The 115343-nt window shown below is 34.0% G+C and carries 87 protein-coding genes and 1 other RNA gene (2 of these 88 only partly in view); 48 read left to right on the forward strand and 40 right to left on the reverse strand.

Annotation, left to right across the window (positions count from 1 at the left end; all coding sequences use genetic code 11):
* From K1X16_RS08015 to K1X16_RS08045, 7 genes are all read left to right on the forward strand, one after another.
* Positions 1-5818, forward strand: partial view of a polyketide synthase gene (locus K1X16_RS08015; protein ID WP_225035703.1) — the 3' portion only. It extends 842 nt beyond the left edge of the window; 5818 of the gene's 6660 nt are visible here — the last part of the coding sequence; its start codon lies beyond the left edge, outside the window; its stop codon occupies positions 5816-5818.
* Positions 5819-5830: 12 nt separating this feature from the next.
* Complete coding sequence (locus K1X16_RS08020; protein WP_225035704.1) at positions 5831-6724, forward strand: cupin-like domain-containing protein; 894 nt, start codon at positions 5831-5833, stop codon at positions 6722-6724.
* A gap of 71 nt (positions 6725-6795) precedes the next feature.
* Positions 6796-10773 carry a non-ribosomal peptide synthetase gene (locus K1X16_RS08025; protein WP_225035705.1) on the forward strand — a complete coding sequence of 1326 codons (3978 nt, stop codon included), beginning with the start codon at positions 6796-6798 and terminating at the stop codon, positions 10771-10773.
* Positions 10766-11551, forward strand: coding sequence for a 4'-phosphopantetheinyl transferase family protein (locus K1X16_RS08030; protein ID WP_225035706.1), 786 nt, complete (start codon positions 10766-10768; stop codon positions 11549-11551). Before K1X16_RS08025 ends, K1X16_RS08030 begins: the two co-directional genes overlap by 8 nt.
* A gap of 78 nt (positions 11552-11629) precedes the next feature.
* Positions 11630-12652, forward strand: coding sequence for a DUF3365 domain-containing protein (locus tag K1X16_RS08035; RefSeq protein ID WP_225035707.1), 1023 nt, complete (start codon positions 11630-11632; stop codon positions 12650-12652).
* Positions 12653-12666: 14 nt separating this feature from the next.
* Positions 12667-12960 (forward strand): thioredoxin, encoded by a 294-nt coding sequence (gene trxA / locus K1X16_RS08040; RefSeq protein WP_195871745.1) that lies wholly within the window; start codon positions 12667-12669, stop codon positions 12958-12960.
* Positions 12961-13056: 96 nt separating this feature from the next.
* Entirely contained in the window at positions 13057-13248 is a 192-nt protein-coding gene (locus K1X16_RS08045) for a hypothetical protein (RefSeq protein WP_225035708.1), read from the forward strand.
* A gap of 252 nt (positions 13249-13500) precedes the next feature.
* Here the strand turns inward: K1X16_RS08045 and K1X16_RS08050 are convergent, their stop codons facing one another.
* The 5 genes from K1X16_RS08050 to K1X16_RS08070 form a co-directional block, all read right to left on the reverse strand.
* Positions 13501-14118 carry a TlpA family protein disulfide reductase gene (locus K1X16_RS08050; protein ID WP_225035709.1) on the reverse strand — a complete coding sequence of 206 codons (618 nt, stop codon included), beginning with the start codon at positions 14116-14118 and terminating at the stop codon, positions 13501-13503.
* A gap of 11 nt (positions 14119-14129) precedes the next feature.
* Positions 14130-15791, reverse strand: a complete 1662-nt coding sequence (locus tag K1X16_RS08055; RefSeq protein WP_225035710.1) for a bifunctional metallophosphatase/5'-nucleotidase — start codon at positions 15789-15791, stop codon at positions 14130-14132.
* 55 nt (positions 15792-15846) lie between these two features.
* Positions 15847-16269, reverse strand: a complete 423-nt coding sequence (locus K1X16_RS08060) for a sulfur reduction protein DsrE (protein ID WP_225035711.1) — start codon at positions 16267-16269, stop codon at positions 15847-15849.
* Between the two features lie 2 nt (positions 16270-16271).
* Entirely contained in the window at positions 16272-16676 is a 405-nt protein-coding gene (locus tag K1X16_RS08065) for a DoxX family protein (RefSeq protein WP_225035712.1), read from the reverse strand.
* A 101-nt stretch (positions 16677-16777) separates the two neighbouring features.
* The gene (locus tag K1X16_RS08070) at positions 16778-17140 is read right to left on the reverse strand and encodes a hypothetical protein (RefSeq protein ID WP_225035713.1); all 363 of its coding nucleotides are present in this window, start codon (positions 17138-17140) and stop codon (positions 16778-16780) included.
* Between the two features lie 255 nt (positions 17141-17395).
* Between K1X16_RS08070 and K1X16_RS08075 the strand changes: the two genes are divergently transcribed.
* From K1X16_RS08075 to K1X16_RS08090, 4 genes are all read left to right on the forward strand, one after another.
* A complete protein-coding gene (locus K1X16_RS08075) occupies positions 17396-18727 on the forward strand; it encodes a cytochrome ubiquinol oxidase subunit I (RefSeq protein ID WP_225035714.1) in 1332 nt (443 codons plus the stop codon).
* A 2-nt stretch (positions 18728-18729) separates the two neighbouring features.
* On the forward strand, positions 18730-19803 hold the full coding sequence (cydB, locus tag K1X16_RS08080) for a cytochrome d ubiquinol oxidase subunit II (protein WP_225035715.1): 1074 nt from the start codon (positions 18730-18732) through the stop codon (positions 19801-19803).
* A gap of 15 nt (positions 19804-19818) precedes the next feature.
* The gene (locus K1X16_RS08085; protein ID WP_195871756.1) at positions 19819-20115 is read left to right on the forward strand and encodes a hypothetical protein; all 297 of its coding nucleotides are present in this window, start codon (positions 19819-19821) and stop codon (positions 20113-20115) included.
* A gap of 183 nt (positions 20116-20298) precedes the next feature.
* Positions 20299-21621, forward strand: coding sequence for a vanadium-dependent haloperoxidase (locus tag K1X16_RS08090; RefSeq protein WP_225035716.1), 1323 nt, complete (start codon positions 20299-20301; stop codon positions 21619-21621).
* Positions 21622-21920: 299 nt separating this feature from the next.
* On the opposite strand, the gene pncA is transcribed toward K1X16_RS08090, so the two are convergent.
* Entirely contained in the window at positions 21921-22526 is a 606-nt protein-coding gene (gene pncA, locus K1X16_RS08095) for a bifunctional nicotinamidase/pyrazinamidase (RefSeq protein ID WP_225035717.1), read from the reverse strand.
* Between the two features lie 38 nt (positions 22527-22564).
* A complete protein-coding gene (locus tag K1X16_RS08100) occupies positions 22565-23962 on the reverse strand; it encodes a nicotinate phosphoribosyltransferase (RefSeq protein ID WP_225035718.1) in 1398 nt (465 codons plus the stop codon).
* A 473-nt stretch (positions 23963-24435) separates the two neighbouring features.
* On the opposite strand from K1X16_RS08100, the gene K1X16_RS08105 reads away from it, so the two are divergent.
* The 11 genes from K1X16_RS08105 to K1X16_RS08155 all read left to right on the forward strand — a co-directional run bounded on the left by K1X16_RS08105 (position 24436) and on the right by K1X16_RS08155 (position 40229).
* On the forward strand, positions 24436-25746 hold the full coding sequence (locus K1X16_RS08105) for a TolC family protein (protein WP_225035719.1): 1311 nt from the start codon (positions 24436-24438) through the stop codon (positions 25744-25746).
* An 80-nt stretch (positions 25747-25826) separates the two neighbouring features.
* Positions 25827-26906, forward strand: a complete 1080-nt coding sequence (locus K1X16_RS08110) for an efflux RND transporter periplasmic adaptor subunit (protein ID WP_225035720.1) — start codon at positions 25827-25829, stop codon at positions 26904-26906.
* Between the two features lie 284 nt (positions 26907-27190).
* Positions 27191-30385, forward strand: a complete 3195-nt coding sequence (locus K1X16_RS08115) for an efflux RND transporter permease subunit (protein WP_225035721.1) — start codon at positions 27191-27193, stop codon at positions 30383-30385.
* 189 nt (positions 30386-30574) lie between these two features.
* Complete coding sequence (locus K1X16_RS08120; RefSeq protein ID WP_225035722.1) at positions 30575-30880, forward strand: hypothetical protein; 306 nt, start codon at positions 30575-30577, stop codon at positions 30878-30880.
* Between the two features lie 123 nt (positions 30881-31003).
* Positions 31004-31213, forward strand: a complete 210-nt coding sequence (locus tag K1X16_RS08125; protein WP_225035723.1) for a DUF2892 domain-containing protein — start codon at positions 31004-31006, stop codon at positions 31211-31213.
* Between the two features lie 165 nt (positions 31214-31378).
* Positions 31379-31741 (forward strand): DUF4870 domain-containing protein, encoded by a 363-nt coding sequence (locus K1X16_RS08130; RefSeq protein WP_225035724.1) that lies wholly within the window; start codon positions 31379-31381, stop codon positions 31739-31741.
* 187 nt (positions 31742-31928) lie between these two features.
* Positions 31929-34784, forward strand: coding sequence for a histidine kinase (locus K1X16_RS08135; RefSeq protein WP_225035826.1), 2856 nt, complete (start codon positions 31929-31931; stop codon positions 34782-34784).
* A 5-nt stretch (positions 34785-34789) separates the two neighbouring features.
* The gene (locus K1X16_RS08140; RefSeq protein ID WP_225035725.1) at positions 34790-35542 is read left to right on the forward strand and encodes a LytR/AlgR family response regulator transcription factor; all 753 of its coding nucleotides are present in this window, start codon (positions 34790-34792) and stop codon (positions 35540-35542) included.
* A 113-nt stretch (positions 35543-35655) separates the two neighbouring features.
* Positions 35656-36879 carry a hypothetical protein gene (locus K1X16_RS08145; protein ID WP_225035726.1) on the forward strand — a complete coding sequence of 408 codons (1224 nt, stop codon included), beginning with the start codon at positions 35656-35658 and terminating at the stop codon, positions 36877-36879.
* A 191-nt stretch (positions 36880-37070) separates the two neighbouring features.
* Positions 37071-39605 (forward strand): T9SS type A sorting domain-containing protein, encoded by a 2535-nt coding sequence (locus K1X16_RS08150; protein ID WP_225035727.1) that lies wholly within the window; start codon positions 37071-37073, stop codon positions 39603-39605.
* A 78-nt stretch (positions 39606-39683) separates the two neighbouring features.
* A complete protein-coding gene (locus tag K1X16_RS08155; protein ID WP_225035728.1) occupies positions 39684-40229 on the forward strand; it encodes a hypothetical protein in 546 nt (181 codons plus the stop codon).
* Positions 40230-40299: 70 nt separating this feature from the next.
* Here K1X16_RS08155 and dnaN read toward each other — a convergent pair whose 3' ends face one another.
* The 6 genes from dnaN to K1X16_RS08185 form a co-directional block, all read right to left on the reverse strand.
* Entirely contained in the window at positions 40300-41418 is a 1119-nt protein-coding gene (gene dnaN / locus K1X16_RS08160; RefSeq protein ID WP_225035729.1) for a DNA polymerase III subunit beta, read from the reverse strand.
* Between the two features lie 220 nt (positions 41419-41638).
* Positions 41639-43309, reverse strand: a complete 1671-nt coding sequence (gene gldG, locus K1X16_RS08165) for a gliding motility-associated ABC transporter substrate-binding protein GldG (protein ID WP_225035730.1) — start codon at positions 43307-43309, stop codon at positions 41639-41641.
* Positions 43296-43793: a hypothetical protein gene (locus tag K1X16_RS08170; protein ID WP_195871782.1), complete on the reverse strand. Its 498-nt coding sequence runs from the start codon at positions 43791-43793 to the stop codon at positions 43296-43298. The genes gldG and K1X16_RS08170 overlap by 14 nt, the downstream gene beginning before the upstream one ends.
* A 1-nt stretch (position 43794) precedes the next feature.
* Positions 43795-44517 carry a gliding motility-associated ABC transporter permease subunit GldF gene (gene gldF, locus K1X16_RS08175; protein ID WP_195871783.1) on the reverse strand — a complete coding sequence of 241 codons (723 nt, stop codon included), beginning with the start codon at positions 44515-44517 and terminating at the stop codon, positions 43795-43797.
* 297 nt (positions 44518-44814) lie between these two features.
* Positions 44815-45111, reverse strand: coding sequence for a putative quinol monooxygenase (locus tag K1X16_RS08180; protein WP_225035731.1), 297 nt, complete (start codon positions 45109-45111; stop codon positions 44815-44817).
* Between the two features lie 6 nt (positions 45112-45117).
* Entirely contained in the window at positions 45118-45951 is an 834-nt protein-coding gene (locus K1X16_RS08185; RefSeq protein ID WP_195871785.1) for an S-adenosyl-l-methionine hydroxide adenosyltransferase family protein, read from the reverse strand.
* A 121-nt stretch (positions 45952-46072) separates the two neighbouring features.
* Between K1X16_RS08185 and K1X16_RS08190 the strand changes: the two genes are divergently transcribed.
* The 3 genes from K1X16_RS08190 to K1X16_RS08200 all read left to right on the forward strand — a co-directional run bounded on the left by K1X16_RS08190 (position 46073) and on the right by K1X16_RS08200 (position 48735).
* Positions 46073-47026 carry a PhoH family protein gene (locus K1X16_RS08190; RefSeq protein WP_195871786.1) on the forward strand — a complete coding sequence of 318 codons (954 nt, stop codon included), beginning with the start codon at positions 46073-46075 and terminating at the stop codon, positions 47024-47026.
* Positions 47027-47156: 130 nt separating this feature from the next.
* Complete coding sequence (locus tag K1X16_RS08195; protein WP_225035732.1) at positions 47157-47672, forward strand: hypothetical protein; 516 nt, start codon at positions 47157-47159, stop codon at positions 47670-47672.
* Between the two features lie 118 nt (positions 47673-47790).
* On the forward strand, positions 47791-48735 hold the full coding sequence (locus K1X16_RS08200) for a phosphoribosylaminoimidazolesuccinocarboxamide synthase (protein ID WP_225035733.1): 945 nt from the start codon (positions 47791-47793) through the stop codon (positions 48733-48735).
* 224 nt (positions 48736-48959) lie between these two features.
* On the opposite strand, the gene K1X16_RS08205 is transcribed toward K1X16_RS08200, so the two are convergent.
* The 5 genes from K1X16_RS08205 to K1X16_RS08225 all read right to left on the reverse strand — a co-directional run bounded on the left by K1X16_RS08205 (position 48960) and on the right by K1X16_RS08225 (position 53688).
* The gene (locus K1X16_RS08205) at positions 48960-49484 is read right to left on the reverse strand and encodes a DinB family protein (RefSeq protein WP_225035734.1); all 525 of its coding nucleotides are present in this window, start codon (positions 49482-49484) and stop codon (positions 48960-48962) included.
* Positions 49485-49549: 65 nt separating this feature from the next.
* Positions 49550-50311, reverse strand: coding sequence for a DUF6048 family protein (locus tag K1X16_RS08210; protein ID WP_225035735.1), 762 nt, complete (start codon positions 50309-50311; stop codon positions 49550-49552).
* Positions 50277-50855, reverse strand: a complete 579-nt coding sequence (locus tag K1X16_RS08215) for a DUF6452 family protein (RefSeq protein ID WP_195871790.1) — start codon at positions 50853-50855, stop codon at positions 50277-50279. The genes K1X16_RS08210 and K1X16_RS08215 overlap by 35 nt, the downstream gene beginning before the upstream one ends.
* Positions 50856-50915: 60 nt before the next feature.
* Entirely contained in the window at positions 50916-52379 is a 1464-nt protein-coding gene (gene rlmD, locus K1X16_RS08220) for a 23S rRNA (uracil(1939)-C(5))-methyltransferase RlmD (RefSeq protein WP_195871791.1), read from the reverse strand.
* Positions 52380-52521: 142 nt separating this feature from the next.
* Entirely contained in the window at positions 52522-53688 is a 1167-nt protein-coding gene (locus K1X16_RS08225; protein WP_225035736.1) for a mechanosensitive ion channel, read from the reverse strand.
* A 516-nt stretch (positions 53689-54204) separates the two neighbouring features.
* Between K1X16_RS08225 and rocD the strand changes: the two genes are divergently transcribed.
* The gene (gene rocD / locus K1X16_RS08230; protein ID WP_225035737.1) at positions 54205-55449 is read left to right on the forward strand and encodes an ornithine--oxo-acid transaminase; all 1245 of its coding nucleotides are present in this window, start codon (positions 54205-54207) and stop codon (positions 55447-55449) included.
* Here rocD and K1X16_RS08235 read toward each other — a convergent pair.
* Genes K1X16_RS08235 through K1X16_RS08250 form a run of 4 tightly spaced genes read right to left on the reverse strand, consistent with a single transcriptional unit; the run spans position 55446 to position 56809 of the window.
* Positions 55446-55796 (reverse strand): DUF2752 domain-containing protein, encoded by a 351-nt coding sequence (locus K1X16_RS08235; RefSeq protein WP_225035738.1) that lies wholly within the window; start codon positions 55794-55796, stop codon positions 55446-55448. The genes rocD and K1X16_RS08235 overlap by 4 nt on opposite strands.
* A gap of 43 nt (positions 55797-55839) precedes the next feature.
* Entirely contained in the window at positions 55840-56115 is a 276-nt protein-coding gene (locus K1X16_RS08240) for a CD225/dispanin family protein (protein ID WP_225035739.1), read from the reverse strand.
* A 23-nt stretch (positions 56116-56138) separates the two neighbouring features.
* Positions 56139-56495, reverse strand: a complete 357-nt coding sequence (locus K1X16_RS08245; RefSeq protein WP_195871796.1) for a CCC motif membrane protein — start codon at positions 56493-56495, stop codon at positions 56139-56141.
* An 11-nt stretch (positions 56496-56506) separates the two neighbouring features.
* Positions 56507-56809 (reverse strand): DUF2752 domain-containing protein, encoded by a 303-nt coding sequence (locus tag K1X16_RS08250; protein ID WP_195871797.1) that lies wholly within the window; start codon positions 56807-56809, stop codon positions 56507-56509.
* 92 nt (positions 56810-56901) lie between these two features.
* Between K1X16_RS08250 and K1X16_RS08255 the strand changes: the two genes are divergently transcribed.
* Together K1X16_RS08255 and K1X16_RS08260 are read left to right on the forward strand one after the other, a co-directional pair.
* On the forward strand, positions 56902-57117 hold the full coding sequence (locus tag K1X16_RS08255) for a hypothetical protein (protein WP_195871798.1): 216 nt from the start codon (positions 56902-56904) through the stop codon (positions 57115-57117).
* Entirely contained in the window at positions 57107-57679 is a 573-nt protein-coding gene (locus K1X16_RS08260) for a Smr/MutS family protein (RefSeq protein WP_225035740.1), read from the forward strand. The genes K1X16_RS08255 and K1X16_RS08260 overlap by 11 nt, the downstream gene beginning before the upstream one ends.
* On the opposite strand, the gene K1X16_RS08265 is transcribed toward K1X16_RS08260, so the two are convergent.
* Entirely contained in the window at positions 57661-58629 is a 969-nt protein-coding gene (locus K1X16_RS08265; RefSeq protein WP_225035741.1) for a hypothetical protein, read from the reverse strand. The genes K1X16_RS08260 and K1X16_RS08265 overlap by 19 nt on opposite strands.
* A 150-nt stretch (positions 58630-58779) precedes the next feature.
* Here K1X16_RS08265 and K1X16_RS08270 point away from each other — a divergent pair, with 150 nt between their 5' ends.
* Positions 58780-59925 (forward strand): cysteine desulfurase family protein, encoded by a 1146-nt coding sequence (locus tag K1X16_RS08270; protein ID WP_225035742.1) that lies wholly within the window; start codon positions 58780-58782, stop codon positions 59923-59925.
* Here K1X16_RS08270 and K1X16_RS08275 read toward each other — a convergent pair.
* From K1X16_RS08275 to K1X16_RS08285, 3 genes are all read right to left on the reverse strand, one after another.
* Positions 59915-61726, reverse strand: a complete 1812-nt coding sequence (locus K1X16_RS08275; protein ID WP_225035743.1) for a T9SS type A sorting domain-containing protein — start codon at positions 61724-61726, stop codon at positions 59915-59917. The two genes, K1X16_RS08270 and K1X16_RS08275, sit on opposite strands and share 11 nt — an antisense overlap.
* A gap of 144 nt (positions 61727-61870) precedes the next feature.
* Positions 61871-64339 carry a carboxypeptidase-like regulatory domain-containing protein gene (locus K1X16_RS08280; protein ID WP_225035744.1) on the reverse strand — a complete coding sequence of 823 codons (2469 nt, stop codon included), beginning with the start codon at positions 64337-64339 and terminating at the stop codon, positions 61871-61873.
* 305 nt (positions 64340-64644) lie between these two features.
* On the reverse strand, positions 64645-66333 hold the full coding sequence (locus K1X16_RS08285) for a M23 family metallopeptidase (RefSeq protein ID WP_225035745.1): 1689 nt from the start codon (positions 66331-66333) through the stop codon (positions 64645-64647).
* Positions 66334-66512: 179 nt separating this feature from the next.
* On the opposite strand from K1X16_RS08285, the gene K1X16_RS08290 reads away from it, so the two are divergent.
* The 4 genes from K1X16_RS08290 (at position 66513) to rny (ending at position 69001) form a co-directional block, all read left to right on the forward strand.
* The gene (locus K1X16_RS08290) at positions 66513-66803 is read left to right on the forward strand and encodes a hypothetical protein (protein ID WP_195871805.1); all 291 of its coding nucleotides are present in this window, start codon (positions 66513-66515) and stop codon (positions 66801-66803) included.
* A gap of 20 nt (positions 66804-66823) precedes the next feature.
* Positions 66824-67111: a cell division protein ZapA gene (locus K1X16_RS08295; RefSeq protein WP_195871806.1), complete on the forward strand. Its 288-nt coding sequence runs from the start codon at positions 66824-66826 to the stop codon at positions 67109-67111.
* Positions 67112-67170: 59 nt separating this feature from the next.
* Positions 67171-67318, forward strand: a non-coding RNA gene (gene ssrS / locus K1X16_RS08300) — 6S RNA.
* Positions 67319-67423: 105 nt separating this feature from the next.
* Complete coding sequence (rny, locus tag K1X16_RS08305; protein WP_225035746.1) at positions 67424-69001, forward strand: ribonuclease Y; 1578 nt, start codon at positions 67424-67426, stop codon at positions 68999-69001.
* Positions 69002-69143: 142 nt separating this feature from the next.
* Here rny and K1X16_RS08310 read toward each other — a convergent pair whose 3' ends face one another.
* On the reverse strand, positions 69144-70328 hold the full coding sequence (locus K1X16_RS08310; RefSeq protein WP_225035747.1) for a sensor histidine kinase: 1185 nt from the start codon (positions 70326-70328) through the stop codon (positions 69144-69146).
* Positions 70329-70554: 226 nt separating this feature from the next.
* Entirely contained in the window at positions 70555-71463 is a 909-nt protein-coding gene (gene xerA / locus K1X16_RS08315) for a site-specific tyrosine recombinase/integron integrase (protein ID WP_195871809.1), read from the reverse strand.
* Positions 71464-71680: 217 nt separating this feature from the next.
* Between xerA and K1X16_RS08320 the strand changes: the two genes are divergently transcribed.
* The 5 genes from K1X16_RS08320 (at position 71681) to K1X16_RS08340 (ending at position 74993) form a co-directional block, all read left to right on the forward strand.
* Positions 71681-72187, forward strand: coding sequence for a porin family protein (locus tag K1X16_RS08320; protein WP_225035748.1), 507 nt, complete (start codon positions 71681-71683; stop codon positions 72185-72187).
* Between the two features lie 272 nt (positions 72188-72459).
* Positions 72460-73002, forward strand: a complete 543-nt coding sequence (locus tag K1X16_RS08325; protein WP_225035749.1) for a hypothetical protein — start codon at positions 72460-72462, stop codon at positions 73000-73002.
* Positions 73003-73172: 170 nt separating this feature from the next.
* Complete coding sequence (aroQ, locus tag K1X16_RS08330) at positions 73173-73595, forward strand: type II 3-dehydroquinate dehydratase (RefSeq protein ID WP_195871812.1); 423 nt, start codon at positions 73173-73175, stop codon at positions 73593-73595.
* A gap of 97 nt (positions 73596-73692) precedes the next feature.
* Positions 73693-74175 carry an outer membrane beta-barrel protein gene (locus tag K1X16_RS08335; RefSeq protein WP_195871813.1) on the forward strand — a complete coding sequence of 161 codons (483 nt, stop codon included), beginning with the start codon at positions 73693-73695 and terminating at the stop codon, positions 74173-74175.
* A 182-nt stretch (positions 74176-74357) separates the two neighbouring features.
* Positions 74358-74993: a porin family protein gene (locus K1X16_RS08340; RefSeq protein WP_225035750.1), complete on the forward strand. Its 636-nt coding sequence runs from the start codon at positions 74358-74360 to the stop codon at positions 74991-74993.
* A gap of 98 nt (positions 74994-75091) precedes the next feature.
* Here K1X16_RS08340 and lpdA read toward each other — a convergent pair whose 3' ends face one another.
* Positions 75092-76468 carry a dihydrolipoyl dehydrogenase gene (gene lpdA, locus K1X16_RS08345; protein ID WP_195871815.1) on the reverse strand — a complete coding sequence of 459 codons (1377 nt, stop codon included), beginning with the start codon at positions 76466-76468 and terminating at the stop codon, positions 75092-75094.
* A gap of 145 nt (positions 76469-76613) precedes the next feature.
* Positions 76614-77168 carry a DUF1572 family protein gene (locus K1X16_RS08350; protein WP_225035827.1) on the reverse strand — a complete coding sequence of 185 codons (555 nt, stop codon included), beginning with the start codon at positions 77166-77168 and terminating at the stop codon, positions 76614-76616.
* Positions 77169-77262: 94 nt separating this feature from the next.
* Here K1X16_RS08350 and K1X16_RS08355 point away from each other — a divergent pair, with 94 nt between their 5' ends.
* On the forward strand, positions 77263-78048 hold the full coding sequence (locus tag K1X16_RS08355; protein WP_225035751.1) for a DUF6503 family protein: 786 nt from the start codon (positions 77263-77265) through the stop codon (positions 78046-78048).
* Here K1X16_RS08355 and K1X16_RS08360 read toward each other — a convergent pair.
* The 4 genes from K1X16_RS08360 to clpB form a co-directional block, all read right to left on the reverse strand.
* Positions 78034-78546, reverse strand: a complete 513-nt coding sequence (locus tag K1X16_RS08360; RefSeq protein ID WP_225035752.1) for a SixA phosphatase family protein — start codon at positions 78544-78546, stop codon at positions 78034-78036. The two genes, K1X16_RS08355 and K1X16_RS08360, sit on opposite strands and share 15 nt — an antisense overlap.
* 102 nt (positions 78547-78648) lie before the next feature.
* Positions 78649-79347: a purine-nucleoside phosphorylase gene (gene deoD / locus K1X16_RS08365; RefSeq protein ID WP_225035753.1), complete on the reverse strand. Its 699-nt coding sequence runs from the start codon at positions 79345-79347 to the stop codon at positions 78649-78651.
* A gap of 27 nt (positions 79348-79374) precedes the next feature.
* Positions 79375-80037, reverse strand: a complete 663-nt coding sequence (deoC, locus tag K1X16_RS08370) for a deoxyribose-phosphate aldolase (protein WP_195871819.1) — start codon at positions 80035-80037, stop codon at positions 79375-79377.
* A 390-nt stretch (positions 80038-80427) separates the two neighbouring features.
* Positions 80428-83034, reverse strand: coding sequence for an ATP-dependent chaperone ClpB (clpB, locus tag K1X16_RS08375; RefSeq protein ID WP_225035754.1), 2607 nt, complete (start codon positions 83032-83034; stop codon positions 80428-80430).
* Between the two features lie 297 nt (positions 83035-83331).
* Here clpB and K1X16_RS08380 point away from each other — a divergent pair, with 297 nt between their 5' ends.
* On the forward strand, positions 83332-84945 hold the full coding sequence (locus K1X16_RS08380) for a family 16 glycosylhydrolase (protein ID WP_225035755.1): 1614 nt from the start codon (positions 83332-83334) through the stop codon (positions 84943-84945).
* A 38-nt stretch (positions 84946-84983) separates the two neighbouring features.
* Positions 84984-85370: a bacillithiol system redox-active protein YtxJ gene (gene ytxJ / locus K1X16_RS08385; RefSeq protein WP_225035756.1), complete on the forward strand. Its 387-nt coding sequence runs from the start codon at positions 84984-84986 to the stop codon at positions 85368-85370.
* A 512-nt stretch (positions 85371-85882) separates the two neighbouring features.
* Here ytxJ and K1X16_RS08390 read toward each other — a convergent pair.
* Positions 85883-96790: a BspA family leucine-rich repeat surface protein gene (locus K1X16_RS08390; RefSeq protein ID WP_225035757.1), complete on the reverse strand. Its 10908-nt coding sequence runs from the start codon at positions 96788-96790 to the stop codon at positions 85883-85885.
* 1187 nt (positions 96791-97977) lie between these two features.
* Complete coding sequence (locus K1X16_RS08395; RefSeq protein ID WP_225035758.1) at positions 97978-99162, reverse strand: hypothetical protein; 1185 nt, start codon at positions 99160-99162, stop codon at positions 97978-97980.
* Between the two features lie 544 nt (positions 99163-99706).
* Between K1X16_RS08395 and K1X16_RS08400 the strand changes: the two genes are divergently transcribed.
* The 5 genes from K1X16_RS08400 (at position 99707) to K1X16_RS08420 (ending at position 104474) form a co-directional block, all read left to right on the forward strand.
* Positions 99707-101392, forward strand: coding sequence for an RluA family pseudouridine synthase (locus K1X16_RS08400; RefSeq protein ID WP_225035759.1), 1686 nt, complete (start codon positions 99707-99709; stop codon positions 101390-101392).
* A 182-nt stretch (positions 101393-101574) separates the two neighbouring features.
* Positions 101575-102114: a bifunctional pyr operon transcriptional regulator/uracil phosphoribosyltransferase PyrR gene (gene pyrR / locus K1X16_RS08405; protein ID WP_195871825.1), complete on the forward strand. Its 540-nt coding sequence runs from the start codon at positions 101575-101577 to the stop codon at positions 102112-102114.
* Positions 102115-102219: 105 nt separating this feature from the next.
* Positions 102220-103149 carry an aspartate carbamoyltransferase catalytic subunit gene (locus K1X16_RS08410; protein ID WP_195871826.1) on the forward strand — a complete coding sequence of 310 codons (930 nt, stop codon included), beginning with the start codon at positions 102220-102222 and terminating at the stop codon, positions 103147-103149.
* 3 nt (positions 103150-103152) lie between these two features.
* Positions 103153-103485 carry a ribonuclease Z gene (locus K1X16_RS08415; protein ID WP_195871827.1) on the forward strand — a complete coding sequence of 111 codons (333 nt, stop codon included), beginning with the start codon at positions 103153-103155 and terminating at the stop codon, positions 103483-103485.
* Positions 103486-103565: 80 nt separating this feature from the next.
* Complete coding sequence (locus K1X16_RS08420; RefSeq protein ID WP_195871828.1) at positions 103566-104474, forward strand: ribonuclease Z; 909 nt, start codon at positions 103566-103568, stop codon at positions 104472-104474.
* On the opposite strand, the gene K1X16_RS08425 is transcribed toward K1X16_RS08420, so the two are convergent.
* The gene (locus tag K1X16_RS08425; RefSeq protein WP_225035760.1) at positions 104461-104892 is read right to left on the reverse strand and encodes a hypothetical protein; all 432 of its coding nucleotides are present in this window, start codon (positions 104890-104892) and stop codon (positions 104461-104463) included. The genes K1X16_RS08420 and K1X16_RS08425 overlap by 14 nt on opposite strands.
* Positions 104893-104974: 82 nt before the next feature.
* On the opposite strand from K1X16_RS08425, the gene pdxH reads away from it, so the two are divergent.
* Together pdxH and K1X16_RS08435 are read left to right on the forward strand one after the other, a co-directional pair.
* A complete protein-coding gene (pdxH, locus tag K1X16_RS08430; RefSeq protein ID WP_195871830.1) occupies positions 104975-105622 on the forward strand; it encodes a pyridoxamine 5'-phosphate oxidase in 648 nt (215 codons plus the stop codon).
* Positions 105623-105985: 363 nt separating this feature from the next.
* Positions 105986-106483 carry a CAP domain-containing protein gene (locus K1X16_RS08435; RefSeq protein WP_195871831.1) on the forward strand — a complete coding sequence of 166 codons (498 nt, stop codon included), beginning with the start codon at positions 105986-105988 and terminating at the stop codon, positions 106481-106483.
* 788 nt (positions 106484-107271) lie between these two features.
* On the opposite strand, the gene K1X16_RS08440 is transcribed toward K1X16_RS08435, so the two are convergent.
* The 3 genes in view from K1X16_RS08440 to K1X16_RS08450 are tightly spaced (at most 14 nt apart) and all read right to left on the reverse strand, a layout consistent with a single transcriptional unit that may run on beyond the window.
* Positions 107272-109185, reverse strand: a complete 1914-nt coding sequence (locus K1X16_RS08440) for an OmpA family protein (protein ID WP_195871832.1) — start codon at positions 109183-109185, stop codon at positions 107272-107274.
* Between the two features lie 12 nt (positions 109186-109197).
* Positions 109198-110133 carry a type IX secretion system membrane protein PorP/SprF gene (locus tag K1X16_RS08445; RefSeq protein ID WP_195871833.1) on the reverse strand — a complete coding sequence of 312 codons (936 nt, stop codon included), beginning with the start codon at positions 110131-110133 and terminating at the stop codon, positions 109198-109200.
* Positions 110134-110147: 14 nt separating this feature from the next.
* Positions 110148-115343 carry the 3' portion of a DUF6923 family protein gene (locus K1X16_RS08450; protein ID WP_225035761.1) on the reverse strand. 249 nt of this gene lie beyond the right edge of the window, so 5196 of the gene's 5445 nt are visible here — the last part of the coding sequence; its start codon lies off the right edge, out of view; the stop codon is at positions 110148-110150.

Consider the following 115343-nt stretch of genomic DNA (forward strand, 5'->3'; position numbering starts at 1 on the left):
TACTAAACTTAGAGGTTGTGTGCTATTTAATCAATACGGGCCTACAGAATGCCATGTGGTTACAGAATTAAAACTAGAAGGAGAACCTTCTAATTGGCCAGCATTACCAACCATTGGTAAACCTATTAGCAATACCTCAATATTTATTCTTAATGATAAACAGGAAGTTGTGCCAGATGGAACTCTTGGCGAACTGTGTATTGCTGGTGATTGCTTGGCTGAAGGATATTTAAACAATAAAATATTAACAGAAGAAAAATTTGTTAATTGGAAATCTCCAGAAGGCACAAATAAACGTATTTATAAAACTGGTGATAATGCCCAATATTTACCCAATGGAACCATAGAGTTTCTTGGTCGTCAAGATGATCAAGTTAAAATTAGTGGGCATAGAATTGAATTGGCCGAAATCGAATTAGCAATTAATTCAATAATTGGTATTGTTCAAACCGTTGTAATAGCTTCAAATCATTTGGGAGGGCAAACGCAACTAGTAGCATATATACAACCCAATCAAAACAGTTTTGATATGGCTGATGTTCGTCAGCAAGTTTCGGATTTGTTGCCAGAATACATGATGCCTTCATATTTTATTGCTGTTGAAGATTTTCCGCGAACTTCAAGTGGTAAAATTGACAAGAAAAAATTACCAGCACCGCAATATAGTAGACCAGATTCAGCACCACCATTTAAAGCAGCAACTACAAATATTCAAAAAAACATAGCTAAAGTTTGGACCGAGTTATTGTTAATGCCTAAAATTGGGATTGATGACAACTTTTTTGAATTAGGAGGAACGTCATTATTAGCGCAAAAGGTAACAGCTTTGCTATTAAAAAATTATGGTTATAAATTACCTGTAACTAAATTATATCAGTTCCCTAGGATTGCTGAAATCTCTAATTATTTAGAGCCTAAGAAAAAAGTTAAGACTAAAAAATCTACTAAAAGAGATCATAAATCTAATGGCTCTAGAGATGTTGCAGTAATTGGTATGGCAGGTCGATTTCCAGGGGCAGATACTATTCAAGAATTATGGGAAGTTCTCAAAGAAGGAAGGGAAACAACTTCATTTTTTTCTTCAGAAGAATTAGATGCTACAATTTCCGAAGCTTTACGTAACGACCCTCTTTATGTTAAAGCGCGAGGTATTGTCCGTTCTGCTCAAGAATTTGATCCTGCATTCTTTGGTTTAAACCCAAAGGTTGCTTCAGTAATGGATCCACAACAACGTCTGTTTTTAGAAATAGCCTGGGAAGTCTTAGAACAATCTGGTTATCTCCCAAAGCATTATGATGGAACTGTTGGTGTTTATGCAGGTACGGGAATGAATACATATTATAAAAACAATGTATTACCCAATAAAGAGCTTCTAAATCAAGTAGGAGATTTTCAAGCGAGTACATTAAATGAAAAAGATTATATTTCTACAAGAACAGCCTATCACTTAAACTTAAAAGGTCCAGCGGTTAGTGTTCATTCTGCTTGTTCTACATCACTTCTAGCTATTGCACAAGCTACTGAAGCTATACGAAGTGGTCAGTGTGATGTGGCTATAGCTGGTGGTTCTAGTGTAACAACTCCAATTTACAGTGGGCACCTCTATCAAGAAGGCTCTATGTTAAGTCCAGATGGTCGTTGTCGTCCATTTGATAAAGACGGAAAAGGAACTATTTTTAGTGATGGTTGTGGTGTAATTCTTCTAAAAAGCTTGGAGTCTGCAATAAATGACGGGGATCAAATACACGGAGTTATTAAGGGCGTAGGTATAAATAACGATGGTGGTGGAAAGGGTAGTTTTACAGCACCAAGTGTAGAAGGGCAATCTGGCGCTATATCTAGAGCTCTCGATGATGCCAATGTATTACCTTCTGAAATTAGTTATATAGAAGCTCATGGTACGGCAACTCCAATAGGTGACCCAATAGAGATGGAGGGGCTTCATGATGCATTTGGGGAGCAGTCGAAAAAGAATTATTGTGCAGTAGGTTCTATTAAAAGTAATATGGGACATCTTACTGGTGCAGCAGGAGTCGTCGGAGTCATAAAAACGATATTGGCATTAAAAAATCAAAAAATTCCAGCATCTTTAGGTTATGTTGAAGCGAATCCAGCTATTGATTTTGAAAATAGCCCATTCTATGTAAATAATACATTCTCTGATTGGAATTGTGAAGGGAAACGACGTGCGGGCATCAGTTCTTTTGGAGTAGGTGGTACCAATGTACATGTTGTAGTTGAAGAATATGAAACAAAACCTATAGCGACTAGTGACGGTAAGCCGTTACAAATTTTAACCTGGTCTGCAAAATCTGAAAATAGTCTTGACGGATATAAAAAAGCGTTGGGTAATTATATAAAGTCTGCTACAGAAGTAAAATTAACAGATATAGCCTACTCACTTAGTACCACTCGAGACACTTTTGGCAAACGTAGTTTTGTTTTAGCAAATAATTCAGAAAATGCTATTGAGCAAATATTAGCAAATGAATCAGCTTCTATTAAATCTTCAGACTTAAGAGCTGTACCAAGCAATTTTGCATTTCTTTTTCCAGGACAAGGTGCACAATATTTACAAATGGGAAAGGCACTCTATGAACATGAACCAGTGTTCACTCAAGCTGTAGATCAATGCGCTCAAATATTACAAGACGCCTATAATTATGATATTAGACATATTATTTATCCTAAAACTAATTCACAAGAGGCTGAAAATCGATTAAAGGATACGCAATATACCCAACCAGCATTATTTGTTGTAGAATATGCCTTGTCTCAACTTTGGATGAGTTGGGGAATGCAACCAACTTTACTTTGTGGTCATAGTATAGGTGAATTTGTTGCGGCACATTTAGCGGGCATATTCAATTTAAAGGATGCTTTACTTTTAGTTGCTATTCGAGGTAAGTTAGTTAGTAATCTTCCAGGAGGTAGTATGTTATCTGTTCGATCAACCTACAAGAGTCTATCTGAAATACTGCCAGAAGGTTTATGTATTGCTGCCGTTAACTCAGATAAATTAGCTGTGGTTTCTGGTGAAGACGAATCTATTAATGCATTTGCAAAAATTTTAGATGAAAAGGAAATACCAAATAGATTACTATTAACCAGCCATGCGTTTCATTCCACAATGATGGATCCTGTTTTGAAGGAATTTGAGACTGAAATCAATAAAGTAACCTTAAATATTCCTAGAATACCTATTATTTCTACAGTAACAGGAACATGGATGAGTGATTCTGATGCTACAGACCCAAAATACTGGACAGATCATTTGCGTGCAACTGTTCGCTTTTCAGATGCTATGGAAACAGCACTTGGGCTGGAAGATATTGTTTTATTGGAAGTTGGTCCTGGTCGTGCATTAACCACTTTGTCACAACAAAAAAAGAGGCCAAAATCGGCAAGCTCTATTTCAAGTTTAGTTGCTCCTGGTGAACATGAAAATTCCTATCATACTGTATTATCTGCATTAGGTCAACTATGGCTAAAAGGTATAGAGCCTAATTGGCAAGCCTTTTATAAAGGTCAATCTAGGCAAAAGGTATGGCTTCCAGCTTATGTATTTGACCGCAAGCACTGTTGGGTAGATCCACCACTAACAGAAGTAGTTACTAATACTACTATTAGATTAACCGAATCAAATAATAATCAACCTATTCAATCTCAAACTCAAATGAATACTGCTATACAACCTAACAGAAAAACGACGCTTTTAGAAAAAATTTCAGATATCATTATGGATACGTCTGGAATAGAACTGGAATCGTCTGAACACGATTATAGTTTCCTTGAGCTTGGACTTGATTCTCTCGTTCTAACGCAAATGTCTATCACATGTAAAAATGAGTTTAAAACACCGATAACCTTTCGTCAGTTAAATGACGAATTAGGGACGCCAAGTTTATTAGCAGAACATTTAGACCAGATTTTACCGAAAGATGTTTATGCACCTGTGCCTGTTACTCATTCTGTAAGCGTACCTGTTCAGAATACTGTAGCCACTCAAGTTCCGGCACCAGTTCAATCCTCTAATACTAGTGCTACATATAGTAATAATGGCTCTGCAATAGATCTCATAGCGCAACAGTTGCAACTATTAGGAAAGCAATTGGAATTGTTAAAAGGAAATAATGTAGCTTCAACTTCGGCATCAGAAACAGTTCCGCAATCCACAGTAGTTCCGCAATCCTCGAAAGCAGAAGTTAAGCCAACAATTAATTCTACAGTTGAAACGCGCTCTGAAGAAGAAATTAAGGAACATAAAAAACCCTTTGGAGCTTCCCCAAAGATTGATCGACAAGCAGCGGAATTAGATTTAAATCAACAGTCATTTTTAGATGAACTTATAAAAAGATATAACAAAAAAACGGGTAGTAGTAAAGCTTATTCTCAAAAGCATCGAGCTTATATGGCTGATCCAAGAGTCGTATCTGGTTTTAAGCCATTGACTAAAGATTTGATTTACCCTTTAGTGGTTGATAAGTCCTCTGGGAATCGCCTTTGGGATATAGACGGTAACGAATATATTGATGCTTTAAATGGGTTTGGCTCGTGTTTATTTGGGCATCAACCAGATTTTATAACAAAAGTTTTACATGAACAAATAGAGAGTGGATATGAGGTAGGTCCTCAGCATCCATTAGCAGGTGAAGTATGCGAGTTGCTTTGTGAGTTTACAGGACATGACCGTGCTGCTTTATGTAATACAGGTTCAGAAGCTGTTTTAGGATCTATGCGTATTGCAAGAACTGTAACTGGACGTTCACTTGTGGTTGCATTTTCTGGAGCTTATCATGGTATAAATGATGAAGCTCTTGTAAGAGGTTCAAAAAGTCTTAAAACATTTCCAGCCGCAGCTGGTATCCTTTCTCCATCGGTACAAAATGTATTAATTTTAGAGTATGGTACAGATGAAAGTTTAGAAATTATCCGTAAGCGTTCGCATGAACTTGCAGCTGTTATTGTAGAACCCGTACAAAGTCGTAGACCTGAATTTCAGCCTGTTGAATTTCTTAAGGAAGTTCGAGAGATAACGAAAGCTTCAGAAACTGTACTTATTTTTGATGAAGTTATCACAGGTTTCCGTATGCATCCAGGTGGTGCGCAAGCTTTGTTTGGTATCAAGGCCGATATTGCGACATATGGTAAGGTAATAGGTGGAGGTATTTCCATTGGAGCCATTATGGGAACTAAAAATTGTATGGACGCACTAGATGGTGGTTTTTGGCAATATGGAGACGCTTCATATCCAGAAGCAGGTGTTACTTACTTTGCGGGTACGTTTGTTCGCCATCCACTTGCGCTTGCTGCTGCTAAAGCATCATTAATTCACATGAAAGAGTTAGGTGAATCGCTTCAAAAAAATCTTAATAGTATCACTGAAAACTTTGCAAAGGATCTTAATGGAGAGTTTGCAAAGCGTGGGTTACCTATGGAAATAAAATATTTTGGGTCATTATGGCGACTAAAATTTTTAGAAGAAATACCGTATTCAGAATTGCTTTTTGTTTTGGTTAGAGAAAAAGGTATCCATATATGGGATGGTTTCCCTTGTTTTATGACTACAGCTTTTAAAAGTGAAGATATTAATAAGTTAAAACAAGCTTTTATAACTAGTGTTGATGAACTCATCGCTGCGGATATTTTAAAACCAGAAAAAGATAATATAAGTCCAATTACTAATGGATCTAGTGCTGAAGCATTAAATAAGCCACCTGTAGAAGGTGCACGTTTAGGAATGGACGAATTAGGAAATCCAGCGTGGTTTATAGCGGATACCAAAGAAGAAGGGAAATTCGTAAAAATAGATTTATAAAAAATATGTCTTATGGCGACAAAAATTATTGAATTAGTTAACAATGGAACGTTCTCTGTAGAGAAAAAATATGGTATGACCTATGATGAGTTTGCCAAGGATCATTTATTTGCAGGTGTTCCGGTAGTTATAGGCGATGCCTGTGATGGCTGGGCAGCAAAAGATAAGTTTACTCCAGATTTTTTCAAATCAGAATATGGGAGTCGAAAGGTCAAAGTCCAAGACCAAGAGTATCGACTAGACGAATTTATAGAACTTATGGAGCGGTCTACTATTGATAATCCAGCGCCTTATCCTTGCAAACTTCAAATAGATAGAGAGTACCCTGAATTACTGCCGGATATATCACCAAGATTTAAATTTGCAATGCCAGATTGGAGTCATAATACGCTTATAAAACCATTTACAGCAGGAGCAGACACCTATGAAATTTTCCTTGGTAGTCCTGGAGGACAATTCCCTTATGTGCATTATGATTATATGGGGTTACATGCTTTTATTACTCAATTATATGGGAATAAAGAATTTACAGTAATTCCACCAGATCAAACACCATATGTTTATCCTAAGGAAAATAATACTTGGGTTTCGGAGGTTCCAGATATTAAGAACGTCGATTTAGAAAAATATCCACTTTGTGCTAATATCACTCCAGTGACCTTTACTGTAGGCCCCGGAGAAACATTATTTATTCCTAATGGTTGGTGGCATACTGCACATTCGTTAACAATAACCCTTTCTGTTGCACAGGATTCATTGAATGCATCAAATTGGAAACGATTTAAAAATGAAGCCAATACAGCAGTTGCTAAAAGGAGTTCGATAATTGCTAAAATGTCAAATATTTATCTTTCTGTAGTAGGGAGTATTTTAGGAGCGAATAAATCGAAATATAAGAACTCTTAAAAAACATTACAAAGTAAGATACCTGTAAAATTTAATAGATAGCGAGCGCCTTAATTTTCAAATTTACATTGATGAACCAATCTACATTATTGAATACAACCAATCATTTTGATCCTTTCGCAGGGCCAGAGTTGGAAAAAGTAAATTATACAACTCCATCGCAAGCAGAAATATGGATTGCTTGTAAGTTGGGAGGAAGTGGTGCTAATAGTGCATATAACGAATCAGTTTCTCTAATTTTAGATGGAGAATTAAATAAAGAAGCTATAGAATATGCAATAAAGAAATTGGTTCAGCGTCATGAATCATTTCGTGCTGTTTTTAGTACTGATGGGCGTTTTATGAGTATTTTTAAAGATGTTCCAATGCTTATTAATTATGAGGATATTTCAGCTCTTACGGATTCTAAAAAAGATGAAAAAATAGCAGATTACTTACTAAAAGACGCTAATGTGTCATTTGATTTGGTAAAAGGACCATTACTAAAAGTTGGTTTAATCAAAATTAGTGAATTGAAGCACCAGTTGATTATCACCGCTCACCATATTATATGTGATGGTTGGTCAATGGGTATCATGTTGCAGGATCTAGGAGGTCTCTATTCTGCGCGTGTAGAAAATAAATTGGCATCTTTACCATCACCAGAAAGCTTTGTGACATTCGCAGATGATCAACAGAAATTTTTAAAAAGTGAAGCGTATAAAACAACCGAAAATTTTTGGTTAAAACATTATGAGTCGTCTATTCCTCAATTAGATTTACCTACTGATTTTCCAAGGCCTCAATTAAGAACATTTAAAAGTGAACGTCTTGATTTTCCTATTGATAATGACTTATTAGATGCTTTAAAAAAAACAGGTTTAAAAGCGGGATCTAGCTTTGTTAGTACGCTAATGGTAGCTTTTGAAGTTCTGTTATTTAAGTTAACAGGTAGTAGTGATTTAGTTGTCGGACTACCTTCTGCAGGGCAATCGGCAAGTGGCAAGTCTCATTTAGTAGGGCATTGTGTTAATTTGTTGCCTTTACGTAGTAAAATTAATACAAATAATAGCTTTGTTGAGTATTTAAAAGTCCGGAAATCAGAGTTTTTCGACGCCTATGATCATCAACAATTAAGTTTTGGCCAATTACTACAAAAGCTTCCTATTACAAGAGATCCTTCAAGAATACCTCTTGTTCCTGTCGTTTTTAATATCGACTTAGGAATGTCAGATGATGTGTTTTTTACGGACTTAACATATAAACTCAAAAGTAATCCTAGGGCATACGAAACTTTTGAAATTTTTTTAAATGCTACCGGATCGGAAGATGAATTCATTTTGGAGTGGTCCTATAACTCAAATCTCTTTAAGCCTGAAACTATTCAGCAAATGATGATTTCTTTTGAAGAGATTATTCAAACGATAGTAGCTAATCCACAAGTTAAAATAGGTGACATTGTAAAAATAGACGATTCAGATTATAACAATTTAAATAATACTAGTGCGACTTACCCTCAATTGCCTTTATATGAGCTGATTTCACAACAAGCAAAAACGTCTCCTTTAAATACGGCACTCAAATTTGGTGATGCAGAATTGTCTTATGAAAATTTAGACAAGCAGATTCATCAATTAGCACATCGTTTAAAAGAAGAAGGTATAAATCCAGGTGATGTAGTGGCTGTGGCTTTACCACGATCAATAGAACTTGTGGTGAGCTTACTTGCTGTGATGCAGTGTGGTGCTGCTTATTTACCTTTGGATCCGAGTTATCCTCAGCAGCGATTAGATTTTATGATCGAAGATTCAAAAGCTGAAGCATTAATTTCATCTAAAGAATTCACGATATCTTCAGAGTCAATCCCTAAGATGCTAATATTGGAAGTTCTATTTTTAGACTTATCAAAATATCCTTTATCTCCATTGAATATTTCAATAGATTTAGACGATATGGTCTATTTGCTTTATACGTCAGGCTCAACAGGTAAACCAAAAGGTGTTCAAGTAACGCACAAAAATCTGGTTAATTTTTTATACGGTATGTTAAAAGAGCCAGGTATAAAAGAAACAGATAGATTTTTGTCTATAACAACGATTTCTTTTGATATTGCTGGACTTGAGTTATTCTTGCCATTATTAAAAGGCGCAACCTTGATTGTTGCAAGTGATGAGGTCGCAAAAGATCCGCGTTTAATGTTAGATGTTCTTAAAGAAGAACGTATAACAATGTTGCAAGCAACACCAACAACTTGGCAAATGTTGATTGATGCAGGTTGGCAAAATCGCTTACCACTAAAAGCACTTTGTGGAGGTGAGGCACTACCACTGAGCTTAGCAACTAAATTATTAAAAAGAGTTGATGAGGTTTGGAATATGTATGGCCCTACCGAAACGACTATATGGTCTGCTGTTAAACAAATTATGCCAGAGGATGAGTTAATAACTATTGGACATCCTATCGCAAATACGCAATTATACATACTTGATGAAAACGGTGCATTAGTGGTACCTGGTAAGATTGGAGAATTGTGCATAGCCGGAGATGGTGTCGCAAAGGGATATTGGAAGCGTCCGGACTTAACAGCGGAAAAATTTATAAAAAGTACCTTTAATAAAGACGAAAACGCATGTGTTTATAGAACAGGTGATTTGGGTAAACTGTTGCCTACAGGAGAAGTTCAATGTTTAGGTCGAATTGATCAACAAGTTAAAATTCGTGGTCACCGTATAGAGCTAGGAGAAATAGAAGAGGCTATAAATACAATAGATGGGATAGAATCTTCTGTAGTATTAATAGATAAAGATCGTTTAAAAGCATTTGTCATTTCAAATAATTTAGAAAATTCATCTCAGGTCTTAGAAAAAAATTGGAAAACATATTTAAAAGAGAGACTTCCTCTATATATGGTACCTCACGAAATGATTACTTTAGATAAATTTCCTACGACTTTAAATGGGAAAATAGATCGTAAAAGTCTGACCACTTCAGCATCAAAAAATTCGCAAAAATCAACTTTAACTTTTGCTCAAAGTGATTCAGAACAGCTTGTTGCCAAAATTTGGCAAGAATCTCTTAGAATTGATAAAATTGATGTTGACAGCAACTTTTTTGAGTTGGGAGGTCATTCTCTCATCGCAGTCAAAGTTATGACTCGGTTAGAAAAAGAGACAGGAAATAGGTTACCACTTGCTGCGTTATTGGAGCAACCAACAATTAAGAAATTGGCAGCCTATTTGGACAAGAAATACATTACATGGGATTCGTTAGTACCTTTAAAAACTAATGGTCATAAAATGCCAATATTTATTGTTCACGGAGCGAATCATAATGTGTTGGTTTTTAAAAATTTGTCAGAAATACTAGGTGATAAACATCCTGTTTATGCCTTACAAGCAAAAGGTCTTAGTGGTGATATTGAACCTCATGATTCTGTAGAAGCAATGGCATCTCATTATATATCAGAAATTAAGTCTGTAAATCCTGATGGGCCTTATGCGTTAGGTGGATTTTCGTTTGGAGGTATTGTGGCTTTTGAAATGGCAAAACAATTAAAGGCAGAAGGTAAAGAAGTGAAAAATGTTGCTCTCTTTGATAGTTATGCATATCCTCATTATTCATATTCAAACCCTGTGGCGAAACGGACAATTGCACGTCTTTATGATATGGGGCAACTATTTTTCATGCTGTTCAACATGTTTAGTAGTGTTAAGAATTTTAAACGTAGGGTTGAATTACTTAAAATAAGTTTTTCAGGATTGTTTTTAAGACTTAAACATGGAAAAGAAAAACAATACCAATTACAATTTAATCGCACCTCTAAGATTGACGAGATGCACGGCGTGGCCTTTAGAAGTTATAACTTAATTCCACAGGACATACAAGTAGATTTGTTTAGATCCACTGAAGATATCTATTTCGCTCACGATTATAAGAATTTGGGTTGGGGAAAAATTGCGAGAGGAGGCATTCGAAAGCATATGATTCCTGGAAATCATTCAGAAATGTTTTTGCCACCTGCAGTTGATGAGGTGAGTAAACTATTAGAAAGCGTGTTAGGTGATGGATAGTGATAATTTTGAATGTAACATTTTTAGTAAAACTTCTGAAATTGTTGATTGTAATATAGACGAAGAAAATAATACCGATTCAGATATTAAATTATTCAAAATTGAATTACCTAAGTACTATGGAATTGTCGATGTTTTACTAAAAAGATTAACGAGTTCTGAGATTCAAAGAGCAGAAAGATATCGACTTGTTAAAGACAAAAATAGATTTGTCATTTGCCGTAGTATCTTAAAATTTGTATTGGCTAAGGAAAAACAAATACATATTTCAGAAGTTCAATTCGAAAAGAATAGCAAACATAAACCTTATCTTAAAGCTGATAAGACGATGTTCTTTAACGTATCTCACGCTGGTGATTATGCTATTATTGCAATTGGAAAATGCGACTTAGGTGTTGATATTGAATACATCAGTCCTGATTTTAATTATATGGATATTCTTCCATCTGTTTTTAGTGATGAAGAAATAAGTTTCTTACAAGATTCTAAATTTGAAAGACAAATTTTTTACAAATTCTGGACAAGAAAAGAAGCCATTGTAAAAGCCATAGGAAAAGGCATTGATGACGATTTTTTAAAAATACCTGTGCTAGATGGCGCTCATACGGTGCCATCGCGATTAGTAAACGACTTCAAAAAAATAAATGTATTTAGCTTCAACTTAAATGCTAATTATGTTGGTGCTTTAGCTTTTAAAGGTGATAAAGTTGATTTTAAAAAATTAAGTTTTCAACCTTTGCCCAACACAGAAGCGTTAGAGTCGATGTTAAAATTATAATTTCAAAACTAGAGTATTGTAACATTAGTTACGCTATCTGTTATTAATCCTTTGTATTTTTATTTAAATTTTATTGAAATGAAAAATATCATAGGGCTACTCGTTTTGACAGCGTTTTTAATGAGTTGCAATTCTGTAAAAAAAGAAAATGACCTTTACAGTAAAGCGAATAAGGAAACCGTTTCTAAAGACCATCCAGGGAAAAAATTAATGGAGACTAATTGCTACCTATGTCATAGTGCAACTGCTAGTCATGATGATAGAATAGGGCCACCAATGATAGCCATTAAGCGACATTATATAAATAGTGAAACTACCAAAGCAGAATTTACAGAGGCCATGCAAGCTTGGATTAAAAACCCAAATGAAGAAGATGCAAAAATGCCTGGAGCAGTACGTCAATATGGTGTGATGCCTAAACAATATTTTCCAGAAGAAACCATTGCGCAAATTTCTGAGTATATGTTTGATTTTGAAATAGATCAACCAGAATGGTTTGAAAATCATTATAATGAAGAAAGAGGAAAAGGAAAAGGAAAAGGAAAAGGAATGGGCAATGGTAATGGCCAAGGGAAAGGCAAAAACCAACAACAAGCTCAAACAAATTTTGAAGACTTACCTTATGGAGAGCGAGGTTTAAAATATGCCTTAACAACAAAAGCGGTTTTAGGAAAAAACTTAATGGGAACTATTCAGAAAAAAGGAACTTTGGAAGCTTTAGATTTTTGTAATGTACAAGCTTATCCATTAACCGATAGTATGGCTGTGGTGCATAACGCGACTATTAAACGTGTAACCGATAAACCAAGAAACCCAAATAATAAAGCTAATACAGAAGAATTAGAATATATAAACAACTTTAAGCAAGTTATCGCAAACAGCGAAGAATCTAAACCGCTAGTAAAAGAAATGGATGATAAAGTGAAAGTATATTATCCAATTACGACTAATAATATGTGTCTACAATGTCACGGAAAACTTAATAAAACAATAGAAGCTTCAACTTTAGCAAGAATTAAGAATTTATATCCAATGGATAAAGCTATTGGTTATGATATTAATGAAGTTAGAGGCATTTGGAGTGTTACTTTTGATAAATAAAATTCAAGTCAGGTATGAGCAAATTTTCAGAAATAATAAATCAAGATCAACCCGTTTTAGTCGATTTTTTTGCGGATTGGTGTGGTCCTTGTAAAATGTTGAGTCCAATTTTAAAAGACGTAAAAGCAGATCTAGGAGATGGCATAACAATTATTAAAATTGATGTCGATAAGAATCAAACTTTAGCATCAAAATATCAGGTTAGAGGTGTGCCAACCATGTTGTTATTTAAAAACGGAAAACAAGTTTGGAGACAGTCTGGTGTCCTTCAAAAAAATGATATTATAAATGTGATTAATTCACATTAATTGAATGTTTGAGAATTCAGTGTATTTAATGATAATTATCATATTCCATTTTAAAATCTTAATGTAATTTTAAAGTGTTGAATTAAATAGATAGCTATGGTTAAAACAGTATTTATGTTAGTTAATAATTGGAATAATGGTGTTGTAATGATCGCAATTTTTGCAGTAGTATGTCTAGCTTTAGTTGGAGTAGTCGTTAATATGATGATGAGTGGGAAATCTAAAGAAGCTTCTGATACTGTAGATGTATTAAACGACACACATGACGATGTGCACGCTGATAATTGAGCATATTAATTAAAATCTCAAAATAAATTTAAGAGGGTAGCGTATGTTAAGCTCCCCTCTTTTTTTATACTTTAACTTAAACTGAAAAGCTATTGGAAAATTATTATCTGTAGTTATTTACCTGCCGAAGTTGAATTTCACAAAGGAGAAGCTGACTTCATACGATTTGTAGGTAAAAAGTCTGAATGTCATTATAGTGATAAAAAAACCACATTGAACAATAATCTCAATGTGGTTATTTTGTTTAGAGCTTTACTTCAAACTGTTTAGAAATTCCTTAAATTTTGAAGTGTTATAATCTGCCATACCTTTATGTGTTAAGGCTAAATTTCCTTTAGCGTCTATAACAAAGGTGGTTGGTAATGCTGTGGATTCAAACATTTCAGGAAGGTTACTTGCAAGTTTATAAGTTGGAAAGTCATAACCTTTTCGTTTATTAAAGGCTTTTGCTTTTTTAAAATCTTTGTCAAAGGACAGCATTACAAAAGCGACATCATCCCCCATTTCGTTATGTAACTTATTAATACTTGGCATTTCTGCAACACAAGGCGGACACCAAGTAGCCCAGAAATTCATGAAGATGACTTTGCCTTTTAAATCTTCAAGTGAAACTATATTTCCCTCAAAATCCATAAGTTTTAAGTTGAAATCTGCCTTTTTAGAGTTTGCCGTATGGCTTTCATCTTTATTATGATGTGCTTTCGCTATTTCTTCAACATCAGGATTCATTAAACCCGTTTCTAAGAGTCCACGTTGCGCAAAGCCAATAACTTCGGTATGTAAACCTGTAAAGTAAAGTCCAGCGAGAACGGCAATGAAAATCCCGTTCTTAATCCACGATTTCTTTATATTCTTTTTTTCTTTAGTCATAATTTTAATTTTTAATGAAACTCATAATCGGTTTGTGGCACTGTAGAAAAAGAATATTCACCAAGATATTCACAATAGGCTCTACCTTCTAATGTAGGCGAAACCGGCGAATGCTTCTTGAGATACTCTTCAACAGCTTCATGAATCGTGTAATCTTTGACTTCCACATCTTTAACATTCGCCATTCTACACAAATTATCAATTGGGTCACCAGGACGTACACACGCTGAAATAGTATAATACTCATCATCTTGCATTGGTTCCCCTTTTACAGTAATTGAAGAAATACGTTCACCTTTGTCATTTTGACTATTAAAATCGACTTCCATACCAGAAAAACGGACTAGCCAACCACCAAAACGTTCGGTTGGGTTTTGAGAAAAGGCGTTATGCATTTCTTTTTCTAACCAGTCTTTTATTTGTTTACCAGTCGCTTTTCCTGTTTTTACAGGTTCGTTTACCGGTAATAAATTCCAAAGATTTGCTCTAGTAATTGGTGCAGGTCTTCCATCTGCAGGTACTATTGGATTTCCAAATCGGAACCCATTGGAAATTGAAATATCTGCACCTGTTTTCCAACGTGCAGCATCTGTAATCATATTATCCATCGGATTTTCAACTGTTAGATATCTGTAAATAGGTGTGTTTGTATAGCCAATAATCGTTTCTAAGTTATCTTTATAAGGTGCTTTTGCTTGATCTACAAGTGCTTGAATTTTTTCATCTGCAGGATAGATTTCTGGATCCACATCAATCAAATCATAATCATCACCAACCAATTTACCATCGACAAAATGAAGTGTTAACTTCCCAACAAAAGACCCAAATGCACCTGGTTCTGTAACCTTAGCATATGTCCCTTGAATCATCTCACGAACACGCTCGTGAGTATCGTTTCCTAAAACATAATCGGCATGTTCAGCAATGGGATTACTTGCCAATTCAACTTGTTTAAAAATACCAATATGTGTTACTAAGAAAAGCACATCTATGTTTTCGTTGACTTTAATGTCGTCCACCATTTTTTTAAGTTCGGCATCAAGTCCACTAAAACCAATACCTTCACTAAAAATAGGATTTTGTCTTACAGGAACATCTGGATCGTTAATACCGACAAAACCTAAACGAACACCATTAATTTCCTTTATAGAATACGCAGGAAATAATGGGTCTTCACTTTTGTCATCAAACATGTTTTGAACGATGACGTCGGTTTCATAACCTTTCATAATTTCTAGCATCATATCCTTGCCATAAACGACTTCCCAATTGCCAGGAATAATAACATCGTAACCCATATTTTTAATGACGTCTTGCATTACTTTACCTTCAGATAAAGCCGCATAACCACTTCCTTGAATTAAATCACCACCATCTACAATGATGGTTTTATTTGGGTTTGCTTCGCGTTCTCTGTCAAAAAGTGTTTTGATATTAGCAAGTCCACCACGATTTTTAAACTCAATTTTATCGTTTTCCCAAAATAATTCAGGATGTGTATCTAATTGTCCGTGAATATCGGCTGTTTGTAAAATGGTAATGCGTAAGGTGTCACCTTTAGTTGTATTATCATCTGCTATTTGATTCTTTTTTTCCGATTTACAGGAAGCCGTTATGGCTAATATTCCTAAAAGGAAGACTGTTTTAAGTATGTTTTTATTATAATTTTTCATTTGTTTTTGTGTATTGTTTTAGTAAAAAGCCGTTGGCGTGTTATCACTTTTATAATTATAAACTTAGACTTTTATAACCTTGTTTTTGAAGTTGGAAATTGTATAAAATACCGTTTTCAACAATTTTAATCCCTTTAGGAACCGTTGCTCTATCCACTTTAAATTTATTTAACGAAAATCCGCAAGCCACGATAGTAACGCCTGCTTTTTCTGCGTTTTCAATAAAATCACCCATTTTTTCTGTGTCAGTGATATCACCAATAAGTTGACCACAAATAAGAATTTCAAAATTACCAAAGTCGTTTCCTTCTTCAGCTTTTAACGCTTCTGCAGTTAAGATTATGGGTTCAAATTGAGGTACTTTTTTAGTGACTACTATATAATTGTTTTTAGTTGTATCTGTGTTTTGTGCTTGTAGATTGTTGGTGCTTACTAAAGCGACCATTAAAAAAATGGCACTAAGAATATATTTTTTCATGATTATTTTGTTTTTAAAAGGTTATCGGTGTCATTCAGTATAAAAAATAGAAGGCCACCTAAAATTGCGATGTTTTTAAATAATGGTCCAAGTGTGGTTATTTGTCCGACTTGAACGGTTAATGTTATTGGAATTAAAACAGCCGTTAATACTATTGCAGCCCATTTGGTTTTGTAACCTATTAGGAATAGAAAACCTGCTACAATCATTACAATTCCTGAAAGCACAATAAGCCGTTGAGGCTCACCAAAAAAATAGGCAATGCCTTTAAAGCTGGCTTGCTCAATGCGTTTTGCTGTTTTTTCAATATGTAGTAAATGGTTGGTTCCTGCAACGAGAAAAATACCACTAACTAAAATACGTAATAACTGTATAGAACGGCGACTTATTAAAATGTTTGTCGTCATTATTAAAATGTAAAATGGTTTGTTTTGCTGAAGTGTTTCTTCAAGATAGTTTAAATAACTATTGATAAAATTCGAACTTCAAAATTTTAGAGTCATTGAAACTAAACCAATCGAGGAGGAGGGGATACGCTTTCTAAATAGCGATAATTTAATTTTGAAGTAAGGTAGTCGTTAAAAACTGTAATAGGTTTCGAGACATTTGATGTCCACGAAAACAATTCAAATTGAAACTGTGAGGTACAAAAACCACTTAATAGAATTTCTTGTGACGTCATTACATCAGCTTGTAAAATATCTACAGTTTTATTTGCCAGTTTTGGGGCATTTTTCTTTTTGCAAAACGGTTTTACAAACGTAATAGCATTGCCGCCAAACAGCATGTTTAACCCATTGGCATCAATAGCAATAAATTTTGCCAAAAATAGAAATGCTAATAGAGCAGCTATGTAGGTTTTAGTTTTCACGAATTACAAAAATAGGGAAATAGTATACTTTAAATGTAACTTTTGTTACGTAAGAAAATTATATTGGAATTCAGCTGATAACCATAATAAATATTATTAATTTAGATGATGATTTCATTACGCCTAAAGACAAGAATTTGTTGCATAATTAAGCTTTATGAAAAGTGACAAATAGCCTTAGGTTACTAATGTTACAAACAGCTTATTTAATAGTATTAAATTTGCACACATTTAGTATCATAAATTCTTTACAGAATGGAAGACATGATTTTTTACGATAGATTGCAGTTTGCATTTACTATCACATTTCATTACATATTTCCGCAATTAACTATGGGATTATCGCTAATGATCGTCTATTTTAAGTGGAAATTCCTAAGAACACAAATCGAAAAATACAACAATGCGGCAAAATTCTTTATGAAGATTTTTGCTATTAATTTTACCATGGGAGTGGTCACAGGTATTCCAATGGAATTTCAATTTGGTACCAATTGGGCAAAGTTTTCTGAGTTAACAGGAGGTATAATTGGCCAAACCTTAGCCATGGAAGGTATGTTTTCGTTCTTTTTAGAATCTTCATTTTTAGCGCTATTTATTTTTGGTGAAAAATTAATGGGACAAAAACTACACTTCTTAACTGGCTTTTTAGTGTTTTTAGGGTCTTGGGCAAGTGGTTGGTTCATTTTAGCGACCAATGCTTGGATGCAGCATCCTGTAGGCTATGAAATTTTGGAAAACGGAAAATTTGTATTAAATAATTTTTCAGATCTCTTTACTAATCCTTGGCTTTTACCCGCTTTTTTACATAACCAAATGGCGTCTGTTGTTACTTCTGCATTTGTAATGGCAAGTATAGGCGCATTTTATATTTTAAGAGATAAACACTCAGAATATGGAAGGCTATTTTTAAAAACAGGTGTTGTTTTCGGATTAATATCAAGTGTTTTAGTTGCTTTTCCTACTGGAGATTGGAATGCTAAAAACGTTGCAAAATATCAACCAGGAACCTTTGCAGCTATGGAAGGGATTTTTGAAACCGAAGAAGCAGGAGCTGAAATTGTATTGATTGGCCAACCCAATATGGTTGAGAAAAAGTTAGACAATAAGATTGCGGTTCCAAATATATTAAGCTTTTTAACCTATCAAGAGTGGCACAAGCAAATTCCAGGAATGGATCAATTTGATGAAGATGAATTGCCAGATAATATTCCTGCATTGTATTATTCTTATCACATAATGGTTGGTTTAGGAACCATTTTTATTGGTGTCATGGCTTTAGCACTTTTCTTCTTGTGGAGAGGTAAATTGTACAAAATTAAACCGCTTCTTTGGACCATTATGTTCTTAGTTCCGTTTCCTTACATAGCAAATATTACAGGTTGGTACACAGCAGAATTAGGACGACAACCGTATCTAGTTTATGGTCTACTACGAACAAGCGAAGGTGTTTCGCCAACGGTATCTTCTGGTAATACCTTATTTACGTTACTAGGTTTTGTTGGCCTATATATGTTGCTCGGATTATTATTTTTAATTTTAGTTGGTAAAACTATTAATCAAGGTCCAACACCTAAATCACATTAATTATGGAAATATTTTGGTATTCAGCAGTCGGACTAGTTTTAACCATATTTTTTATTTTAGATGGTTATGATTTCGGAGCAGGAATCATTCATTTGTTTTTTGCAAAAGAAGAAATAGACAAAGAAGTCATTACGAAATCGGCAGGTTTATTCTGGGATTCTAATGAAGTTTGGTTGGTTGCAGCAGGTGGTATGCTGTTTATGGCGTTTCCAACATTCTATGCTTCTGTTTTTAGTGGCTTTTATTTACCCTTAATTATTGTGTTATGGTTAATTGTTTTTAGAGCTATTGGATTGGAATTTAGAGGACAATTCAAATATCAAATGTGGAAAGATATTTGGGATAAATCCTTTGGAGTTTCTAGTTTGTTATTAGCCTTGTTTTTTGGAATCGCTTTAGGTAATATTGTCAGAGGTGTCAATTTAGGAAGTGTGGAGAATGGTGTTTCTGCGCATGAAGGTCATTATTTTTTCCTGCCATTATGGGATAGTAGTTTTAGTCCATTATCGGACCATCCAGGAGTGATAGATTGGTTTACTATTATCATAGGATTGATAGCAGTGGTAACTTTAGCAATTCATGGCGCCAATTGGATAATATTAAAAACAAATTCATCTATAAATAATAAACTTAAAGGTGTTATTTTTAAGTTGAATATAGTGCTTGCAGCGCTCACAATAATTTCTTTAATAGTATGGCAATGGGTGAATCCAAATGCTTTAGATAATTTTATTCATAAGCCTTACTTATTAGTATTTCCAATAATTTATTTAGCGGGTTTAATTGGTTTGTTTTTTAGAAAAAAAATTAAAAAAGACGCTCATGCGTTTATGTTATCAACCTTAATAATTGTGGGAGGAATTTCCTCATCATTGGCTTCTTTATTCCCAGTAATTTTACCTTCAATTAATGATGTTCATGAGCATTTAACGATTTACAATACCTCTGCATCAGAATACGGTTTATCTGTTGCATTAACTTGGGGAATTATTGGTTTTATCTTAATTTTTGTCTACATGATTGTTCAAAAGCGATTGATGGGGGGAAAAATTGACGATATGGATTATGGACATTAGTAATACGATATTACAATGACAGGTACATTAATTTCATTAATCAGTATTCTCATAGGAATTGTTTCATCAAACCTATTTGGCTATTTCAAAAAAAATTACACATTTGGATTTAAAGGAAATACGCTTATTGGTGTTTTCGGAAGTATCCTATTTATCAAATTATTTGGACGATTAGGTTTTGATCCATGGCACATTATGAACAATGGCGATTTTGATGGTTTCCGACTATCCATAAATATGCTCGTATCAGCTCTTGGCGGAATCTTAGGACTTGTATTTGCTAAAATGATTTATAAGAAGCTAAATAAATAACATTGTGTTTTTACTCAAATTTGAGATAATAACGAGTACAGTTTATAAGCATATAAGTAAATTAATTTTTAAGGGTAGTAGTGTTTTCTATTTAAAAATAATTCAATTTTAAGTGACGTCTGTATGAGTCTTCAAAGTGAAAGATATTTTTTATTTTCGTGACAATTTCATAAAATTCTAAGAATGTCATATATCGCTTTTAAAAATAAATTTCAACACGTTTTACTGCTGAGTTGTACGTTATGGTTAGCTTGTTCAATGTTTCTTTCTGCCCAGATTGAAAAACAATCATATCAACCGTTTATGTTCACTTTAGAAAGTGATGATTTATCTAAAATGACATCTAATTCTGAGTTAGATATTACAGCTATTCTTGAAGCTCAAAAACAAATAAATGATAGCACGACACTAGAGATAAAGTACTGGAACGCATCGTATCCTTCGTATCGTTGGCATCAGATTATGGTTGAAACAGGTAACAACAGTACTGTTAAAAAAAATGGTGGTCGTATGGCCATATTACATTTAGCCATTTATGATGCTCTTGCTGAAGTATGGAAGCATAAAAAAGAGAAACAGCATGTAGCACCATATCAAGAGCATAAACTCATTAAAAATCTAGGGAAATCTACCGATTATTCCGCATATATCTGTGAATATAGTGCAACAGCAGCAGTGGCTCATCAAATTATCGCGTATTATTTTCCAGACCAAAAAACAATTTTAAATGATAAGTTAGAACAATTTAAAAGAGCACGTTTGCAATCTGGACTGCAATCTGAAAATGATATTGAATTAGGATTATTTATTGGCAACACGATGGCGCAAAAATATATCGATTATGCCAAAACAGATCGCACTGATAAGTTGTGGACTGGTACTGTTCCTAACGACGAAACATTATGGAGTGGCTCGCCAAGTAAAAGTGGAGTAATGAAACGCCAATGGCGACCATTTACTTTACAATCAGTTGATCAATTTCGACCAGGACCTCCACCAACCGATTGGACGGCTGATATGGAAGAACTTTGGGAGTTTTATAAAAACAATAACAGCAGCGACATTGCGTGGAAATGGAAGAGTGAACCTATTTGGGATATGTTATTAGAACGAAAAATTCTAGAGTATAATCTCGATGCTTTTCAAGCAGCTTATACAAGTGCTGTTTTTCATACGGCGCGTTTCGATGCAACCATCGCTGCATGGGATGGTAAATATCATTATTGGGGCATTCGTCCATTTCAATATGATCCTGAGTTTCAACCGATTTTAAAAACGCCTAATTTTCCAGGGTATCCGGCTGGTCATACAACTGTCTCAGGCGCATTGGCAGCTGCGATGTCTTATTTATTTCCAAAGGACAAACAGTCTTTTCAAGATTTGGCTGTAGAATGTTCAGAATCCCGTTTTGAAGGTGGTGTCCATTTTAGAACGGACAATGAAGTTGGTCTCGACGTCGGAGAAGAAGTGGGGCAACATGTTATCAAACGGTTCTTAGGGGAGTAGTATTTTAGGAAACATCACTGTGACAACATTTTTTTGTGGCATATAACTTATAGTATGTTATAGTGGCACAAAAAAAGAAACACCCAAAGAAGAAAAAAATAGTTTCTGAACCTACATCAATTTAAGATGGTCGTATGTCTCTAGATTTAAATTTTATGAAAAAAATCATCAACGCTCTAACATGAGAAGTCATTTGGAAGCTGTGCACGAAATTACACTATTACGTTCACGAGATAATACGATAAAAGTTAATTTATGTAATCATCAGTTTTTTTGTTTTACATATATGGTGTTCTTTATCATATAGATTCAGAGTTTACAATTTTTATACCCTTAGCAATCATTTCGGTTTTAAGTTGTTTTAAATGCTCATTATCTAGGGCTTTAGAAGCGTCTTCAATAAACGAACAGTCAAAACCTTCATTAAAAGCATCAATAATTGAAAAGTAAACACAAATATCAGCAGCTAAACCGCATAAAAATAATTCTGTAGTTCCTTTCTCTTTCAGATATCCTGTTAACCCTGTAGACTTTAAATGGCCATTATCATAAAAAGCGCTGTAACTATCAATGGTTTTATCGGTTCCTTTTCTAAAAATGGCTTCAATTTTTTCCGTGTTTAAATCTGGATGAAATGCAGCGCCTTCTGTACCTTGAACGCAATGATTTGGCCATAAGGTTTGTGCTTTTCCATATAATTCGATGACATCAAAATTAGATTTCCCTTCATGATTAGTGGCAAAACTCACATGATCGATAGGGTGCCAATCTTGTGTGGCGAGGACTAAATCAAATTTATCTTGAATTTTGTTAATTACTGGTACAATGCTATCCCCTTTAGATACAGGAAGTGAACCACCTGGCATAAAATCGTTTTGTACGTCAATAATTAAGAGCGTTTTCATAAATGGTGTTTTTAATTTGAATGATTAAATAATGGGACTTAAAATCTGTTTTTCGTAATTAAAGCATCACGTTCTTCTTTCAGTTTAGAGCTGAGTCCTATTTTATAAATATGTGGATTTTGAAAACGTTTATATTCGTTAGGTAACTGTGCTAATCGCGACTGCGAATAGTCAGCAATTTCAGCCACTGTTCTTACCGGAATGGTTCGTTTACCATCTTTCATCACTTGTTCAAGTAAAGGTTGGTGTTTAAATGCATTTAAGTCTAGACGTTTTGTAATGTCAAACGGGTGTTCCATTTGTGAAACTTTTCCTTCAGAATGTATGGCTATGGCATCAGCACCATAAAACATGCCGTTATCATCTATCATCCGGTAAACTTGTTTTTTAAAAGGCAATGAGGTTTTAATAATATTTTCAGAAAGTTTAATTCTTGGTGTATTATTAAATTCTGATAATTTGTAAACACCATCTAAGGCCGCATCTGGTTTTCCGGTGACTAAATTGGTGCCTACACCATAAATATCAATAGGTGCGCCTTGTTCTTTTAAACTTTTTATAACATATTCATCGAGTTGATTAGACACTACAATTTTCACATAATCTAAGTTAGCATCGTCTAATAGTTGTCTTGTTTTTTTTGATAAGTACGCTAAATCACCACTGTCTAATCGGATGCCTAACAATTTATCACCGCGTTCTTCCATTTCTTTGGCTACCGTAATGGCATGTGGCAATCCAATTTTTAAGGTGTTGTAGGTATCAATTAAAAGCACGCAATTCTCTGGTCGTTTTTTGGCAAAGTCTCTAAAGGCTTGCAATTCGTCTTCATAACTTTGAATAAAGGAGTGGGCCATTGTTCCTGTAGAAGGAATATCGTAATCCTCAGCCGCTTTAACGTTACTAGTACTGTCAAAACCACCAATGGCAGCAGCTCTAGAAGCGTAGTAACCACCTGTGGCATGTGCACGACGTAAGCCCATATCTAGTAAAACAGCATCTTTAGCACTGTAGCGTATTCGGCTAGCTTTAGTCGCAATTAAAGTTTGAAAATTAAGAATATTTAGTAAAAAGGTTTCAATAATTTGAGCTTCAATGATATTGGCTTCAACTTGCAATATTGGCCGATTTGGAAACACCACATCACCTTCTTTACACGAATAAATATGACCATTAAAGCTAAAATGCTCTAAGTAGTCTAAAAAATCACTTTTAAATCCTTTCGATTTTAAATACGTCATATCCGAAGATGAAAACTTTAGGGTTTCAAGGTGTTTTAAAACATCTTCCAAGCCTGCAAAAATAGAATACCCACCTTTATAAGGATTATGTCTAAAATAATAATCAAAAACAGCACGTCCTTTAGGTTTAGTTTCAAAATACACTTGTGCCATAGTGAGTTGATAAAGGTCCGTATAAGCAGCTGTAATATTCATTAAAGTTTGAATTATATGTTGACAAAATTACTGGATTAATCGACACTAATTTTGTTTAGAATGTTTAAAAAAATAACGAGAATAAATTTAAACATTTTTTGCCACTCATTAAAGGACATTATAGGAAACTACAGCTTTTATAGCTGATAAACTTTAAAACAAATTAGATCTGTTTTCGTTAAGTAACATTAGTTACCAAGTCGTAAAATAGATCGTCATATCTTTGTATAGTTGAAGTATCAACATTAGGAAGCGACAAAGCCAATAATGAAGTTAACGTTGGTGTAGTGTTAAAAATTTTGATGTTTCATAGTGATTAAGGGATTAAAATATAGACTGATGTGGTTATCAGTTTTTGGTTGGTTAGTAAAAAGCATTCATTCTTTAAATGAGTGCTTTTTTTTTGTTAGGTAACATTGGTTACCAAGTACAATTTTTGTTCGCTCTATTTTTGTATCAGAAATACTAAATCTATGAAAAGAGTAACGATATTAATCTTGTTTTTAGCTTTGTTTTACAATCTTGAAGTTCAAGGTCAGGAGCAGGTCGCTATCACAAAAAGTGAAGTGCTAACTAGAGTTTCAGAGCATAATACGAGTATTAAAATTTCTGAAGAAGACTTTAAACAGGCTAAAGCAGATTTTAAACAAACCAATGCGGTGTTCTTACCAAATATTACGGCGAGTCATACGGCAATGGCAACTACCAATCCGTTAATGGCCTTTGGTTCTAAATTGAATCAGGAAATTCTAACGCAAAACGATTTTAGTCCAGCCTTATTAAATGATCCATCTCAGATTGAAAATTATGCTACAAAATTCGAAATTCAACAACCATTGATAAATATGGATGGTATGTACCAACGAAAAGCGGCTAAATCTAAAATGGAAGCCATGTCTTTAAAGACAGAGCGTACACAAGATTATTTAGCGTTTGAAGTTGAAAAAGCTTACATGCAATTACAATTAGCCTATAAAGCTGTTGCTGTTTTAGAAACAGCATTGGAGGCGGCAAACGCGAATAAAGAATTAGCAGATAATAGCTTAAAACAAGGCTACTTGCAACGTGCAGACGTGTTAAATGTTGAAGTACGTGTTACGGAAGTTCAAAACCAATTACAATCGGCAAATAGTAATGTGGAAAATGCGTCTAATTACTTATCGTTTCTAATGAGTGATGACACCTATGTGATTTACACACCAGCCGATGAATTAAAATTAGCAGCTGTTGAAATAGAAGACCAAATAATTTCTGAAAATCGTTCAGATATTAAAGCGATGCAATTATCAACAGAGGCTTATGAAGCCATGAATAAGGCAGATAAAATGGCATTTTTACCACGATTAAATGCTTTTGGAAGTTACGAGTTGTATGACGATCAAATTTTTCAAGCGGATGCCAATGGGTATGTCTTTGGAGCGCAATTAAGTTGGGATATTTTTCAAGGCTCTAAACGTTTTGGGAAAGCACAAAAGAGTAAATCTGAATATGAAAAATCAAAGTTAGAATACAAACAATATGTATCGCAAAGCAATTTAGAATTAAACAAAGCCAAACGTGCTTTTATTGATGCTGAAAACAAGCTGAAATTAAACCGTTTAGCCTTAGCGCAATCGGAAGAATCCCTAAGAATTAGAACCAATAGATTTAAAGAAGGTTTAGAAAAAACATCCGATTTATTAATCGCTGAAACCCAATACGCACAGAAACAATTGGAATATTACCAAACCATATTTGAATACAATTACGCTCAGGCTTACTTACAATTTTTAACAAAGGAATAAAACCTCTCGACTGCGCTCGAGGAGACAGAATGTTGTCCGGTCGAGCGCAGTCGAAACCTAATTAATAAACAAATCACAAAATGAAAAAATATATTTACTTACTAACACTTACAGTAACAGCATTTTTTGTAACAAGCTGCGGAAGCGAAGATAAAAAAGCCGTAGAGGATAATACACCAGCAATTGCCGTGAAAACAAGTCAGGTGGAAGAAAATACTAACAGTCCATTTTTGGCGGTTAGCGGAAAAATTCAAGCTTCAAATAGTGCAGATTTAAGTACTAGAATGATGGGCTACGTCAATAAAGTACACGTTAATGTTGGCGATAAAGTGCAAAAAGGCCAATTGTTAGTCTCTATTAATAATGCCGATTTACTAGCCAAACGTGCACAAGTAAATGCAGGAATCACAGAGGCAACGGTAGCTTACAATAATGCACAAAAAGATTATAATCGTTTTAAAAACTTGTTTGCAGAAAACAGTGCGTCACAAAAAGAAATGGATGATATGACGGCTAATTTCAATATGGCAAAAGCACGCTTAGAATCTGCAAATCAGATGAAAAATGAAGTGAATGCCCAATTTACTTACAGTAATATTACCGCACCTTTTAGCGGAACTGTGACAAGTAAAACTATAGAAGCAGGAAATATGGCCAATCCAGGTGTGCCTTTAATTAGTATTGAAACACCAGGACATTTTGAAGTGATGGCTATGGTTCCAGAAACTGAAATTTCTGAAATTAAAAATGGGACCAAGGTTGATGTTTTAGTAAAATCTATTAACCAAACCATCAAAGGAAAAGTGTCTGAAGTAAGTACTTCTGCTAAAAACACAGGAGGTCAATATTTAGTAAAAATTGATTTAGACAAAACAGATGCCAATATCTTGTCTGGTATGTTTACAACAGTTCAATTTCCTGTGGAAAGAAAAGCTAAATCAGAAATGGTTTTAATTCCAACTGAAGCCATTGTAAATAATGGTCAGTTAACTGGTGTTTACACTATAAGTCAAAGTAATACAGCACTATTACGTTGGTTGCGTTTGGGAAGAACCTATGGTGATCAAGTAGAAGTGTTATCGGGTTTAAACGCTGATGAAGCTTACATTGTTTCGGCAGAAGGGAAGCTTTTTAATGGAGCAAAAATAAGTGTGCAGTAGGCAGTATTCAGTATCCTGCAAGGTTTCAAGGTGGCTGAGCGAAGTCGAAGTCAAAACTTTGTAGGTGTAAATAAGAGTAAATCACTTAAGAGTAAGCGCGTTAAGGATAGTAGTGAAAATCCTTTTTTTGCTGCCATAAAAGGCAAAAAAAGATTGTAACGGATAGCCTGACTTTTTGCGATTCAGCAAGGCTTTAAAAACCTTGTAGGTAGGAGCAAAAAGTAACGCCCAAAATAATATAAAATAGAGATTCCCATTTTCGTGGGAATGAAAAAAATAAATCAATGAAAGAAGGTATCGCAGGAAAAATTGCCAAAGTCTTTATGCAATCTAAGTTAACCGTGTTGTTAATGATTGTATTTATGGTGGTTGGTGTATATAGTTCGTTTTTAATTCCGCGTGAGGAAGAGCCACAAATAGACGTACCCATGGCAGATATTTTTGTGGGTTATCCAGGAGCAAGTCCAACGGAAGTGGAGTCGCGCGTGATTAAACCATTAGAGCAATTAATTTCGAATATAAAAGGTGTGGAATACGTGTATTCGACGTCTATGAAAGAGCAAGGTATGGTGATCGTTCAGTTTTATGTGGGCGAAGATATTGAGCGTTCGTTTGTAAAATTATACAACGAAATCAATAAGCACATGGACCAAATGCCAGCTGGTGTAACGTTTCCTTTAGTGAAAACGAGAGCTATTGACGATGTGCCCATGCTAGGATTAACGTTGTGGAGCGAGAATTACGACGACTACCAATTAAGCCAAATGGCGCTAGAGTTGGAAGCTGAAATTAAAAAGGTGAATGATGTCTCTACTACACATAAAATAGGTGGCAGAGATCGTCAGTTACGTGTGGTTTTAGATAAAGATAAATTAGCGGCTAGTGGGTTGGATTTCTTGTCGGTGTCTGAAATGATTAAGGCCAATAACAGCCAGTTAAGTGCAGGAAGTTTTTATAAAAGCGATACGGAATTCCTTGTGAATACGGGAACGTTTTTAGAATCCGTTACAGATGTTGAAAATTTAGTGGTTGGTGTACAGCAAAATCAGCCTATTTATTTGAAGCAAGTCGCTAAAATTATTGATGGCCCAGAAGTACCACAAAATTACGTGAGTTTAGGCTTTGGAGCAGGAAGTGAAAAGGCTTCAGATTATCAGTCAGAATATCCAGCGGTGACCATTTCCATTGCTAAAAGAAAAGGTGCTGATGCCATGAAAATTGCGGAAGTCATTATTGATAAAGTAGACCATTTACGCACGACTTTAATTCCAGATGATGTACACGTAGAAATTACAAGAAACTACGGAGAAACAGCCTCTCATAAAGTATCAGAATTACTGTTACACCTTATCGGTTCTATTGTTGCCGTTACCATAGTTGTGATGTTAGCGATGGGTTGGCGAGGTGGATTGGTGGTGTTTTTATCGGTTCCAATTACGTTTGCCTTAACCTTGTTGAGCTATTATATGATGGATTACACATTAAACCGAATTACATTATTCGCTTTAGTATTTGTAACAGGTATTGTGGTCGATGACTCGATTATTATTGCCGAAAATATGCACAGGCATTTTAAGATGAAACGCTTGCCATTTAAACAAGCGGCTTTATATGCCATTAATGAAGTTGGGAATCCAACCATCCTAGCCACATTTACGGTAATTGCTTCGGTGTTACCAATGGCTTTCGTATCTGGATTAATGGGACCTTATATGGCACCAATGCCAATTGGAGCGTCTATTGCTATGATTTTATCACTTTTTGTAGCCTTAACCATTACACCGTATTTAGGTTATATTTTCTTGAGAGAAAAAGATAAGAAGGGTGTTGAAGAACAACCAGAAAAAGCAATAGAAGATACGCGTATTTATAAGATCTATAATAAGTTTGAGAGACCACTTTTAGAAAATAAAGGCAAACGTTGGTTATTTTTACTAGGTACTTTTGCCGTATTACTTGGCACCTTTGCTTTGTTTTTTACCAATTCGGTGGCTGTAAAAATGTTGCCATTTGATAACAAGAATGAATTTCAAGTGGTGATTGATATGCCTGAAGGCACAACACTAGAACGCACTGGTGTTGTGGCTCAAGAGATTTCACAGTATTTATCTACACGACCAGAAGTGGTTAATTATCAAAACTATGTGGGCACCTCTGCGCCAATAACCTTTAATGGTTTGGTGCGTCATTACGATTTACGTGGTGGAAGCAACATGGCAGATATTCAAGTGAATTTATTAGCTAAAGATGATCGATCATTACAGAGTCATGATATCGCTAAATTACTACGACCAGATATTCAGAAGATTGCTTCAAAGTATAATGCCAATGTTAAGTTAGTAGAAGTCCCACCAGGACCACCTGTATTATCGACTATTGTTGCCGAAGTTTATGGACCGGATTATGATGAGCAAATGAGAGTAGCAAATCATATTCAAAGTATTCTGAAAAATACAGCTGATGTGGTTGATATTGATTGGATGGTTGAAGATGATCAAACGGAATACCAATTTGAAATCAATAAAGAAAAAGCGATGTTGTATGGTGTGGCACCACAGCAAATTGCTTACACCATGAATATGGCATTGTCTAATAGAGCCATCACTAATTTATATGATGAAGATGCTGTAAACCAAGTTGGTTTAGTGTTGACTTTAGATGAAAAGGAAAAATCGACCATTACAGACATTTCACAATTAAAAGTAAAATCGAAACAAGGGAATATGGTTCCTATTGCAGATTTGGTCACTATTAGTGAAACTACAGCTGCAAAAAGTATTTATCGTAAAAACCAAAAACGTGTGGTTTATGTGTTGGCAGATATGGCAGGAGAATTAGAGAGTCCGGCGTATGCGATTTTAGGCATGGAAGAAAAGTTAAAAGACATTCCATTACCAGTAGGCTACGAAATGAATGAAATGTATTTAGGTCAGCCCGAATTTGAAGATGATTACACCGTAAAATGGGATGGCGAATGGCAAATTACATTAGAAGTATTTAGAGATTTAGGTATTGCCTTTTTGGGTGCTATTATCTTAATTTATATCTTAATTGTTGGTTGGTTCCAAAACTTTAAAGCACCAATCGTTATGATGGTGGCGATTCCATTATCCTTAATCGGAATTATTCTCGGCCACTGGCTAATGGGAGCATTCTTTACAGCAACATCATTTATTGGTATGATTGCGTTGGCAGGAATTATGGTGAGAAACTCAGTTTTACTGATTGACTTTATCAACCTAAGAACTGCAGAAGGCGTACCACTCAAGCAAGCAGCTATCGAAGCAGGAGCGGTAAGAACAACCCCAATTTTATTAACAGCAGGAACAGTTGTTATTGGAGCATTCGTCATATTATTTGATCCAATTTTCCAAGGCTTAGCCATTTCGTTGATGGGAGGAACGATTGTGTCAACAGTGTTAACTTTATTGGTTGTGCCATTGGTATATTATATGATAGAGAAGAAGAATTATAAGTAATATGTCTGGTCGAGCGCAGTCGAGACCTTTCAATTAATAAGGAATTTTAAATAGTTCTCGACTGCGCTCGAACGGACAAAAAAACAAAAGTTAGTTATCCTGCAAGGTTTCAAAAACCTTGTAGGTATAAAGTAGATAATAAAACCTACAAGGTTGGCAAAACCTTGCAGGTTGTAAAAAAAAGAAAGTATGAAATTAGTCATAGTCACAGCAGTAGAAGAATTTGAAAAGGCTATTTTAAAACTCTTCAAGAAAGCAAATATTAAAAATTTTAGTAGTTCAGATATTGATGGGCACAAAAATGGGGCATCTGTATTGATGGCTTCAAGTTGGTTTGCTGGTCAAAAATCAGGTAATGAGTCCAGTTTATTTTTCTCATTTACAGAAGATGAGAACATTGATGCGCTATTCGATATTATAAAAGAATTTAATTCAAATATAGAAACTAATAACCCAATAAAAGCGGTTGTTGTTCCTATTGAGAGATTTATTTAAATAAACTCCAGCAAGAAGATACAAGTCTTGCAAGGTTTTAGATACTGAATGGAGTTCAGTACAAGCCTTGTAGGTCTAAATTTTAATTAATAATCAAACCTAACAGGTTAAAAAAGAGAGAACATGTTAAATACATATTTTAGAGTAATAGTGGGTATGATGGTATTATTGAGTGTCGTATTAACCGTTTACGTCAACCCAAATTGGATGTGGTTTACGGTATTTATTGGAGTGAATTTAATTCAGTCTGCATTTACAAAATGGTGTTTATTGGAAACTATTTTAGTAAAATTAGGTGTGAAGAAAGAAGGTGGAAGTTGTTCTTCTTGTTAAATGAAGTTATTCATTTTGTTCAAGTTTGATTTTAATAATTGTCCCCTTGAGGGGACTTTAAAGGTGTTTTATTTAAAATGTTAGGAGTAATGGTTTAAGAGATTTACTTAAAAATCTGTAACATTTTTAATCAGTTGGCGTCCTATTAGTGTAAAATCATTAATCATGGAATCAAATTATCACACGCTTAAACGCACAGACAATCAATTATTAGTCCTTACACACTTATCTCAATTATTAACTTATGTCACCGGTTTTGGAGGTCTTATAACACCTTTAATTATTTGGGCGACACAAAAGGAGCAGGTTGATGGAATGGATGCTCATGGAAAATCTATTGTGAATTTTCAATTAAGTATGCTTATCTATACAATAATCAGTATTCCTTTGATTATAGTTGTTGGTTTGGGTATTGTAACTTTAGTATTAATTGCAATTTTAGCATTTGTTATGCCAATTGTAAACGCTATAAAAGCCAGTAATGGCGAATTACCTTCTTATCCATTGTCTATTAATTTTATTAGTTAGGAATTAAATAATGGAAATAAAAAAGCTTTGCCAATTGGTGAGGCTTTTTTTGTTTAGAAAAAAAAATCCTTATTACAGAAAAAATCAAAATGAGATATTATAATTATATCTTAAGTTTGTTTTTTCCTTGTATATGCCTGTAAATTTTAGAAATATTTTATTTTTAATACTACTTTTTTTGTCTGAAGTGGTAGTTGCTCAAGATCCTGTTTTTGAGCATCTCGCAAATATCTCTAATCTGCCAGATGTTGAGTTTTATGATATTTTAGAAGACCACAACCACTATATTTGGTTTGCGGCAGATAAAGGTTTGTTTAGATATGATGGTAATACCTATCAGCGTTACAGTCACCCAAATCAAAAAGCAAATTCATTATTTCAATTAAAGGAAGATGATGATGGTACGATATGGTGTAATAATATATATGGTCAACTGTTTTATGCAGAAAATGACCAATTACACTTGTTTCTAGATGCAAGTCAATTAGTAAAAGGGCAATTAGCAGCGTACACTATTTTAGAAAATGATATCCGCTTGTTTACTATAACAGGCATCTATGATGTTAATAAAATTACAAAAAAAATCACCAAGATTTTTGAAGGTCTATGCATAAGTAATGCTAATAGTCACGATAGTAATTATGTACTTACAATTAATGAGGAGGCAGGTTTAAATAAAAATTGTATTTATAAAATAGAAGGTGATCATAGGACTAAAATTTTTGATATTGAAAGTTTAGGCCTTATACAGTCTCCTAAATTATTCGCTTTTAAAAATGAAGTATTTTTTACTTATAAAAGTGATGATAAGAACATAATTTATCTTACTAATAGGGTTGATAATTCAGTAGTAAAACTTGAAACTCCACCTCAATTAAATAATAAAATTCTATATAACCTCTTAAGTTTTGACAACGATTATTGGTTTTTAACCACTGCAGGTATTTTTGTATATGAATTTAAAGATCAGGTGTTCAATCTGAAAGAACAACTTTTTAATACAGAGTCTATTACGGATGTTGAGATAGATTACAATAATAATTATTGGTTTGCGACCTTGGATAATGGAGTCTTTGTATCTCCAAATTTAAATATTAGGCGTGCAGACTTGGCATCTACAAAGTCTAAAATTACGGCATCTTGCGCTTTACAAGATAATCAATATGTATTAGGTACAAACGATGGTAAACTTTTGTTTTATGACAAGCTTCAATGTTTTAAAACATTGCAATTGCCTGGTGAGAAAATAATAGGTAATCTATTTCACGATGCCCAACAACAGCGATTAATTGTAAGTATTAATGCTTCCGAATCTTTTGTAGTTAATTTAAAAAATAACAAAATTACAGATGCCATTAACAAATTTTCAGTAGCTAAAACTATTTCAAAATTAAACGATACCTTATTGTTTTATGGTAATTATAAAGAAGGTATAGTATATAATAATCCTTATAATTCAAAAGAAAAAAAGAGCTTGCGTTCTAGTCGTGTTAAGGCTTCAGTGGTGGATAATGACAAACTTTTTGTATCCTATATTGATGGCTTGTTTCAATATGATTTAAATAGTTTTTCTTCAAAAGGCATACAGTTTAAAGGCCATAATTTGTTGGTTAATGCAATGAGTACATCAAACAAAGCAATTTGGCTTGCTACTCAGCATAATGGCTTAATGAAGTTTGAGAATAATACTTTAATGCAACCTTCGGCTAATTTATTTAAGAATTTACAAATAAATACGCTAAAATCGGATGGTGATTTCCTATGGATTTCAACGGATTCTGGACTGTATCAATATAATACAATAACTAAAACTTCAAGATTTTTAAATGGGCAAGATGGGTTAAATACGGCTATAAATGACTTTCTTGTTCTTAAAGATGTTATTATTCTTAGTTTACCGCAATCCCTTTATGCTCTGCCAAAAGGAGAAGGTCTATTTAAGAATTTTAAAACATCTAAAGTTGAGGTTAAAGCTGTGCACATTAACGATCGCGATACATTGGTACAGTCTTATTATAAACTGCCTTATGACTTAAATAAAATTACCTTGGAGTTTAATTCTAATGGTTTTCAAACTAATAAGAACGTTAAATATCAATATCGCGTGCAGCAATTAGATACTGCTTGGCAAAGTATACCACTAAATACAAATGTGGTTAATTTTAATAGTTTAGCAAGCGGAACTTATAACGTAGAATTAAAAGCAAAAAATGTAAGTGCAGAAAATGCTGTTTTTGCGACTCCGATGACCTTTGTAATTACCAAACCTTTTTGGGAAACATGGTGGTTTTATGCAATTATTTTATTTGTGATCTTTGGTTTAATTTGGTTGTATTTCAAATGGCGGTTAAAACAAAAAGAAGAACAACGTATTAGCGAAATTGATAAAATTTTAATCGATAAAAAAATTACCAATTTAAGATTAGAAAATCTGCGTTCGCAAATGAATCCGCATTTTATTTTCAATGCTTTAAATTCCATTCAAGATTATATTGTATCGAATGAAAGAGAATTGGCAAGCTCGTATTTAGTAAAGTTTAGCCGATTAATCCGAATGTATTTAGATTACAGTCAGCAAAATGAAATCACTCTTCAAGAAGAATTAAATGCTTTAAAATTGTATTTAGAATTAGAGAAAGTACGTTTTGAAGAGGAGTTAGAATATCAAATTCACATAGATCATCAACTTAAAACGCAACAAATAAAAGTGCCGTCGTTATTCGTTCAACCCTACGTTGAAAATGCGCTAAAACACGGCTTATTGCATAAACTAAATGACAGGCAATTAAAGGTTGAAGCTAAAATTATTGAAAACAATAACTTACAAATTACCATTGAAGATAATGGTATAGGTAGAACACAATCCGAAAAATTAAAACGACCGAACCAACAGCACAAACCTTTTGCTACCAAAGCCAATGAAGAACGGGTTTACCTTTACAAAAACAAATTAAAACGTAATATAACCATTGCTATTGAAGATTTATACGATGAAAATCAAATAGCTTCAGGAACCAAAGTGGTTATAACAATGCCTATATAAAATAGATGAAAGCCATAATTATAGACGACGAAAAACGCGCCAGACATTTACTATCTAAGCTCATAACTGAACATTGTGCAAGCATCTCAAGCATAGATGAAGCGCAGGATTTAGTATCTGGTGTGGACTTAATAAAGTCTTCAAAACCAGATATTGTATTTTTAGATATTGAAATGCCTAATCAATCAGGTTTAGATATTTTAGAATACTTTCCAAATCAGATCAATTTTAAAATCATTTTTGTTACCGCGTATAACCAATATGCAATCGAAGCATTTAAGCGTTCTGCGGTAGATTACCTATTAAAACCCGTCGATACTACCGAATTAAAAGCTGCTGTTGAAAAAGCAAAACAAGCTATTGAGGCTCATAATTTAAATGACCAATTAAATAAATTGCGCGACTCATTAAAGCAATTATCTATAGATAAGATTGCTTTAGAAATTCCTAAAGGGATTATGTTTGCGTCTCATAACGACATTGTTTATTTTGAAGCCGATAGCATGTATACCAACGTACAATTAATTGATGGAAAACAAAAAACAATTTGTAAACCCTTAAAGCATTTTGTAGAACAATTAGAAAACAATGCCATGTTTTTTAAATGTCATCGTTCCTATTTAATTAACCTAAAATACGTTGACGAATTGGTGAAAGACGATGGTGACTATTTATTGATGACAAACAAAAAACGAATACCTATTTCTAAATCTAAACGCGATCAGTTTTTAGAAGTCATTAAGGAAACGTTTTTGTGATATTAGTTTAAAAATTCGTTTTCATTCAGAAAAAAAATCCACAACTTTAGAAAAAATGCTATTAAGAATGGTCGTTTATTCGCTTCTTTTGAAGTCCATTAAATACAATTCTTATGAAAAAAATAATTCTATTATTAGTTTTAGCATTATGCTACAATACATCTAATGCACAATTGGGCAAAATGTTAAAGAAAAAAGCCAAAGCTGCAGTAGAGAAGAAGATGAATAAAAAAGAGGAGTCAAGTTCATCTTCAAGATCTGAAAGCTCAACAGGAATGGTTGGTAATACTTCGACATATAGTCAAAATTCATCTAAATCTGAATATACTGATGAAGAATTTAAAGCAGAATTAGCTAAAAAATACCCTAACGATCAAGAGAAGCAAGATTTATACTATCAAAAATATCTTGAGAAAAAACAACAAGAAGCCGAAGCTAATAAACCTAAAACAGGCTCTAGTATAAGTGACGACTTTTTATACATGTCTTATCCTTTTGCAATGACTAAAGGTATGAGTGCTGTTGGGGTAGACCGTGTAAAGTTGAGACGCCAAATGACAGATATGGGTGATAATGTAGATGTATTACCTGCACAAGATCCGGAATATTCGTGGTTACGTTTTTTAACAACACCAGAATTAGAAGCTATGTCACCAGAAGGTTATATTGGTTACGAGTTGGTTTCAGGAATGTTTACAACCAAAGTCGGAGCAGACAGATCACAAACGCTAGAGCTTGGTACAGGAATGCCAATACTGGTCAGAGGAATGCTTATTGCAGACGATGTATTTGTTATTTATGCTGCATCGCATCAAGGTGGTCATGCGTTTAATGTACCATCGTATATGCATCAAAAAGATATTACCATTTTGAATGTCATTGGTAAAGGAGAGCAACAGTTTCATCTAGAATGGCTAGAAAAAGCAAAGCCAATAGTACAAGAATTTGAAGCGACGTTAAAAGCTAATTATGATGCTGCGGCAAAATCGACTAGAGATGCTATAAAAATGCCAAAAGCTGGTAGCATGAATAGCAATACATCATTAATGAGTTTTGCTAAAGAAAATGTGTCTAAAACTATTGCTAAAGATGGCGCTAAATTGTTAAAAATTAATATAGAATCTAACGATTGGAGTGTTGTAAAAAACAAATATACAGGACACATTTTGTACCGTTGGATAAAAGGTGCTTTTACCGAAAAAAATAAAAATAACGACTGCTACTTACAAGGCTTTTTAATTAAGCAACACTACAACGGCTCTGGCTATGGTAGTTCGGAATTTGGTGGCATTATTCATGGTCAAATGCCTTATGGACAAAAAATGAATTGCGAGTAAAAGGAGTTATCGTTTTTATGGTTAATTAAAGTCTGTTTATCAAAACAGGCTTTTTTTATGGGCTATAATGTAAGTGTAAACTTTAGGTTTCATTTAGAAAGAAAATAGAACTATTCAGAAAAAAGCGAATTGAAAATCTTACGATTGATTGTTGTTTTGTAGTCGATTAATCATAAAAAATATTATCAACAATGAAAAAAACATTACTCTTATTTACAGCCTACTTGTGTTTAGGTTTGTTTTCGGCTTTTGCTCAAAACGTAGACATTCCAGACGCTAATTTTAAAACCTATTTATTAGCAGATTCAGCAATAAATACAAATTCAGATTCTGAAATTTCTGTAGCAGAAGCACAAGCGTTTTCGGGTGAGTTATTAATAAATGGCTTGTCTATTTCAGATTTAACAGGTATTGAAGAATTTGTAAATATTACACGTTTAGATTGTTACAGTAATAATTTAACAGCTTTAGATGTTAGTAATAATTTGGCATTAACACGTTTACACTGTTCTGATAATCAAATTGAAACTTTAGATATTAGTGCAAATCCGTTAATTACAGATATACAATGTCATAACAATGGTGTTTTATATGCATTAAACATTGCCAATGGAAATAACAGCAATATAAATTGGATGAAAGCCTACGGAAATAGTTTATCATGTATTCAAATAGATGCTGGTTTTACGCCACCAGCAGATGAAGGAATATACAGTCAAGGTTGGACCAAAGGGAACTCTGCAATTTATGGTGTCGATTGTGTTGCGCTTAATCAAGAAGTAAACATTCCTGATGCCAATTTTAAAAACTTTTTAGTAAGCGATAACACTATCAATTTAAATGGAGATTCTGAAATAACGCTGGCAGAAGCACAAGCTACAACCGAGTTAATTATGGACGGTATTGGTATTGCAGACTTAACAGGTATTGAAGCTTTTACCAATTTAACGCGTTTAGATGTGCCAAATAATAGCCTAACTACTATTGATGTTAGTAACAATTTATCTTTAACACGTTTACATGCTGGTTTCAATAACTTAACAAGTTTAGACATCCGTTTAAATACAAATATTGATGAATTGTTTTGTCATGAAAATAGTGCATTAGAAACGTTGTTAATCTCTAACGGAAATAACAGTAATTTCATCTACATGAAAGCCTATAGTAATGCAAGTTTAACATGTATTCAGGTTGATGCAGGCTTTTCACCGCCAGCAAATAGTGGTCAGTACGTAGTAGGTTGGACTAAAGATGGTCAAACAAGTTATAGCGAAAATTGTATACCAGCAATTTATTATGTAGATGCTAATGCAACAGGAGCCAATGATGGTAGCTCATGGACAAATGCTTTTACAAGCGTAACAGACGCTTTAGCACTCACCAATTTAAATGATGCTGTTTGGGTAGCAAAAGGAACGTATGCCTTAGCAGATAAAAACACGCCAATAGCTGTTAATACAAATGAAGTAGATATTATTGGAGGTTTTTCTGGAACCGAAACTACTTTAGCTGATAGAGACTTAACAGCCATTCATACTACGAATGCAACCATTTTTACTGGTGATATTAATGGTGATGATATTGATGGGGATTTCTCATCGAACAAAACAGATAATGCGGAACGATTATTTGAATTAAGAACAAGCAATGTCACTTTTGATGGTATTATTTTTGAAAACATTTACGACACCTCACAATCTGGTGGAGTTGAAGAAAACGGTGTGATTTTTATACCAAATAGTTTAAATGCTAATAATTTGAAAATTAGAAATTCGGTATTTAGGAATAACTATTCTAATGGCTATTTACTTAAAATTAGAAAATTTAATCAAGGATTACTTATTGAAAACACTAAATTTATTAATAACACCATTGTAAACATGGGATTGGTTTATATACAATCTGATAGTACAAACGGGTATATTTTTACACGTTGGGCAAATGTGTTGGTAGCAGATAACGATATTAATCTTTCAGCACTAAATATTTACAGAGAAGATTGGAACAATGGTAATACTTTAGATGTTGTTATTACTAACAGTACGTTTGTTAATAATGATTACAATGGGACTTATGGCAATTCTATTACGGCTTCAGGAAATGGAAAAGTAAACCTAAATGTTAATAATTCTATCTTTTGGCAGAATACTGTTAATGGTGCAGCAGCCACTAGAGATATTTCCGACGGAATGAATTCTACTTACGATGTGTTTATTAAAAATACTATCGCAGCAGTACCTTCAAACGCTGGAACTTACGGAACGTTTTCTACTACTGACCTAACCACTTTAGATCCTGCAACTTATGATTTAAATTTAGATGCCGATTACAAACCAACATCAGCTTCAACTTATATCATAGACCAAGGAGATAATTCATATTATGATGTGGCTTTATTTGATGGTTTAGATTTATCGGGTAATGATAGAATATTTAATGGGGTTATAGATTTAGGCGCTTATGAGTATAATTCTACATTAGGATTAGATGATGAAGTTTTTGTTTCTCGGGTGAAATTATATCCAAACCCTGGGAGTGATAAATTGTTTATTAAGACTACTGAGCAGGTAGCACAACTTTCTATTTACAACATCAATGGTCAATTGGTTAAGCAAGCTTATAAGGTAACTAACGGTGTTGATGTATCGCAATTGCCAACAGGTTTGTATATGGTACAAATAAAAACCAATAACAATACAATAACTCAAAAATTTATTAAAAATTAATTTATTCCCTTAATTAATTTTTTATTAAAGGCTCATGATAAAACGTGGGTCTTTTTCTAACTTCAAAATTTCTTAAAAATGAAAAAATTAAAACACCTTACATTATTAACTGTGTTCACTATTTTAACTGTGTCTTGTTCTTCTGATGATGACAATTCAGGTTTTAATAATGATAAAAGCATTACAGTAGGGGAATCGGCTTATGAAATGAAATCGGCTCTTGTAGAACACGCACCTAATTCTGTGTTTTTAAGTTTAACTAATAAAGCAGGATCTGAATTAGAAGCAGGTTTAAATGGTACGACTTTAAATGACCTTGACTTTTTTAGTGTGACTATTACAAGTGCTTTCTTAACGGAAACCACATATGATTTATCGGATATGGCCTATTTAAATTTTAGTACTGAGGGTGATTTAATTGGTGCTGAATTAGAAAATGAGACGACTCAATTCTATTTAGGTGATGGAACTTCGGATTTAAGAATTGTTGACGGTAGTATAACCATAACAAGTTATACTGAAGATTTTATAAGTTTAAATTTTAATTTCACAAGAAACGATGACACTGAAATTACAGGAACTTATGAAGGAAATTTTATGTTTATAAGTAATGGTTTGGAATAAAGAACCTACTACCAAATAAAAAAAGCGCTTATAAATTATAAGCGCTTTTTTTAATGAGTATATTTTTCATTTAGCTATTCAGCATCACAGGCATTACCAACATCGTTACATGTTCACCTTCATCTAAACCATCTGTCGGTGTTAATATACCAGCTCTGTTTGGTAAACTCATTTCTAGCTGAACGTTATCTGAGTTAAGGTTATTAATCATCTCAGTTAAGAAACGAGAATTAAAACCAATTTGCATATCATCACCTTGATAGTCACAAGTTAAACGCTCCTCGGCTTTGTTTGAATAATCGATATCTTCAGCAGAGATATTTAATTCTGCTCCAGCAATTTTTAAACGTATTTGGTGTGTTGTTTTGTTAGAGAAAATACTAACACGTTTTACCGAGTTTAAAAATTGATTTCTATCAATCACTAACTTATTAGGGTTTTCTTTAGGGATTACCGCTTCGTAATTTGGATATTTCCCATCGATTAAACGACAAATTAATACGGAGTTTTCAAATGTAAACTTAGCGTTAGATTCGTTATATTCTACTAAAACATCATCGTCACTTCCTGCTAAAATGCCTTTTAAAAGATTTAAAGGTTTCTTAGGCATAATGAACTCTGCTGATTCTGTTGCACTGACATCGTTTCTAGTATATTTTACTAATTTGTGAGCATCAGTAGCAACAAAGGTTAAATTATCTTGTGAAAACTGAAAGAATACACCACTCATTACAGGTCTTAAATCATCGTTACCAGCAGCAAATATTGTTTTACTAATAGCTGTTGCTAAGATATCTCCCATTATGGTTGTTGTACTCGCATCTTCAATAGAAACTGCATTTGGAAATTCTGCTCCATCAGCATAAGCTAAAGCGTACTTACCATGGTTAGAACTGATTTCAACGGTGTTGTTATCTTCAATAACAAACGTTAAAGGTTGTTCTGGAAAAGTCTTTAACGTGTCTAATAATAATCTTGCAGGTAAAGCAATACTACCTTCAGAATCACTTTCTACATCAATTGTTGCAGACATGGTTGTTTCTAAGTCACTTGCCGAAATCGTTAGTTTTGATTGGCTGAGTTCAAATAAGAAATTATCTAAAATTGGTAACGTATTACTGTTATTAATTACGCCTCCCAAAACCTGAAGTTGCTTTAATAAATACGTGCTTGAAACAATAAATTTCATGTGTTCTATATTAATTTTTGTATTTGTCACATGGAACATCTTAAGTAAAACTTGAAGATAAAATCCAACCTATTTGGTTAGATGTTTCATAGTGAATATATGTGTTTTATACTATTAATTTGTTCTACAAATATATCTTAATCGAAGGGTTTTTTAAAACAAACTTATTAACAAAATCGACTTAAAAATGCACAAATCGCAACGCATCTTCGTTAGAATTTTAAGATGTGTATTTTCGCTTTCTTAAATAATTAAAGCCTAATCCAAATATGGCTAAAAGTATGAGTGGCAATGCGATATTAATAAACTGCCAAGTTGCTTTGCTGTCTTTTATTTTTTCAGCATCTAAAAAAGCAACGTTTATCTCTTTAGATCTTATGTTTATAAGTCCGGAATCGTCCAACAAATAATTGACGGTATTTAGCAGAAATTCTTTATTTCCAAATGACTTTCCGGTGAGTTGGTCAAAGCCTAATTCTTGAGGTCTGTTTCTTATTACATCATTTTTTATAACATCTCCATCAGAAATTACAACCATTTTAGTCGTGGTGCTTTTCGCTTTAAAATCTGTCACGTTAAAAGGTAATACACGTTGGTCGTAAACCGAAGTAAATTCACCTTCTAAAAGAATAGCTAAATTCTGAGAACCTGAATTATAACTAGTTTCATCTGGCGCTTTGGTTACGTTGGCTAATGAAATGGTGGTTGGAGCACCTTCAAGTTTCGATTGTGGTGAACTTTGTAATAAAATAGATTTTTTAATGCCGTTTTTTAAGGTGTCAATAGGACTGGCAAAATCAAACTTAACGAGGTTTAAATTCTTAGTAATAGAGTGATTCGGATTAGAGGCAGCCAAAGGTGAATATTGCCATTGAATGGGTTGCATTTGAGCCTGGCTTCCTTCGCCAATTGATAACATTATTGGAGCAGAGTAGAGGTCTTTTACTAAAGTAGGATTCACTCGTACTCCGTATTTAAAAAAGAAGTCTTTTAGTTGTAAATCGCGCATAATAGAAACACTTGTGCCAGCATCATTATATAGACTGTCTTTATCCATTACCACAGCTTCCGTAAGCCATAAACTTTTGCCACCATTCATGGTATATTGATCTAAAACTAATTTTTCATTTTCGGTAAAAGCAATACTCGGTTTCGCTGAAACGATTAAATCATATGCTTTCAACTTATCTAGTGTTCCTTGTGGATTTGTAGCAACACTATCTAATGTAAATTGCCCTAAATTATAATACGGTTTAATAGTTTGAAGAAAATCAGCAATGTAAAGGTCGTCTAATTGACCGTTACCTTTAAGAATGGCAATCTTTTTTCCTTTTGCATTAACAAGCTTATTAAAACCATCAGCAAAAGCATATTCTAAAGATTGAACCGAATTATTAATTTGTTCTGGCAAACCTTGTGTAATACTCTTTTTTAGAAGCGGGATTTTTACAGTTTCACCTTTATAACTTGCAAATGCCCAAGGAAAAATAATGTCTTGTTTTACTTGTCCTGTGCTATTATCGGTATTTATATACGGTTCTAATCCCGATTTTGTGAGCTCATCGATATTTCGTTGTCGTGTGGATTCATCTTCAATAGGATTAATGTAGTTGATGAATATTTGGTCAGTTTCAAGTTGAAATTCCTCAATAATTTGTTTTACTTCAGTTTGAAGTAATCTGAACTCCGAAGGAAAATCACCTTCCAAAAACACATCTATAACTAAAGGGGAATCCAAGTCGCTAATTAAGGATTTTGAAACATCCGAAAGCGTATAACGTTGGTCTTTTGTTAAATCGAAACGTTGAAACACCGAACTCGAAATCGCATTTACAATAATGAGTCCAACAACAATAGCGACAATATATAGTATAGATTTATTCTTTTTCATTCTCGTAAGTTATGTCTTCTTGATAAGGTTTTAAGGAAATAACTTTATCAGCTTTAAACGTAATTTCTACACATTCTTTTTTAGTTGTAAATGCACCAGGCTCTATTCCTAATCCGTAATTCCATTTATTGGTGTCGTGTGTTTTTTGAGTTTCATCCCAAGTTAACCACTCTTCTTTACCTAAAAGGCTTGTAATTCTTTCTTTTGAAACACCAATTAAGGTATCAGATTCTATGGTGTTATCAATCATTTCATAGCGTAAAGCTGGATTCTCTTTCCAAGCGTCACTGTTAAAATACTTCTGATGATGGTAACTGCTAATAATGTTCAGAAATGGATAGAACATAAAGAAAAACACAAATGGTGTTAGGACTAAACTGATTAGTCCTGAAAGCCATTTACGTTTGTCAACTGTGTTTAAAAACAAAAACAGAAGTACAAATACAACGATTAAAAATATGACTAATAATGGTGTGATAATCATACTATTGCTTTTGGATTCTAAGTTTTGTGAATAATAAAAATGCTAAGGCTATACTTATAAAATAAACTAAATCTCTAGTGTCAATAACACCACGACTCATACTGTTGTAATGTGCAGCCATTCCAAGGTTTTCCATATAAACAAGGTTATCAAAAATGTTGTAGTTAGATAAACCTTCAAATCCAAAATAGAAAAAGAAACAGATAAAAACAGCAATGATAAATGCTACAATCTGATTGTCTGAAAGCGTAGAAGCAAACACACCAATGGCAGTATATGCACCAACTAAAAATAAGAGTCCAAAATAAGAGCCGATGGTACTTCCCATATCGAGGTTGCCTTCAGGATTTCCTAATATGGAAACCGTATAAACATATAATAATGTTGGAATCAATGCCATTACAATAAGCGCGAAAGCACCAAAATATTTACCTAATACAATCTGAAAATGCGAAATAGGTTTAGTAACTAATAACTCTAAAGTACCTTGCTTTTTTTCATCACTAAAACTACGCATCGTCACGGCTGGCACTAAAAAAATAAGAATCCAAGGTGCCAACAAAAAGAACGAAGATAAACTGGCTTGTCCATTATCTAAAATGTTGAATTCACCTTTAAACACCCAAAGAAATAAGCCATTGAGTAATAGAAACACACCAATAACCAAATAGCCAATTGGTGAGGCGAAGAAGGTGTTTATCTCTTTTTTTAGTATTGCTAACATAGATTAGTGTTCAGTGTTCAGTGTTCAGTGTTCAGTATTTCAGTGTTCAGTATTTCAGTAAAAAGTTGATTTTCTATCATCTATCATCTATCATCTAACATCTAACATCTAACATCTAACACCTCAATTCTATCTTCTTTTTTCTTTGCGTTTTTGCGACTTCGCGCGACTATTTTTTTCATGTTTCGTTCCGTCATTACAATTCGCGCATCATTGCGAGACGTGGTAATTTGTTTATTTTTTATTCATAACATCAATTTGTATTCAATCTGACTGCAAACTGTATACTGCGACTGCTTACTTGAGCGAAGCGATTTTATCAACACTCCAAGCTTCAGGCTTCGCATTAAACTTCGGTTTTGTATTTGCCCAAACACCTTTAAATAATTCAGAATGTCTATAATTATTTAAATCTGCTTCAGAATTCCAATAACTATAGGTGAAAAAGATATTGGTAGTGTTCTGGTCGCGATACAGTTCTAAAAACTGACAGCCTTCAAAATTTCGAATCTTTTCTTTAACATTTTCAAAATTAGCCAAGAATTCTTCAATTTTAGAAGGTTCAAAACTCATTTTTACAATTCTTACTAACAACGTATATCAATTTAAAAAGTTAACAGTTACAGTATCCATAGTATTTAAACCCATCAATGTTGAAGCTCCTCCAACAGAAGTTAGGTTGCTTTTAAAAATAGCAATTTCTAAGTATCCAGAAGAATTAAAAACCACTAAACCTTTGCCTTCAACATCTCGTTTAGATTCTTCTTTGGTAAAATCAATTATGTCACTATACTTATTAAAGATTTTATTGAATTTAGTATTACGCGCAAAAATCTCATAGTTTCTGGTTTTTTGAACAGATTCAAAAAATTTGCGTTTAATATTAGTGACAACATTACCATAATTGTCAATATAAATGACGTTGCCAATAATTTGGTTATAATCGTCATTGACAAATGGTATCATATTTTTTATTGGCTTAATAGTGTTAATAACTTTTCCTATAACATCTAACGTTCCTCCACGTGCAATATGGCATGCTACTTTTACAAAAATGTCTAGTACAGGGAAATTAGATTCAACCCGATCATGTATATTTATTTCAACAGTCTTTTCTGGTGCAATTTCGGCACATATCATACTCATAATGCCATTGTTAGCGCATATAAAGTAATGGTCGTCTAGTTTAACGGCAATGTGCTTGTTTTCAGGACTTAACTCAGAATCAATTCCTATTAAATGAATGGTTCCTTTAGGAAAACTGCTATAGGCATTTTGAATGATATAAGCCGCTTCAGAAATATTAAAAGGAGATACGGAATGTGAAATATCTACAATTTTTATCTCCTCAAGTTCACTATAAATAGCTCCTTTTATGGCGCCTGCAAAGTGATCTTTTTCTCCAAAATCAGTCGTTAAAGTGATTATCGCCATGGATGTATTGTTGATATTTTTTTAAGAATTATGGTTGTAAAATTATTAGCTTTGTGTGTGTACACAAGAATTACAAAATTAAGAAAAGAAAACAGATTAACACACTAAATACACCTCGCTTTTGAATGAACTCATACTAGAACTCGAAGAAATATCGCCTAAGGAATTCTTTGGAGCACAAAATGCAAACATTGTACTTTTAAAAAAGTACTTTCCTAAATTAAAAATTGTTGCTAGAGGCAATAAATTAAAGGCCTATGGTGATGAAGACTTACTCGAAGAGTTTGACCGCAGAATGACCATGTTAATGAAACATTTTGGTAAGTATAACAAGTTAGACGAAAATGTTATTGAACGTGTGTTAACCAGTCAGAGTAGCGACGATTACACAACCTCTGCTAAAAGTGATGAAGTTATTGTTCATGGTGTTGGTGGAAAACTCATTAAAGCACAAACGGCAAACCAACGTAAGTTAGTTGAAAGCATGCGCAAAAATGATATGGTTTTTGCTATTGGTCCAGCAGGTACAGGTAAAACGTATACAGGTGTTGCTTTGGCAGTAAGAGCGTTAAAAAACAAGGAAGTTAAGCGTATTATTTTAACAAGACCTGCTGTTGAAGCTGGTGAAAATTTAGGGTTTCTACCAGGTGATTTAAAGGAAAAATTAGATCCATACATGCAACCCTTGTATGATGCGTTGCGCGATATGATTCCTGCTGAAAAATTAGAAAGCTATGTTGAAAAAGGGGTGATTCAAATTGCTCCATTAGCATTTATGCGTGGGAGAACGTTAGATAATGCCTTTGTGATTTTAGATGAGGGACAAAATACAACACATGCGCAAATGAAAATGTTTTTAACCAGAATGGGGAAAAACGCGAAGTTCTTACTAACAGGAGATCCTGGTCAAGTAGATTTGCCACGTCGAACTATTTCTGGATTAAAAGAAGCCCTTTTAGTGTTGAAAAATGTAGATGGCATCGGTATGATTTATTTAGATGATAAAGATGTGATTCGTCATAAGCTCGTTAAGAAAGTGATTGCTGCCTATAAAAGTATTGAAAATAGGGAGTAATGCTTAAATGTTTGCTAATTAATTCGTTAGGTTGTTTGGCCTATTGATTATATAAGATTAACGCAAAATAGTATAAATCTTTTACATGACTATCTGTTTAAATTTGCGATATAACTAAAATTTAAACAACATGAAAAAGACATTTTTAATTATCGGAATAGTATTAGGATTAAACCCACTATTTGGGCAAGAAGAGGATATAGACCTTACTGTAGACAATTCGTGGCTTAAAGCAGGTATAACTGCAGGAGTGCCAGTGAGTGATGCAGGTGATGTGTCGTCTTTCGCACTTGGCTTGGATTTAAGAGGACAGTATTTGTTCAATCCGAACTTAGGAATTGGTGTCGCTACAGGTTATAACAATTACTTTGGAAAAGATAATTACGATGATTTCGGCATTGTACTACTTGCAGGATTTATTCGATATTATTTTACACCAGATGGCTTATTCTTTGGTTCTGATTTAGGTTACGGATTTTTAACAGGAGTAGATGACAATGAAGGAGGGCTTTATATTAATCCGCAAATAGGTTACCATAATCGCGATTGGAATATTTACGCCTATTACCAGAATACCTTTGCTGAGAATGATGTAGATATTCAGGCGGTAGGTATTGGAGCTACTTATAATATTAGATTTAAGTAATTAGAATTATAAAAAGTTAAATTAAAGAGGAGAAATTTTATTTCTCCTTTTTTATTGAGTTTATTGTCTGACCCAAGTAAAGAAATTACATTTGTAGTTCATAATAAATGATGATGGCATGAATACCATAACAGAAACGAATTTCAATTTTCCAAACCAAAAGAGTTTTTATAAAGGAAAAGTAAGAGCAGTTTATAATATTAACGATGAGCAATTGGTTATGGTTGCCACAGATCGTTTAAGTGCGTTTGATGTGGTGATGCCAAAAGGGATTCCGTACAAAGGGCAGATTTTAAACCAGATTGCGACCAAGATGATGAAGGAAACTGAAGATTTGGTTCCAAATTGGTTGGTTGCGACTCCAGATCCAAATGTTGCTATTGGTCATTTATGTGAGCCGTTTAAAGTAGAAATGGTGATACGTGGTTATATGTCTGGCCATGCCGCTAGAGAATATAAAGCCGGAAAACGAATGCTTTGTGGAGTTGAAATGCCAGAAGGTATGAAAGAGAATGACAAGTTTCCAGAGCCAATTATTACACCTGCAACAAAGGCAGAAATGGGAGACCATGATGAGGATATATCTAGAGAAGATATTTTGAAGAAAGGAATTGTTTCAGAGGAAGATTATCTGGTGCTTGAAGATTACACAAGAAAATTATTTCAGCGTGGAACAGAAATAGCAGCGAAACGTGGACTGATTTTAGTGGATACCAAATACGAATTCGGGAAAACCAAAGACGGAAAAATTGTATTGATAGACGAAATCCACACACCAGATTCGTCACGTTATTTTTATGCCGATGGTTATCAAGAACGTCAGGATAGAGGTGAAGCACAAAAACAATTGTCTAAAGAATTTGTAAGACAATGGTTAATTGCTAATGATTTTCAAGGCTTAGAAGGGCAAACCGTGCCTTTTATGAATGATGAATATATTGCCTCTGTAAGCGAGCGTTATATTGAATTGTACGAGAATATTACAGGAGATACGTTTGTAAAAGGTGATGTTAGTGATATTCAGGGTAGAATAGAGGCTAATGTTTTGGAGTATTTGAAATAATTTTTTTGTCATGTCGAACGCATGTGAGACATCACATTATTTTGGTATTAGGCTGATTATTTCTGTTATGCGATTTCTCGTCGCTCATACGTCGCTCTGTCGAAATGACAAATCAATAATTATTCTAAAAAAATACTTTTTAGTTTCAATTGTGATTTGGCTATACTGAACCAAAAAGGAGTCATGTTCACTCATGTTTCGCTCTGTCGAAATGACAAACTATATTAATAGTTACTCTTCAATATCTCAGTATGATGCTCAACATGATATGCCGTCCACATGATAATTTCTCTTACTGGCATTTTGCCCATTAAAGGATGTGGTAAAATTACGGTGTCTAAATTCTTATCACTAATATGTCTGGTTTTGTATTGAAGTTTTTTTGCTTCGGTTTGCAGTCGGTTTAAAAGATAAGGTTTATCTGCTAGTTTAGGAACTTTCATGTGTTTAGAGCCTTTAAACGTTTTGCCTTTAGCTTCTAATAATCGTTCTTTATAGCGTTTTACAATAACGTCGTAAGCTCTAACAGGTCTATTGGCTTTACCATATTTAAGACGCAATAAAAACTTAGGCATACTTAAAGCATTGTTCAGTGGAATTATGCTTTGTATTAAATGAAGTGTTTGCTGACCTGTAGTCCATTTCCCTTCAGGTCCCAAGGTCCAAGATTCATCGGGCTGGTTTTCTAACCAAGTAATTAACGCTAAGTGTTTAGCATCAATTAAACCTGCAATATCTTCTTTATCCATTAGACCACGTTTGCTATAGAAAAGATAGGGATTTATTTTATTAGAGTCAAGATGAAATAAACTATTTATTCTTCAACTTCTTTCTCTTGAATTACAATTTTGTCTTTCTTAAATATTGGCACTAAATAAGATACGTTAAATCCAAAACCACCACCAAACCCGCTACTGTCGTAAGTTCTGTTGTAACCAGGAATATAAAGGTTCTCGTAATTATCGATTTCTTTTTCAGAAATCAATATTTTGAGTTGAAGGTTGAATCCTGCAAAGAAATTATTGAAAATTTCAGCTTTCATTCCAACTTGCAATTCTGCCCAAAGTGCTGTTAAACCACTAAATTCTTCACCTTCTTCAACAGAATGGCGTCCACCCCAATATTGGTGATTAATATCGTAAACAGTGTAGTTGTTTAAGGTTTGACTAAATGTACTTGCACCAATCCGGAAACCTCCATAAATCATATTTTCCATATCGAGCCAGTTTTCATAGAAATTCATATCAACACCAGCTTTAAAATAACTTCCTTTTGTGGTGTTATTTAAGACTTCGTACTCAAGCGTTCGTTCTTCATTTCCAAGTTCTCCAGCGATATAAATACGATTGGTAAGGCGGTAATCTCCAACAAGTTCAAAGCCAGTATAATTATCCGAAAAAAATGTTCGTGCTAGTTTACTTAAATCGGTACCAACTCTAAGTCCATACTTTTGTTTAAAAACTAAAGTATCGTTGATTGTTTTTTTCTCTTCTTCTTGCGCAAAAGCCATTGTAGATACCAACAGCATTAAGATTACGCTTCTAATGGTAGATACGTACATGTGTTGTGTTTTCATTTTCTACGGTTGGTTCTAATGGGTCTTCGTTTTGTATATTGGTAATCCATTGATCGCTATCAGTTATTCGTCTCACGATTACATTTTTAAAAATACTTTTATAACCACAAGCTCGAGACACATATACGAACTCTGTTTCATAAGAAACTTCTATAATATCTATATTAGACGCTGTAAGTGGATCGTCATCAAGTCTTAAATTCGTGTCTCTTTCTAATATAAAACGTGTTGTTATCAGTTCGTTTTCGGCACCTACAACAAGCGGCAATTCTATGATATTTATATTTTCATTAAAATTTAAAGTAACATCAGAGGCAACAATAGGTTCAATAGGATTTCCATCGTCATCTTCTTCCAATAAGCCATCGCCATAAACTGTAATTCTAGGAACGTTTAATAACTCTTCAGGATCAGAAGCATCATAAAACTCTATAATTAATCTTGGTGTGGTTTGCGTTGTTGCTGCACAGATATCGTCGCGTTCGCAGTTATAGTTAGTGATCGCTAACGTGATAAAGCTTAAAAAAATTAAGAGTCGTTTCAAATTATATTATTTCAGTTAAAAGTACAAAGAGCAAAGCAAAGTAGGTTACGTTTGTAATTTCTAAGCGCACATCTCTCTTTCAAAAAGCACAACCGTTTCAATATGTGCCGTATGCGGAAATTGATCGACTAAACTCATTTTTTTTATGGTGTAACCAGCTTCCATTAATTGCTCAGTATCTCTGGCTTGTGTTGCCGGATTACAAGATACATAAACCAAACGTTCTGCATTTAGGTTTATTATTTTTTTAAGAGTTTTTGGCGCAATACCAGCTCTTGCAGGATCTAAAATAATGGTTCTTATTTTATTGGTGTATTCCGGATGTTCTGTTAAAAACTTACCAACATCTGCTGCATAGAATTTTAAGCCTTCAATATTATTGCGTTTGGCATTTTCTTTAGCATCCTTAATAGCTGCTGCGACAATATCGACACCCACTATTTTGGTGTTTTCTGCTTTGTTAGCTATAATTTGACCTATAGTTCCGGTACCACAAAATAAATCTAAGACCACTGTATTGTCAATAGCGTCTTTATTTTCTAAAGCATAATCAACAACTTTAGAATATAGTTTTTCAGCACATTTGGGGTTGGTTTGAAAAAAGCTTTTCATACTGATTTCAAAATTTAGGCCTAATAATTCTTCAACAATTTTATCGTCGCCATATATTAAAGAAATGCTTCCTGTGGTGGCAATAGTTCTATCTCCTGTTTCGTCATTAATAGTATGTAATAAACCAGCAACTCTGTCTCCAAATAATTCAACTAAATGATTAGCAAATTTATCTAAATCAAACTTAGGTAAATCATAAGATGTCGTTACCAGGTTAAATAAGAGCTTGTTGGTTTTAAACGATTTTCTAACTACAAAATACCTAAAAAAGCCTTCACGTTTTGGCGCATGCCAAGGTGCCAATCCAGTTTCTACACAATAGGCTTTGATATCCTTTAAGTGGTTTTCAAATTCGGCATCAAATAAACCAGAATCTTTTTTAAGATCATCTCCACACCACCAAGTACCACGTTTTTTAAAACCAAGCGTAAACTCATCAACATCAGTTTTTAAATCGTGATTATAACCTATCGCAGAAAAACCATATTCCATTTTATTTCTATAATGAAAGGTGTTTGGGGAGGTCACAAACTCATCAAATCTATCTTCAATATCTGCGACTTTACCAATACGCTTAAATAGCTCTAGTGTACTTTGCTTTTTATAGTGGTGCTGTTTTTCAATCGGTAAATTAATATATGGAGCGCCAGGAATACTTTGGTAAGGCATGTCAACTTCATCTTCCGATGCTTTTAAAACCTCAAAAAGTTTACCTTCAGCATATTTTTTACTACTCTTTTTAATCTGAGTTTTTACCAGCTGACCTGGCAACGTATTAGGAACAAACACTACGAATTCTCCATGTTCATTTCTAATACGACCAATGCCTTTGCCACCAAAAGCGTAATCTTCTATTAAGATGTCTATGATTTGTCCGCGTTTTACAAATTTGTTCCGTTCTCTTCTTGGCATTTTTATAAAAATTTGAGTGCAAAGATAGTTGTATTTTATGACATGAGAACCTGATGAGATTAGGAATGAATGTAGACATTTTAAGACATAAAAAAACTGCTCAAATTTTGAGCAGTTTTTATAAAATAAGCAGTCAGTGAATTTAGTTTTTGTTAAATTTTTCTAGAATTTTACTCATTTGTTTTCCAGCGGCTTCACGACCTCCTAAACCAAAAGAAAGTACCACTGTTAAAGCAACGGTTCCGAGCGTAATTCCGAAAGCTAGGTTTACAATTTCATCTGCAATTCCCATAGCACGTAAACCAATGGCAAGAAAAATAGCAATGATGCTAACCTTTACAATAGAGACTACAAAAGGATTGTTTTTACTATTTAAAGCTTTTGAGAATAAATTAGATACCATAAGACCGATTCCGATAATTGCAATGCCAAATAAAATACGACCAGCATAATCTAACACCGTGTCTGTAATTTCAGTAAGTTGGGTAAACTCTAGTTTTTCAAATGCGGTTAACAAACCAAACACGACTATAAGTGCATAAGCAATTTTTGAAATTACATTTGCTATATTTTTTGTGCCGATATAATCTGATAAACTCATTTTAGAAACCAAATTGTCAATATTCAGATTCATTAGTAGTTCTTTTAATAAGTTAGCCACAAATCGACCAATTATTATAAAGATTATTAAAACCAATGCGGCTACTAAGATTTGTGGTATGGCCTCAAAGAACTGGGAAAGCATTTCGGTTGCAGGTTCAGATATCGCTTTCATATCTAAAATATGAAACGCAGAGATTAATAATGGAATAAAAATGAAGATGAACACCACTTTTTTCAAAAGGCCTACAATGTTGATGTTTTCAGGTAGCTTAAGTTTAGGGACTATTTTTTGAATAGTATCTCCAGACAACTCTACGAGTTCAGAAATTATGGTTGCTAACATATAGCCAATATAAACGACCAAACCTGCTCCTATAATATTAGGAATATAACCTGTAAAACCATTGAGTAGGTTTTCAATTGGTCCTAATGCGTCGCTTAGTCCTAATTGACCAAGGGCTAAGGTGAAAACAAAAATCATGATTAAGAAGTAAAGAATCTTTCCTGTAAAAGAGGAAATTGTAATTGCTCCATTTTTTAGTTTGTTATCTACACCTGTTTTCTTAATGAGTTTCGTCGTAATTTTTTTAATAATACCAGCAATAAACCAGCCTATTAATAAAATTAATAATGCAGCAATAATTCCGGAAAGACTTTCTCCAAATGATGCTGTTAAATCGTTAAATACGTTTGTAATATAATCCATAGTTAATTAATTGTTTAGTTATATGTTTACGACACAGAAATTCTAAAAAAGTCACATTTTTGGTGTGATTTTGCTCATTTTTGAAGGTTTTTGAGCTAAAAAACAGTTGTTTTGATGTAAAATGACCATTTTTTGTAATTCTTCGATTTTAGACATAGAGCGTTTAAAATAGGTGTACAAGTCGTAGTATTGGCCTGAAGCAAACATAATTCTATATCACACTTTAAACCCAAACCGTTTAAAGGCTATAGAGGTATGATATAAAAAGGAAGGAACTTTGTTTAACTAAAAGAAGACGATAATTTTAAACGTCGATTAATAGTGTTTGAAAGGTTTAACGGTAAAATGATATAGATTAATTATATTTTAATTCCTGTATATTATTCGTAAATTGCAACTCTTCAGGGATGATTTCTTTCCCACGCTGAATTTTCGTCTCAATCACTATTGAGATTTTGAAAGGATAAAGGTAGATAAGGAATGGATATTTTATTCATTTATTAAATTAGTTTTAAAATGGCTGTTATAGACCAATTAACATCGCAACAAGCGATAGAATTAGAAAACAAATATGGTGCACACAATTACCATCCACTACCAGTAGTATTAAGTAGAGGAGAAGGTGTTCACGTTTGGGATGTAGAAGGGAAACAATATTACGATTTTCTATCTGCATATTCTGCTGTAAATCAAGGGCATTGTCATCCGGAAATTGTTGGCGCAATGACCTCACAAGCACAAACATTGACTTTAACGTCAAGAGCTTTCTATAATGATATGTTAGGGAAGTTTGAAAAATATGCGTCAGAAACTTTTAAGTTCGATAAGCTTTTACCAATGAATACAGGAGCAGAAGCTGTAGAAACAGCTTTGAAAATCTGTAGAAAATGGGCATACGAAGTAAAAGGTATTGATGAAAATGAAGCCGAAATAATTGTTTGTGAAAACAATTTTCATGGTAGAACAACAACCATCATTTCATTTAGTAACGATCCTGTAGCGCGTAAAAACTTTGGACCGTATACCAAAGGCTTTATTAAGATAGACTATGATAATTTAGAAGCGCTAGAGCAAGCGATTGTAAACAATAAAAACGTCGCCGGATTTTTAGTAGAACCAATTCAAGGTGAAGCAGGAGTATATGTGCCAACAGAAGGTTATTTAGCAAAAGCAAAAGCCTTATGTGAAAAACACAACGTATTATTTATTGCAGACGAAGTTCAAACAGGAATTGCAAGAACAGGGAAACTTTTAGCTGTAGATCATGAAAACGTAAAGCCAGATATTTTAATATTGGGTAAAGCGTTATCAGGTGGAGCGTATCCAGTATCAGCTGTTTTAGCAAATGATCCTATTATGAATGTTATTCGTCCAGGAAACCACGGAAGCACGTTTGGCGGAAACCCTGTTGCTGCTGCTGTAGCAATTGCGGCTTTAGAAGTCGTTAAGAAAGAAGATTTAGCAAATAATGCAGAAGAATTAGGACAATTATTTAGAGCAGAATTATCTAAATTTATTGAAACGAGTTCTATAGTAAATGCCGTACGCGGAAAAGGTTTGTTAAATGCTATTTTAATAAACGATGCCGAAGATAGCGATACAGCTTGGAATATATGTCTAAAACTAAGAGACAACGGATTATTAGCTAAGCCAACGCATGGTAACATTATTAGGTTTGCACCTCCTTTAGTAATGAACAAGGAACAATTATTAGATTGTATTTCTATTATTACAACGACACTGAAGGAATTTGAAAATTAAGGTGCCAATTCCGTAAAAGGAAAATAAGGTATATTTCTCAATATCCAGAATAAAATGACTAATACTAATATAGTATTGGTCATTTTTGATTTATGCAACAGGTTATTATAAGTTTTTGTCCCAAATTTATTTATGACAAAAATGACAGCTTGATAGCTAAGAACAACGGTAACTAACAGAAACATATAGTTGTGTCTTATTCCTGTTATTATTTGTCCTTGTAAAATATGATGTATTGCTCTTTGGCTCCCGCAACCTGGACAATAAATTCCCGTTAAGCTTAAAAAGGGACATTTAGGAAAGAATGCTGTTGCAGAAGGGTCTATAAAAAAATATAGTGATAGCATTAAAATAAATGCTATCACTATAAAAATTATGAGTAAAGTATTTTTAATATTGACCACTACTTAATGATCCTAGCATAGCTATTCCGAAAATAAGGATATAAGCTATCCAACCAATAACAGCAGCAACAATAGAGACAATGCCCCAAGTTTTTGCATTTTTAGAGGCGCTCATAGCTTTTTCATAATTACCATCTTCAAAATTACTGTTTACTTGTGTAGCATATACTATGCTTACAATTCCTGTTGGTAAACAGCATAAAATTGTACTGATGATAGCTAAAGCTAAATAGCTGTTTGGTCTTTGTGGTTTTTGATCCATTTATAAGTTTGTTTTGGTTAATATTATTGTTGTTGCTGCATTAGTTCTTCAATTTTTCTTTGCATTTCATCTGGATCTTGAATTCCCTGAAGTTCCTGCAAGTTTTCCCATCCAATAGACGTAATTAACCAAACATAAACAAGAACCATTATTATGCTTAATACAACACCAATAATTCCCATTATTTTTCCTGCTTTTACATTACCGTATCCTGAATAACTTTCAGGATCTTCCATGTAAACTTTAGATGCTTTACTAGCGAGAATAATTGCTACGATTCCGAAAATTAATCCAGGAACACCATAACAACAACAGCCAATAATTGATAAGATTCCCATTATTAGGATTAGCGTTCCATTAGGGATTTGTTGTTTTTCCATTTTGTGTTGATTTAGTTGGTTAAAAAAGTTTTAAAAATAAAACTTACTACAATAATACTAATATTTAATAAAAATAGCCCAAAAATAATGCGATGACCATTTTTAAATTGAAATTTAAGATGCAAAAGAAGGTAAGAAAACATGGCAATAAGTGAGTAAATTGCTGGATACATATAGAAAGCAGCAACAAAATCTCCATCTAAAATTAGCGCAATAGACCTTTGCATACCACAACCCATGCAATCTATGTTAAATGTTTGCTTCCACATACATGGCAACATATAATCATTAAGTCCTTTTGTGAGTAATTTCATTTGGCTAAATTAACAATTTGCTAAAAACTATTGTAATTGCTATTACTATTTTTCTAAACCTTACTTTTGTCCTTGGTTTTAATTATTGAATTATGAATGTAACAAGACTCGTAAATTTTATCTGTATAATAGTAGGTGGTGTCGTCGCATTTTACGCTCAAGCACAAGAAGAAAAGAATACATATATATTAATAGGTGGAATTATGTTACTTGTGTTTGGTATCTATAGAACATCTAGAAATATTCCAAGTAAATTTGATAAAGAAGAAGAGTCTTTTGTGAAAACAGAAAAAGAAGATGAAATTTAAAGTAGGTGATACCGTTGAAACTATTGATGATGCTATCTCTGGAGTAATAACAAATATTTCAGAAAACACCGTCACAGTTGAAGATTCTGATGGGTTTAACTTTCAGTTTGTAGCTAATGAGCTGATGTTAAGTGCTTCTGGAAATAGTTTAGAAAATGCGGTTTATAACACCGATTTTGAAGCTGTAAAAAAAGAAAAAGCATCTAAAAAAAGAAAATCAGCACCTACCGTAAAACCAAAAGAGCGTCACGCACCAAAATTTGAAGTGGATTTACACATTCATCATTTAACAAAATCGACACGTGGTATGTCTAATTTTGATATGCTAAACCTGCAATTAGATACTGCAAGAGGTCAACTAGAATTTGCTATTAGAAAACGTATTCCTAAAATTGTATTTATTCATGGAGTAGGAGAAGGAGTGTTACGCCAAGAGTTAGAAACGTTATTTTCTCGTTATAATAACGTGACGTTTTATGATGCCGATTATAAAATTTACGGGTTAGGCGCTACAGAGGTTCGTGTTTTTCAAAATATAGACCCTTATTCTGGCGCAATATAATTTGGAATAACAGTAGTACGAGTTCCCAAATCAACTGTTGTACTTCTTAAGATCTCTAAATCAATATTTGTTACAGTAAAATTCGTTTTTACAGTTCTCGTATATTGGTTTTCAAACGCATCGTAAGGTTCAAAATCATAAGCTATTGATTCATCAGGATTTAAGTAATGTGGCACTAAAACACCATCAGCATTATTAGCACGATCGTCACCAGGACCATTCTCTCCATTGGCGTCTTCTAATCGTGTTAAAACATCATCTCCATCGTCGTCCTCATCTAAATAATCTGGTATCCCATCTCCATCGGTGTCTAATGGATTGGTCGTTGGGTCATCGTCCCCATCACTATTGTCTATTTCATCTCGTGTTCTTACATTGTCATTGTCATCGTCCTCATCTAGGTAATCAGGTATGCCGTCTCCATCGGAATCCTGTGGATTTTCCAGTCCTCCTGGACCGTATTCAAAAATACTTGGTATACCATCATTATCATCATCGACTATTGTTGATGTGATTATTACTTTTCCAGAAGTAGCTTCATAATCTTCGCGTATTATTAAATCTGCAGGAGGAACTACTGAGCAAATATCACTCGCTGTTAAAGCTCTATTGTAGGTTCTATAAATAAAACGAACACTTGTCGCGTTAATGGTTAACTCTAATGGCGAATCTACGTCTGTTGGAGACGAAAATAAGGCATCGTTAGTTGGCGATTTCGGAAAAATTAAAATCAGTGCCTCATTAGGTTCGCTACGTGTATCATAGATAAGATGATAATCTTCAAAATTTTCACATTGTTCTAATACGCCTTCAAAATTGAGATCAACGGTTATAATATCACCATCATCACAAGTGGTAAATAAAGCAAAACAAAAGATTATAAAAATACGACGTATCATAGACTCAATTTTGAACAAAAATAATGGATTTGTAAAATTATAACGCTCCATTAACTAAATAATTTTATTTAGAATATTTTTGCAGCGTAAATTGTCTAAGTTCAAATTTTTATCACTCAAGAAACAAATTTCTTTCAGAGTATAATAATTTTGTTTTTCGATTTATAATTACAACAATATAAAAGCAATACATATAAATGCATGAAACAGGTTTATTTAGATAGCGCAGCAACTACAGCTTTGCGACCAGAAGTGGTTGACCGTATGACGCAAGTACTAAAAGATACTTACGGAAATGCGTCATCTACACACAGTTTTGGGCGTTCGTCAAAGGCGCTTTTAGAACAATGCAGAAAAAACATAGCCGCTCATTTTAATGTTTCTGCTTTAGAAATTGTGTTTACATCAGGAGGAACAGAAGCAGATAATTTAGCTTTGCGAAGTGCTGTTAGAGACCTAGGAGTTACAGATATTATAACGTCTAAAATTGAACATCATGCCGTTTTACATACAGTTGAGCAATTGCAAAAGGAGTACCAAGTTACAATACACTATGTGGATTTAGATGATTGTGGTCTGGTAAATTACACACACTTAGAACAGCTATTACAGTCTGCCAACCAACCGTTAGTTAGCTTAATGCACATTAACAATGAAGTTGGTAATATTTTAGATATCGAAAATGTAGCCAAACTATGTAAAACTCATAATGCTATATTTCATTCAGATATGGTGCAATCTGTAGGCCATTACAAAATAGATTTAAAGGAAACTCCTATTGATTTTATGGCAGCAAGTGCGCATAAATTCCATGGCCCAAAAGGTGTTGGATTTTGTTTTATACGAAAAGAGTCAGGTTTAAAACCTTTAATTTTTGGAGGCGAGCAGGAGAGAGGCTATAGAGCAGGAACGGAATCTATCCATAATATTGTAGGTATGGATGAAGCTTTAAAAATAGCCTATACCAATCTTGATGAAGATAAAAAATACGTTTCGGACTTAAAAGACTATTTCATTCAGCAAATAAAAACACATTTACCTGAGGCTAGTTTTAACGGGAGTTGTGAAACTGTTGAAAATAGCACATACACTTTAGTAAATGTCTGTTTGCCTATAGCACCGGCAAAAGCTCCGATGTTACAGTTTCAACTCGATTTAAAAGGTATTGCTTGCTCAAAAGGGAGTGCTTGTCAAAGTGGAAGTAGCCAACAGTCGCATGTGTTATCTGCATTTTTAAGCGAAGAGCAACTAAAACAACCTTCTGTCCGTTTTTCGTTCAGTATTTATAATACGAAAGAAGAGTTGGATTATGTAGTATCAGTTTTAAAGGAGTTTGTTAATTCTTAACAATGATCTTTTGAGATTTTGTTGTTGTACTGTTGTCTGTCACTATATTCACAACATAAACACCATCACTGATACCATAGGTAGATAAATTATATTGTGCTTTAACAGCATCGTAATCTACTTTTAAGATTTGTTTTCCTGCCACATCAAAAATTTCTACAGACTTAATATCTAAGCTATTTGGGTTTTGAACTGAAAGTTGATGATCTTTATTGTTTTGAACTATATTTAAAGATGTGACATCGAATTCGTCAATGCCTAAAGTGCTTTCAGTTGCAAAAACAATTTCAAAACGGTCTGTATAGTTGCCAGGTTCAATATTTAATTCATAATCTAAGGTCCTTAAATTAGTATAAGAATCATTGTGTTTATCATGAATGTAAATACCTTGTGCTGCATCAAAATTCTGAATATCAAAAATTCTAAAGCGTAACGGTTGTTGTTGCTCAATGTCTATTGATAATGGGATTACTAGAGTTTCTTCAAAAGGAAACGCCTGAGCAGAATACACCTTTTCGTCTAACGAAAAATAGGCGTCTGAGTTATAGCTTTCTGTTCGGATTAATTCTAATCCATAATCAAATCCGGCTGTTGCAGACTCATGAAAATTCAGAATCAATTGTCTTGTATATTGTGATTCATCGTCAATAAAGTCGACATTAATCCTAAAACGCTTATAGTCTTCAGGTATTATAGAAAGGCCATTGTCTTGGTATTGAATCCCTAAAGGTTCAGTCGTTTCATTGGCATTAGAATCATTCGTGTTGCTTCTAAAAAAATAACTGTTACCATCAGATTCTTTTGCAAATACACGGTGTGCGTTTTTTGTGTATACTTTTGCTGGTGTTTCAGGAGTGCCGGTAATACCTTCGACCATAAAGCCCTGCCCAATTGGTATGTAACGTAACGCTTGTTTTGTTCCATTGCTACCAGGTCCAGGAGGTAGATCAAACACATTATCCTGTTCATCATAAGTTTTGAAAACAGCAGGAGTGCTAGTAATCATTCCACCAGCAGCATCTATTGTAAATAAAGCGTATCCACCAATATAATCTTGTAAAACATGCGAGGGCACATTACCATCTTGCTCCCAGTATTGTAGTGTGCCATTAATTGATGCTTGATTATCTGCATCATGAATAAACGCAGCAGAATCCATAGCACTAGGATACGGATTACCAACTAACGTATTTAAGCCATTGGCAACATCATTAGAAATCGTCCCATTATTTGGTTTGCCTCTAAAATCATACAATTGGCTTCCTGTTTCAGCTGTGCCATTGCCTTTCATTGTAAAACCAAGACCTGGTTTAATATCTCCAGAAGATCCAACAAAAATCCAATCGATATATTGATCTGATGTTTGATAGGTCCATAACCATCGTTGCGCTATAGACAATGGGCTAGAACTTCCATTGTAACCGCCAATAAATAGAGCATCTACACTAGATGTTAATCCTGTTGCTTCATCAATTAAATTAACGCGTGCATCTTCATTACCAAAAGCCGCAGAATTATTCCCCACAGGTGAACACCAATAATTATAGCTCCATTGATTTACAGTTCCTGTTTGATATACGCTTAGTTCACCAAGACCAGAATTTCCAGTCGCTCCATCACCTTGAAGAAGCTGTGCTTCATCTCTTAGGTATATTTTAGAGTCGGCATCATCAATGTTTACGTCGTCTGTAACAAAAACATATTGGTTTTTTACAAAAATATAGGCATCATTTTGTACACTAAGTTGTGCATAAGATATGTAGGAGCTAAGGAGTAATAATGAATAGAGGGATAATTTCATAATTCTTAAATTTTGATCTAAAGTATAAAGAGCGTACTATAATCTAAATAGATCTAGCTAGTCAAAATTAATTATATAAATCGGTCTCGATTTGCTGAATTCATCCAAAAGCATACTCATTTCATTCAGAAACAGGACTAAAATCTAAAAACGAGCAGAGAGTCTTATATTAAAGACACGTGGTGTTAGAAAATTTGGAATCGCAAATTGTTGCTTGCTATACACATCTCTAACCCATGTGTTGGTGATAGAATTTTGGTTGTTAAACATATTATAGATTTCAAAACCAATAGACAATTCTTTAAAAGATGTTTTCCATTTAGACGTATATTTTTTTTCGGGATTCACTAATTCGTACGAAATTCCTAAATCGGCACGCCTATAATCGCGCAGTCTAAGTTGATAGTTATAAGGGTCTGCATAACTTGGCGAACCACCAGGAACTCCAGTATTATAAACTAAGTTTAAATACATTTTTAAATCTGGCATATTAGGTACATAATCCTGAAACAAGGCACCAAATTTTAAACGTTGATCTGTTGGCCTAGCAATATAACCACGATCATCTATGTTTTCTTCGGTTTTTAAATAGCCAAAACTAAACCAAGATTCTGTGCCTGGAACAAATTCTCCATTTAACCTTAAGTCTAAACCATAAGCATAAGCCTCCGCATTATTGTCTGCACTATAACGAATTCTAACATTCTCTAAAGTGTAAGGATTAACATCCGTCATGCCTTTATAATAAGCTTCGGTGACTAACTTAAAAGGTCTATCCCAAATCCTAAAACTATATTCATTCCCTAAAACTACATGAAACGACTGTTGCGCTTTTACATTTGGCTGTACGGTTCCTGATGAATCTCGTAGTTCTCTGTAAAAAGGTGGTTGATAATATAATCCAGCTGCAGCCCTAAAGAGCATGTCTTTATTCCAATTTGGTTTTATGGCAAACTGAGCTCGTGGACTAATTACGGTTTGTGTTTTGCCGTTGCTAATACCATCTCCACCAACGGTCCAACTATGTGTTCTTACACCAGTATTATAAAACACTTCGCTGTCATTCCAATTCGTACGTTTACTATATTGTGCAAAAGCCTGAAGTCGGTTAATCTGCACGCGATTTGTAGCTCTTATATTTTCGAACGCTGTTAAAGGACCTTCAAAAGGTTCATAAGGTTGTGGGTTAGGCTCACTGAAGCGTGGTGGCCGAATTGAAAACCCAGCGGAATCAATGACTTCATACTCCACTAAACGATCTCTAATGTCTTCATGTGTGTATTTTACAGACCATTCTATTGTACTTTCATCATCAATTTTATAATCACCTCTGTGCTCTGCATTGACAATAAACGCATCCAAATCGTTACGCGCATGTGTGAGTTGCGAGCCAATACCTTCACTAAATTCAACTTCACCTAAATTTTCATCTCCAATATTAGTGTTTACTTCACCCAATCGGTATTGTGCTAAGATGTCAAAATATTCTTGTTCTGTAGTGTGATATGCCGAAGCCACAAGTTTAAGCGTTAAGTCATCACTTGCAAAATAATTAGCTTTAAAGGCACCAAAATAGGTTTGATACTGATCTTTTTCTTGGCCATCATAAAACACTAAAAGCGCTACAGGATCTTGTAAAGTTCCAAAGTTGGTTTGTCTGTTTTCGGGTTGAAAATTGTATTTGTTTAATGAAATATTTCCCAAGAAATTCAAGTGAAATTTACTCGAAAAGCGATACGTTAAATAGGTTTGCGCATCTGCAAAAACAGGTTCTACATTACCTTCAGTTTCAAGACTATTTAATAGTAAGCTATTATCTCTATAACGCACACCTGCAATTCCCGAAAATTTTCCATCTTTAGAAACGGTTTCGGCAGTTAGACTTCCACCAAGTAGACTTAAATCAGTTCGTATTCCGAAATCAACTGGGTTTCGATATGTGATATCTAAAACAGATGATAATTTATCGCCATACTTCGCTTGAAATCCACCAGCTGAAAAATCCACATTATGTACCATATCAGTGTTTACAAAACTTAAGCCTTCTTGATTTCCAGAGCGAATTAAGAATGGTCTGTACACTTCAATCTCATTGACGTACACTAAGTTTTCATCAAAATTTCCACCACGTACAGAGTATTGTGTACTTAATTCATTAGAAATATTAACTCCTGGTAATGTTTTTAAAATGTTTTCAACACCTGGTTGTGCGCCTTTTATGGTTCTAATCATCTGAGGAGATATGGACGTAACTCCGTCAACGGATTGTCTGGTATTGGTGTTAATAACGACGGTTGCAATTTGCTCAACATCCATTAACATTACAGGATTGTATTCTATTTCCTGCCCATTTTTAAGATTAAATTTTTGTTCTACGCGCTTATGCGAAACATGGGTAAACGTTACAGTAACATCGACTCCGAAAGGGATTTTAAGTTCGTAAAACCCGTTAGTGTTGGTCGCGGTTCCTTCACCAGTATTTGTGGTAATATTTACACCCTCAATAGGAAAATTACCTTCATCTAAAATAACACCTCTAATAATTGCTGATTGCGAAAAGGAAAGCCCACTAATAAGTAAGCTGATAATTAGGATAAAATGTAAGCGTTTCAAATATTTTGTTTTTTCTTAGTTAGGTTGAATGGAGGTTTTAGAATTCTAATTTTTTAAACTAATATCCTGCAAACTTCATATTTTTAATTTAATCCAAAAATAACACCCTAAAGTCCCCTCAAGGGGACAAATTATCGAAGACATATTTTAGGGCTTTTAATCAAAATATTCTCGATTCAATAATAGTAGGTAACTACATTATTAATTTTCTAAATGTTCAAATCTATACTTAAAGCTTGCTGGCAACTTTTAAGTATCTATGTTTTTTAGTCTAAAAGCGCAAGCCGTCTAAAGACTGTTTTTTTTTACTTTCTAAAAAACGTTGCTTCAAATGTAGAACTATTTCCAACATTATCTGTTACAATCAATTTAAATTCGTTCTTAGTATCTTTAACGACATTATCATTAAAATCGTGTACTAAAGTGTTTGTTTTATAATCGTATTCCATTAAAATCCACTTTCCATTAACGGTTGCTCTATATTTACTAATACCTGTTAGCTCATCTTCGATTTTAAGTTTGAGGTAGCGATAGTTGCTAATCCATTTTTTATCATGGAAATTGGTTGGTGTAATTTTAGGCGGTTCATTGTCAGTGGCTAAAGCAAAAGTCCCTAAAGATTTAGTTTTAGCGGTTAAGACATTAGCTTTGCGAGATGTAGATACGTAGTATGGTTTCCAATAGTTTCCGTAATATCTTGCAATATAGAGTTTGTCTTGATGCTCTGCTTTATAATTACTTAAGTCGTAATTGATGTAAAAGTTTTTCTGCATTGCAATAGTGTCATCACCTAAAAAAACGGTGTCCGAACTCACTTTAAAATCTATATAAGAATCGTCATATAAAGTGTTTTGGTAGAAGTCAACCGTATAGTTTCCTGCGGTTAATTTGGTCGCTTTATTACTGCTAACAAATGATTTTTTAGACAAATCCAAAATACTATCTCTCTCAATAGTTTCAAGTTTTCCGTTTATAGGAACAACCACCCAAGATTCATTACCATGGAAATCTCGTATTCTCATTTTATAAACCGAAGAGGTACTGTCTTTTATGTGTACATAGCCATTATCGTAGGCGTCTTTATAAATACTTAAGGGATTATTTGTTTCAATAAAAAGTTTTTGAATTTTGGCTTTATTACTTTTAAAATACTCGTAATCAACCATTCGTTTAATGTGTTTGGTTTCATCGAAACTAATGCGTTTAAAATCGATTTCTAAACTCTTATTACCATTAAAAAACGTTTGGATATTACTAACTCCATTATTATTAGGAGCATAGTCTAGTTTATCGAAAGAAATGACACCAAAGCCAACATTACCATAGGCTTCAATTGTTTCTACAGCATAATCTCCGGTTTTTTGAGGAATTAGTCGCAGTGGAACTCTTTTGTTTTTACCATTAATGGTAGCGTTTTCATCTTTTGGATAAGCAAAAACACCAGAAACATGTGGTGGTTTAGAATCTTTAACCTCCATACCAAAGAGCAACGGATTTAGTGGGCGTTCTTGGTTGTCTCTAATTTCAAAATGCACATGAGGTCCTCCCGAACTACCTGTATTTCCTGAATACGCAATAACTTCATCTGGTTCAATTAATAGTTCTTCACTATGAGGAAATACTTCGACTTCAAAACTTTCTCTATCGTATTGGCATTGCTTTATATAGTCTTCTAATCGTTTAGAAAATTTCTGAAGGTGTCCGTAAACAGTGGTGTAACCATTAGGATGTGTTATATAAATCGCTTTTCCGTAACCAAAATGAGATATTTTTATTCTACTAATGTAACCTTCAGCAGCAGCATATACTTTTAAACCCTGTCTTTGTTGTGTTTTAATATCCAAACCACCGTGAAAATGCGTTGATCTTAATTCGCCAAATGTACCAGAAAGCACCAATGGAATATCTAATGGATGGCGAAAATAATCTTGTGGATATTCCGATTGTCCAAACATTGTAAATGAAATTAAAAAAAGGAGCAAAAATTGTTTCATACGAGCAACTATATATAGCGAAAATATTAATTTGATGGGGATTTGCAAATTATAAAAACGTATTATTTTTATTAACGGTTTAATTTCGTTGAACTTATAATTTAAAAAAATATATGTAAAAGAATTGTATTTTTTCATTAGGTATGTTAACTTTGTTTCAATAGTATTGAATTGCTGTAATGAGTAAAATAGAAGACATTGTTGATGCATTAGAGAATAAAATCAGTAAGATTTTACACAAGCAAGAGGTTTTAAAACAAACCAACGCTAAACTCTCAGATCAAATAGAACAACAGCAGCAAAGGCTTTTAGAGCAGCAAGATGAAATTTCTACTTGGGTAGAAAAACATGATACGCTTAAAATAGCAAATTCAATGCTTGGTAGTGACGAAAATAAACGAGAAACAAAACTCAAAATAAATGCACTTATTAGAGATATTGACCATTGTATTGGTCAGTTATCGGAATAATATTGTAAATTTAGATTATAATGCCAGAACAATTTAAAATTAAACTTTCTATTGCAAATAGAGTTTATCCGTTAACGATAAACCCTAACCAAGAAGAAGGTTTACGTAAAGCCACAAAAAAAATTGAGGCAATGATTGGGCAATTTGAGCAGAATTACTCTGTAAGAGACAAGCAAGATGTTTTGGCCATGTGTGCCTTGCAGTTTGCCGCTCAAGTGGAGCAAAAGTCAATAGATAAAGAGTATGTTAATGAAGAAGTTCAGGAAAAGCTAGAAGCTTTAAACGAACTTTTAAATGAGCATATTTAACTCGTACGTTCTTTAAAATACATAAGGTTACTGCCTACATTAGTTACATTTTTTGATAAACTCAACAATCAATTCTTTAAAAAGGGTGAGTTTAAGTTGTAAAATCGTGCCGCTAGTGCTGCCTGTGCTGAACTTGTTTCAGTAAGACAGTATCTCAGGCGGATTTTTGATCAGCTTGTTAGCCCTAAACTTGTTTTTAAGGAGTTTATACAAAACCGATACCTGATGTAGGCTTTTTTTATACACTGAAGTGATTTAAACTTACCGCAAAAAGAAAAGGTTTAAATAGCTTCACAAAACTAAACATTAAACATGGACACTAACACAATTTTGTATATTGTTGGAGGAGTAATATTAGGGGTACTACTAGGATACTTTATAGCTAAATCTTTGGAAAAAGGAAAAGCTTCAAAAATTATTGCAAATGCAGAAAGCGAATCTAAATCTATTTTAAAACAGGCAAAATCGGATGGAGAATCGTTAAAGAAAGATAAAATACTGCAGGCTAAAGAAAAATTTATTGAGTTAAAATCAGAGCATGAAAAGGTGATTTTTTCTCGAGATAAAAAAATGGCTGAAGCCGAAAAACGCATTAGAGATAAAGAATCTCAAATTTCTAATGAACTTAGTAAATCTAAAAAATCTAACCAATCGCTTGAAGATAAAATAAAGGATTATGATTTTAGATTAGAGTTTTTAGATAAAAAACAAGAAGAAATAGAAAAGGCGCACAAAAGCCAAATAAAGCAATTGGAAGTAATTTCGTCTTTATCTGCTGAGGAAGCAAAAAGTCAGTTGGTAGAATCGCTAAAAGAAGAAGCCAAAACAGATGCAATGGCTTTTATACAAGATCATGTTGAAGAAGCTAAACTAACAGCACAACAAGAGGCTAAGAAAATCATTATAAATACTATTCAACGTATTGGAACCGAAGAAGCCGTTGATAACTGTGTGTCTGTATTTAATATAGAATCTGATGATGTTAAAGGTCGTATTATCGGTAGAGAAGGTCGAAACATTAGAGCTATTGAAGCCGCAACAGGTGTTGAGATTATTGTAGATGATACACCAGAAGCAATTATCTTATCTTGTTTTGATTCTGTTAGACGTGAAATTGCACGCTTATCCTTACATAAGTTGGTAACGGATGGTCGTATTCACCCTGCACGTATAGAAGAGGTTGTTAGAAAAACTGAGAAACAAATAGAACAAGAGATTATAGAGGTTGGTAAACGTACGGTTATCGATTTAGGAATTCATGGTTTACACCCTGAGTTGATTAAAATGGTAGGTCGTATGAAATACCGTTCGTCTTACGGACAAAACCTACTACAACACTCTCGTGAAGTTGCTAAGCTTTGTGGTGTAATGGCTGCAGAATTAGGGTTAAATCCGAAGTTAGCAAAACGTGCCGGATTATTACACGATATTGGAAAAGTACCATCATCTGAAACAGATGTTGAAACACCACACGCTATTTTAGGAATGCAATGGGCAGAAAAACATGGTGAAAAACCAGAAGTTTGTAATGCCATTGGAGCGCACCACGATGAAATTGAAATGACAACCTTACTGTCGCCAATTATACAAGTGTGTGATGCTATTTCTGGTGCAAGACCAGGCGCAAGACGTCAAGTATTAGATTCTTATATTCAACGTTTAAAAGACCTAGAAGATGTTGCTTTTGGTTTTACTGGGGTAAAGAAAGCGTACGCTATACAAGCAGGTAGAGAACTACGTGTTATTGTAGAAAGCGAAAAAGTAACCGATGATAAAGCCGCAAGTTTATCGTTTGAGATTTCTCAAAAAATTCAAACGGATATGACTTATCCTGGTCAAGTAAAAGTGACTGTAATTAGAGAAACTAGAGCAGTGAATATTGCGAAATAATTAGAATTACATATAAATTATTAAAATCCGGTTTTGTACCGGATTTTTTTATGCCAATTTTCTGACTCAAGATGAAATAATAAATATTCTTTTAGGATAGTTATTCCAGAAGAAGTCAAACTAATAGTGGCTTAAGTTATACTTAAGCGCGTTCTTTTTGTTTATTAAACGTCAGAATGAATGCAGTACCTTCATTAAGCTTGCTTTCTAATTCAATTTTACCGTTTAAGGCTTCAACTTGAGTTTTTGTAATATAGAGTCCAATGCCTCTAGAGTCTTTTCTATCGGTGCCATGAAAGGTCTGATACATGTCAAATATTTGATCTTTGTACTTTGAAGTATCTATTCCAATTCCATTATCCGAAATCAAAATTTTAATAGTGTCTTTTGTATGAATCGATTGAATAATGATTTGAGATTTTTTATTAGGATCAGCATACTTTATACCATTAGAAATGATATTATAAAACACACTTTCTAAGTAAGACCTGTTTGAAAATAAAGTTTCATCTTGTCTTAAGGCATTGTGAATGGTAACATCGTTTTTTGTAATATCTAATGTTAAACTTTGCGTGATTTTATTGATACAACTATGTAAGTTGATATGCTCATTATACTGGTTTAAATTGGCTTTAGATTTTATACTAATAATATCGTCTAAATCTACAATCGTTGTTGTTAAGGATTCTGAAATTGATTTTAAATGATTAATAAGTTCAGCTTTTTCTGTTTCGTCATTTGCGTCATCATAAAATTGAAGAATGCTATTAAAATTACCAATATGAGTTTTTAAATTATGAGATACAATATGTGTAAAGTTTTGAAGTCTTTTATTCTCACTACTCATAACCTGAAGATTCTTTTTTATTAAATCTTTACGTCGTTTCATAGTCGTGATATCTATAATGGTTCCAATGGCACGTATAGGTCTATTATTTATATCTTTTTCTACAACTTTTCCTTTAGACAAGATCCATTTGTATCGGCCTTTTTTACTTAATACGCGATACTCATGTTCATAGACCTCAATTTGCCCCTTTAAGTGTAGATTCATTTTTTTATAATATCCTTCGATATCGTCTGGATGTATTCTGTCTCTCCAAGCTTTAGGTGTATCTTGAAATTCTTTACCAGAAAAATTTATAATATTTTTAAACTCTTCAGAATAGAACGTTTTATTATTTTCTATATCCCAATCCCAAACACCAACATTAGAGATTTCTAAAGCTAATTCGTTTTTGTGCACTTCAGTAAAACCATCTAAAATATTTTTATTTTTGTTATTTGCTGAGTTGTAGTTGATTAAATTTATTCCAGGAAATTTCATAGGTGTTATTTTCAAAATAAGACACTAGAATTAGGGGGTTGTCACATATTTTTTTACTGATTATGACTATTTTTTTAGAACAAAATTCTATTTAAAATACAAGTAAATGCAAGTGTGTTAAAAGAAAGTGAATTTCACTGATTCCATTAAAAATTATAGCCAAATTTGGTAAAGCATTTAATGAATGTCGCTAATTTATTAAGTGTTTCAAATCAGTTATTTGTTGCTATTTTCTCGGGTGAAACTTATTTAAAACCTCACTTAAATGAGAGCGATCGATGTGCATATATATTTCGGTTGTTGTTATACTTTCGTGGCCGAGCATCATTTGTATGGCTCTTAAATCGGCACCATTTTCTAACAAATGCGTAGCAAAAGAATGTCTAAACGTGTGTGGAGATATGTTTTTGTTTAAGTTTGTCTTTTCCACCAGCTTTTTAATAATCGTAAAGATCATGGCTCTTGTGAGTTGCTTTCCTTTATAGTTTAAAAAGAGAATATCTTTAGAGTTTGGTTGCACATCAATATGATTTCTAATGCCAATCCAAATATTAATAAATTTTTGAGTGGTATCTCCAATAGGTACAAAGCGTTGTTTATCGCCTTTACCTGTCACTTTTATAAAACCTTCTTCAAAAAATAGATTCGATAATTTTAGATCAATCAACTCGCTCACGCGTAAACCACAACTATATAAGGTTTCTATAATAGCCCTATTGCGTTCACCAAGGTTAACACCATTATATTGGTAACTCAAATCTATGGCACTTATTAAGTTATCAATATCAGAGATCGATAAGGTATCTGGCAATTTTCTACCTATTCTCGGTGACTCAATTAAATCTAAAGGGTTGGTTGTTCGGTAATTTTCAAAAATGAGATAATCAAAAAAATTACGCAGTCCAGAAATTAAACGTGCTTGCGATCTTGGATTTATATCTTTTGAAACCGCATAAATAAACTCTTTAACAGTAGTTGTATCTATAGAAACAGGTGAGACTTTAATAGATTGGTCTTTAGTGTATTGCATTAATTTTTTAATATCATAACTGTAATTCTCAATAGAGTTATGCGATAATCCACGTTCTATGCTTAAATAATGTGTATAATCCGTTATTGCTTGTTGCCATTTCATGGTTAAAAATAGTGATTTACCGTATTAGTTTTACTAAAAAACACGACGTATTTCTTCGTGTTTTAATGCAAAATTGTTAATAACTTAATTTTTAAAAATCTAATAATAAGAGTGTTATTTTAAAAAGTGCATAAAATTGTTAATAACTATATGGTGAAATTTTTATATTAAAAAAAAAAGGCTTTAGTTTGTAGTAATCAATTTAAAACTTATTATTATGAAAAAATTATTTTTATGTGCTGCTTTAGCAGTATTTGCTTTCACTAGTGTTGATGCACAATCTTTTGGTGCCAAAGCTGGTGTTGACCTAGCTTCAAACAAAGTAGAGTTTGAAGAATTCAGTTCTACAGTATCAGAAACTGGCTTTTATGTTGGATTTTTTGCTCAATTTGATATCAATGAGCAGTTTGCATTTCAACCAGAGGTAATGTATGTAGCTGTAAAAGACTTAGATCAGATTCACATTCCATTAATGGCTAACTATTCTATTTCAGAAGAGTTTAGCGTTTTAGCAGGTCCATCTCTAGGTATTATTCTTGATACTGAAGAAGAAATGAACTCTTTAAATTATGGTTTAGAGTTTGGCGCAGCTTACGATATCACTGAAGAATTTTTAGTTGAAGCTAGATATAATATTGGGTTGGCTAATTTAATAGAAGATGCACCAGATGATTTATCTTCTAAATTAAGTGGATTTTTTATTGGTGTTGGATATAGACTCTAACAGTTAGAGTTTAGATATATTAAAAGAGAGGCAATGGCCTCTCTTTTTTTTTGTCTATAGGTTAGCTACTATTTCAGTAAAATATTTGTTTCTAAAGGTAATTATACCTTCTATTTCTTACCTTTTGTAAATGAGCTAATTATCTATTTTTACTGTTCAATAGTTAATAATATCGATGAAATACATAAAGTTTTAACATAAAAGAGGTTTTTCATTATAGAACTAAAGTCTACATTTGCCGACCAATTTAATTAAAAAATTAAACTCAAATTATGAAAAAATTATTGTTTACAGCTGCAGTTGCAGTATTAGGATTTACAAGTGTAAGTGCACAAGAAGAAGCTACTGGAAGTGCTTTGTCAAAAGGATCTTGGTTAGTAGAAGCTAACACTGGTTTTGGTGCTGGAGATTACGGTCATACAGCCAATACAGGTTTTGGTTTATTTTCAGTTGATGATACTACAGTTTGGTCTTTAGGTGGTGAAGCTGGTTATTTTGTTATGGATGATTTAGCAGTTAAAGTTGGTTTAGGTTATAATGATTTTGATGGTGCTTCTTCGTTTAGTTACAAGTTAGGTGCAAAATATTACATTGCTAGTCAATTTCCAGTACAAGTTGATTTAACAGGTGCTTCAGGTGATGATGTATTTGGTGATGAAACTCCATTATGGATTGGTCTTCAAGGTGGTTATGCATGGTTTGTTGCTGATAACATCTCTATTGAGCCAGGTTTAAGATATAACCTTTCTATGAATGAGGATTTTACAGATGAAGGTATCTTAGAATTCCGTGTAGGTTTCGCTTTACATTTCTAATCTAGTAAGAATTTATTTTATAAAAAAACCGAAGCGCTAGCTTCGGTTTTTTTATGCGCATATTTTAATATATTTACTAAATCACTAGAGCCAAAAACAAAACTATTATATTTATGCCACGGTTTCATGAGTAAACAATCCGTGCTCATAAAAAACAATATATATAAACCATGAAAAAATTAATTATCATTAATGGTCCTAATCTTAACTTATTAGGCAAGCGCGAAACCAATATATACGGTAATTTAACCTTTATGGAGTTTTTTGATACGGTTGTAAAAAAATACCCAAATGTAGCTTTAGAGCATTTTCAGTCTAATATAGAAGGTGAACTCATTGATAAAATTCAGGAGGTCGGTTTTTCTTATGATGGTATTATTTTAAACGCAGCAGCTTATACACACACGTCCATAGGAATAGGCGACGCTATTAAAGCTATTACAACTCCGGTTGTAGAGGTTCATATTTCTAATACATTCTCTAGAGAAGAGTTTAGGCATCAGTCTTATATTTCTCCCAATGCTAAAGGTGTCATATTAGGCTTTGGTTTGCAAAGTTATGAGTTGGCGATAGAGAGTTTTATCTCATCTTAAATTCATTTCAGTTTTCTCGAACGCTAGCAGGATTCTGCTCAAAAACTGAATAGGTTTCTATAGTTGTATTTGCTAGCGAATTATTAAATTGTTTTATATGAAAAATGCAGTTCAAATACTCTTAATTACTATTGCGTTAATATCTTCTGTTAATGCTCAATCGCAAACGGATTTTGGTGTTAAAGGTGGACTCAATTTAACCTTTTATAACGTAGAAGAAGCTAATTTTGGTGATGATACAGATGTGCAAATAGGAATTTATGCAGGTATTTTTGCAGATTTTGAAATAGAAAATGGTTTTAACCTACAACCCGAACTACTGTATATTAGACTTGGTGATTTTAAGTTTTTAAACGCTCCTATATATTTTAAGTATAATATTAATGAAAGCTTTAATGTTCTCGTTGGTCCAAGTATTAATTATTTCTTCGATTTTTTTAATGCCAAACTTAAGGTTAGGGCAGACTTAGGATTTGCATATAATCTAACTTCAAGTTTAGATCTACACATGAAATACACCATAGGTTTTGAAGAAATAACACCAAATGGTTTGTTTTTGGGAGTAGGCTACAAATTGTAAATTCATCTTTTTTACACATATGAGTTAATCTTTTCAGCAATAGAGTTGAGCTACGTGTTTTACTTTTCCGATTGTTTTTTGCCTAAAAACTAAAGCTTGTTAAACTGCTGTTAAGCCTTGTTATTACTGCTGTTTAGACTATTAGATTTGTTGGTGTAACCCAAATAAAAACAATGATAATTATGAGAAAAATAATAGTTTTAACAGGAGCATTTTTGTTTGCATTAACATCAGTTTATGCGCAATCAGATTCTAAAGCGGTTCAGTTAGGAGCAAAGGGAGGTGTTAACTTTTCTAAACTAACTGGAGATGATTTTGAAGATGTCGATGCAAGAACAAGCTTCAATGTTGGTTTAATAGCAGAGCTACCACTTTCAGAAAGAATTTCATTCCAACCCGAGCTATTTTATTCAGGTCAAGGATTTGATATTGTTCAAAGTGAAGATAGAATATTTGACACTAGTGAAGATGTAGAATATCAATTAGACTACATACAAGTGCCATTATTATTAAAAGCCTATTTAATTAAAGGATTAAGTGTTGAAGTTGGGCCACAATTTGGATTCAAAATTCATGAAGAATTTGATTCTGAACCTAACTCAGATGGTGGAGATGTTGAAATAGATGAAGATGATTCTTATGTTAAGGATTTTGACACCAGTTTAGCACTTGGTACATCTTATAAGTTTGATAGTGGCTTTTTTGTAAGTGCACGTTACACCATGGGATTAACGAGTATCTTTAAAGACGATACACTTTTTGAAAATGTAGATGGTAAAAACGAAGTTTTACAAGTTGGTCTAGGATTTATGTTCTAATTGAGCCATCGTAATTTAATAGCAAAAAAAAAGTTCCGGATAATTCCGGAACTTTTTTATTTTTTCTAGCTTCTAGCTTCTAGCTTCTAGCTTCTAGCTTAAAGGTGAATCACTTCATCATACGCAGCAGCAACAGCTTCCATAACTGCTTCACTCATCGTTGGGTGAGGATGCACAGCTTTTAGTACTTCATGACCTGTAGTTTCTAACTTACGACCTAAAACAGCTTCGGCAATCATATCAGTAACACCAGCACCAATCATATGGCAACCTAACCATTCGCCATATTTGGCATCAAAAATTACTTTAACAAAGCCATCTTTTGCTCCGCTTGCACTTGCTTTTCCTGATGCTGAGAATGGAAATTTTCCAACCTTAATATCAAAACCTTGTTCTTTTGCTTGTGCTTCAGTTAAACCAACACTTGCAACTTCTGGTGAACAATAAGTACAACCAGGAATATTACCATAATCTAAAGCTTCTACATGCTGACCTGCAATCTTTTCTACACACAAAATCCCTTCGGCAGAAGCAACGTGTGCTAATGCTTGTCCTGGAGTCACATCACCAATGGCATAATAACCAGGAATGTTAGTTTGGTAGAAATCGTTAACCAAGATTTTATCTCTATCAACAGCGATACCAACGTCTTCTAGGCCTATGTTTTCGATATTAGATTTAATACCAACGGCAGATAATACAACGTCAGCTTCTAATACTTCTTCTCCTTTTTTAGTTTTTACTGTTGCTTTTACACCAGCACCAGATGTATCTACAGAAGTAACTTCTGCAGAGGTCATAATCTTAATACCAGATTTCTTAAAGCTACGTTCTAATTGCTTTGATACCTCGTCGTCTTCAACAGGTACAATTTTATCTAAGTACTCTACAATAGTAACTTCCGTTCCTAAAGCATTGTAGAAATAAGCAAACTCAACACCAATGGCTCCAGAACCTACAACAATCATCTTTTTGGGTTGCTTCTCTAAGGTCATAGCTTCTCTGTAACCAATGACTTTTTTACCATCTTGAGGTAAACTTGGTAACTCACGCGAGCGCGCACCTGTAGCAATTATAATATGATCAGCAGAATAAATAGTTCCATCTACATCTATTTTCTTACCAGATTTTAGGGTTCCGTAACCTTCAATAACGTCTATTTTATTCTTTTTCATTAAGAATTTTACGCCATTACTCATACCTTCAGCGACACCACGACTACGTTTTACAACAGCTTCAAAATCGTGCTCAGCACCAGAAACTTTAAGTCCGTAATCTTCCGCATGGTTAAGGTATTCAAATACTTGAGCAGATTTCAAAAGGGCTTTTGTTGGAATACAACCCCAATTTAAACACACACCACCAAGGCTTTCTTTTTCTACAACAGCCGTTTTAAATCCTAATTGCGATGCTCTAATTGCAGTTACGTAGCCACCTGGACCACTTCCTAATACTATTATATCGTATTTACTCATGAGAAAGTTTTTTTATTGAATTTTTTGAAGTTACAAAAATAACGAATTCCGAAAAGAAAATCCCAAAATCCAAAACCTTTAAATTTAATTTGTCTTACTTTTAGTTGATTTTTACAGCCAATAACTTGAGAATTACGGCTGTAATTTAAAGCTCATCTGTAAAATGTTTCAAGCTTTTATCTTGTTGAAACTTGTCTTTATTATAAACTTTTGATTGCCCTTTTGGAATGGACAACGATGGCCAGTGTTCCCCTTTTATTAATTTTCCTATAAACACAATTTGTCCGACATGATAGGCATAATGCATCATTTGTCTGTTAATGGCTTCGGTCACAGAATGACCTTCATTTCTAATATATATAATTTGCTCTAAATTGGTTTTAGATAAGGGTTTAATAGCGGAAAATAAACAATTCCAGCCGTCGTTCCAGGCTTGTAATAAATCTTCTTTAGAATGGAAATTGTCAATAAATTCTTGATCGCGTTGTCGCCATTCTTTTTCGCCATCTTCGGTTAAAAAGTTGGTCCAGCGGCTCAGCATATTACCAACAAGATGTTTCACAATTATGGCAATAGAATTTGAGTCTTGAGCAAATTCCTTTTTTAAATCATCATAAGACAACTGCATAATCGTTTTGTCACCAAGCAATTTGTAGTATTCAAATTGTTTTATGGTACTTGTGAGGTAACTATTCAAAATGTTGAAGTTTAATAATCATTTAAGTTCATTTTATGATTCTTCTGTAAACTTATTTCTACTTTTACTAATTTACTATTTATAAATGAATTCAGAAATGAAAAATTATATAATTATCTTGTTTGTGGTGTTGCTTTCTAGTTGTAAAAACGAGAACACTAAAAATACATCAATAGCAGTAGAAACAAGCCCGAAGGTCTTAACAGCAGATGAAATTATTGATAAATCTATAGATGTTTCGGGTGGTGAACGCTTTAAAAAGTCGAGTTTAAAGTTTGAATTTAGAGATACGTATTATCAAGCATTACGTAAAAATCATGAATTTCTTTTAGTACGTGTTTTAGTGAATGATAAGGATTCTATCTTTGATATGTTAAGTAATGTAGGTTTTGAGCGTTACCATAACGATGCCTTTGTTAAACTTGAAGATTCTATTGCTAATTTATATTCAGCGTCTGTAAATTCGGTACACTATTTTTCAGTTTTGCCGTACGGATTAAATGATGAGGCTGTAAATAAAACGCGTTTAGAAAGTGAAAAAATTAAAAATAAGGATTACTACAAAATAAAGGTAACCTTTGATGAGTTGGGTGGAGGAGAAGACCATGATGATATTTTTGTGTATTGGGTAAACAAAGAGACATTTAAGGTCGATTATTTAGCCTATTCCTATGCAGAAAAAGATGGTATAGGTCTGCGATTTAGAGAAGCCTATAACGAACGTTATGTTAACGGATTACGCTTTGTAGATTACAATAACTATAAGTCTAAAGACGTATCAATTCCACTTGAGCAACTAGGAAAAAGCTTTGAAGACAATCAGTTAGACTTGCTTTCTAAAATAGAACTCGAAAATGTAAAAGTCGATTTAGTTAACAACTAACACTTCAGAAGTTTTACCGTTTTTTGATATCGTAACTTTATAGAGACTAGCATTGTTGTCATCCGCCATGTCGTCGTACTTAGATTCTCCTAATAAACTGTTTGCAAATTTTGGCGTGGTGTTACTATGACCAACAATTAATACGGTTTTGCCTTTAGTTTTTTCAATAAAGGCTTCAACTTGTAAATCAGAAGGATTGTAGAAAACAATTTCTAAATTATTGGCTTTTGCAGTTGGTAAAGCGGTTTGTTTTGTTCTATTGTAATCGGTAGAATATATAGCGTCAAACTTAAGATCTTCAAAATGTTTTGCCCAATTCTCGGCACGTACAAGACCTACGTCGGTGAGATTAGGGTTGCGATTAGTACTGTCGGTTCTATCTTTTTCAGCATGTCTTATGAGATAATAAGTAGAAATGTCTTTTTCTGTTTTTGACTTTTGATCACAAGATGTAACTACAAAAACTGAAATAAGTGTAATTAGAATTAATTTCTTCATAATGGAATAGCTTAGTTGATGCTAAGGTACTATTTCTAGCGTAAAGTTGATTAAAGAGCTGTAAAAGTTAATACAAATTATAAATGAGATGCGTATTCGGACTTATGCCAATTCTAATGCAATTTCAATCATGCTTTTAAAAGTGGTTTCACGTTCACTACTTGTGGTGTGTTCGCCTGTAACTAATGAATCTGAAATAGTTAGAATGGCAAGTGCGTTTACATTGTGCTTCGCAGCAACCGTATAGAGACCAGCGGCTTCCATTTCAACACAAAGCACTCCAAATTCTGACCATTTTTTATACGCTTCTTTTGTGTCTTCATAAAAAGTGTCTGAAGATAAAATGTTACCTGCTTTAAAAGGAATGTTTTTAGCACGTGCAGCTTCTACCGCTTTAATAAATAATCCGAAATCTGCTGTTGGAGCAAAATTAGCACCACCAAAACGCGACTCGTTAACGCCAGAGTTAGAGGACGCCGCCATTGCAAAAACAACATCTCTAATTTTTACGTCGTTTTGATACGAACCTGCACTACCAACTCTAATAAGGTTTTTTACACCATATTCGGTAATAAGTTCGTTAGCATAAATTGAGATGCTTGGTACTCCCATACCAGTTCCCATGGTAGAAATACGTTTACCTTGGTATGTGCCAGTGTAGCCAAGCATACCTCTAACTTCATTAAAGCATTTTGGACTTTCAAAAAATGTTTCAGCAATCCATTTGGCTCTCAATGGATCTCCAGGTAATAATATAGTTTCTGCGATGTCGCCTTTTTTTGCTCCAATGTGTACACTCATAATGCAAAGTTAAGCAAAGCGTTTTAATTAATAGCCAGCATTTACTGTAAGTTCATTCATCATGGCAACACCAGCAGAAGCACCAACTCTATCCGCTCCAACATCAATATATTTTTGAGCAGTTTCTAGATCTCTGATGCCACCAGAGGCTTTTATTTTTGTTTGATCTCTTACTGTTTTTCGCATTATTTTAACGGCTGTCAATGTTGCACCGCTTTTTGAGAATCCTGTTGATGTTTTTATAAAATCAGCTTTAGCATCAACACAGATTTCGCAAGCTTTTACAATTTCATTTTTTGAAAGCTCGCTAATTTCTAAAATAACCTTGAGTGTTGTATTGCCAATGGCACTTTTAACTTTGCTAATATCTTTGAGAACGGCCAGGTAGTTTTTGCTTTTAAGTCGACCAATATTCATTACCATATCAATTTCCGTAGCACCTTGATCTATGGCATTTTTAGCTTCAAAAATTTTGGCTTCTGTAGACATGGCACCTAATGGAAAACCAATGACGCAACAAATTTTAACATCAGATTTGCCTAATGCTTGTTTGGCTAGTAAAACATTACTACTGTTAACACAAACAGCATAAAAATTATATTTTAATGCTTCATCGCAAAGTTTCAAAATGTCGGCTTCAGTAGCAGATGCACTTAATAAAGTGTGATCTATGTGTCTATTTAAATTCATTTTTTTTTATATATAAGTAGGGTTATAATACAAATTCGTTGTAGTAATTATCTACAAAGTAGAGGGATTACTAGACGAGAGTTAAATCTTAAATGTCGTGTTGGAATTAAATAGCTCGACAAAGTTAAGTGTTTTACCGATAAAATGCATGTTAAAAACAGTTATTTATTATGCATTTCATCGAAAACCTGTTAATAACTCTGAAACTAATTCATTTTAAGTATGGTAGAATGCTCAAATTATTGAGGTGTTTTTGTAAAAAATATTAAATTTCATTAAAAAACGTGTAAAAAGGAAGAGCAACACGCCTTTCAAATATTTGAAATTTGTGCTGCTCTTAACCAACCAATCATTATAAAGACTATTTAAAATCGAAAATGTTACAATGCTTTAGACGGTCTCTGTTACTAAGTCACCTTGATTTCTAAAGACTAATTGTCCATCAAACTCATCGAGTAGGATAATGCTGTCGGTTGAAACTCGGCCAGCTAAAATCTCTTTACTCAATTGATTTAATACCTCTTTTTGAATGACACGTTTTACAGGTCTTGCTCCATATTCTGGATTAAAACCTTTATCTGCCAAATAGCTTACGGCTTCTGGTGTGGCATCAAATGTGATGCCTTGTTTCGCGATCATTTTTGTTATGCCTTTAAGTTGTAGACCAACGATATCGGTAATGTTTTCCTTAGATAAGGGAGTAAACATTATAGTGTCATCAATTCGGTTTAAAAACTCTGGTCTTACGGTTTGTTTTAATAGGCTTAAAACATCCACTTTTGCGGCTTCCATAGCTGAAGGAATATCTTTTGTAGCTTCAAACCGCTCTTGTATAATCTGACTTCCCATATTTGAAGTCATAATTATAATGGTGTTTTTAAAGTCTGCAATTCGGCCTTTGTTATCTGTTAAACGACCTTCGTCTAATACTTGTAATAAGATATTAAAAGTGTCTGGATGCGCTTTTTCAATTTCATCTAACAACACTACAGAATACGGTTTTCTTCTAACGGCTTCTGTTAATTGTCCTCCTTCATCATAACCAACATATCCTGGAGGTGCACCAACCAAACGACTTACAGCATGACGTTCTTGATATTCGCTCATATCAATACGTGTCATCGCATTTTCATCATCAAACAAATACTCAGCCAAGGCTTTTGCCAGCTCTGTTTTACCAACACCTGTTGTTCCTAAAAACAAGAAGGTTCCTACGGGTTTTTGTGGGTTTTGTAATCCAGCTCTAGAGCGACGCACGGCATCACTAACCGCTTCAATGGCTTCTTCTTGTCCTACGACACGTTTATGTAACTCATCCTCTAATTTTAGTAATTTTTCACGATCACTTTGAAGCATTTTGGTTACCGGAATTCCTGTCCACTTAGCAACAACCTCTGCTATATCTTCATACGTGACTTCCTCCTTAATTAAGGATGTATCTTGTTGTTCAGCTAAATCTTTCTGGAATTTTTCAAGTTGCTCAGTGGCTTCTTTGATTTTGCCATATCGGATTTCGGCTACTTTACCGTAATCACCGTCACGCTCCGCGCGCTCAGCTTCAAGTTTATAATTTTCAATATCTTGCTTAATGTTCTGAACGTTTTCAACGACCTCTTTTTCAGATTTCCATTTGGCATTTAGCTCGTTGCGTTCTTCTTTGAGATTTGCTAATTCTGCTTTTAAGCTTTTTAATTTAGCTTCATCTTTTTCGCGCTTAATGGCTTCATGTTCAATTTCAAGCTGCATAATTTTACGATCGAGTACATCCAATTCTTCTGGTTTAGAGTTAATCTCCATGCGTAATTTAGAAGCTGCTTCATCCATTAAATCAATAGCTTTGTCTGGTAGAAAACGGTTGGTAATATAACGCTCCGATAATTCTACAGCACCAATGATAGCTTCATCTTTAATTCTAACTTTGTGGTGTGTTTCATACTTTTCTTTAATACCTCTAAGTATAGAAATCGCACTTTCTGTATCTGGTTCATTAACGATTACTTTCTGAAAACGACGCTCTAAAGCTTTATCTTTTTCAAAATACTTTTGATACTCGTCTAAAGTAGTTGCTCCAATGGCTCTTAATTCGCCTCGTGCTAAAGCAGGTTTCAAAATATTTGCAGCATCCATGGCGCCTTGTCCACCACCTGCGCCAACTAAAGTATGAATCTCGTCTATAAATAGAACGATATCTCCATCACTTTCGGTTACCTCTTTAATAACGGCTTTTAAGCGTTCTTCAAACTCTCCTTTGTATTTTGCACCTGCAATTAAAGCTCCCATATCTAGCGCAAAAATCTGTTTGTCTTTTAGGTTTTCTGGAATATCTCCATCAATAATTCTATGTGCTAAGCCTTCAGCAATGGCAGTTTTTCCTGTACCAGGTTCACCAACTAAAATCGGATTGTTTTTGGTTCTACGCGATAAAATTTGAAGTATTCTTCGGATTTCTTCATCACGTCCAATAACAGGGTCTAACTTGCCATCTTGTGCTAGTTGATTTAAGTTTTTTGCATACTTGCTAAGCGAATTATAGGTTTCTTCTTGACTTTGAGATGTAACTCGGTCTCCTTTGCGCAATTCCTCAATAGCAGCATTTAAACCTTTTTCAGTAACGCCTTGGTCTTTTAAGATTTGAGCAATTTTACTTTTAGATTTAAAAATAGCTAATACTAAATGTTCAATAGACACGAAGTCATCATTCATTTTTTTAGCAATTATTGAAGATTCGTTTAAGGCTTTACTTGCGTCTCGTGAAAGCATAAGTTCGCCACCTGAAACTTTAGGAAAGCTTTCGAGGTCCTTATCTAGTATTTGTTGCAAGATAGCTACGTTAACATTCAGTTTTTTAAGTAAGAATGGTAATACGTTTTCGTCAACATTAAAAAGAGCTTTAAAAATGTGCTCATTTTCTATTTGCTGATGACCAAAACCTTGAGCGAGCTGTTGCGCTTGCTGTATGGCTTCTTGCGATTTAATGGTGTAATTATTAAAATTCATCTTTATATTGTTTTAGTGATTATGTCAACTTGAGTGTTATTGAAAGGTTTAGTATTCTCGATTGTGCTCAAACGGACAAGATTTAATTTGTTGTTATGCTTGATTAACAGTAGTCAATTATCTTACCATTTTAAAAACGTAAGAATTAAGTGACAAAATGTCTTGTTTGTTGTTTTTGTGTATGACGTTTTGACTGTTATAAAGATAAGGTTTTAAGTTGTATAGTTCATGTATTGGTCAGTTATAGTAAAACTTTCTGAATACAATCTATTTTTGAAAAAAAACACAATACTCATTATGATAAGATTATACGTCGTACTCATCACCATTCTTTTTGGTTTCAACCTAAATGCACAGTCTGTAGAAGACGATTTTGAAGGTGATGGAACAATTACAACGTGGTTTGGTGATGATTGTGGATTAGATACTAATTTTAATAATCCTTATCAGGAAGGTATAAATGTTTCAAATACCGTTTTAGAATATAATGATGAAGGAGGTAGTTATGGTAATGTAAGGTTTGATGTTAGTTCTAATTTTGACTTAACTATTAATAATAGTTTCAGCCTTAAGATTTATGTGCCTTCTAGCGGAATTACCGGAAATCAAACAAATCAGGTGTCTTTAAAGCTTCAGGACGGCACATTAAACGAACCGTGGACAACGCAGAGTGAAATTATAAAGCCCATACTTTTAGATCAATGGCAAGAGTTGGTTTTTAATTTTGAAGCAGATAATTATATTAATTTAGATAGTAGCTCACTACCTCCAATTCAAAGAACGGACTTTAATCGTGTTGTGTTACAGATAAATGGAGAAAATAATACAGACTTAGTTTTGGCTTATTTAGATGATATTCTGCATTTTGATACAGTGAGTAACGATCCTATCTACGATCATCTCGTTTGGTCTGATGAGTTTGACGACGATGGTACTATCAACTCATCCAAATGGTTTCACCAAACACAACTACCGAATGGAGGTAGCTGGTTTAATGGAGAAATTCAACATTATACAAATCGAGAGGATAATGCTTTAGTTAGTGATGGGTTTTTAAATATTATAGCTAAAAAAGAAACGTATACGGATCAAAGTGTAACTAAGCAGTATACGTCAGCACGATTAAATTCTAAATTTGCATTTACCTATGGAAAAGTAGAAATTAGAGCAAAGTTGCCATCGGGAGTTGGGACTTGGCCTGCAATTTGGATGCTTGGAAAAAATATTAATGAAGATGGAGGTTATTGGGATACTCAGGGTTTTGGTACAACCTCTTGGCCTGCTTGTGGTGAAATAGATATTATGGAGCATTGGGGACACAATCAAAATTATGTGCAAAGTGCAATGCATACACCTTCTAGTTACGGTGGTACTATTAATGTAGGAGGGCAAACCGTTGGTACAGTATCTTCGGAATTTCATGTTTATACCCTAGAATGGTCACCAGAAAAAATGGTGTTTGCAGTAGATGGTAATGTGCACTATACGTATAACCCAGAATTGAAAGATACCAATACATGGCCTTTTGATGCTGAACACTATTTACTACTTAATTTTGCTATTCAATCTAATATTGAGGCTAGTTTTACTCAAGACGCTATGGTTATTGATTATGTTAGAGTGTATCAGGAAAGTCCATTGCATGTTGATGATCTTGAAGAGACTGAGCTCATAGCTTTTTATCCAAATCCAGTAAAGGGTGTTTTAAATATCTCGTCTCAAGAATTTATAGATAACAATGCGACCATGCAAGTTGCTGATATTAGCGGTCGTTTAGTTTCTGAAAAGCAGTGTCAATTTATTAATGGTCATATGAATTTTGATGTGTCGAGTTTGCGCAATGGAGTTTATTTCTTTTCATTAATTTTAGAAAACGGTATCACAAATACTTTTAAATTTATAAAGCAATAAGATTTGTAAGTTTCTAAGTAATATGCGACATTTATGATATGGGAATTTTTGATAAATTATTTGGTGGTTCTTCAGAACCAAAGGAAGAAAAAACTTTGCCTTGGCAAGTATTAAGTGAGGTTTCACAATTAGATACCATTGCCGAAAAATCCAATTCTAAAACGCAACTTATTTTTAAGCATTCTACGCGTTGCGGAATTAGTAGCATGGTTATGAAACAATTTGTATCGGCATACGATTTAGAAACTAATGCTGACTTGTATTATTTAGACTTACTCAATTATAGAGATGTTTCTAGTGAGGTTGGTTATACGTTTCAGGTGATGCATCAATCTCCGCAATTATTAGTGATAAAAAATGGAGTAGTGGTGGCGCATGCGAGTCATGGCGCTGTAAATGATGTGGATTTGGGACAGTTTGTATAGGGTTTATTTGTTTTTAAAAATACTTATATACGTGTCTCTTCATTCTTGCGTAGACAGACAAACTTTTTAGGTTTAGCGAAGCTATTCCGTATCGCAATTCATCGTAATGAACATTATTCTTGAGCGTCTATTTTTAATTTAAGGCTTGGGTAAACGGCTATATTTAAACACCGTATAAAACATCAACAATAGCTTAATCTTGCCTTTGTCATTTCGAACTTAGTGAGCAATCTCATAATAATTTTAGAATGATGAGACGATATTTCTGTCATGGCGCTGCGCTTAAAATATGCTATGGCAGGAATCTAAAGTTATGTGATACTTTTTGGGTTCCTGCTTTCGCAGGAATGACAAACGGTACTAATTTTAATGTTACTTTCTCAGGTTACCATTAGTGATTCTCTTAAACGTCACCAAACAGTGTATTTCCTCAACCACTAATAGCACATATCAAATAAAAAACCTCAAAGTCATTACAACCTTGAGGTTTTACGTTTTATAAAAATTAATATCTAGTATTTAATAATTATCTTCTTATTAAATACACTTGAATTTGTTTCCGCTTTTAAAATATAAGTGCCTTCAGAAATATGTTTCACCGGAATTTTAATCTCGTTAGACATTGGTAGGTTGGTAGCATTCCAAGATGCTACAGTCTGACCAGCAACATTAATTAAGTAGAGTTGTTTAACCTCAACCGAAGGAGGCGTTTTTACAAAAATTTCATCCGTATCGTGTAAGTAGCGAACAGTAATATCTTTAAACTCTTCTTCAATAGTAGAAAGCACAGCATCTTCTTGGAAGACTAGGTAGAATCTATCGCTATAAGTTCCGGCGTCAATGTTTATTTGGAAGTTAACCTCATTAAATCTGGTATAAGTGCCTTCTACGGCATCAAAAATGTAGACATCAATAGCCTCATCGAAGTTTTCAAGTTCGGTAAGTCCTATTTCAACGTTTCCATTTTCAGCAATTACCATATCTAAAGGATATTCTTTAGTGTCATCAAATTCGCCAACACCTTGTATAACATATCTCTCACCTTCAATTAGGAATGATAAGTCACTTGGGAAATAATCAGCATTAAGTGCATCATAGCCATAATCAACATCATCAGTAGCCGTATTATCTGATGTAAATCCTAATAAGAGATGTCTAACAGCACCTTCTGGTGTAGTGAAGTTTAAGCGTAAACGTCTAATAACACTTTCCTCACCATTAGGAATACTAACCGTATCCTGATAGTTATTACTAGGTCTTAAAAATGTAGATTGTGAGCCTTCTTTCTTAAATACACGCTGTGCATTATTGAAGACTAAAGTGCCACCATCAGCATCAGCTTGAACAAAGAAACCTTGTCCTACAGGTACATATCTCCCTGGTATTTTTAAGGCATTTCCTGCATCAAATATTTCGATTGGAGCTGACGCGCTAGCTAAACCTCCTGTGTTGTTTAGATAAGAATACCTACCTCTGTAAGCTGCTAAATTATGACTAGGATTATTTGGTGCTTGTTCCCAGAAAATAATTTTTCCATCTAGTAAGGCGGTTTCATTATCGCTAATAAAAGCATTAGCGTCTATTGCAGAAGGGTAAGGATTACTTAAAAGTGTTTCATTATCTGCACTAATGGCGTGTGTTATAGTGCCATTGTTAGGTTGTCCGCTAAAGGTATAATTCTGTTCTGAAGATCCAATACCACTACCTTTCATGGTGTAGCCTAATCCAACACTGATTCCTGTATTTTGATTGATACGGTTCCAGTCAGCATACGCACCTGTTAAGTTGGTGTAAGTGTATAGCCAACGACTACTAATAGTTGCTGGAGATGTCCCTGGTGCATCATAAGCAGTGGTCCATGATACAGGATTTGTACCATCATATAGAACTTCTGCTAATTCATAGGTTCGGTTTTCAGATATACCCGCATTACTCACAGGACTTCCCCAGTAATTATAATTGAATTTATTACCAGAGCCTTGCTGATCACGTTCTAATTTACCCGTTCCAGAATAATCTACAATACTTCCCGTAGGTTGTAAAAGTTGAGATTCACCTTCTAAATCTAAAGTGCCATCTATTTTTAAGTATTTGTTGACTGTTATAGGGTAGTCATTATTAATAGTTAATGTATTGTTATCTACTCTAAGTCCTAATACTTGTGTTGGTCTATTAGATGTTACATTATGTTGAGTACTAACGATATTCCAATTCACACCATTGGTGTTTGGTATCATTAAATCAGTACCATTTTGCCAAGCATCTTGGTTATCCCAATTGGTAGAGCCTCCTGAAGTAAAATAAGGTAACGGTGCAGATTCATCTTGCAAAGTGGTCATATTTCTTAATATCCCATTTACACCTTTGTTGGCAATTAAACTACCTGCATCCATATGTAAAGAACTCTGATTCATTTGGTAATATGCGATTAGGTTACTCCAAGCCAATCCAGAAATATCTAATGGAACTATAGAACCACGTACGGAAGTACCATGTTCTTCAATTTCTTGATTCATCATGTCGCGAATCTGTGTTGTTGTTAAAGTGGTGTTCCAAAGTCGTATTTCATCTAACCAACCATTATAATAATTGGTAGGAGTATTGCCTGGACGAGACATGGCACCAAGCAACATATTAAATGTATTTGCTGCAGGGCTTGGACCATTAATACTATTTCTTTGAACTCCATCAATATATAGTGTGTAGGTAGTGCCATTAAACGTTACTGCAATATGATACCATCTATCAGCCGTTATTCCATTCGCAGAAAGTCCAGAGCCATTTGCTCTAAAACTAATAGTATTATTTACCAAACGTAAATCGTAACCAGTTGCAAAGTTTGTGGCATCTCGTTTAGATAAAATGGTTTGAATACTTCCATTAATAGTGTTAGGCTTTATCCATACTTCTAAACTAAAGTTGGCAGGTGCATTATAGTTACTTCCTAAATTAACACTGTCATCGGACCCATCAAAATTTATTAAGTCTTCACACTCAGGGAATGTAACTTCAAATGTTGTCGAATTAACAGCACAAGGTGCTACATTGTTCATTGTCCAAGTAATATCATATGTTGCTCCGCTTTCACCTGTAAATGTAGCGTTTGGGTCACTTATATTAGAGAATGAATACGGTCTACCAGAAGGTGTAGATATAGCAGACCACGTTCCCGTTCTATTTGCAGATAATACAATTGATGTATTACTACAATTATCAATATCAGTTGTATTGCTTGCTGTGGCATTAACAGAAGTTGAAATTGTAACCACCTTTGTGTCAATAACTTCACCACAAGTTGTACCTGGATTATTAGTTGTATACGTTAATATTACGGATCCATTTGTAATATCTGTTGCGCTTGGTGTGTAAATATTACCTGTAATAGTACCTGCAGTTCCGCTTGAACTCCAAGTTGCAGACGTCGCACTACCACCAAAGGTTGCCGCAGATAAATCTAACGTTTCTGTAGAACACAGTGTCTCATTTGGACCTGCATTAACAGTAGCGGCTTCATTTATAGTTATAGTAATTTCATCAATAGCGGCATTACAAACTCCAGAAGGAATGTTAGATGTGAGCGTAAGGGTAACAATACCATTTGAAATGTCAGTTGCACTTGGGGTATACGTTGTGTTTAGTGCTGAAGCACTTCCAAATGTTCCTCCAGTACTCGAAGACCATGTTCCATTCGTAGCGCTACCGCTTAAAGTACCATTAAGTACAATACTATCTGTACTACAAACGGTGAAGTCTAAACCAGCATCTACAATTGCCGCTGGATTTACGGTAATAACAATCGTATCTGTTGTAGATCCACAAGGTCCTGATGGATCGTTAGTTGTTAATGTTAAAGTAACAGTTCCACTTGTTATACTTGGTGTATAAGTAGCATTTAAATCTGTTGAGTCAGAAAAACTACCATCAGGTGCACTCCAAGTTGCAGAAGAAGCACTGCCTCCAATAACACCGCTAAGTGTAACAGAACCATCTGCACATATAGTTTGGTTAACTCCAGCATTAACTGTAGGTAGTTCGTTAATGGTTACTACCATAGAATCACTCACGGCATCACATATACCATCACTAGGAGTGTTGGTGTAAGTAAGGGTTACTGTACCATTAAGAATATCTAAAGCACCTGGTGTATATATTGAACCACTAAATGAACCATTGCCTGTAGTCGACCAAGTGCCAATAGCATTAGTACCTCCAATTGAAGCCGACGCAAGGTTAACTGTGTCTCCTTCACATATTGTAATATCAGAAGGGGCTGTTACCGTAGGAGTAGCATTAATTGTAACCGTTTCTCCAGAGAGTAAATTGACACAGCCAACACCATTACTATTTGGTGGGTCAGTATATTGAACACTTGTAAACTCATATGTACCAGCTGGTTCATTTGGCAACGAAAATGTACCTGAATTACCAATATCAAAAGTGCCCTCAGGAGAACCATTAAAGGTATAACTTACAGTTGTATTTGGGGTTCCATTTACAACTATATCTTCTCCATAACAGATGGTGCTTGGTACTGCCATTTCTGCTGTAGGGTTGGCTATGATATGAATGCGCATAGTGTCTTCAATAGTTGGACATGAACCAATAAAACTCCCACTATCAGCAAGTAGGCTAATGGTTATAATATCCCCGGCAACTAAGCCACTAGGTAGTGTATATGTTGCGGTTTCTGAATATAGTGGTCTAGGTGGAGGGTAAATCCAATCACCAACACAATAACCAAAAAACAAAAAGCCGTCACAATAACGTGATGGGGTATCAACACCTATTGTAGAAAACGTACCACCTGCGCCATTATCACTCCATTCCCATTCTGTATTAGGTAGGCCGTCAGAATCACCATTCATGGTTACAATACCGGTGCCTTCACAAACATAGATGTCATTACCGGCATCAATATCTATTGAAGACGAAAAGTTTAAAAGAACAAATTTGTCGCTAGCATCAGATGTACCACAGGCATTAGTTGCTGTAACGCTAATTGTTTGCCAAAATGCAAATGCACCAGAAATAGCGACTTCAATTTGGCTAGTACCTTGGCCATTGGTTATTGTCATTGAACCTGGAACCGTCCAATTGTAAGTTTCTACATTAGGGTCATCTTCAACATAATAAATAGCTGTACTTACTGGGCATAAAAAAGATGATGTTCCATTTATAGTTCCTGGTGTTGACGGTGTACCATAATAAACCGTTATTTCACCGGTAGCTGTAGTTGTACTACAGGCATTGGTTGCTGTAACGGTGTAATTATAGGTGCCACTAATACTATTATCAGGATTTCCATTAATTCTTACACGTCCTAATCCTGCATTATAATTATAATTTACTCCTAGAGGTAAGCCAGTTACCGTAACTGAAGTAGCATTAGTAACATTGAAATCAATATTCTCGACTCTTCCAATTGGATTTCCGCCTGTTCTACAAACACTTTGGTCAGCACTTGTAGAGGTTAAGGTGATTACAGGGTTAGGTTCAACTGTTACTGTTATAGTATCTGTGCTTTCACAGCTATTAGTTGTACCTGTCACCGTATAAGTATGCGTACCTACTGCAGGCACAAAGGCAACGTTATTTGTTACTCCACTATCCCACGTATAAGTAGTTGCTCCAGAACCCGTTAAAATTAGGTTATCACCTTCACATATGTCAATATTAGTACTATTGCCATTGGCCAATGCTGTAACTACAGGAAGTGGCTTAATGTCCATCGTTAAACTTTCTGTAGCCGGAACAGGATCTGCACAAGTAAGATTTGAACTTACTTCTACAGAAACGATATCACCATCTACGAGAGTTGCGTTGTCATAAGAATTTGTGTCACTACCTACTGGTGATCCATTAACATACCATTGATAACTAGGCATTGTCCCGCCGTTAACTAAACTCGACACAAAGAACGTTACATTTTCTCCATCACAAACAGGGTTTTCGGAAGCATTTAATGTGTACGTGACTGGCCTTAACGGATTAACAGTCATTATAATAGTATTACTTGTCGTTACAGTATCACAAGGTCCAGAAGAAATTTCTACATAGATATCATCACCATTAGCTAGGCTCGTTGTGGTGTATGTTGCGCTGTTGTTTCCAACCGATGAACCGGCAACAAACCATTCGTACTGAGGGCTAGCACCTAAATCGGTGCCAGTTGCTGTAAAAGTCACAGATTCTCCTAAACAAATTGGTGAAACAGGTGATGAAGTAATTGAAGCCGTTGCTCCTTGTACATGATCTAAAACAGTTACTGTTGTTGTACATGTATCCGTATTACCACTGGCATCTGTTACGGTAAGTATTACGGTGTTAGCTCCAATATCTGAACAATCAAAATCTGTTATGTCAGTATCAAAAGTTACTCCACCACAAGCATCAGAAGATCCGTTATTAATAGCATCTTCAGCAATGCTAGCATTACCAGAAGCATCTAAAGCTATTGTTAGAGGTTGACAAATTGCTGTTGGTGATTCTCTATCTTCAACTATGACATCAAAGTTACAGGTTGAAGTTAATCCATTTCCATCATCTGCAATAGCAACAACATTGGTTGTTCCTATAGAAAAGGTATATGGAAATGTTATTGGATGACCACCAATTTCATAATTAATAAGTGGTGATCCGTTACAATTATCTGTAGCTGTCGCAACAAATGATAATGAAGTATCGCATTGGCCTGGTTCTGTTGTGTAATAGGGAGCAACAGTTGGACATGTGATAACTGGCGGAGTTGAATCGACAACTGAAATTCCTTGTTCACAAGTAGTCGTAAGTCCTGCAGTGTCGGTTACTGTCCAAATGACAGTATGATTACCAACAGGTAATGGTAATTGCTCAGCTAAGTTATTTGTTACAGTCGCTACAGCACAATTATCATTAGTAGTTGGAGGTGTTAAAGGTATAGTTGTAATCTCACAATTAGTATCTGCATTAACACTTATGTCTGCAAGACAAACTATGGTTGGGGCTTCTGAATCTATAACAGTTATTGTAAATGAGCACACAGAACTATTCCCGTTAAGATCTGTTGCAGTGTATTCTATAGTTGTATCTCCTACAGGAAAAGCATCACCAGAATTTAAACCTGTTGCATCTGTTTGTACTACTGTTGCACCACCACAATTGTCTGTTGCTGTTGGTATTGTATAATTTACTACTGCTGAACAGTTTCCAGAGTCGTTAGTTATTGAAAAATTTGTTGGGCAAAATGTGAATGTTGGATCGGTATTATCAAGAATAGTAATGGTTTGAGTTCTAGTCGTTGCATTATTGCCACAAGCATCAGCAATATTCCAAGTTCTGGTCACGGTACCATTATAGCTATTTCCTACTAAAGCAGAATCTATACCAGTTACAGTGCCTCCAGCATCGCAGTTGTCTGTCCAAGCCAAGCTTATCATATCTGGTACATCAGAAAAACAGCTAACAGTAATATCACTAGGTGCAACTGTAATTACAGGTGCAATAGTGTCGTCAATAGTAATAGTTTGAGTTCTAGTTATGGCAGCATTACCACTTGAATCGGTATAATTCCAAGTTCTCGTAATAGTTCCTCCACAAGCATCACCTGCTAAAGCAGAATCTACACCAGCTACAGTTCCACCTGTATCACAGTTATCTGTCCAAGGAAGATTTATCATAGCAGGTACGTCATCCACACATTCTACCGTGATATTAGAAGGTGCGGCTGCAATTACAGGAGCTATTGTATCGGTGATAATCACATTCTGTGTTTGTGTAGAAGCGTTTCCTGCAGCATCTGTATAAGTCCAAGTCACAACAGTCGTCCCTTGAGCAGTAATAGGAAGCGTAGCATCGTTTGTTACTGTTATTAGTCCACTACAATTATCAGTAGCCGTTGGATCAGTTAACGACGTAACTTCACATTGATCCGTAACATTAGCTAAGGTTGCAACATCAGGAACAGGAGCAGTATTATCAGTAATAACCACATTTTGTGTTTGTGTAGAAACATTTCCAGCGGCATCCTCATACGACCAAGTCACAACAGTAGTGCCTTGAGCAGTAATTGGAAGTATAGCATCATTTGTTACTGTTACTATTCCACCACAATTATCAGTAGCCGTTGGATTAGTTAACGACGTAACTTCACATTGATCCGTAACATTAGCTAAGGTTGCAACATCAGGAACAGGAGCAGTATTATCAGTAATAACCACATTTTGTGTTTGTGTAGAAATATTTCCAGCGGCATCCTCATACGACCAAGTCACAACAGTAGTGCCTTGAGCAGTAATTGGAAGTATGGCATCATTTGTTACTGTTACTATTCCACCACAATTATCTGTTGCTGTTGGTGCAGTTAACGATGTGACTTCGCATTGAGCCTCGACGTCAGCTAAGGTTGCAACATCAGGGACAGGTGCTGTAATATCCGTAATCACAACATTTTGAGTTTGTGTTGAGGTGTTTCCGTTACCATCATCATAAGTCCAAGTGACTAGTGTTGTACCTTGAACAGTAATAGGGAGTGTAGCATCATTTGTTACCGTTACTGTTCCTCCACAATAATCTGTAGCTGTTGGAGCAGTTAATAACGTAACTTCACATTGGTCAGTTACATCAGCTAAGGTTGCAACACCTGGGACAGGTGCTGTAATATCCGTAATCACAACATTTTGAGTTTGTGTTGAGGTGTTTCCGTTACCATCATCATAAGTCCAAGTGACTAGTGTTGTACCTTGAACAGTAATAGGGAGTGTAGCATCATTTGTTACCGTTACTGTTCCTCCACAATAATCTGTAGCTGTTGGAGCAGTTAATAACGTAACTTCACATTGGTCAGTTACATCAGCTAAGGTTGCAACACCTGGGACAGGTGCTGTAATATCCGTAATCACAACATTTTGAGTTTGTGTTGAGGTGTTTCCGTTACCATCATCATAAGTCCAAGTGACTAGTGTTGTACCTTGAGCAGTAATAGGAAGTGTAGCATCATTTGTCACCGTTACTGTTCCACCACAATTATCCGTAGCTGTTGGAGTAGTTAATGAAGTGACTTCGCATTCAGCAGTTACGTCAGCTAGAGTAACAACATCAGCAATAGGAGCAGTCGTGTCTGTGATAACAACATTTTGAGTTTGTGTTGAGGTGTTTCCGTTACCATCATCATAAGTCCAAGTGACTAGTGTTGTACCTTGAGTAGTAATAGGAAGTGTAGCATCATTTGTCACCGTAACTGTTCCATCACAATTATCCGTAGCTGTTGGAGTAGTTAATGAAGTGACTTCACATTCAGCAGTTACGTCAGCTAGAGTAACAACATCAGCAATAGGAGCAGTCGTGTCTGTGATAACAACATTCTGTGTTTGCGTTGCAGTGTTTCCATTGCTATCATAGTAAGTCCAAGTGACTATAGTTGTGCCTTGAGTTGTAATAGGAAGTGTAGCATCGTTGGTTACCGTTACTGTTCCACCACAATTATCTGTTGCGGTTGGTGCAGTTAAAGAAGTGACTTCACATTCTGTGGTTACGTCAGCTAGAGTAACAACATCAGCAATAGGAGCAGTCGTGTCTGTGATAACAACATTTTGTGTTTGCGTTGCAGTGTTTCCATTGCTATCATAGTAAGTCCAAGTGACTATAGTTGTGCCTTGAGTTGTAATAGGAAGTGTAGCATCGTTGGTTACCGTAACTGTTCCACTACAATTATCCGTAGCAGTTGGAGCAGTTAATGACGTAACTTCACATTCTGCAGTTACGTTAGCTAAGGTTGTAACATCAGGGATAGGTGCTGTATTATCAGTAATAATTACATTTTGTGTTTGTGTTGAAGCATTTCCGCTTACATCTGTATAAGTCCAAGTAATAACCGTTGTACCTTGAGTAGTTATTGGAAGTATAGCATCGCTTGTTACCGTTACTGTTCCACCACAATTATCTGTTGCTATTGGTGTGGTTAATGAAGTGACTTCACATTCAGCAGTTAGGTCAGTTAAGGTTGCAACATCAGGGACAGGTGCAATATTATCTACAACATTAACAGTAGCCGTACAAGTACCCGTATTCCCATTACCATCATCAACAAATAAGTTTACAGTAATAGGTGTTCCAATATCAGAACAATCAAAAGCTGTTTGAGTTAAAGATAATCCCATGGTACCAGTACCACAAATTGTAGAACCGTTATCAATATCATTTGGATCTAATGTAGCATTTCCAGTAGCATCTAAGTTTAATGTAAATGGTGTAGCGATACAAATAGCTGTTGGGACTTCTAATCCTCCATCAGTAATAGTCCAACTATCAGAAGCTATCATATTAGCTCTAGCATTTGTAGCAGCAATGGAACAATATTGGCTATAACCACCATGAAAATTAACTCCATTTTGTAAGCCATGTGTGTCCCAACCTATTAGGATATTCTCATAGTTACTAGTTGAGAGGGTTACGTACCGAAACATGCCAGTCATTTCGGTAACATTAGAAACATCCCAACTACTTAAATCTTGATCAAAATTAGTAGCACCACTAAACATAACAAGCATATTAGTAACATTAGAAACATCCCAACCGCTAATATCTTGATTAAAAGAACTAGCGTTAGTAAATAAAAGCCATAAACTCGATGCATTAGAAACATCCCAACCACTAATGTCTTGATTGAAGGAACTAGCGTTATGAAACATACCATACATATTAGTTGGAGATATAATCCAACCAGAAATATCCCCATTAAAGGAAGTTGCTCCATTGAACATATTATACATTTGAGTCACATTAGATAGCTTTGAATTCCAACCGTCTAAATTTTGATTAAAACTAGTAGCATTTCTAAATAAACCATTCAAAAATTGTACATTACTAACATCCCAATTATTTAAACTTTGATTAAAATTAGTAGTACCTTCAAAAGTCGAAACCATTTTTTCGACATTAGACACGTCCCAATGATCGATAGGACTATTAAAACTAGTAGCATTACCGAGCATATAAAACATATCAGTTACGTTACTCAAATTTGGTGCATCTAAAGGTAGGTATGTGTTAAATTCTAAATTGCTACATCCCCAGAATGCTTTTTCCATAGAAGTCCATTCAATATCACCCCATTGATTCACTTCAAGAATTTTGTCTTTATCTCCACCGTTGTTAAAATAGATTCTAGGAAAATCTCCTCTTATAGCAACAGTATAGGTACCAGCTGTACCAAAATCATGAGTAACGTCACTAGTGATCCCAAATTGATCAAAAGTACCATCATTGTCCCAATCAACATCATAGTTATAGCCACCTCCTGTGGTAGGAATAGTTATCTCTGTGGGTGAAGAGGCACCAGGATTATCCGTTTTCCAAGTCGTAATAAACTCGTTTTGCGCCGTTAAGCTTACAGAAAAGGTTAATACAACTAAGCATTGTATTAGTAGAATGTAACTTTGTTTCATAATAGCAAGTAATTAGGGTTAAAAACTTAATAATTATAGTCTTTGGACCTTTGTGTTTAATGAAATGTAGGTTTAAAATAAATGCACTTTTCAGTTTTTGAGGCTGCCCAAATATAGAACGATAAAATTAAAAACCAAACAAAAACATCGGTAAAATGTAATAAACATCGTCAAACTGTTGTTTTTTGTCGTAAAACAGTGTCATTTTGTTAATTAATCCTGTGCTGTTTTTATCGTCAGTATTTCTATTAGTTTCATTTATTCAAGGGGGTGTAATATTGTTTTTAAACAATTATTCTTTATTTTATTAAAGCTTAGGGATAACACTTAAATAAATAAAACAATAGATGTATCTAAAAGAGATAAATCATTACTGGCTCAAACCATAAAAATTAATCAAATAAGGGTATAAAAAAATATCAATAGCTTATGTATCAGTATAGGGCTACTGTAATTACTATTAATAATATAAGGGATGCTTCAAATATAAAATTTAATTTCTTTAGTTGCGTATATTGTCGTTAACTAGCAAAAAAAGACTTTAAAAGTTACATGCGAACACTATGACTTGTGGACGATAACTAGCATTACGATGTGTTTTAACTTTTAGGATGGTTATTATGTTCTAATCTAAAATAACACGAAATAGCTTTTATTTTGTCATTTATGATCTTCAATGTTGCACACCTGTCTTATGATGTTGTACTCAAGATAAACTAGAAAATGTATTGTTATGCCTATGTAGGCTGGCAAACCTTTGGGGTCAGTGAAGCTAATCCAATTCCGTAATTTGTATCATAATTTTAAGAAATGTATACTCCGTTGATACTTCGTATGTAATTTATGCGCTGTTAGGGTTGGTGTTTTTTTACTAATTTTAAGGTGCATTATAGCTTGTGGATTCCTGCCTACGCAGGAATGACAAACGGCACTGCTTCATTTTAGTCTTAATTTTCTTATCCTATGGTCGTGGTTTTACCGACGATTGTAATCGTTTTAAACTTAGTTAACTATTAAAATTTGTAATCAACCAACAGTAATGGTTTTTACCAACATCGCCAATCAAGTTAATTCTTTTACCATCAAAACAGTCATTCGACTGGATTTAAGATAAACTTTGGCAAGAATCAATAAAAAACGGCCTGAAAAATAATTTTCCAGACCGTTCTATTCAATTTATGGTGCTTCTAACTTCGTTGTGTATTGTAAGAACTAATGATATCTTTTAGTTTTAACTTTAGATCTTCACCAGTGTCATAGACCATTTGTTCATCACTCGGAAATTGTAGTTGCCTTTGACTGACTAAGATTCTATCATCTTTATTTAAAGCACGTTTATCACCTTTATAACGTGCAAATACATTTTCAAAAACAAAACCACTATCTATAGTAAACGTATCTATAATTTGGTTCTGCTTTAAATCCGTATAAACAACATTTGCAATAACTTGAGAAGATTTAGTTTGTACAATTTCTGTAAGTCGCGCTTTTACGTTTATAATTTTATCAACTTTAATGTCGTTACCAAGGCTGTCTTTTCTAACATTTCCTGCACGATCTAATACATATTCCCAACCATCAATAACTTCTTGTTCGCGCACTATTTGACGTTCGTTAATACGTTCTGGTGAAATGTTTATTTGCTTTAATTGCAATTGCATGGCATAATCGTAATTGATAGTTTCTGCCGCATTAGAATGGTAGCTTGTCCAAAACTGATTTAAGCCATACGTATTAAAATCTAACAAATCTGCCTCTAACTGCTGCGGAATAATTTGTTTAGTTTCATTAACTATAGACACATTTATGTAATCTGTTCCTTTTTGGTGTGCCTCTGTCATTAGACTTCTGGTCTCTTCAAAATTTGGATTAATTTGTTCTATATAACTAAAGATATCATAAGCTTCACGTGCATTATATTTGTCTTTAGAATCTAAAAGCGCAATACCTTGTCCGATTAAATAATCTGAAGTTTTGTATCTGTAATCTATAATCTCATCACTGTAATCATTAAATTTTAACTGTAATGTTTTTCCGTTGATCTGCAAAGGTAGCACACGTTTTATGGCGTTTTGTCTGTTTTCTAAATCAATATAGGTATCATAAATAGTTTTGTATTGCTCAGGATTACCATCTTTTTTAAGGTGTGAAATCGTCTGAAGATCTTGATCTAAAACTTTATAATACGCTTCTTCCAGCATTACAATATAATCTTGCTTGCGGTTTTTATCCTTATTATTTTCTAATTTTTCTAAAGCCTCTGAAATAGCATGGTCGTAATTTCCATGACTAATAGCGGTTTCAATTTGTTTTTTGGCACTACAAGATACGAGTACCGAAACGAGAACTGTTAATAGTAGAAATCTTTTCATAATCTTGTGTTTTTTTAGTGAGACTTTATTTTACAAACCTCTTTTTTGAGGTGAAGTAAAATATTTAGTTGAACGTATCCCAAATTTAAATTGGGAACGCATTTGTTTTAGCATTTCCAATTATAATGCCAAAGTTAAAAACTTTTGTTAAATCACGTGGTTTTTAAAGCATTAGAAAAACGACCAAGACAACTTTTTTAATAAGACTCTTGATGCTAAATTATTACCGTGAATTTCATATCAAATAAAAGACTGCTAATTTTTAATAGAAATTCCGCTGGAGTAAAACAATAGCATAATTCCTAAGATATCACTCCTCTGGAGTTTAAGTTTACCTCAAACAGTTTTATTATTAATATTTGGCTCCTCTGGAGCTTTAAATACGACAAATTTGAATTCAGGTTATTGATTTAAAAACAATTTCAGTTAATCATGTCGGAGATGTAATATAGAAGGTATTGAATACAGAATAACATAAATACAGATTTAATAGAACTGACGATTAGAATATATTTTCGTTCCTTTGCAAATCAATAAAAAGCGCATGTTTTATACAGAAAACGGTTGTTTTCATCCTATAGCAATTAAGCCTTCGGAATCGCTTCCGGAGCAATTTACGTTTCCGTTTTATTACACACCACATCCACTTTGTATTGTGGCTGCAGAAGAGCTAAAAACCTACCTAAAAACTCAAACAGATTTTGAACATAATTTTGGTTTAGATAACACTAAAGAAGGTTTAGAAATCGGAAAAATGTTTGGTGTGATGATTGTTAAAACAGTTGAAGGACAACTCGGTTATATTGCAGCGTTCTCTGGAAAAATAGCAGAGCGTAACCATATAGAAGGATTTGTGCCACCAATTTTTGATACCTTAGACAAAAACGGATTCTACAAACAGAATGAAGCCCATTTAAATACGCTTACAGCACAAATTGAAAGCTTAGAACAACAGCCTGCATTAGAAAAAGCCAAAATAGATTTAAAGCAAACGCAACTAGAGTCGGTTAAAACACTTGATGATTTTAAAAGAAATTCAAAAGCAGAAAAGTTAAAACGAAAACAACGTCGAATAGATGCAGAGATCCAGCTCAATGCAACTGATAAAGCCTTGCTTTTTGAAACATTGAAACAACAAAGTATTCAAAATAATATTGACCTAAAATATTTAAAATTAAAGCTTGCTGACAATATTAAAACGGCCGAAGCTCATTTAGCAGAATTACTGCAACCTATAAAAAAAATAAAACAAGAACGAAAATCACGATCTGCACGTTTACAAAAGCAAATCCATGAGCAGTATAGGTTTTTAAATGCAAAAGGTGAAACAAAAGATGTCATAGCTATTTTTGAGACTACAGATTTAGGACAGCCACCAGCAGCTGCAGGCGAATGTGCTGCGCCAAAATTATTTCAATATGCTTATGAAAACAATTTAGAACCCATTGCTATGGCTGAGTTTTGGTGGGGAATTTCACCAAATACAGAAGTGCGTCGTCATGGACAATTTTATCCGTCGTGTCGTGGACGTTGCGAACCTATTTTGGGTCATATGATGAAAGGTTTAAATGTAGAGCCTAATCCCATTGAAACTGCCGGAGTTTTTAAAGGGGAATTAGAAATAATTTATGAAGATGATGCCCTTTTAGTACTCAATAAACCACACGAATTTTTATCTGTACCTGGCAAAACCATTAAAGATTCCGTTTTAACCAGAATGCAAGCGTATTTGCCAGATGCAACAGGACCTTTATTGTTACATCGTTTAGATATGTCGACCTCTGGTTTATTGGTCGTTGCTAAAAATGAGAGAACACATAAGCATCTTCAAAAACAGTTTATAAATCGAACGGTTAAAAAACGTTATGTGGCTGTTTTAGATGGGGTTTTAGAAACAGAGGAAGGTATTATTGATCTTCCACTTCGCGTAGATTTAAACAATAGGCCAAGACAGTTGGTTTGTGATGAGCATGGAAAAAAAGCAACGACAAAGTACGAAGTTGTTGCCGTTAAGGATCATAAAACCCGAATTCATTTTTATCCAATTTCAGGCAGAACACATCAACTAAGAGTTCACGCAGCGCATCGCAAAGGGTTAAATACACCTATTGTTGGTGACGATTTATATGGTAGGCTTGCCGACCGATTACACCTTCATGCAGAATATTTAAGTTTTGAACACCCTATAGAACAAAAATGGGTTAGTTTTAGTTGCGATGCACCATTTTAGAGAAGAGAAAGGATTTTAAAAAGTAACTCACAATGTCTAAAAGAGCAAAATAAATCTGAAATTAAAAGAATAAATTTCGATTTTAAGTCTGCTTTAATTTATTCAATTGGCTTTACTATAAAAGCTATTGCAAACCACAAATTTTATCCTAACTTTGTAAGCCAACAATGCTTGGGAATTTTATGAGTCACAAAGTACTACTTAACTCTAAAGAAGTCAATATTATCCTTCATAGATTGGCTTGTCAACTCATTGAAAATCATGATGATTTCTCTGAAACCGTCTTAATCGGAATTCAGCCAAGAGGAAAATATTTAGCGGATAGATTAGCGCAAATTCTTACTGAAGATTATAAGATTAAGAACATTCAACTTGGGCATTTAGATATCACTTTTTTTAGAGACGACTTTAGAAGAGGAGATAAACCATTAGAAGCCAATACCACTAGTATAGATTTTATTGTAGAAGACAAAAACGTTGTTTTTATCGACGATGTTTTATATACAGGTCGTAGTATTAGATCTGCACTAACTGCAATTCAATCTTTTGGACGACCGAAAGACATCGAATTATTAACCTTAATCGATAGACGCTTTAGCAGACATTTACCAATTCAGCCTAATTATAGAGGAAGACAAGTTGATGCCATTGATAAGCAAAAGGTTATAGTGAAGTGGGTTGAAAATGAAGGCGAAGATGCTGTGTATTTGGTGGATAAATAAGAAAATATGAAGTTGAACTTGAAATTGAAGTTGAACTTGAAAAAACAAAATATATAAAGTGAATTTGCTAAAGGCGACAAGCTAATAGCTAAAAGCGAATAAAAGATGAGCGAATTAAGTGTCAATCACTTATTAGGAATTAAATATCTGAACAAACAAGATATTGACCTTATTTTTGAAACTGCAGATCAGTTTAAAGAAGTGATAAATAGGCCTATTAAAAAAGTGCCATCGCTTAGAGATATCACTATTGCAAATCTATTTTTTGAAAACTCTACACGTACCAAATTATCTTTTGAGTTAGCAGAAAAACGATTGTCTGCGGATGTTATTAATTTTTCGGCATCGCAATCGTCCGTTAAAAAAGGCGAAACATTAATAGATACGGTTAATAATATCTTATCGATGAAAGTGGATATGGTGGTAATGCGTCATCCTAATCCAGGAGCAGGTGTGTTTCTTTCAAAACATGTTAACGCAAGTATTATTAATGCAGGAGATGGTGCACATGAGCATCCAACACAAGCCTTATTAGATTCGTATTCCATTAGAGAAAAACTGGGTAGTGTAAAAGGAAAAAATGTGGTTATTGTTGGAGATATTTTACATAGTCGTGTTGCACTTTCAAATATATATGCTTTACAATTACAAGGTGCTAATGTTATGGTTTGTGGACCAAAAACTTTATTGCCAAAATACATTAAAGATTTAGGCGTAAAAGTAGAAACCAACTTAAAAAAAGCACTTCAATGGTGCGATGTTGCTAATATGCTCAGAGTTCAGAATGAGCGCATGGATATTAGTTATTTTCCTTCAACAAGAGAATACACACAACAATTCGGAGTTAATAAAGAACTATTAGATAGCTTAGATAAAGAGATTGTAATTATGCATCCTGGACCAATAAATAGAGGTGTAGAAATTACTAGTGATGTTGCCGATTCTAAGCAAGCCATTATCTTAAATCAAGTAGAAAATGGCGTTGCAGTTAGGATGGCAGTAATTTATTTGTTAGCTTCTAAAATTAAACAATAAGATATGATTATAGATAAAAACGGTAACACAACCATAATTACGCAAGAACAGATTTCAATTGTTGAATTAGTAAAAAAAATTGAAGCCGATTACGAGACCTATAAAAACACACATCTTGTCGTTAACCTGACGAGCTTAAGTCAAATTTCAAAAGAAGAGATTGTTGAGTTTTTACGTGTGAATAAAACGCATCGTAATGATAATAAATCATTTGTATTGGTTTCTGGTAAAGTAGATTTAAACGAGGTACCAGATGAAATCGCTGTTGTACCAACCTTACAAGAAGCTTTCGATATTATTGAAATGGAAGATATTGAGCGCGATTTAGACTTCTAAAAACAATGTTTGTTGTTTAGTTGTTTGTCGTATAGTTGTTTCGACTTAGCAACAAACAACTCAACGACTAACAGAAACCAATGAAATTAACAATTCTCGGCTGTCACAGTGCAACACCAAGCATTAATGCGAATCCTACGGCTCAAGTTTTAGAGATTAAAAACAATATGTTTTTAATAGATTGTGGTGAAGGAACGCAAGTAGAGTTAAGACGAAATAAGATTAAGTTTTCGAGAATTAAGCATATTTTTATTTCTCACCTTCATGGCGACCATTACTTTGGACTCGTAGGCTTGGTAAACACATTTAGCCTTTTAACACGCGAAACAGAACTTCATATTTATGCACCAAAAGGCTTAAAGGAAGTGATATTGCTTCAAATGAAATTATCTGCGAGTTGGACACAGTATCCGTTAATTTTTCATGAATTGAGTTCTGACGCATCAGAATTAATTTACGAAGACGATAAAGTTGAGGTTTATACCATTCCATTAAAACACAGAGTTTATACTAATGGATTTCTTTTTAAAGAGAAGGAAAATGAACGAAAAATAGATATTAATTTAGTTACTGAAGCTAATATCGATAAAGCGTATTTCAGAAAATTAAAACAAGGCTTCGATGTAGAAAATGAAGATGGTGTTTTAATTAATAACAAAAAAGTAACTAAAGATCCTAAGCCTGCAAAAAGTTATGCGTATTGTAGCGATACTATTTATAATGAAGATATAATTCCTATAATAAAAGACTCAACTGTTTTATATCACGAATCGACATTTTTAGATAAAAACGAAGCGCTTTGCATTCCAACAAAACACAGTACAGCAAAACAAGCAGCAACTATAGCCAAGAAAGCCAATGTTGAAACCTTAATTTTAGGACATTATTCTACCCGTTATAATGGTTATAATGATTTTAAAACTGAAGCGAAAACTGTTTTTAATAATGTGTTATTATCTAAAGATGGTAAGACTTTTAATTTTGATTAGCCTCAGTTTTAAATTCTTTTAAATTCATTATCCACTCAATAGCTTCTTCTAAATTACTACAACGTTTTAGGCTTTTTTCAAAAAATTGTTTCTCTAAAGAGGCATTGAGGTAACTAAAGTCTGAGTATGTCACAATAGCAGAAGCAATAAATATATCATAATCACTATTAAATTCTTTCCAAAGCTGTGGATCAAATGAATACGAGTTATAGCGGTTAGCAATATAACCTAATTTAGCATCTTTAGTAATGTAATCACTAAATTTGGAAATTAATTCACTAGCAATATGATAATCTACGTGAGTACCTTCGTTAAATTCAGATAGTATAAAATGTTTGGTCTTGAAAATGGTGCCAAAGGAAAATTCTACTTTTTTATATTCTAATTCCTTAGAATAATTACTGTCTTCAAACTTCATTTATATATTTTAATCCTTAAATTTATAGTGAAAATTGTTATTGAAAAAATTAAAGAAGCAAAAAAGCTAAAATTAGTATATAATGAATGCAGACTTAGGTGATTATAGAAAGTCCTACGAAAAAGGAGAATTGTTATTAAGTAACGTTCCAGAAAATCCTATTGAGTTATTCCGAAATTGGTTTATAGAAGTTGATACATATTTTAATGTTGAAGAAACTAACGCCATGACAATTTCTACCATTGGCTTAGATGGATATCCAAAGAGTAGAGTAGTGCTGCTTAAAAAATATACGCACGAAGGTTTTATTTTTTACACCAATTATGATAGTGAAAAAGGAAAAGCCATATTAGAAAACCCAAATGTGTGCTTATCATTTTTTTGGCATTCGGCAGAACGACAAATTATAATTAAAGGTAAGGCTGAAAAGATTTCAGAAAACTTAAGTGATGGGTATTTTGAATCGCGACCAAGAGGAAGTCAGTTAGGAGCTGTTGTGTCTAATCAAAGTGAAGTGGTAGAGAACAGAGAAGCATTAGAAACAAAACTCAAAGATTTAGAACTGAAATGTGAAGGTAAAGCGATAGAGCGCCCTAAAAATTGGGGTGGTTTTATGATTAAACCTGTAGAACTAGAGTTCTGGCAAGGTAGACCCAACCGACTTCACGATAGAATCCGCTACCAACTTCAAGAGGATTACAATTGGAAAATTGAGCGTTTGGCTCCGTAGTTTTAATCGTCTTTGCATGAATTTTTGAGTTGTGTTCTTATCAATTTACTTAATAACTTAATTTTTGTTTAATCTTTAATTTGAGTCGTTGAGTTGTTGCGTAATTTGTACTAGCCGTTATGACCTAAAATCACATCATAACTTAATGCTTAATTATCCATTTATTCATCACTTTAAAATACCGATTAAATGCATTTATCGGATGATGAAAAGCGCAATTTTACATTTTAATAGTGTGTTTTACCGATGATTTACATAAAATACCGACAAAATGTATGTATTTCATCGAATATTTAAAGATTTTCTTTTTTATTAAAAAGTAGGTGTCTAATTTAGAACTCCCAAACCTAATTAACCTACATTATGAAAGCAGTTAAACTCCTACCAATTATTGCTCTTATTGCCCTTTTTAGTTTTACTTCTTGTGCTAAAGATACTATAGAAGAAGACGTTGCAAACTCAATTGAAGTCCCAGTTGCACCTATAGCCAAAACAATAGAAATCGAAATTATGGAACTCATTAATGACTATAGAATTAATGAAGGTTTAAATCCATTACATAATCATGAAACGGTTAAAGCTGTGGCATTTACACATACAGATTATATGATTGAAGCGAATAGTGTTTCTCACGATAACTTCTTTTTAAGAAAGCAAAGTTTACAAGCTAATGCAGATGCCTATGTGGTAACAGAAAATGTGGCTTATGGCTTTAGTTCAGCTGAGGCTGTTGTAAATGCATGGTTAGCTAGTCCGAGTCATAAGGACAATATTGATGGCGATTATACAGATTTTGATGTTTCTGCAGAGCAGAACAGTGCAGGAAAGTGGTATTTTACTAATATATTTATTAAGCGATAATTAGTAGCTTATTTTTTACGATCTATTTAAAGGTTTAGAATTCTTCAATGCCATTAAATATTTATACGTATTAAAAACCAATGAGAGCATTGGGTCTTTTTAAATTCTCTGAGAAATCGCAGCATTGAGAATAACATCAATGCCTAAAAATAAAATGCAAAAGCTAGTCGGTAAGGCTAGCTTTTTTTTGTAAACCACTTTAACTTTTATTAAGAGGTTTTATTGTTAAAAAGAACAGACTCAGGGCATACTTGTTTTCTGTTCCTAGTGGAAAGAGTAACATTATGCTGTTCATATATTTTGCTTTTATTTAAAACTAAAACTTCAATGAGGTTGTCAATTTTAGGTAATAACTGAAAGTTTTAAGCGATGCTCATTTCCAGACATAAATTGCCGTAACAGAATGCTTTGATGTTTATAACCTATTAAAGACACCACTAATGTATCGTGTATTAAAGCTTTAGATAAATCGAAAATTTATGTGCCATCTGTATTGCTATATGTATCGCTATTTTTACCATTTAAAACTAAATTAGCACAAGGCAAGGTTGTCTTGAGTAAGGCTGTCTGTAATTATTCCTTTTAGCGTTTGCGCGTAGGAGGTAAGATTAAATAGAAGGACTGTAAAGGTTTTAAGTAATGCTTTAAAAAATACACACATACAGAATTAAGGGTTTAAAATTGATCTTTTTAATCTTATTCGTTTACGACTATTAAGAAACCAGAACTAACAAAAAAAAGCAAGCCTTTTAGAGCTTGCTTTTCAATTTGGTTTGTTATCTTTTAAATTAACGATTAATAATATAGAAGTATGATCGTCTGTTTAATTGATGCTCTTCTTCTGAACATTTTACGCCATTAGAACATTCATTTAAAAGTTGCGATTCACCATAGCCAATAGCGCTAACTATTCTGCTAGCATCGATACCTCTAGAAATAATATAATCTCTTGTCGATTTTGCACGTCTATCAGATAACTTCATGTTATACTTATCTCGACCTCTACTATCAGTATGAGATTCAATTTTTATAACCATTTCTGAATGTTTGCGCAATACATCTACAATATTCTCTAATTCATATTCGGCATCCGTTCTAATATTCGATTTGTCAAAATCAAAGTAAATAGGATTAATAACAATTTGATTATCTTTAAGTAAAGGAGTCAACGTTAAGTCTAACGTGTTCGTTTTTTCATTTTCGTTACTTGTAGTAACTGTTCCTTTGTCGTTTTTGTAATCTGGTTTGCTACCTAAGATGGTATAGGTTTGATCGCATTCTACATCAAATATATAGACACCATCTTCTTGAGTTGTAGTTTCTTCAATAATTTTACCTGTTTCATCAATGAGTTGAACGGTAACATCACTTAATATAATATCAGTTCTCGCTTCTCTAACAACACCTGTAATTTGTTGGTTACATTCTGTAATGCTAAAGCTGTAAATATCATCGCCTCCTTTACCTTCTGGTCTATTGGACGAGAAATATCCTTTTTCAGTATCGTTATCTATAAAGTAAGCAAAATCATCATAACCACTATTAAAAGGTGCTCCAATATTTACAGGATCTGTAGTTGCTTCACCAGTTAAGATATTGGATTTAAAAATATCTAATAAGCCTAAGTTTAAATGCCCATCTGAAGAAAAGTAAAAGGTATTGTCTTTACTTATAAAAGGAAACATTTCACGACCTTCAGTGTTAATGTCTTCACCTAAATTTACAGGTGTACCATATGTTCCATCATCGTTTATTTCAACGGAATAGATATCTGTTTGACCAAATCCTCCTTCGCGATCAGATACAAAGTATAATGTTTTATTATCTCTACTTAAAGCTGGGTGACCTGTTGAGAAATAGTCATCATTAAAAGGTAAACTTTTAATATCAGTCCATTGTTCTCCGACTAAGGTGGCTTTATAAATTTGAAGGTGTGTTGTTCCTTCTTTATCGTATTTTAATCGATTTCGTTTATTCGTATTGTCGCGAGTAAAATACATGGTTTTGCCATCGTTAGTTATAGCAATGGATGCCTCATGATAGTCTGTGTTTATGTCGTCTGCATTAATTAGAGCAGGCGAACCATAAGATTGATGACCTTCGTCTTCATCTTTAATTTCAATTTGATAGATATCTAGAAACGGTTCTTTGTTCCAGCTATAAACTTTGTTGTCATCACTTCTGCTTGAAGCAATATAGAGCGTGTTACCATGTACATAAGAACCAAAATCTGAATTTTCAGAGTTAAATTCTAAATTTTCTATGCTCACAATAATGTCATCATTTTTCGAAGTAAGTTTATCGAATAAATCAGTTTCATCAGGATCATAACCTTTTAACCTACTGTCGCCTTGTTGTGCTTCACTAAGTTTTTTGAACCACACATCAGCTTCTTCATAGTTTCCAACACTTCTCAATGATTGAATATATTTGTAGATGTATTCGGCCTCAATATTTTTATGTTCAGCTAATGCTTTACCATACCAATAAACGGCTTTTTCTGAATTAGAATTATTATAGTAAGCATCACCTAAACGTGTTAACACATGTGCATCACTTTTGCCTTTTTCAACCGCTTTTTCATATAATTCAATGGCTTTTACGTAACCATAATTCTCAAAGAATTTATCGGCCAATTTCGTTTGGGCAAATGCAAACGAACTACTTAAAATTATAACGAGCGCTAATATTTTGATTTTCATAATAAGGGCTTTTTAGAAATATCTTGGCGATTTAATACGTTTACTTTTAAAGACTTCAAACATTAATAATACTTCGTGAGTACCACTTGTGTAAGGTCTAATATCTGAAAGGGGATACTCGTAAGCATAACCAATTCTTAACTGTTTTGACACCTGGAAATCTGCAATACCACCAAGAGCAGCTGCATTTTGATTCACTCTATAGGCTCCACCTAACCAAAGTTTTTCATGGAATAGAAAGTTTGCCGAAATATCGAAAGATAAAGGCGCACCATTAGTAGCTTTTAAAAGTGCAGATGGTTTAAGTTTAGTATTTTCACTAAGGTCAAAAACATAGCCACCCGTAAAGTAATAACTAATACGCTCTAGGGCCACATAATCTGCTGAGCCACTTCCTCCATTGTTGTAATCTGTGTTTAGAATTCTCGGTGCAGATAATCCTAAATACCACTTATTGGAATGTAAATATAAACCAGCTCCAAAATTAGGACTCCAACGATTAGATACATCGTTAAAGAATGGATCGTTTACAACCGAAGGATCACTGAGTAATTCTTCATCTAGGCTATAATGTGTAAAACCACCTTTTATTCCAAACGCTAATTTTACGGTCTCACTCGCTTTAACTGTGTATGAATAATCTGCGTATAGGTATGAAAAATTTTCATAACCTAACTTGTCATTGATAAAGGAAATTCCTAAACCCATGTTTTCGTTACGCAGTGGCGTGTGAACGGATAATGTTTGCGTTTCTGGACCACCTTCTAGGCCAACCCATTGACTTCTATGTAAGCCAACGATACTAAGTGTTTCTCTACTTCCAGCGTAAGCAGGATTAATAGAAATCGTATTAAACATGTACTGCGTAAACTGAGGTAGCTGCTGAGAAAAGGCAGTAGAAACACTCAAAAAAAGTACTGTAATACTTATGATTTTTGATAACTTCATCGGTTAAGTTTTAATTAATTTGTAGCTACGTAGATAGGTCCTGCAAAAGGATCTAAACCACTATTCTTTAAGTTAATAATATAATAATATGTACCTGTTGGGACTTTACCAGAACTTCCTATTGAAGAACCGTGAGCTTCACCATTCCAATCGTTTTGGTAATTATTAGATTTATAAATTTCAGCACCCCAACGATTAAATATTTGTAGTTCAATTACAAACCCACAATCTTCTACACCTGTTAAAGTAAAGAATTCATTATAGGCATCACCATTGGCTGTTACTGATTTAGAGATCACAACATTTTCCTCTCCACAAGCTAACACAACACAATCATCGTCTAAAGTTACAGTAACGACTGCTTCAGATGGACAAGCCCCTTCTGAAATAGAGTACATAAATGTATAGACACCAACTTCTGCAGATGTAGGATCAAAGAAACTTCCATCAATAGTGGCATCACCTGAAACGACACTCCATGTACCATTCATATCAAAGTCACCAGATAATAAGTTGAATAAATCTAATTCTGAATCTAGAATACATAGATTAGTATCCATCGTTTCGATGATATTACTTGTTTCTACTGTAATAGTTTGTGTGTATACGGCTTGGTTGCCACAATCATCTGTAACTGTCCAAGTTCTTGTAATTGTGTAATCATCAAAATCATTGGTTTGATTAGATTCTTCATTAAAGGATACATCCATATCATTTGAACATGAATCTTCGAATGATAAACTAGGCACTTCAGGAATGTCGTCACAAGTCACTACGATTGTATCTTCATATTCATTTAACAGTGTTGGTGCTGTAGTATCTTGAACCGTAATAATTTGAGTATGTACCGTTTCATTTTCACAACTGTCTGTTGCAGTCCATGTACGCACAATACTATAATCACCCATACAAGATCCCTCTGTAATTTCTTCTTCAAATACAACTTCTGCAGTACCACAACTATCAGTAGCAGTTAATGTTTCTGCTGTTGGAACAGCGTCACACTCTGCAGTTATATCAGCTGGTAATGTTTCATTAAACATTGGTGCGGTTGTGTCTTGAACAGTAATGGTTTGTACAACTGTTGTTGTATTATCACAATCATCAGTTAAAGACCATGTTCTTGAAATAACAGATGCACCAGGACAAGTTCCATCTTCAACACTATCGGTGTAGGTCGCTTCAAGATCAGAAGCACAGTTGTCTGATTCATCAGTTACATCACCTGTAATAGTTAGGTCTGTAACATCAACATCACATTCAATTGTGATATCAGCAGGCACGCTAAAAGTAGGTGCTGTTGTATCTTGAACAGTTATAGTTTGAACAAATGTTGTTGTATTATCACAATCATCAGTTAAAGACCACGTTCTTGAAATGATTGAAGATCCAGGGCAAGTTCCGTCTGCAACACTATCGGTAAAGATAGCATCAAGATCAGAAGCACAGTTATCTGATTCGTCAGTAACATCTCCAGTAATTGTTAAGTCTGTAGGATCAACATCACATTCTATTGTGATATCAGCAGGTCCACTAAAAGTAGGTGCTGTTGTATCTTGCACAGTAATGGTTTGAACATACGTTGTCGTATTATCACAATCATCAATTAAAGACCACGTTCTAGAAATGATTGAAGATCCAGGACAAGTTCCGTCTGCAACACTATCTGTAAATGTAGCCTTAAGATCGGTAGAGCAATTATCTGATTCGTCATTGACATAACCAGTAATTGATAAGTCTGTAACATCTACATCACATTCAATTGTAATATCATCTGGTACTGAAAATTCTGGTGCGATGGTGTCGTTTACAATTATTAATTGTGTGCATTCTGCACTGTTTAGAATTGTAGTTTCATCTTCGTCACGTACACCATTGCTGTTTGTATCTTCATATGATGTAATAGTGTAAGTACGTGTAATAGTTTGTTCGCAAGTTCCTTGATCACTACTATTTTGAGCTGTAATTTCAATAAGTCCACATGCATTATCTCCTATAATTCCATCAGCATTACCTAAGGCTTCAAAAGCTTCAATTGTATAAGATGTTTCTGAAGGTACTTCACTGTAACAAGCTACGGTAGTGTCTTCAAATGTAGGACACGTTACCTCAAATTCACAGCATATTGCGGCATCGCCAGATAAGGTAATGGTGTTACATAAATTAGCATCTTGTATTTCAATATTGTAATCTTCAGTGCCAGATATAGCATCAGAAGTCCAAGTAAAAGTATCATCATCATTAGTAGCCCAAGTACCAGGTTGGCCATTTCCAATTGCTGTAAAAGGTGCCGTTCCTGTAAATGTAGCAACCACAGTGTAAGTTGTGCCGTCTTCAGAGCATTCTAAGGTTTCCGCAGATATTAAGGTAATATCATCTGTAAAGTTAACTGTTACCGCTAATCTTTCTAAACTTTCACAACTATTGCTAGTCGTTTGTGTTCCATAATAAGTGTTTCCATCAATTAACTCTTCAGAAGAATCTAAAGGAGATGTGTCTGTTTCACTTGCATACCATTGAATATTTGTACCAGTAGCACTTAAGTCTGCTATAGTAGGTTCACTAGATTCACAAAACTCTTGAACACTATTACCTGTTGGAGTTGTTGTTGTGTTTAGGCTAACAGTAATGGTTGCAGGAGTAGACGTAACACCAATCATATCTGTTATAGTATACTCTATAGAGGTTCCGGAAAAGCTAGGAAGTGCCTCAAACAATACAACACCTTGGTTGTTGACAGAAAATGTTCCTTCATTCGGAATAGTTACCGAAGTGCTAGGTAGCGATGTTATCGGATCTATTAACTCTACAGCTGTTATATCTATATCATAAGTACCGGCAGAATCATTGTTTAAAACACTAATTTCTATTTCTGTATCATCAGAGGTAATACATAAAGTATCATCAACGGCAACAGGAGTAATTATTTGAGAAGGACAACGAGCACCATCTCCAGGTAATACATCTATTAATTGGTTATATGGTGTTGCAGCTAAATTTCCTGTGTGTGGTTCTTCTATTCTATAGATATTTCCTGAAGCATTATTTGCAATGAACATGTTTCCAAGAGCATCCATATATGCCGTACCAAATTGGTTGGTTGTTTCAGAACTTAATCCAGTTACTAATCCAAGATCGTCAACTGTGTTACTAGTAATATTAAAACGTAACAACTTTCTATCATTTGTGCTTGTTACAAAATATATATTGCCATCTATTGGGCTAAAAGTAATGTCATTAACCGTTGTTGGATAATTTAATAACGTTGATGCCGTTAAATAGTTAGGACTAGAAGGGTTTAAGTCTATAGAAACAAATTTATCTAATCCGTGTAAAACTAAAAGGCCATTTTCATTGATATCTCCAGAGCTGTAATCTCCAACAGTAAATGGTCCTACAATTGGAAGGAATTCTACATTTGCTGACGCATCAATTTTTACAATATTGTTAGTGAACTGTTGTATACCATAAATATTATTATCTAGAACATTATAACCAATCGCGTTAACAAATTGTGATTCATTAGTGTTTTCAATTAATGGCGCTTTAATTAATGTTTGTTCATGAGTTACTAAATTATATGAATATAGTCCAGACACAAAATCACCTTCACTATTTCTTTCATTAACAATAATATAAGCAAAACCATCCTCACAATCAAAAGGAGTATTGAGGCACTCGGCAGGTGATGAGCCTGTTAAATCAAGCGATCCACATTTGTCAGATATTGTAATATTATAATCTTCTACCGTACTTTCAATAGGACTAGAAACCCAAGTGGTTGTTCCATCACCATTATCTGTGAATATACCTGACTGACCATCTCCTGAAGCTGTAAATGGCGCTGTACCAGTAAAAGTGGCTTCTATCGTATATAAAGTTCCATGAACAACTATGCAACTTGCCTCTTGTGGGTTTAATAATGAAATTTCATCACTGAAGTTAACAGTAACAGCAAGTCTATCTAAACTTTCACATCCATCACTACTTGTTTGTGAGGCATAATAAGTTGTACCTTCAGTTAAAGCCGTATTAGAGTTTAATGGAGTATTACTGTTTTCATCAGCATACCACATAATATTACTTCCAGTGGCATTTAAATCTGAAATTGTAGAATTATTAGCTTCACAGAATTCTTGATTTGAAGAACCTGTTGGTGCTGCGGTTTCGTTTAAACTAATGGTAATAACACCTGGATTAGAGACGTGTCCTAAAACATCTGAAATTGTGTATTGTACTGATGTACCAGAAAAAGTCTGTAATGCTGTAAACGTTACCTCACCATTTGTACCTAAAGTAAAAGTTCCTTGTCCTGGAATAGTCACAGTATTGGCAGGAAGTGTCGTACTAGGATCTAAGAGTTGAACTGATGCGATATCTAAAGCATAAGTTCCTTCTGAGTCATTAGCAGCAATATTAAGTGTGATTTCTGTTGTATCTGAAGTAATACAAATATCATCAGCAATAGCCATTGGTTTAGTCGGTTGGGTAGGGCATCGTGCACCATCACCTGGACTAACACCTGGTAAATTACTGTAAAACGCAGCAGTTAAACCACCTAAATGTGGAGTATTTATTTTATAAGTATTACCAGAAGAATTATTTGCAACATACATATTACCTAAAGTATCCATATAGGCTGTTCCAAAAGAATTTGTTGATTCTGATTCTAACCCTGAAACTTGACCAAGAGTCGATATTGTATTTGTTGTGGTATCAAACTTTAATAAGCTTCTAGAGCTATTACTCGTTAAAATATACAGGTTATTGTCAATAGGGCTAAAAGCCATATCGTTACTAACAACAAAATGTTGTAACACTATATTGGCAACTAAATAATTTGGACTTGTTGGATTTAAGTCTATAGTTACAAATCGTCCTTGTCCGTATAAATATAAAATACCATTTTCATCGATATCACCAGAAGGATAATTACTACCTGTTAAACCAGTTACAGTTAAAAGTTCTATATCACCATTATTATCAATTTTAACAACTTTGTTACTGCCTTGTAAAAAACCATATAAGTAATTGTCTACAACGTTATAACCAATAGCATTGATAAATTGAGATGTTGTTGTATCTGAAATAAGGGGATCTTTGATCTCGGAAAGCGAATTAGTAGACAAGTCAAATGAGTAAAGACCTGTCACGTTTCCATTACCACTACCTACGTTTGTTAATATATAACCAAAACCATCAGCACAACT

The sequence above is a fragment of the Winogradskyella sp. SM1960 genome, from assembly GCF_020179375.1.
Lineage (GTDB): Bacteria > Bacteroidota > Bacteroidia > Flavobacteriales > Flavobacteriaceae > Winogradskyella > Winogradskyella marina.

What these genes read in the sequence shown, in the direction of transcription:
- rlmD (WP_195871791.1), bottom strand. Translation starts at nt 52,379, where the DNA reads ATGCCAAGAAGAGAACGGAACAAATTTGTAAAACGCGGACAAATCATA.
- K1X16_RS08390 (WP_225035757.1), bottom strand. Translation starts at nt 96,790, where the DNA reads ATGAAACAAAGTTACATTCTACTAATACAATGCTTAGTTGTATTAACC.
- deoC (WP_195871819.1), bottom strand. Translation starts at nt 80,037, where the DNA reads ATGAATTTAAATAGACACATAGATCACACTTTATTAAGTGCATCTGCT.
- K1X16_RS08420 (WP_195871828.1), top strand. Translation starts at nt 103,566, where the DNA reads ATGAAATTAACAATTCTCGGCTGTCACAGTGCAACACCAAGCATTAAT.
- K1X16_RS08445 (WP_195871833.1), bottom strand. Translation starts at nt 110,133, where the DNA reads ATGAAGTTATCAAAAATCATAAGTATTACAGTACTTTTTTTGAGTGTT.
- K1X16_RS08360 (WP_225035752.1), bottom strand. Translation starts at nt 78,546, where the DNA reads ATGAAGAAATTAATTCTAATTACACTTATTTCAGTTTTTGTAGTTACA.
- K1X16_RS08170 (WP_195871782.1), bottom strand. Translation starts at nt 43,793, where the DNA reads ATGATTATCACACCATTATTAGTCATATTTTTAATCGTTGTATTTGTA.
- dnaN (WP_225035729.1), bottom strand. Translation starts at nt 41,418, where the DNA reads ATGAAATTTATTGTTTCAAGCACGTATTTATTAAAGCAACTTCAGGTT.
- K1X16_RS08395 (WP_225035758.1), bottom strand. Translation starts at nt 99,162, where the DNA reads ATGAAAAGATTTCTACTATTAACAGTTCTCGTTTCGGTACTCGTATCT.
- K1X16_RS08145 (WP_225035726.1), top strand. Translation starts at nt 35,656, where the DNA reads ATGAAAAAAATAATTCTATTATTAGTTTTAGCATTATGCTACAATACA.
- clpB (WP_225035754.1), bottom strand. Translation starts at nt 83,034, where the DNA reads ATGAATTTTAATAATTACACCATTAAATCGCAAGAAGCCATACAGCAA.
- K1X16_RS08045 (WP_225035708.1), top strand. Translation starts at nt 13,057, where the DNA reads ATGGTTAAAACAGTATTTATGTTAGTTAATAATTGGAATAATGGTGTT.
- K1X16_RS08270 (WP_225035742.1), top strand. Translation starts at nt 58,780, where the DNA reads ATGAAACAGGTTTATTTAGATAGCGCAGCAACTACAGCTTTGCGACCA.
- K1X16_RS08310 (WP_225035747.1), bottom strand. Translation starts at nt 70,328, where the DNA reads ATGAAATTTCCTGGAATAAATTTAATCAACTACAACTCAGCAAATAAC.
- K1X16_RS08130 (WP_225035724.1), top strand. Translation starts at nt 31,379, where the DNA reads ATGGAATCAAATTATCACACGCTTAAACGCACAGACAATCAATTATTA.
- K1X16_RS08150 (WP_225035727.1), top strand. Translation starts at nt 37,071, where the DNA reads ATGAAAAAAACATTACTCTTATTTACAGCCTACTTGTGTTTAGGTTTG.
- pyrR (WP_195871825.1), top strand. Translation starts at nt 101,575, where the DNA reads ATGAGTCACAAAGTACTACTTAACTCTAAAGAAGTCAATATTATCCTT.
- lpdA (WP_195871815.1), bottom strand. Translation starts at nt 76,468, where the DNA reads ATGAGTAAATACGATATAATAGTATTAGGAAGTGGTCCAGGTGGCTAC.
- K1X16_RS08250 (WP_195871797.1), bottom strand. Translation starts at nt 56,809, where the DNA reads ATGAAATTACTCACAAAAGGACTTAATGATTATATGTTGCCATGTATG.
- K1X16_RS08065 (WP_225035712.1), bottom strand. Translation starts at nt 16,676, where the DNA reads ATGACGACAAACATTTTAATAAGTCGCCGTTCTATACAGTTATTACGT.
- K1X16_RS08060 (WP_225035711.1), bottom strand. Translation starts at nt 16,269, where the DNA reads ATGAAAAAATATATTCTTAGTGCCATTTTTTTAATGGTCGCTTTAGTA.
- K1X16_RS08025 (WP_225035705.1), top strand. Translation starts at nt 6,796, where the DNA reads ATGAACCAATCTACATTATTGAATACAACCAATCATTTTGATCCTTTC.
- K1X16_RS08120 (WP_225035722.1), top strand. Translation starts at nt 30,575, where the DNA reads ATGAAATTAGTCATAGTCACAGCAGTAGAAGAATTTGAAAAGGCTATT.
- K1X16_RS08265 (WP_225035741.1), bottom strand. Translation starts at nt 58,629, where the DNA reads ATGGAGCGTTATAATTTTACAAATCCATTATTTTTGTTCAAAATTGAG.
- pncA (WP_225035717.1), bottom strand. Translation starts at nt 22,526, where the DNA reads ATGAAAACGCTCTTAATTATTGACGTACAAAACGATTTTATGCCAGGT.
- deoD (WP_225035753.1), bottom strand. Translation starts at nt 79,347, where the DNA reads ATGAGTGTACACATTGGAGCAAAAAAAGGCGACATCGCAGAAACTATA.
- K1X16_RS08090 (WP_225035716.1), top strand. Translation starts at nt 20,299, where the DNA reads ATGTCATATATCGCTTTTAAAAATAAATTTCAACACGTTTTACTGCTG.
- K1X16_RS08100 (WP_225035718.1), bottom strand. Translation starts at nt 23,962, where the DNA reads ATGAATATTACAGCTGCTTATACGGACCTTTATCAACTCACTATGGCA.
- K1X16_RS08075 (WP_225035714.1), top strand. Translation starts at nt 17,396, where the DNA reads ATGGAAGACATGATTTTTTACGATAGATTGCAGTTTGCATTTACTATC.
- K1X16_RS08425 (WP_225035760.1), bottom strand. Translation starts at nt 104,892, where the DNA reads ATGAAGTTTGAAGACAGTAATTATTCTAAGGAATTAGAATATAAAAAA.
- K1X16_RS08275 (WP_225035743.1), bottom strand. Translation starts at nt 61,726, where the DNA reads ATGAAATTATCCCTCTATTCATTATTACTCCTTAGCTCCTACATATCT.
- K1X16_RS08440 (WP_195871832.1), bottom strand. Translation starts at nt 109,185, where the DNA reads ATGAAAATCAAAATATTAGCGCTCGTTATAATTTTAAGTAGTTCGTTT.
- K1X16_RS08030 (WP_225035706.1), top strand. Translation starts at nt 10,766, where the DNA reads ATGGATAGTGATAATTTTGAATGTAACATTTTTAGTAAAACTTCTGAA.
- xerA (WP_195871809.1), bottom strand. Translation starts at nt 71,463, where the DNA reads ATGAAATGGCAACAAGCAATAACGGATTATACACATTATTTAAGCATA.
- K1X16_RS08210 (WP_225035735.1), bottom strand. Translation starts at nt 50,311, where the DNA reads ATGAAAACACAACACATGTACGTATCTACCATTAGAAGCGTAATCTTA.
- K1X16_RS08115 (WP_225035721.1), top strand. Translation starts at nt 27,191, where the DNA reads ATGAAAGAAGGTATCGCAGGAAAAATTGCCAAAGTCTTTATGCAATCT.
- aroQ (WP_195871812.1), top strand. Translation starts at nt 73,173, where the DNA reads ATGAAAAAATTAATTATCATTAATGGTCCTAATCTTAACTTATTAGGC.
- K1X16_RS08200 (WP_225035733.1), top strand. Translation starts at nt 47,791, where the DNA reads ATGAATACCATAACAGAAACGAATTTCAATTTTCCAAACCAAAAGAGT.
- K1X16_RS08285 (WP_225035745.1), bottom strand. Translation starts at nt 66,333, where the DNA reads ATGAAACAATTTTTGCTCCTTTTTTTAATTTCATTTACAATGTTTGGA.
- K1X16_RS08155 (WP_225035728.1), top strand. Translation starts at nt 39,684, where the DNA reads ATGAAAAAATTAAAACACCTTACATTATTAACTGTGTTCACTATTTTA.
- gldF (WP_195871783.1), bottom strand. Translation starts at nt 44,517, where the DNA reads ATGTTAGCAATACTAAAAAAAGAGATAAACACCTTCTTCGCCTCACCA.
- K1X16_RS08195 (WP_225035732.1), top strand. Translation starts at nt 47,157, where the DNA reads ATGAAAAAGACATTTTTAATTATCGGAATAGTATTAGGATTAAACCCA.
- K1X16_RS08235 (WP_225035738.1), bottom strand. Translation starts at nt 55,796, where the DNA reads ATGCTATCACTATATTTTTTTATAGACCCTTCTGCAACAGCATTCTTT.
- pdxH (WP_195871830.1), top strand. Translation starts at nt 104,975, where the DNA reads ATGAATGCAGACTTAGGTGATTATAGAAAGTCCTACGAAAAAGGAGAA.
- K1X16_RS08340 (WP_225035750.1), top strand. Translation starts at nt 74,358, where the DNA reads ATGAGAAAAATAATAGTTTTAACAGGAGCATTTTTGTTTGCATTAACA.
- K1X16_RS08245 (WP_195871796.1), bottom strand. Translation starts at nt 56,495, where the DNA reads ATGGAAAAACAACAAATCCCTAATGGAACGCTAATCCTAATAATGGGA.
- rny (WP_225035746.1), top strand. Translation starts at nt 67,424, where the DNA reads ATGGACACTAACACAATTTTGTATATTGTTGGAGGAGTAATATTAGGG.
- K1X16_RS08320 (WP_225035748.1), top strand. Translation starts at nt 71,681, where the DNA reads ATGAAAAAATTATTTTTATGTGCTGCTTTAGCAGTATTTGCTTTCACT.
- ytxJ (WP_225035756.1), top strand. Translation starts at nt 84,984, where the DNA reads ATGGGAATTTTTGATAAATTATTTGGTGGTTCTTCAGAACCAAAGGAA.
- K1X16_RS08055 (WP_225035710.1), bottom strand. Translation starts at nt 15,791, where the DNA reads ATGAAAAATTATAATAAAAACATACTTAAAACAGTCTTCCTTTTAGGA.
- K1X16_RS08105 (WP_225035719.1), top strand. Translation starts at nt 24,436, where the DNA reads ATGAAAAGAGTAACGATATTAATCTTGTTTTTAGCTTTGTTTTACAAT.
- K1X16_RS08185 (WP_195871785.1), bottom strand. Translation starts at nt 45,951, where the DNA reads ATGGCGATAATCACTTTAACGACTGATTTTGGAGAAAAAGATCACTTT.
- K1X16_RS08205 (WP_225035734.1), bottom strand. Translation starts at nt 49,484, where the DNA reads ATGGATAAAGAAGATATTGCAGGTTTAATTGATGCTAAACACTTAGCG.
- cydB (WP_225035715.1), top strand. Translation starts at nt 18,730, where the DNA reads ATGGAAATATTTTGGTATTCAGCAGTCGGACTAGTTTTAACCATATTT.
- K1X16_RS08295 (WP_195871806.1), top strand. Translation starts at nt 66,824, where the DNA reads ATGCCAGAACAATTTAAAATTAAACTTTCTATTGCAAATAGAGTTTAT.
- K1X16_RS08325 (WP_225035749.1), top strand. Translation starts at nt 72,460, where the DNA reads ATGAAAAAATTATTGTTTACAGCTGCAGTTGCAGTATTAGGATTTACA.
- K1X16_RS08290 (WP_195871805.1), top strand. Translation starts at nt 66,513, where the DNA reads ATGAGTAAAATAGAAGACATTGTTGATGCATTAGAGAATAAAATCAGT.
- K1X16_RS08020 (WP_225035704.1), top strand. Translation starts at nt 5,831, where the DNA reads ATGGCGACAAAAATTATTGAATTAGTTAACAATGGAACGTTCTCTGTA.
- trxA (WP_195871745.1), top strand. Translation starts at nt 12,667, where the DNA reads ATGAGCAAATTTTCAGAAATAATAAATCAAGATCAACCCGTTTTAGTC.
- K1X16_RS08400 (WP_225035759.1), top strand. Translation starts at nt 99,707, where the DNA reads ATGTTTTATACAGAAAACGGTTGTTTTCATCCTATAGCAATTAAGCCT.
- K1X16_RS08110 (WP_225035720.1), top strand. Translation starts at nt 25,827, where the DNA reads ATGAAAAAATATATTTACTTACTAACACTTACAGTAACAGCATTTTTT.
- rocD (WP_225035737.1), top strand. Translation starts at nt 54,205, where the DNA reads ATGGCTGTTATAGACCAATTAACATCGCAACAAGCGATAGAATTAGAA.
- K1X16_RS08380 (WP_225035755.1), top strand. Translation starts at nt 83,332, where the DNA reads ATGATAAGATTATACGTCGTACTCATCACCATTCTTTTTGGTTTCAAC.
- K1X16_RS08125 (WP_225035723.1), top strand. Translation starts at nt 31,004, where the DNA reads ATGTTAAATACATATTTTAGAGTAATAGTGGGTATGATGGTATTATTG.
- K1X16_RS08415 (WP_195871827.1), top strand. Translation starts at nt 103,153, where the DNA reads ATGATTATAGATAAAAACGGTAACACAACCATAATTACGCAAGAACAG.
- K1X16_RS08035 (WP_225035707.1), top strand. Translation starts at nt 11,630, where the DNA reads ATGAAAAATATCATAGGGCTACTCGTTTTGACAGCGTTTTTAATGAGT.
- K1X16_RS08085 (WP_195871756.1), top strand. Translation starts at nt 19,819, where the DNA reads ATGACAGGTACATTAATTTCATTAATCAGTATTCTCATAGGAATTGTT.
- K1X16_RS08050 (WP_225035709.1), bottom strand. Translation starts at nt 14,118, where the DNA reads ATGACTAAAGAAAAAAAGAATATAAAGAAATCGTGGATTAAGAACGGG.
- K1X16_RS08140 (WP_225035725.1), top strand. Translation starts at nt 34,790, where the DNA reads ATGAAAGCCATAATTATAGACGACGAAAAACGCGCCAGACATTTACTA.
- K1X16_RS08435 (WP_195871831.1), top strand. Translation starts at nt 105,986, where the DNA reads ATGAAAGCAGTTAAACTCCTACCAATTATTGCTCTTATTGCCCTTTTT.
- K1X16_RS08260 (WP_225035740.1), top strand. Translation starts at nt 57,107, where the DNA reads ATGAAATTTAAAGTAGGTGATACCGTTGAAACTATTGATGATGCTATC.
- K1X16_RS08225 (WP_225035736.1), bottom strand. Translation starts at nt 53,688, where the DNA reads ATGGATTATATTACAAACGTATTTAACGATTTAACAGCATCATTTGGA.
- K1X16_RS08355 (WP_225035751.1), top strand. Translation starts at nt 77,263, where the DNA reads ATGAAAAATTATATAATTATCTTGTTTGTGGTGTTGCTTTCTAGTTGT.
- K1X16_RS08240 (WP_225035739.1), bottom strand. Translation starts at nt 56,115, where the DNA reads ATGGATCAAAAACCACAAAGACCAAACAGCTATTTAGCTTTAGCTATC.
- K1X16_RS08410 (WP_195871826.1), top strand. Translation starts at nt 102,220, where the DNA reads ATGAGCGAATTAAGTGTCAATCACTTATTAGGAATTAAATATCTGAAC.
- K1X16_RS08255 (WP_195871798.1), top strand. Translation starts at nt 56,902, where the DNA reads ATGAATGTAACAAGACTCGTAAATTTTATCTGTATAATAGTAGGTGGT.
- K1X16_RS08335 (WP_195871813.1), top strand. Translation starts at nt 73,693, where the DNA reads ATGAAAAATGCAGTTCAAATACTCTTAATTACTATTGCGTTAATATCT.
- gldG (WP_225035730.1), bottom strand. Translation starts at nt 43,309, where the DNA reads ATGAAAAAGAATAAATCTATACTATATATTGTCGCTATTGTTGTTGGA.